Here is a 115,343-nt window from a genome sequence, read left to right on the forward strand (position 1 = left end):
AGCCGAAAAAGTGTACAAAAATAGAGTGCCGGAAATATTGGTGTGAAAGACACACCGAGAAAAACTTGACACATACGTTTTTTAAACATAAATTGTTCCACGTGAAACAATTTGTTATTCTTATAAGAAGGAAAAAATAGTTTAGGTGTTAGTTCTTCATAAATTAATCTTTTTAAAAAATAGGGGATGTTGAGAGAATGGCGTTGTTTGGTACTTTAGTTAATGGGGGATTAATTATTCTGGGGTCTATTATAGGCTTGTTTTTTACTAAAATTCCAGAAAGAATGAAAGAAACAGTTATGCAAGGAATTGGACTAGCAATTATTTTGATAGGATTACAGATGGCCTTTTCCACAGAGCAAATTATTATCGTTCTACTAAGTTTATTAACAGGTGGTATTTTAGGAGAATTAATCAATGTGGAAGAATGGCTTAATAGATTTGGGAATTGGTTAGGAAGTAAATTTACAACAAAAAATGAAAAAATAAGTGTTTTGCAAGGATTTGTAACAGCAACTTTAATCTTCTGTATTGGAGCTATGGGTATCATTGGTGCATTAGATGGCGGAATTAGAAATGATCATGAAGTATTAATTACGAAAGGGATATTAGATGGTTTTACTTCTTTAGTTTTAACTACTACGCTCGGATTTGGAGTTATATTTTCAGTTGTTCCTGTTGTACTATACCAAGGATTTATTGCATTATTCGCTACACAAATTGAAAAATTCCTACCAGAGGCTTTTTTAAATGGTTTAATCACGGAATTGACTGCGGTTGGAGGGTTAATGATTGTGGCAATTGGATTAAATATGTTGAAAATCACTCAAATAAGAATTGGAAATTTACTTCCAGCTATCGTTTCCGTCGTAGTCATTTTTTACATATACCAATTATTCTAACGAGAGAGATAAAAAGTTGGTTGCACTTATGCAGAAAGAAGGTTTTATACATTTCTATCTGCTAAAAAGATACACCATGATGTTAGGTTAAATATCCCATCACGTGTATCTTTTTTTATGAAGGTAATTCTGCTGTCTGTAAACGTCCGATAAGTTCTTCTTTATATTGTTCGTTTCTCCTCTGAATTGCTCTTTAATACAATGGACATTGGGTAGTGGTGTTTTAAATGTTGATCAATAAAATCTAAAACATTCGCCAACTGTTTTGCCATATCCATTACAAATGATAGTCTTGTATTTTGTAAGACTGAATATTCCATAAAGCCCCCAATATTAACAACCGCAGTAATGTGCATGTCGCCGACTAGAGGGAGGGTTTTATTTAATGCTGCACCTGGTTTTAGTGGCCCTTTTGCAGCGATTAAATGTCCAATGGAACTATTTTTCCCTAAGCAGGCATCAATAGCAATAATGTAAGGATTTTTATGCTTTTCCATAATCATTTCCATTGTTTCATGGAGATTGGTTGCATGCACTGGCTGATGTAATGTTCCATATACAGTCATATGTTTAAGCTTTAACTCATTTAAGAAGGTGCCAGTTAGTGGGCCTAGTGAATCACCCGTGGAACGATCTGTCCCGATACATACGATGACATAATCTCGGGGGATTTCCGGCATCCAAGATATGATTTTTTCACTCATTCTTTGATTTAGCGATGGATCGGTATATAACATGCGGAAATTTTCATTAAAATTACTAAATCGTCTTTTTAGACTCATAGCTTATCCTCCAAAATCATATTGGTATAGTATACGGAAATTTTTATTTTTCTATACATGGATTATTAAATATTGGAGGATATTAAATGATAAAAGCGGGCATAAAGTGGATGTTTTTGATCATCGGTACAACAATTGGGGCAGGGTATGCATCCGGGAGGGAAATATGGCAGTTTTTTGGTCATGAAAGTGGACTTGCTATTCTTTTATTTGCTATCTTTTTTATGATTTGCTGTGCAGTCATCATGTATGTAAGTTATCATCATAAGTCTAATCAATATTTACCAGTATTAAAAGAAATTGTTGGAATACGTTTAACGAAGTTTTATGATTTTATGATTTTTTTCTACTTGTTCTCTGTTACCGTTGTTATGATTGCTGGAAGTGGGGCAACGGGACAAGCTTTTAATTTTTCAAAATGGTGGGGAATAATTATCATTGTCATCGTCTTAATTTTACTATTTATGAAAAATATTAATGGACTCCTATCTATTAATTTATTGATTATGCCGATTTTAATAGGTGGGTTACTATTTATTTTAATGAAGTTTATTAATGATCAAGATTTGCAATTATTTTCTCATTGGCATGAACAACGAAATTGGGCGACCGTATTTCCATTTACTGCATTAAATATCTTACCTTTAATAGCAGTACTAGGAGCAGTAGGAGATAAAGTCAAAACAAAAGGGGAAATATATATTGCAAGTATTGGAAGTGGGTTAATACTAGGGGTCATTACTTATATTTATAACAATAGTCTTATTCAAATAGCAGACGAAATTTTGTTATATGAAATTCCTTTGTTTGCCATATTAAAGGATTATCCATTTGAAATTTTAATCTTTATGTCTGTTATGTTATGGTTTGCTATTTTAACTACTGCTGCATCTGGAGTGTTAGGTATTGTTACACGTATACAGGAGAATTTTAATCAACCATTTTCTTTACTTGTAATTGTAACCCTTTTGCTTATGGTCCCTCTTACAACTTTTGGATTTTCTCAATTAATAAGTGTTTTATATCCATTGTATGGTATCTTAAATTTATATGTTTTAACGCGATTACTATTATTTCCGTTATGGCTGAGAAAGGATAGGAATCATAAATTACGATAATAAATCGATAGGCATTTCTATTCATTTTAAGTTATAATAAATATAATAGAGATCCAGTAGTTAAGGAAGGTAAGGCTTCGTTATATGTTGACGTAAGCCTTACTTCTATGTCTGCAGGAGAATGGTATTCATTGAAAAAAGGAGTGGCTAAATTGGTAGAAAAAGAATTCGGATTAAATGATGTAGTACAAATGAAGAAGCCTCATCCATGTGGAGAAAATAAATGGAGAATCATTCGTATGGGCATGGATATTCGGATTAAATGTTTAGGTTGTAGTCATAGCGTGATGCTTCCTAGAAGAGAGTTTACGAAGAAAATGAAAAAAGTACTAGAAAGAGCAGAAACAGAATAAGAAAAAGATCGTTTTTAGATAGACGGATATCTAACTAAAATGATAAAATGTCATAGTATAAGTGTTAAAAATCGTAAATTACTAGGTATATAAAGCAAAAATAGGTATAGGTAGCATGCCTATTTTTGCTTTTTGTTTATTTGTCTTTCTTCGTACTAATCATCTATAATTAGTTTATCGAACGCGTTCTATATGAAAGAATCCTTAAGGAGTGGAATTTTAATGGCATTAACAGCAGGAATTGTGGGACTACCGAATGTAGGAAAATCAACATTATTTAATGCAATAACGCAAGCAGGGGCAGAAGCAGCAAATTATCCATTTGCTACCATTGATCCGAATGTAGGAATTGTAGAAGTTCCTGATGAGCGTTTAAATAAATTAACGGAATTAGTTAAACCAAAGAAAACCGTACCGACAACATTTGAATTTACAGATATTGCCGGTATTGTTAAGGGTGCGAGCAAAGGAGAAGGACTAGGAAACCAATTTCTTTCGCATATCCGTCAAGTTGATGCTATTTGTCAAGTTGTTCGTTGTTTTGAAGATGAAAATATTACCCACGTATCTGGTAAAGTGGATCCAATTGATGATATCGAAGTCATTAATCTAGAATTAATTTTAGCTGACCTTGAAACAGTGAACAAACGTTATCAACGTGTTGAGAAGCTAGCTAAACAAAAGGATAAAGATGCTATAGCTGAATTTGATGTTCTTTCTAAATTAAAAGCAGGTTTAGAAGAAGAAAAACCTGCTCGTGCATTAGAGTTTGGTGAAGAACAATGGAAAATTGTAAAAGGATTACATCTATTAACCAGTAAACCAATTCTTTACGTAGCGAATGTCAGTGAAGATGAAGTAGCCAATGCGGATTCTAATAAAAACGTTCAATTAGTAAGAGATTATGCTGCTAAAGAAAATGCAGAAGTAATTGTTATTTGTGCGAAAATTGAAGAGGAAATATCTGAGTTAGAACAGGAAGAAAAGGAAATGTTTCTAGAAGAACTAGGGATTAGTGAATCTGGCTTGGATAAATTAATTAAAGCTTCCTATAGTCTATTAGGACTTGCAACATATTTTACGGCAGGTGAACAAGAAGTTCGTGCATGGACTTTTAGAAAAGGAATCAAAGCACCACAAGCAGCTGGAATTATTCATTCTGATTTTGAACGTGGTTTTATTCGTGCCGAAACGGTTTCTTATGAGGACCTTCTAGAAGCAGGTACTATGGGGAATGCAAGAGAAAAAGGAAAAGTACGCTTAGAAGGTAAAGATTATATCGTTCAAGATGGAGATGTTATACATTTCCGCTTTAATGTTTAATTATAAAAAGGATAATATGTATCATAAATCAGGATCTCTCGAATGCTTGTCTTTTATAAAAAAATTTGATATAATACATTATTGTGAGTAATTAAATCTAAAATTGCTCCTTGCTCTTTTTTTAAAAAAAGGGCCGCTAAGACCAAAAGGAGGTGTAACGGATGAGAAAATATGAAATCATGTACATCATCCGCCCAGACATGGAAGAGGAAGCTCAAAAAGGTTTAATTGAGCGTTTCAACACAGTTTTAACTGACAATGGGGCGGAGATTGAAAAAGTAAAAGAAGTAGGTAAAAAACGCCTAGCTTATGAAATTGAAGACTATCGTGATGGATATTATGTCTTAATTAACTTTAGCGGTGATGAAAATTCAGTTAATGAATTCGATCGTTTAGCTAAATTTAGTGATGATATTATTCGTCATATGGCAGTTCGAGAAGATGATCAATAATAAGGAGTGGTTCTGATGTTAAATCGTGTCGTATTAGTAGGCAGATTAACGAGGGATCCTGATTTACGTTATACACCAACTGGAGTTGCTGTTGCTAACTTTACTTTAGCAGTGAATCGCCCTTTTACGAATCAACAAGGAAATCGTGAAGCTGACTTTATTAACTGTGTTGCGTGGCGCCGGCAAGCTGAGAATCTAGCTAACTATATGAAAAAAGGAAGTATGGTTGGGGTAGATGGGCGTGTACAAACACGTAGTTATGAAGGTCAGGATGGTAAAACCGTATATGTAACAGAGGTTCTAGCCGAAAGTATACAGTTTTTAGAATCAAGAGGTTCTGCTACGGGTGGACAAAGCGCATCAGGATTTCAACCGAATCAAAATCAGAACCAATTTCAGCCTAATCATAATCAGTTTCAACCGAATCAAAATCAGCCAAACCAAAACCAACCAGAGGACCCATTCAGTAATAATGGGGAACCTATTGATATATCAGATGATGATTTACCATTCTAAAGGATCGCTCTTTAGAAGGAATGAAATTAACGGAAGGAGTGTTCTACATGGCAGCTCGTCGTGGTCGTGCTAAACGCCGTAAAGTTTGTTACTTTACTGCTAACGGAATTACACACATCGATTATAAAGACGTTGATTTATTAAGACGTTTCATTTCTGAACGTGGAAAGATTCTTCCTCGTCGTGTAACTGGAACTTCTGCTAAATACCAACGTAAATTAACAAAAGCAATCAAACGCGCTCGTCAAATGGCTTTATTGCCATATGTTGCGGATTGATTAATAAAACCTCTAATCATATTGATTAGAGGTTTTTGTTTGTAGATAAGGTATATAAACTTTCTTATCTTCCTTTAGCTTCTTAATAATTGGTTATTCTAAATTCTCCTCTTTGGATAATGTAATATCATTTTACATAGAAGAACTGCTGAATAGATAAATGCTATCATTAAATAACTGTCATCCACAGTGAAAAATATGGAAATAATGGTGTATAAAAGAAATGGGATAGTAATGGTAAATGCAGTCATTTTCCATAATAAGGAGTAGTGTAATTTTCTATTTAGTATTTTTGATAATAATTTTCCCAGATAGGATGTAATAAAGATTATCCCAAATACAATAATAGTAAGTGGGAGATAATAAAAAATAAAAAAGTAGATAAGTGTAAAAACGAAATTCATATCTGAGCCAAAACGATCCATGTCTGTTAAACGATGGATGAACGATGGGATGGAAGTAAGAAATAATATCAATAATATATAAAAGATAGCAATGTCTAATCCTACCCGATTAAGTTGAAACATGGCCTTTTTATTTGGAAGCTTTACACTATTTAAAAATACGTTCCAGAAAATCATGAAGTTCATTCCTATTCTATAAATTAATCATAGCTATATTATAGTAGATTTTTTCACTAAAATCGTATATAACCTCTTCTTTTGTATGTAATTGTTTTTATAGCGTAATTATAATTTAATACTGTTAACAAAATGTTACATTTAAAGAAATAGGGTTTTTGCGTTATAATGGAATGTAGGATTTAAAAAGAAGAGAAATAAGAAGGTTTATATTTTCCCTCTATATTAGACAACAAATTCAGTAGTGTATGTTATCATATAGGTTGACTAGGACTATTGAATAGGTAAATTTTTTCCTTTATAGAAGATTATTTGAGGTGCTATAATGAATCAATCCAAAAAAATTATGGATGGAACATTAGTGATAGTTATTTATATGATGCTATTATTTATTACTATTTTTGTTCCATTTTTATCGATGGTTAGTATATTTTTATTGCCAGTACCTTTTGTGCTTTATGCAGCAAAATATAATTGGAAACCATCCTTAGTAGTATGGGTATTAGCTATTTTATTTACTGTCTTGTTAGCATCTATTTATACCATAGCAATACCTATAGTAGTAGGGCTTGGTGGAATTATAATCGGTAGTGCAATTTATAAAGACTTATCAGCATATGAAACATTAGCAAGAGGTGCATTCGGTTTTGTAATTGGATTATTGTTACTTTTTGTATCGACTCAGGTCCTTTTCCAAGTAAACTTTATGACCGAGTTACGTACAATGATTTCTGAATCTGTAGAAATGAGTACGGCCTTTCTTGAAAGTGTAGGAATGCAAGGTCAAACAGAACAGATTCAGGAATTAATGGAAATCCAAATACAGCACTTTATCGATATTCTACCAGTACTATTAATCACAACTGCATTCCTTTTAGCTTTAATTAGCCAATGGGTCAGTTATAAGATGTTAAATAGAATACAGAAGAGGGATTTGTACTTCCCTCCATTTCGTACGTTACGTTTTCCTACAAGCATACTTGGACTATACTTGATTGTAATTATTTTTTCCCTTTTTGAACTAAACTCGTCTGGGATTGTATATTTAATATTTCAAAATGCGGATGTGTTACTTAGTTTCTTGTTAGCAATACAAGGTTTTTCTTTTATCTTTTATTATACACATCATAAGAAATTACCAAAGTTTATCCCAATCTTGAGTATTATACTTACGGTTTTACTTCCTGTCATATTCTTAACCCTTGTACGTATTATAGGTATATTTGATATTGGTTTTAATATGAGGGAACGCCTGATGAGGAAAAAATAAAAGAAGGTGCTTTATAGGAGTTGAAATCTATGCCGAATAACCAAAAGAAACCTACACTTAGTAAGCACTTATGGGTAATCTATACGTTATCCGTGATATTACTCGCATTGATCTGGTATTACGAGTGGATGTTAGGTGTTTTCATGACTATATTACTCTTAGCCTCCATATACTATTCCATTCGAACAGAAAGAACTTTGATAGATAAAACGGAAGCGTATATTTCAACGATTTCCCATCGGGTTAAAAAAGTAGGGGAAGAGGCACTACTTGAAATGCCTTTTGGAATTATACTGTTTAATGACGATTATAAAATTGAGTGGTCTAATCCCTATATGAATAAATTAAGTGAGAAGGATTCTATTGTAGGTGAATCCTTAAATATCATTTCTGAACAACTAATTCCCATGATTAAAGAGGATAAGGAAGAGGTTTTAGTTGAGTTAAATGAATTAAAATTTCTCACTATGATTCGTAAAGAAGAGAAGTTGCTATACTTTTTTGATCGAACGGCGCAAGTGGAACTTAAAGCTAAATATGAAAGTGAACAAACCGTTTTAGCTGTTATCTTTTTAGATAATTATGAGGAAATCACCCAAAACATGGATGATACGGCTAAAAGCCAATTGAACTCCCAGGTAACATCGGTATTAAATAATTGGGCTAGTGAATATGGCCTTTATTTGAAACGTACCTCACAGGAACGTTTTTTAGCAGTAGGAACGAAACAAATATTACAACAACTGGAAAAGGTTAAATTTGATATATTAGATGAAGTTCGAGAGTTGATAGTTGAACAGAATAATCCTGTTACACTAAGTATAGGAGTAGGGACAGGTAATTTGCCTTTACCAGATTTGGGTGAACTAGCACAATCATGTTTAGACCTTGCTTTAGGTCGTGGTGGTGACCAAGTGGCAATTAAGGATGAGTCTGGCAAGGTCCGTTTTTATGGCGGAAAAACAAATCCAATGGAAAAACGGACTCGAGTTAGAGCTAGAGTTATTTCTCATGCGCTGACCGAGCTTGTAAAAACGAGTGATAATGTTATTATTATGGGTCATAAATCCCCAGATATGGATTCATTAGGGTCTGCGATTGGTATTTTAAATATTGCCAAAGCGAATAATGCAAAAGGTTATATCGTATTTGATCCAGATGATGTAGACACAGGTGTTCATCGTTTAGTAGATGCTTTAAAAGCAGACGAAGAGCTATGGCGATATTTTATAGAGCCATTTGAAGCCGAGGAAATCATGACAAGCCAGAGTCTCATTGTTGTGGTAGATACGCATAAGCCTTCTATGGTAGCAGATGCCAGTCTCTTAAACAAAACTGACAATACAGTTGTAATTGACCATCACCGAAGAGGGGAAGACTTTATCGGAAATCCTACATTAGTTTACATGGAACCTTATGCTTCTTCTACTGCCGAGCTAGTTACGGAGTTATTGGAATATCAGCCAAAAAGTTTAAAATTAAAAATGGTTGAAGCAACAGCCCTGTTAGCTGGAATTATTGTCGATACGAAGAGTTTTACATTAAGAACGGGATCACGAACCTTTGATGCGGCATCTTATTTACGTTCAAGAGGTGCGGATACTGTTCTCGTTCAGCAGTTTATGAAAGAAGACATTGATTTGTATATAAAACGTGCTAAATTAATTGAACGTGCAGAGATTTTCAAAGGTAATATAGCTATAGCGAAAGCAGAATCAGGGGAAATATTTGGTCCTGTATTAATAGCACAAGCTGCTGATACATTACTTACGATGACAGGTATTACAGCTTCCTTCGTTATATCAGAACGGGACGATGGTAGAATAGGTATAAGTGCAAGGTCGTTAGGCAAAGTGAATGTACAAGTTATCATGGAAAAAATGAATGGTGGCGGTCATTTAACGAATGCAGCAACTCAGATAGAAGATACAACGATTGATGATGCTACTGAGCTTTTAAAAGATATTATAACGGAATATTTAGAGGGGAGAGAATCGGAATGAGAGTAATATTTCTTAAAGATGTTAAAGGAAAAGGCAAAAAAGGAGATGTAAAAAACGTTTCAGATGGTTATGCACGTAATTTCTTATTAAAGAATAACTTAGCCGAAGAAGCGACTCCTGGTAATTTAAAAGCACTTGAGGCGAAAAAGAAAAAAGATGCTGCAATCGAACAAAAAGAAAAAGATGATGCAGTTAAATTGAAAGAAGAGATTGAGAATTTAACAGTGGAAATTAAGGCTAAATCAGGAGATAGTGGCAGATTATTTGGATCTATTACAAGTAAACAAATTGCAGATGTTTTAAATAAAAACTATGGATATAAAATTGATAAAAGGAAAATTGAGTTAGACCAACCCATTAGGTCTTTAGGATACACGAATGTTCCTGTAAAATTACATCATGAAGTATCTGGAACTATCAAAGTTCATGTAGTGGAACAATAAAGTAAATACTTTATAAAATAAAAGGAAGGAAATCGGCTTAGTGCCGATTTCTTCTGCTTCAAAGACACCAACTTCAATATATAAATCAACGCATCCAAAATCTTCAACTAATACTTTGTTTTCAGAGTGAGGATCAAAAGGACCGAGGTCGGCAAATGCGCTATCACCAACGAAGAAATGTGAAGTGTCATTTTCACCGGACTTTTTGAACATCCTCTAACAGATAAATTTCTAAGTAGAGCTAAAGGGAGAGAACGAAAAAACTATGAGCCAAACATGGAATGAACGTACACCGCCTCATAATATGGAGGCTGAGCAATCCGTTATCGGTGCTGTTTTTCTAGAACCTGAGGCCTTTTCTACAGCATCAGAAAAATTAGTTCCCGAAGATTTTTATCGTGCCGCACATCAAAGAATCTTTGCAGCTATGATGAAACTTGCAGATCGTGGGGAGCCTATAGATGTCATTACAGTTACATCTTACCTAAATGATGCTAAACAACTAGATGAAGTTGGTGGAGTTGTATATCTCACACAACTAGCTGAAAGTGTCCCAACCGCGGCTAATATAGAATATTATTGTAAGATTGTAGAGGAAAAGGCACTTTTAAGACGTCTCATTCGAACAGCTACTGATATTGTGACTTCCAGTTTTGAAAAGGAAGACGATGTAGCAGATGTTCTAAATGACGCGGAAAAAGGGATACTAGAGGTTTCCAGTCGAAAAAACTCAGGAGCATTCAAATCTATTAAAGATGTATTAATAGATGTATATGATAATATTGAGAGATTACATCAACAAAACGGGGATGTAACAGGAATACCAACTGGCTTTAGAGATTTGGATAAAATTACATCAGGGTTTCAACGGAATGATCTTATCATTATCGCAGCACGCCCATCGGTAGGTAAAACGGCGTTTGCTTTGAATGTTGCCCAAAGTGTTGCAGTGAATACAGACGAAAACGTCGCGATATTCAGTCTAGAAATGGGTGCGGATCAATTGGTTCAACGTATGCTTTGTGCGGAAGGAAATATCGATGCTCAGAGATTGCGTAATGGACAATTAGAGGCAGAAGACTGGACAAAACTAACGATGGCAATGGGGTCTTTATCTAATGCTGGAATCTATATTGATGACTCCCCAGGTATACGAGTTAGTGAAATTCGTTCTAAATGTCGTCGTTTAAAACAGGAACATGGTCTTGGTATGATATTGATTGATTACCTACAATTAATTCAGGGAAGTGGAAATTCAGGAGAAAACCGTCAACAAGAGGTTTCCGAGATATCGAGATCGTTAAAAGGATTAGCGCGTGAATTAGATGTGCCACTAATAGCCTTATCACAGTTATCTCGTGGTGTAGAATCCCGTCAAGATAAACGGCCGATGATGTCTGACTTACGTGAATCGGGAAGTATAGAGCAGGATGCGGATATTGTTGGTTTCTTATATCGAGATGATTACTATGATAAAGAATCCGAAAAGCAAAATATCATTGAAATCATACTTGCAAAACAACGTAATGGTCCAGTTGGTACGGTTGAGCTTGCCTTTGTGAAAGAATACAATAAATTCGTAGACTTAGATCATAGATATAGCACAAGTGATATCCCGCCAGTAGCGATGTCATAAGAATAAAAAACAGCCTCACTAGGCTGTTTTTTATGTTAAGCCTTTTGTCATAATTGGGTATAAATTGCCGCTTAAAGCAAATGTGGCTCTACCTGTTTCCTCAGATACAACGAGAACTAATGTATCAGTTAATTCTGTAATTCCGATTGCTGCGCGATGTCTAGTTCCAACTTTTAAATGGATTTCTTTTGTTGACAGTGGAAGAACATTTCCAGCTGAAACAATCCTATCTTTACAGATTAAAACCGCTCCATCATGCAAGGGATTACCCGTATAAAAGATAGACTCTAGTAAAGGGGAGGATAACTTTGCTTGAACGTTAATTCCAGAATGGATAAAGGAATCTAAATGATCATGGCGTTGAATAACAATAAGTGCTCCATGATTTCGTTTAGATAGATGTTGAATAGCGGTAGACAGTACCTCGAATTGATCAGTAAATGGAGCAAGAAAACTCCGTAAATAAAAAGATGCTGCATTTACTTGAACATCATGAAAGAGCTGATGAAGTTCTTCAAAGTCATTCAGGATATCTGTTTTTGTAATGTCAGTATGTTCAAGCATGTTATGGATTTGATTAGATAGAATTTCTAGATTTCCTCTTAATTGTGTTATTAAAGGAATAGGCAAGTTAGTGTTTGGCATTCATTAACACCCCATGTTTAATATAAACATTATTTTTTGCTATATGATTGTTATTATACAGAGTTATTATGTAAATTATTTAGTTAGATGAAATTAGCCCAAATAAAGACATATTGTTTAATTTGCGGTAAAATAGAGTAAGCAATTGCAAAAGGAAGTGAGAGTATGGCTCAGAAGATTTTAGTAGTTGATGATGAACAGCCAATTGCAGATATATTACAATTCAACTTAGAAAAAGAAGGATACCAGGTTATTTGTGCGTACGATGGTGATGATGCCATCAAATTAGCAGAAAATGAAAAACCTGATTTAATTTTATTAGATATAATGCTTCCAAATAAAGATGGAAATGAAGTATTACGTGAAATTAGAAAAACACAAACAATGCCAATTATTATGTTAACGGCAAAGGATTCTGAAATAGATAAAGTATTAGGTTTAGAACTTGGAGCGGATGACTATGTGACAAAGCCTTTCAGTAACCGCGAATTAATTGCTCGAGTAAAGGCAAATTTACGTAGACAACAAGTTCCTGACGTTGAACCTGAAAAGGAATCTAGCGACATAGAAATTGGTAACTTAACGATACATCCAGATGCTTATGTAGTGTCACGAGATGGAATTCAAATAGAACTTACACACCGTGAATTCGAATTACTACATTATTTAGCTCGACATATCGGACAGGTTATGACTCGTGAACATCTACTTGAAACGGTATGGGGCTATGATTATTTCGGTGATGTTCGTACGGTGGATGTAACCGTTAGGAGACTACGTGAGAAAATTGAGGAGAACCCTAGTAATCCAACTTGGATTATCACTCGACGAGGTGTTGGGTATTATTTACGTAATCCTGAACAGGAGTAATGTTTCATGAATAAAGTTGGTTTTTTCCGTTCTATACAATTAAAATTCATTATTATATACATTCTATTACTGTTATTAGCAATGCAGGTAATAGGTACCTTTTTTATGAAAAAGCTTGAAGATGAGCTCTTAATGAACTACACCGAATCGATTAGTGAGCGTATGGACTTGCTTAGTTATAATTTAGAACAAGCTTTTAATAAGGAAAGAACGGAAGACGGGGAAGGACTAACATTACATCAAGAAGTTCAGCAAATAGTAGATGAGATAAGTATTGATACAGCATTAACAAGTATTCAGGTGATTAATAATCAAGGTCGTATTATTGGGACTAATGATTCTAACTATCAGAAAGATATTGGTAAGAAAACAAGTCAGGATATTATTGATAATGCGTTATTCTTTAATTCCTTTAAAGACGATATCATGTTGGATGAGGAAACACAGGAGCGTGTATATGTACAAGCATTACCTTTATATGACAAAGAAGGTACAGTTGTCGGTATTATCTATGCTAAAGCTCCCATTCAAACCGTTTACGACCAATTAAATGAAATTAATGATATTTTTATTCAAGGGTCTATCCTAGCTATAGGTATATCCGCATTTTTAGGCATATTAGTGGCTCGAACCATTACGAAGCCAATAATGGAAATGCGAAGACAGGCACAAATAATGGCTAAAGGGGACTTTACACAGAAAGTAAATGTTTATGGTAAAGATGAGATTGGCCAATTGGCTGAGACTTTTAATGATTTAAATAGTAGATTAAAACACTCCTATGCAACAATTGAAGAGGAACGGCGAAAACTAAGCTCGGTACTATTGAACATGTCAGATGGAGTTATCTCAATTGATAATTCTGGAATCATCACGCTGACAAATGAATCTGCTGGAAGATTAATCGGTCAAAATCCTGATGATATTATCGGGGATTACTTTTTAGATGTTTTACAATTAGAAGATAAAATTGTTGATATAACGGAGCTCCAAGATAGTGGTTCCATTATTATTGATTTTAGTGAAGATGATGAACCTTTATTAATTCGGGCTAACTTCTCTACTGTAGTTGACGATGAGGACGAAATAACTGGGTTTATTGCTGTTTTAAGCGATGTAACAGAACAAGAAAAGGTAGAACAAGAACGACGAGAGTTTGTTTCAAATGTATCTCATGAACTAAGAACACCTTTAACGACGATGAAGAGTTACATTGAGGCATTAACAGAAGGGGCTTGGCAAGATAAAGAAATTGCTCCACGCTTTTTAAATGTTGCACAAAACGAGACAGACCGTATGATTAGAATGGTCAATGATCTATTGCAATTATCTAAGCTGGATCAAGATGAATATCCAATGCATAAGGAACGAACGGAATTTATAGGTTATTTCCATCACGTGATAGATCGATTAGAAATGAATATTCCGGAGCAACTTACTTTTAAACGTGAACTACCTAAAGGCCTGTTTTATGTTTGGATTGATAAAGATAAAATGACCCAAGTATTGGATAATATTATTTCAAATGCAATTAAATATTCCCCTGAGGGTGGAGAAATCCGACTTAAGGTAGAGCAGAAAAGACATCACTTGTTGATAAGTGTAAAAGACGAAGGAATAGGAATAGCGTACGATAAATTAGACAAGATATTTGAACGTTTTTATCGTGCTGACAAGGCAAGATCAAGAAAATTAGGTGGAACGGGATTAGGACTAGCAATTACAAAAGAACTCATTGAAGCCCACCACGGTAAAATTTGGGCTAAAAGTAAAGAAGGTAAAGGGACAACTATTCTCTTTACACTTCCGCTGATGAATCAGAAGCGGAGGGGTAGATGATGAAACTTGAAACGATAAAATCATTTATTTTAATCTTTTTAATAGGAACTAGTTTATTACTTACGTTTGGAATGTGGAATTATAAACCAAGTATAGAACTATTAAGTGATGCGAAGCCTGAGGATTTTAGTCTAAATGGTACGGAGGAGTCCATTCGTACACTCATTGAACCGAGGCAAATAGTTTTTCAAGTTTTAAATCAGCATTATGGGTTCAAAAATCCAGTAGAACAAAGCGACTTTTTTAAGGAAATTCAACAATGGAAATTGTATAACTTTGAATTAGAAAAGATAGAGGACAATAATCGTGCACATGATGTAGAGATTACTTTTCCCACTCCTTTACCAATGGAATTATTAGATAATATTTTTACCTTTCAAGTTAACAATTTAGAATTACCAATATGGTCATTTGATAAGGTTTATCTCACATTGGATAAGGAATTACGTGTTATAAGAGTTGAGTTTCCTTCTATAGATGGAAGGGATAAAGCTGTTGCTGTTATCCAAGACAGAAAGAACTATGAAGAATTAGCATCTTATTTAGAAAAACAAGATCTTAGAAAATTATCTGTATTTAAAAATGGAAACGATAGGTCTATATATATTCCTGAAGGACCTATAAAATTAACAAGACAAACAAAGACATTCAGTAAAATCAATCCGAATAATCTAGTTGATGTATTATTTTCAGATCCCTCTATTGTAAGACAATCGAATTATACTAATCTAGGGACAACGTATTTTACGGATAGTAGCCAAATGAGTGTGACACAAGATGAAGCAAGAATAGAGTATATCAGTCCAGGTTCGATTAATGAAAATCAAGAACCCTTATTTGCAGAGGATTTATTAAACAAAAGTATTTCAGATATAAACTCCTACCAGGGATGGACAGAAACATTTAAATTAATGGATATTAATACAAATGAAAATGTCATTCGTTATCAGATGTATTATAGTGGATATCCAGTATTTAGTCCTTTAAGCATTATGGAACAAAGATGGGGACAACGATTAATAGAGTATAATCGTCCGCTTTTCCGTAGCAATAACTCTCTTAGTGATAATGAGGTTACACTACCTTCTAGTGATGAAATCTTAGATTATCTGAAGCAAAATTATAAACTTGAAGATATAAACGATATACAAATTGGATATCAACTAAATTATGAGAAGGATGAAAACATTATCGTCTATGAACCAAGTTGGTTTATACAACAGCAAATTAATAAAGAGTGGATTCCAATTAATCCTAAAGAAAATGAAAAATAAAAAGGGGGGACTAAGAGATGCAATGGGGTCATATAAAAACACTATTTATCCTTAGTTTCCTAATTCTTAATATCTATTTAGTCTTTCAATTTGTTCATAAGCAGCAAGATGCCGATCTAGGGATTATTTTTAGCCAAGAAACGACAATCGAAGACCAATTAGAAGCAGATAATATAAGTCTTCCTGAATTGGATACGAATGTAAAAGAAGAAACATATATTTTAACTTCGGAAAGAGTTTTTGATGAAAAAGAATTAGAAAAGATTCAAAATAAAGATGGGCAACAAACAGCTGTTATTAATGGTAATTCTATTGTATCTCAACTAGATGATCCAATACCTATCCCGAAGAATGCTACAAAACAAGAAATATCTGATTTAGTAAAAGGTCAAATATTTTTTCCGGACGAATTCGTATATTGGGATTGGTATAAGGATTTAAATGTGTTGATTTTCTTCCAGCAAATTGAAGGTCGTACGGTGTATTATAATGAACATGGACCTGGCCTTTTATTGGTCTATTTAAATGATAAAAATGAAATAACACATTATACAGAAACCTTATTAAGTAAAACAGATGCTCAAGGTTCTGGTTCTAAGCCATTAATTCAGCAAATGCAAGCTATTGAAGCATTATATAATTCAAACGATTTGCATCCTAATGATAAAGTAACAAAAATAGAGTTAGGATATTATTCCAGGTTAATTGAAGAGGGAGAGCAAGTATTTGCTCCTACATGGAATGTAACGGTAAATGGCGGGGAGCGTAATTACTTTATTAATGCTATTGAAGGTTTTACATTCTCCAGCTTCGATAAAACTTTTCTTAATACTATGATTGAAGATAACATCTATAAGATTCATTCTTTAGATGATAAAGATGAGAAGAAATTTGAACCATTTTTAGACTTGTTAAACAAAAAGCAACAGTTCAAAAATCGGAGTGAAATAGAAAAATGACTTTACGTTTTAGTGTATTAGCATCTGGGAGTACAGGAAATGCCTTTTATATCGAATCAGAACGGCAGAAGTTATTAGTGGATGCTGGTTTAAGTGGAAAGAAGCTTACTGAATTATTTCAAAAAATCCAGGTAGATCCGTCTGATCTATCTGGTATTTTAGTTACACATGAGCATAGTGATCATATTAAAGGATTAGGAATCTTTGCACGCAAATACAATCTACCAATCTATGCAAATGAAAAAACGTGGAAAGCTATGGATAAGTCAATTGGAAAATTGTCAGTAGATCAAAGGTTTTTATTTCAGATGGAAGAAGTTAAGACCTTTGAGGATATGGATGTAGAATCATTTGGTGTATCCCATGATGCAGCAGAACCAATGTTTTATACATTTCACAGTAACGGGAAGAAAGTGGCGCTTGTGACAGACTTAGGTTATGTTTCTGAGCGAATTAAGAAGACCGTGGAAGACGCAGATGCCTATATCTTTGAAGCGAATCATGATGTGGAAATGCTACGTATGGGCAGGTATCCTTGGAGTGTAAAACGTCGAATTTTAGGGGACTCCGGCCATGTTTCTAATGAAGATAGTGGATTAGCATTAGCAGATATTATTAGTAATCGTACAAAGCGAATTTATTTAGCACACTTAAGTTTAGATAACAATATGAAAGATCTAGCACGTATGTCTGTTGATCAAGTACTTCAAGAACGCGGAATTAACATTGGTTTATATGACACGGATCCAGAAGAGCCAACATCATTATTTGAAGTAAGTTAATTTTCCCGTGTATTTTCCCTAAAAGTAGGAAAACTACTGTAATAGTAAATACTAATAAAAAGAGGGAAAATATATGGGCTATTATAACGAAGGGTATCCCCCAAATCCACATCGTAGAAAGAAACGCAAATATTATTGGGTTTTATCCATGTTAGTTGGACTAGGTATTGGAGTATTTCTCGCAGTTCAAGTTATACCATCTTTTGCTGGAACACAAAATGAAAAGACAGAGAGCTTCAATAAAGTGAATATGGAGCAGAATGGTCAGGGTGAAATTCCTGGTGAAATCATTAATACTTCTGTTAATGTAGATGTCTCCACTCAAATTACTGAAATAGTGAATAAGGTTACCCCAGCAGTTGTAGGTGTTTCGAATCTCATGGAAAGTGCTGATTATTGGCATCAATCAGAGGTAAGCGAGGTTGCTACAGGGTCTGGGGTTATCTATAAGGTAAAAGATGGAAATGCTTATGTTGTGACAAACCATCATGTTATTGAAGGTGCAGATGAGGTTGAGGTTATATTATATAATGAAACCTCCATTCCAGCAGAGATAATCGGAAGCGATATTTTTACCGATTTAGCTGTATTACGAATGGACGCCTCAAATGTAGAAAAGGTAATAGATATTGGTTCATCCGGTAATGTTAAGGTAGGCGAACCTGCTATTGCGATAGGAAATCCTCTTGGTCATATGTTCTCAAGTACAGTAACACAAGGTGTAATAAGTGGAAAAGAACGTACGATACCACAAGATTTTGATCAAGATGGTAGAGCGGATTGGCAGGCGGAAGTAATTCAAACAGATGCGGCAATCAACCCGGGTAACAGTGGTGGGGCACTTATTAATATTTCCGGCCAATTAATTGGTATTAATTCGATGAAAATTAACCAAGAAGCGGTGGAAGGAATTGCTTTTTCTATTCCCATCGACTTTGCACTGCCAGTTATGAATGAATTAGAGAATACCGGAGAAGTGGTTCGGCCATACTTAGGCGTAGAAATCTATTCACTAGATGAAGTCCCGCAAGCGGAATGGAAGGATACTTTAAAACTACCTAAGGATGTAGAAGGCGGAGTATATGTTTGGACTGTCGAACCGTTATCCCCGGCTGATAGAGCTGGTTTAAAGCAGTTGGACGTAATTACTGCACTAGATGATAAACCAACAATGTCAATGATTGATTTACGCAAGATTTTATATCAAGAAAAGAAAATTGGGGAAAAGGTAAAAGTAACCTATTATCGCAATGGAAAACGAAAAGAAACAACTTTTGAACTCGGAGCACAATAAAGAACAAAAGCGGAAGCGCCCGTTTAGTGACGTACGGACTGGACTGAGCCGCAGGAGATAAAGGAAACATGCCCCTTCATAGGGGTATGTCGACGTTGGCCGCAAAGGCCGGTTTTAGTCGACCTTCCTTAACAGTGAGTCGATGTTGACTTATCGTACGGAGGTGAGGGAAGTCTCGCTAGGCGCTGGAGCTGGACGTGTCCTTCTTTAAGAAAGAATTTAATAAGCTCATTTGTATACTTCTGTTCATAAATTTATACACAAGAAAACAGCTATCTTCTGGATGGAAGATAGCTGTTTGTTATTCACAGGTATTATCCACAGCGTGTGGATATACCTGTAGATAAATACAATATATGGTATAGAAAAAATGTTCGGTAACAAAATAACTACGAACATTTGTGCATATGTTGATAAGTTTGTGGATAAATAGCAATAATGTGGAATAAAAGTGCTGTTATTAACTAATTATCAACAGATTTCCAATAATGGTTAATTGTATTTATAAACTGCTAACAATAAAAGAAGCATTACAAAATCTAGCCTAGCTTCAAATAAGAAGTGTAAGAAGGCTCCACTTGAAAGCAGAGGTAATTTGGTCAGAGGAACGGCAGCTAACATAATAACAATTAGTATGGACGAAGCCTTTCTTATATACATTCGAGCACAAATTAAAGTCCCACACACAATTTCTGCTATTGCAACGAGAAACAATAAGAGTTCTGGATAAGGAATACCCAAATTCGCAAAAATTATTTTAAAATCACCATTAATTAATTTAATAACTCCTGATGTGATAAAAACGTAGCCAATTGCATAACAAACCCACCTTGTCATCTGCATCTCTTTCTCAACCCCCTAAATACATTATTACTATATTCATATGCTAAAAGGTGGACAACATTGACAAGCAGTTGATGTGTGTTTCCTGTTTTTGTGGATATCTTAAATGGTTACATAGAAAAAATACCAGCCTACTTAATGCGAAAGAGACTGGTATTTTTAATGATCAATATTAAATGGTATAGTCCTATTTCTCTTTACCTTATAGTGAAAGGTGCTATCCTTAATTCAAGATTGGCAGTCTACTGCTATAGAAAAATCACCCTATCTTTCCTTTTTCCTTTTACTCCAATCATATGGTTTGTTTATCCACTTCCCAATAGGATAAATTAAAAATAAAAGCACAGAAAAAATAATGTTGTCAACCCAATGTATGTCACTGTTAAAAATGAATTGCTTTACGGTTAAAAAAAGAAATGCAATTATTGGGATTCCAATATTCTTTTTAAACATACTATCCTCCCCATAAGAAGCTATAATTTATTGCTTCCTTTATAAGTAAAAAATAAAAAAAGTAGAAAGATTATCCCCAAGCTTTTGTTATAAGTCTTTTTACAACTTTATGTATGTGTTATGTTCAGCCATTTCATAATGGACTCCGTTATCTCTTCTTTTTACTCTGTTTCCTTGTATTTAATATAACCATGCCTCCAATAATCGCAGAAAAAACAGCCAAGAAAACTATTATGAGTTCATTATCCAACATAATCACCTCGTGTATTTGAAAGTATTTATTTAGGCTAACTCCTTAACAAACTTGACCTTTAGCTCCATAATTCATAATAATAAGTAAAACTAATGAGCAATGATTACACAATTTCCTTTTCAAAAATAAGCTGCAACTTCAATGTCAGTCCGTATAAATCTACTTCCCGAAAACAACAGCATTACCAGCACTAATCAATTAATAATAAATACTGAAATCAATAAACTGATTGCAATGAAAATATATGCGATATGTATGATTATGTACATTGTAAATTCAAGGGTTGAAAGTTTTCTTTGTTTTTTAGTCTTTTCTAAATGCCGTAAATAGAATGCGGAACTCAAAACAAGTAATGCGCTAGCAACTGCACGTAAAATTTCTACAAAGATGATCAAGTATATTAGCCCCTTTCCCGAACATTGGAACTAAAATTTGGATTTTAATAATCTAACCTTGGTTCCCCGATATCCCTTCAGTTTTAAATTATTTTCACTATGGAGCAAAGCCGATTTGACCAGTGAACAATAAGATAATCACAATGATCCAAAATATAAAGAAAGACGATGAGAGGATTAAAGAAATAATAGGGATTACATTTTTCTCCGTTTTCTTAACTATTCCAATGAGGGATAGTACGATGCCAGTTCCCGTAAGTAAAAATGTTATATTATCACCAACTGAATTCCCGATATTTGCTATTCTTGTCGGCGTTATAAATACAATAAAAAAGCAAATAATGCCATTAACCAAAGAAATATAGCTAATGATACTATGCTTCTTTGATGTAATATTGTTCTTCAAATAATCACAGCCCTCCTGGTCACTAGCGCCACCTTGTTTTCAAAATGCTTCAATTGCTTTGTCATTATAATGTGTCTCCTTATTAAACAAATCCCGCCCGCTCACTCACTTAATCTCTCCTTCCCATACTAACATAATATTCGAATAACATTTTTGTATAAAAGAAAAAGACGCCTTCCTATTAAAGAAAAGCGCCCATTAATGGAACATCTAGTTAGTATTTAACAAGAAAATATTTTGATTCGCTTAAATGGATAAATCAAATGATAAAAACTCAGGCAGTTGTTGTTCACGCTTGTCAAGCATAATCTGTTCTGGTTTGATGCCCTGCTCACGTAGAACTTCAATGTTCTGCACGAGGAATTCATCACTACCAACAACATAGAAGAGTCCATCCTTGTCTGCAGCAAGATTTTTCACTTCTTCATAGTAGTCTTTACGGTTATCGACAAACTGTGATGTGAACTTCTTGTCAGGCGCGGATTCAAAAATATTAGGGAATAAGAATTCTTTTGCTGAATCAATGTTTAGGGAATGAATTTGATTGACGTTGTCAGCACGTTCGAAATAATCAAGTACAAGCGGTCTAAAAGTTGCTAGGCCAACACCCGATGACAGCAGGTAAACATTTTTGTTTTCTCTTTTAAGTGGTACATTCGAATGGGTTTTAAATATTGCAACTTCATTGCCGACTTCAAGGTTTCTTAAAATCGATTTAAACTCAGAGCACTGCTCTCTGATGCGTGTTGTGATACCGATTGAATTTTCATGTGGTAAAGTGGAGATGGACATGTGGCGAATTAGGCTGCGATTTGGTTTATCTCCGGCATTAAAACCTTCCAGTCCGAAGTGTGTATGGGAACCTTCTTCCCATGTAAAGTCTTCCGGACAGTCAAGGAGGTACGTTTTAACTTCAGGCGTTTCATCAATAATTTTATTTATTTTAGTCCAATATATTTGCATTATATCTTCTCCTAACTCAATTATTTGTATCGTTACTATCTAATATACAACAATTGATAATAATTCTCAATTAAACGGATTGGTTATTCAGATTCATTATCAGCATATTTTTGTAACCTACTTTCAAAAGTATTTTTCTAGATAATGGCCCGCTGCTGAACAGGGATCAACTAGGTAATTCCACAATCACTCATTCTTTTACAACTAATTCAAAAGATTCCTCGTTATCGTCCCACTTCACTTCAACATGAACGACCATATCCTTCCTCATAATCGCTCCAGATCCACCACCCCTTGAAGTAAACTCTTTAACAGAGACAGGTTCATCAAAGGTTTCCGATAAACTACCTCCTCCAGTTGGACCGTTATATTCATAATCTAATTGTTTCATGGAAGCAATTTCGTTTAAATCTCCTTTATATGTTAACTTAAAGGTATACTCATCTTCACTTGAATACGTGTTTATATCATCGGCATCTTTACCCCATACTTCTTCTGCTTTATATATTAATTCAGCCGACCAGTATTTTCCTTCTCCTACAAATAGATAGTTATGTTGAGTTACCTCTTCATTGTTAGAACAGGCACTTATTAACCCTGTAAATAGAACTAATATAATTATTCTTTTTATTCGAAAAACCCCTCTCCATATATCGATTGCTGTTAAACCGTTGCACTAGTTAGCTTATTGATTTTCCTTTATTTCTTTTAATAAATTTATGATTTCCTCATTTTGTTTAGATGCCTTTCTACTGCTAAAAGTGTGATAACTATGACGACAAAGCCAATGAATATCAATAAAAATCCTCCTACTAATCTGCCATTAAGTTAAGTGTCTTTTTATACAATATTACCATAATGGTTCACCTGTTTAGGGAAAATTAAGACAATTAATTTAGGATTGGCTTCTAAATATTTTAATAAAAAAACTATCCTTAAGAAATGTGAGGATAGTTTTTGGCTAGGGTGTTTAAAGTATTTAGTTTTTATTATAGGAAAAATTTATATAGATATCCTTCTTAATTCATCTTCACTGTTCGGATACATCCATATCTTTCAACATCTGTATCATCATTTCCCTCGGATTAAATAACAGTTCTTCCGTATCAGTTGATGTATCATTTCCCTTCAAAATATTAATTTCATTATTAATATGCTCCATTTTGCGATCAAGCTCAGCTACAGTATCTGCAGCTTCTTTTAATTGCCTAGTTAAATGCGCAGGCACTTGCTTATTGTACTTATAGTAAATCTTATGTTCTAAACTCGCCCAGAAATCCATTGCAATCGTACGTATTTGCATTTCTACATACACATGTATTTTACGGTCTGACATGAAAACGGGAATTTTCATGATAATATGGAGGCTTTGATAACCATTCGATTTTGGATGTTGAATATAGTCCTTCACTTCTACTACTTCAATATCAGATTGTGCTTGTATCATCTTGCTAATCCGATAAATATCAGATGCAAACGAACAAATAATTCGGATTCCTGCGATATCCTTAATATTTTCTTGAATGGCCTCTAATGATAAAGGTAAGCTTTTCCTTTGTACTTTTTTGATAAGACTCTCGGCTGATTTCACACGTGTATTTACGTGCTCAATAGGATTGTAATCATGTACTAAACGAAATTCCTCTTTCAATATATTCACTTTCGTACTAATTTCATCTAATGCAAATTTATAAGCCATGCCAAATCTTGTAATCTTAATGCGTAATTCATCTAATGTTTCTTTATTAATTGGTTCATGTGATGTCATTGTATTTATAGTTCCTTTCTATAAGGGAAAAGTTTTGACTCTGTTAGGTTAATCGTAATTTTTATTACTATCATCATTATAACTTGTAGGGCATAAGAAAAAAATCGTGGGCGTGGATTTCAGAAGGTATTGTAATCAAATATTCTTATTTCATAAAGGCTATTTTTCGACAGAACTTACAAGAAATATGTCGATATTCCCCGGGAAATGAAAAATATTTCCGAAACGCTACATAGTAAATGGTTGAATTGCAAAATATAAAATTGGGAGGAGGATGAAGTAATGAGAAAGGTTATTTCAGCAATTACAGTTATATGTATTTTAATGATTGGATCTATTTCGTTCTTTTCATTATGGGAGCCAATTCAAGCACAGGAAGAGGCGATTCCTTCCTATGCAAAATGGGGCAGAATGGCCATGAAAGAAACGAGTAAGAAATATCCAAATGCACAAATTATTGATTATTTACATGTTGGGAAGAAGACGAAAGGTGACAACGCAGTAGAACAATTTAAACTATGGTTAAAGGAAAGTAACAGGGAATTTGGTGTGTTGATTGATATTGAATTTCATCCCGATACAGATGAAGTCATATCTGTAAATTTTAAAGAGGTTAATCAATAAAGCGGTCGGTTTATTCTTATTGCTTGCCAGAGGACTTATAAAAATCCACAATGTCGGGATTTAGCATTAGTGTACTAGATATCAGTACTTACGCGGCATATATCAGCGCTCACGCTCGAGATATCAGCACACGTACACTATATCAGCACTCACAGCCAGGATATCGGTACTCACGCATCAAATATCAGCGCTCACGCTCGAGATATCAGCACACGTACACTATATCAGCACTCACAGCCAGGATATCAGTACTCACGCATCAAATATCAGCGCTCACACTCGAGATATCAGCACATGTCCGCTATATCAGCATTCACACCCGGGATATCAGCACACGTCCGCTATATCAGCATTCACAGCCAGGATATCAGTACTCACGCATCAAATATCAGCGCTCACACTCGAGATATCAGCACACGTCCGCTATATCAGCATTCACACCCGGGATATCAGTACTCACGCAGCATATATCAGCACTCACACTCGAGATATCAGCACACGTACACTATATCAGCACTCACACCCAGGATATCAGTACTCACGCATCAAATATCAGCGCTCACACTCGAGATATCAGCCCACGTAACGCTATATCAGCATTCACCCTCCGACTATCATCACATAATATTGTAGGTGTTCAAAATGTTTATTAAAAAGTACATAAAAGTTTTTCTCTTCGCTATATTTTTTGCTCCACTTTTTAATATTGAATTGATTCATGCTTCTGAAAGTATCACCTCAGAAATAAATCCATCATGGTCATTGGAAGAAAAGCTAAATAAAATATTAGAGGATGAGCGACTACAAGGTTCTATAACTGGTATAAGCGTGAGGAAAGCAGTTACTGGGGAGGAAATATACTCTCACCATGGAAATACACGTTTGCATCCTGCTTCTAATATGAAAATATTAACAGCGTCCACTGCCTTGGAAGTTCTAGGACCAGACCATAAATTCAAGACAAAGGTTTACACGGACGGTGAGCTAGTTGGTGGGGTTCTAAAAGGAAATCTATATATACAAGGCGGAGGCGACCCAACGTTACTAAAGGAAGATATAGATGAACTTGTTAACCATTTAAAGAAATTAGAGGTTCGGAAAGTTGAAGGGGATTTGGTTGCAGATGACACTTGGTATGATAATATTCGACTATCTCAGGATCTGAATTGGTCGGACGAACCATTTCATACGGGGGCGCAGATTTCGGCCTTAACGCTTTCGCCGGATAAGGACTATGATGCGGGAACAGTAATGTTAGAAATAATTCCTGGGAAACGACAAGGGGATGTTGCCCAAGTAAATGTAATACCTGAAACAGATTATGTGAAAATTTTGAATCAGACAAGAACAGTTCATAAAGATGAGAAAAAACAACTAACAATAGATAGAGTACACGGAGAGAATACAATCATAGTAGAAGGTGATATACCCATCGGGGCATCTAAAGAAAAAACTTGGGCAGCTGTATGGGATCCAACTAGTTATGTATTAAATATCTTTGCATCATCGCTTATAAGTAATGGGATCTCTTTTTCATCGGAATTGGAACAACGATTGGATGCGGTTCCTAAGGATGCAACGTTATTAGCAGAAAATCAGTCAATGCCCTTAAAGGAATTGTTACTTCCCTTTATGAAATTAAGTAATAATACGATTGGTGAAGTGTTAGTTAAGGAGATGGGTAAGGCCGTTCATGGGGAAGGGAGTTGGGAGAAGGGGCTTGCAGTTATGGAAGAGTCTATAATAAATCTTGGTATGGATCCGAATCTTTTTCTACTTCGTGACGGCTCAGGAATGTCCCATAAAAACTTTGTTTCTTCCAGCGAATTAACGAAGCTTCTTTATGAGATTCAACAAAAAGATTGGTTCACAGTGTTTGAAAATTCACTTCCCGTAGCAGGTGAGTCGGAAAAATTAGTAGGTGGAACACTTCGAAGCAGAATGGACAATCTAAAGGGGAATGTAAGAGCTAAAACAGGATCCATTACCGGTGTACAAACCTTATCTGGTTATGTTACGAATATAAATGGTGAAAAACTAATCTTCTCTATATTAAATAATAATTATATAGAAGATTCCATGTCAGCCATTCAAGATACAATGGTCACTATTCTTGCAACACATAATTTAAATTAAAAGGGAATCTAACAGGATTCCCTTTTTCGCTTTGTTTACGGACTAAAATTTTCCCCCTTACCAATTTATGTAATTCCCAGAGTAATAAAATTATTAATTTTAGCTTATATAGTTTAAAATAAAACTATGTTTAAATGAAAAAGGAAGGTACGTATGACGGAAGAGAATATAACTCGTTTACATATGAATCATAAGGAAATTATTCTTATTGGAACGGCACATGTTTCCAAGCAAAGTGCCGAACAAGTAAAAGAAGTCATCGAAGCAGAAAAGCCAGATTCAGTTTGTATTGAATTAGATGAAGCGCGGTACCAATCAATTAAAGAAGGTAACTCTTGGAAGGATATGGACATTTTTAAAGTGATAAAAGAGAAACGTGCAACGCTTTTATTAATGAACCTCGCCATATCTTCCTTCCAGAAAAGAATGGCTAAGCAATTTGGAATCAATGCCGGTCAGGAAATGATACAAGGGATGGAATCGGCTGAGGAAATTGGTGCGGAATTGGTTCTCGCAGATCGTAATATTCAAATTACGTTTGCAAGAATATGGGGAAACCTAGGATTGAAAGGCAAATCTATTCTTTTAACGCAAATAATGGCCAGTATTTTTAGTAAAGAGGAAATTTCCGAAGCAGAATTAGAAAAAATGAAGCAACAAGATACAATTAATGCGATGCTTCAGGAATTTACAGAACACTTCCCAAGACTCAAAAAACCATTAATTGATGAACGAGATCAATTTTTATCCCAAAAGATAAAAACAGCTCCTGGGGACAAGGTAGTAGCTGTATTAGGTGCAGCACATGTTCCCGGCATAACGAAGGAAATAGAAAAAAATCATGATTTAGAAAAACTGTCCATACGACCGCCAAAGTCGAATGTACCAAAAATTATTGGATGGTCCATACCAATTCTAATTATTGCCATGATAGCTTACACATTTATTTCAAACCCAGCAGCAGGTTGGCAGCAGACCATTAGTTGGGTTTTATGGAATGGTTCCTTTTCCGCATTAGGAACTCTTTTTGCATTAGGACATCCTTTGGCCATTGTCACATCCTTTATCGCTGCTCCTATTACTTCATTGAATCCACTACTGGCAGCTGGTTGGTTCTCTGGAATTGTCCAAGCTTATTTTAGTAGACCAACTGTACGGGATTTTGAAAATCTAGCTGAGGATGTATTTACGGTTAAGGGATTTTGGCAAAACAAAGTATCACGAGTATTATTAGTTGTTGTTTTGGCAAACATTGGTAGCTCTGTTGGTACGTTTGTTGGAGGATTTGATGTTGTACGACTATTCTTAGATAATTTGTTTTAAATTGGAATAGGTAAGGAATACTATTCATAGCGCCCAATAAATCATATAAAAATAAATATAAGTTTTTATGGAGCTTAAGGAGGAAATAGGCCCGTGATCATTGCGATCATTTTTTTATTATTTGTTTCATTTTTCTTTTCAGGAAGTGAAACGGCATTAACAGCAACAAATAAAATGAAATTACAGACAAAAGCGAATAACGGTGATAGAAAGTCAGAAAAGCTTTTAGACTTGGTTTCCAAACCTAGTGAATTTATAACTTCGATTCTTATAGGGAATAATATTGCGAATATACTTTTACCAACTTTAGTTACAACGATAGCGATTGAATACGGATTTAATATTGGATTGGCATCCGCTATTCTGACTATTACCATTATCGTTTTTTCAGAAGTACTCCCGAAATCGATAGCGGCTGCATTTCCTGATAAAATTGCAGCAATTGTGTATCCGGTTATTCGCTTCTTTGTCACTATTTTTAAACCAATCACGTTTATTTTAAATAGTTTAACGGGATTCATCACTAGAGCCCTATCAAAAGGGAACCCGGAAGATGTTTCTATTTCAAAAGAAGAATTTCGAACGATGGTTGATATAGCTGATTCGGAAGGGACATTCGGTAAAGCGGAATCGTATCGTATACGTGGCGTCCTTGATTTTCAGAATTTGAATGTAAAAGATGTGTTAAAAACACCTCGAGTAGACCTAGTGGCACTACCAATCAACGCTACATATGAAGAGGTAAGAAAGGTAGTTGTCGAAAACCCATTTACAAGATATCCCATTTATAAAGAAGATATCGATAATATTATCGGGGTATTTCATTCTAAATATTTAATCCAATGGTCATTAGAACCCGAAAAACCACTTAAGCAATTTAGCGATATTGATCCATTACTCGTTTATGAATTTCATTCGGTGGAATGGGTGTTTCTCAAAATGACAAAGGAAAAGAAACATATGGCGGTTGTATTAGATGAATATGGTGGTACAGAGGGAATATTGACACATGAAGATGTGATTGAATCCATGATTGGATTAGAAATCTCCGATGAAATGGATTTAGATACGGATGCTTTAGTTGAAAAGCTAACAGAAACCGAGATTGTTTGTGACGGTAAAATCACGCTTCATCGGTTAAATTCTATCTTTCATACAGACATTCCCGAAGAAGAAGATGTGTTAGCCGGTTACTTATTAAAGGAATTAAATGAATTCCCTGAGGAAGATGAAGTCATTGAGCGGGAGAATTTAACCTTTAAGATTATGGAAATCGATAACCGTACGATAAAAAAAGTACAAATTATAAAATAAGTAGAGAACCCCATTTTATATAAAAGTGGGGTTTTTTTAGGCGAAGGGACGAAGGAAATGAAAATTACTATTGTATCGGTGGGAAAACTGAAAGAAAAATATTTAAAACAGGGAATCCAAGAATATTTAAAAAGGTTATCAGCCTATGCAAAGGTCGATATTGTCGAAGTAGCAGATGAGAAGGCACCAGAAAACTTGAGTGAAGCGGAAATGGAAGAAGTAAAACGGAAAGAGGGAGAGCGTATCCTGTCCCATGTCGGGGACGATACATATGTATTTACGCTTGAAGTTAAAGGGAAGATGCTAACTTCTGAGGAGTTCGCAAAAAAGTTAGACGACCTAGCGACATACGGTAAAAGCAAAATTGCGTTTATCATTGGTGGATCACTTGGCATTAGTAAAGAAGTGCAATCCAGAAGCGACATGGCGATATCTTTCTCTAAAATGACGTTTCCTCATCAGGTAATGAGATTGATTTTGTTGGAGCAAGTGTATCGGGGATATCGGATAAATCGGGGGGAACCGTACCACAAATAGAGGCAAAAATTGTTGTAGGTAAGGTGGTAATTCTTTGTCGGAAGCGGGTATTGAAAATGTGTTTTCATTATCCGTTTCACGATATAACAAATGGATAAGTATAAAGGTTTTGGATATATTCATTTCAGTAAAATCAAATTCAAGTTCTATGTTTTTAATTGTTCTGGATCTATCTTTTTGTTTGATTGTAATATTATCAATTAATAACTGTAGTAATTGCTTTTGGTTTTCTCTAGATGACTTCTTATAAACCGATAGGAACTTTTCTAGTAATTTTTCAATCAAATCTGGTTGAATTACCTTTGAATCTATAGAACTTAATTGGATTGCAATCTCATTTTTCTCTGATTCTAATTCTCTTTTTTCATTGGAAACCTTTTGTAAACTTTCTTGCAGTATATCCACAGGAAGAGTGTTTTTCTCAAAGGCTTCCATATACCTTGCCTGTAATTGTTCAATTTCCTTTAACCGCTTTTCAATCTCTACTAGTTCTTTATTAAGTTGGCTTATCGAATGAGCGGAATTAGAACTAATGTCTGTGAGAATCTTATATAACCTCTTCTTATTAGAACTAAGTTGTTCAATTTTCTTGATAACCGTTTCTTCTGCTTTATATGCCTTAATGGAATTAGCTTTACAAGCAGCAGATCCTTTGTTATGAAAATCGCTACAGACGTAATAACGATGTTTTCGTTTCGTCCCATCTTTTCGTGTATGTGTTGTAATTGACGGAACCATTCCTTGACCACAATCAGGACAGCGTAAAAGGCCACTAAGTAAAAATGGTTCGTTTGATTGACGCTGCTTAAATGATTTACTTTTTCTCCTTGCTCGTACAACGCTCCATAGTTCGTCCGAAATAATAGGTTCATGTTTTCCTTCTACAAGAATAGGATTTGGATTTTTCCCTTTTCTTCGTTTGGAATCCCAATTTTCAAATTTTAGCCAACTGATTTTACCGTTATATATTACATTGTCTAGGATTTGTGCTACTCCATTGATGGAGAAATAACGATTACGCTTGGTTTTATATCCAGCTTTATTTAAGTGGTTAGAAATCGCTCTTAGCCCTTTGCCATTTGCATACATATGATAGATTAACTGTACTACTTCAGCTTCCTTTTCATTGATAACTAGCTCCTTCTTAACAGTGTCATATCCAAATACAACCCCGCCGTTCCATCTCCCTTCCAAAGCTCTCTGTTTCATCCCAAGCTTAACGTTTTCCGCTAATGTATTTCGCTCCATTTCAGCGACTGAGGCCATAATTTGAAGTACTAAACGACCTATAGGACTACTGGTATCAAAGTTTTCTGAGTAGGATATAAATTTCACGTTGTATTTTTCAAACTTATCTAGAATCATGAGTGTTTCTAGCATATTTCTTGAAAGTCGGGAAATTTTCCAAACTATTACAGCATCAAATCTCTCATTCTCTACATCTTTAATTAGTCTTTTCATTTCAGGCCGTCCTTTTACGGATTTACCACTAATTCCTTCATCGACATATTCATCAATCACCTCCCAGTTATAAATTTGAGCATATTGCCGAAGTGTTTGAAGTTGCGCGGCTATACTAAAACCTTCTTTTGCCTGTTCTTCTGTGCTTACACGAGCATAAATTGCAACTCTTGATATATCCATATCTAATCCTCCTTCATACTGATATTACAATGAAATACTAGATAAGAGAAATGGGACCTTATGTGATTGTTTGACTTAAATGGGAAATTGAAGAAGTACTTTTTAGAATTGGAAATACCGATTTCTTTTTTATTTCATTCAAGTATATGCTTGAATGTTGCGCTGGAAAAAGTTATTATATAATCAAGCGAATACTTGAATGAGGTGATGAATTGAATAAGAAAGATACTTGTGAAATTTTTTGTTATGACGAGGAAAAGGTTAATCGAATACAGGGTGATCTACAAACAGTAGATATTTCAGGTGTCTCTCAAATGTTAAAAGCAATTGCCGACGAAAATAGAGCAAAAATCACCTATGCTTTGTGTCAGGAAGATGAACTATGTGTTTGTGATATAGCTAATATCTTAGGCGTTACAGTTGCTAATGCTTCTCATCATTTACGAACACTTTATAAGCAAAGGATTGTCAACTATAGAAAAGAAGGAAAGCTTTCCTTTTACTCATTAAACGACGAACATATCAAACAAATTATGATGATTGCATTAACACATAAGAAAGAGGTGGAGGTAAATGTCTGAACAAGCTGAACGGTCTGAAGTGGAAATGACTTCCTACCGAGTACAAGGCTTTTCATGTGCTAATTGTGCAGGGAAATTTGAAAGAAATGTTAAGAAACTGCCCAATGTGCAAGATGCAAAAGTAAATTTCGGTGCATCTAAAATATCCGTATATGGTGATGCAACGGTTGAAGAATTAGAAAGGGCTGGCGCTTTTGAAAATCTTAAAGTAATGCCTGAAAAACCAAAACGGCAAACACCAATTGTTGTTCATCAGGATAAAAATGTGTATCGGGTTGAAGGCTTTTCGTGTGCCAATTGTGCGGGTAAATTCGAAGAGAATGTAAAAAAATTATCAGGGGTTCATGATGCAAAAGTAAATTTTGGTGCATCTAAAATTGAGGTATATGGGAATACAACTATCGAGGAATTAGAAAAAGCTGGTGCTTTTGAAAACCTTAAAGTCGCTCCAGATAAACCATTAAGGGAAGAGAAACAAGAGGTTAAAGAAGAGAAAGAGCCATTTTATAAAAAACACAGCACATTACTATACGCTTCTTTATTAATCGTTTTTGGTTATATCTCTCAGTTTGTTAATGGGGAAGAAAATATTATTACCTCCCTATTGTTTGCAGCAGCCATCGTTATTGGGGGATATTCACTCTTTAAAGTCGGGTTTCAAAACTTACTACATTTTGAATTTGACATGAAAACTCTTATGACAGTGGCTATTATTGGAGCAGCTATTATTGGAGAATGGGCAGAAGGTGCAATTGTTGTTATTCTCTTTGCAATTAGTGAAGCTTTAGAACGTTTCTCTATGGACCGAGCAAGACAATCAATTCGATCTTTAATGGATATTGCTCCGAAAGAGGCGCTTGTTAGAAGAAATGGGCAAGAAATGATGATTCATGTTGATGATATTGCTGTTGGCGATATTATGATTGTGAAACCCGGTCAAAAGCTTGCTATGGATGGTGTAGTAGTACATGGTTACTCGGCTGTTAATCAAGCAACTATTACAGGCGAGTCAGTCCCAGTTGAGAAAACAGTGGATGATGAAGTTTTTGCAGGTACATTAAACGAAGAGGGAATACTTGAAGTTAAAGTAACAAAGCTTGTTGAAGATACAACAATTTCCAAAATCATTCACCTTGTTGAAGAAGCTCAAGGGGAACGCGCGCCTTCTCAAGCGTTTGTAGATAAATTTGCAAAATATTATACGCCTATTATTATGATTATCGCAGGGCTGGTAGCTGTAGTACCACCATTATTATTTGGTGGCAGCTGGGGAACTTGGGTTTATCAAGGGCTAGCAGTATTGGTCGTTGGTTGTCCCTGTGCATTAGTTATTTCAACTCCTATTTCTATTGTTTCAGCAATTGGAAATGCAGCTAAAAAAGGTGTGCTTATCAAAGGCGGAATTTATCTAGAAGAAATGGGTGCTTTAAAAGCAATAGCTTTTGATAAAACGGGTACACTTACAAAAGGAGTTCCAGTTGTAACAGATTTTAAAATGTTGAACAATCAGGTAAATGCAGAAGATATGTTGTCTATCATTACTGCATTAGAATATCGTTCCGGGCATCCTCTAGCTTCAGCTATTATGAAAAAAGCAGATGAGGAGAACATTTCCTACACTCATGTAATCGTGGATGATTTCTCTTCTATCACAGGAAAAGGAATTAAGGGGACTATCAACGGTACGACTTACTACATTGGAAATCCGAAATTATTTGAGAATCTGTCAGTTGACTTTAATAATAAACAAGAGCAAATTGTTAAGAACCTACAAAATCAAGGTAAAACCGCAATGATGGTTGGAACTGAAAAAGAAATACTTGCTGTCATTGCAGTAGCCGATGAAGTACGTGAATCCAGCAAGGAAATCATTCAAAAGTTACATCAACTTGGAATCAAAAAAACCATCATGCTTACAGGTGACAACAAAGGTACAGCCAATGCAATTGGAGGTCATGTTGGGGTAACGGATATTCAAGCAGAACTATTGCCTCAAGATAAATTAGAATTTATTAAACAATTGAGATCTAAATATGGCAACGTAGCGATGGTTGGGGATGGTGTCAATGATGCCCCTGCGTTAGCTGCCTCTACAGTTGGAATTGCAATGGGTGGAGCAGGGACAGATACTGCCCTTGAAACAGCAGATGTAGCTTTAATGGGAGATGATTTAAGAAAACTTCCATTTTCTGTGAAACTAAGCCGAAAAGCACTTACTATAATTAAGCAAAACATCACCTTCGCATTAGCAATTAAATTCATTGCCTTATTATTGGTTATCCCCGGTTGGCTAACACTTTGGATTGCCATCCTTTCAGATATGGGAGCAACTCTTTTAGTAGCATTGAATGGTTTAAGACTAATGCGAGTGGAAGAAGATAAATATTAACTAAATTTGCAATCTCAGGGCTTTTCTTCTTATTGAAAAGCCCAATCCTGAAATATTGGAGATGAAAAAAATGATTACAACGGCACTTACTGCGGCTGCAGTTTATGTAGCAACAGGGATTGATTATCTTATTATTTTAATCCTTTTGTTTTCACAAATAAAAAAAGGACAAGCGAAACATATATGGATTGGACAATACATAGGTACGGCAATTATTATAGCTGCCAGTCTTTTAGTAGCTCTAGGTATTACATGGTTAATCCCTCAGCAATGGGTTTTAGGTCTTCTAGGGCTTATTCCACTTTATCTGGGGATTAAGATTTGGATCAAGGGAGAGGAGGATGAAGATGAAAGCAATATATTATCTTTATTTTCCTCAAATCGGTTTAATAAATTGTATATAACAGTCATATTTATTGTGCTGTCTTCCAGTGCAGATGACTTTTCTATTTATATACCTTATTTCACGGCATTAAACACGGTTGAAATACTTATTGCTAGTATTGTCTTCTTCATTATGGTTGGGGTTCTATGTTATGTCAGCTATCGCTTAGCTTCTTTGGATTTTGTATCAGAAAAAATTGAGAAATATGAACGTTGGATTGTCCCTATTGTATTTATAGGGCTAGGGATTTATATCATGTTTGAGAATGGTACATTCAACGCTTTATTTTCATTCCTAATTTAACAAATGGGGCAAATTTTAATCCTAGAAATCAAACATCTTAAAAATACCGAGAATGCTGCTGGCATTTTTAGTTAGCATGATAATGTTGTTCTGAATGAATTATTTCTGGATAAACAAAAATGTATTTACTTTGCATAGCGAACCGTCACCCTTATTTTGATTTAGCAGATCAAAGGGTGGCGGCTTCTTTATTATTATCTAAATGGTCAATTAGTTGTCGTCCAACTAAGGGGACATTTACCACTTAAAAGGGATTGTAAGTTACTATTAATTTTTATGATTATTTTTCAATGCTAATTTGGTGGCATAATACACAACAATACCGATGGATGCAAGGTTAAGTATCCATCCCAGTAACCCATGAACCTTCATACTCATCATCCCAACCATACGGGAACACCTCTTTAAACTATAAATCATGCATCGTATCACGGAATTCAGTATTGTTTTGCATCATACCATTTTCGCCATGACAGTTGTTGAACATTTCTTCCTGCTGTTCTGGTGATAAATTAGGATGCATTTCTTCAATATGTGGTTTCATCTCCTCAAAGTTTAAGATTCCACTTCCATTTGATTCGGCCGCAACAAATGAAGCACTTCCTAATAGTACGGCTCCGGTTAAAATACCTATTAATAATTTTTTCATTTATTACATCTCCTTTCTTAAATAAATCATACCTAAAAATTATCGAGATTTTATGGAGAACATTTAGAAGTTGTGATTTTAAATTTAACAGGATAATAGGAAGCTAATCTAACTTAAAGTATAATATTTCATCTGAAATATTTACCCGATCTAAAAATGACCTAAAACTGATCATGGTGTTTGTTCTGCTAATTAGGAACTAGGCTTGGCTAACTAAATCAAACCTTCTATATACTGTTTCATAAGGTTAATCCTTCTACCCTATAGGGGTATATCATATTGCAATCCAACAGTGAATACAATAAAAGTGGACATACATACTATGATTGGAGTTGTAATAATGTCAATTTCTTTACTTTTTATACTTTTGTTGTGTACCACCCAAGTTGTAACAACCATAATATATGTGACGAATCACCGAAAATGGCTAACAAAAATGAACGGGATGTTGATTTCTATGTCATTAGGGATGTCGGTGGGGATTTTAATAGGAACCATTCTAGGAGTGGCTTTTCATGGTGATTTGTTTCAATCAACAGTTTACTCTATATTAATTGGAGTGGTTGTTGGGTTTCTTGCAGGAATACCTATTGGTCTACCTGCTGTCATTGACGGAATACTATCTGGACTAATGGGGGAATGATGGGAGCAATGCTAGGAGACATGGTAGCTATGACAAGGCCAAATGCAATCATCAATATAATGGCTTTGATGATAACAATGATTTTATTACTTGTTTTATATACAGCAGAAGAATCAATTCGTAAACAAGCTAACCAAGAAACCTTTTCCTTTTTTAAACATCCATTCTTATTGATTTTTACCATTGCAATATTATTTCTGATATTAAGTTATATTGATCCACTTGATTTTAATATTCAATATTTAATTAGACATTAAATAGTAAATTAAGAAAACAGAACCGAGTGGCTTATCTTTGATAAGACTCGGTTCTGTTAGAAATATTATTATAAAAGTTTATATCCATTTTCCTATTTGCTTTAAATGATTATATTTTGTGTTAAAAGGATTTGTGAGGAACCAGACTAAATTAACTGCATTGTTGTTATGCAAGTATTGTCCCCTTCAAATGTAGAAATCTCAGATTCAGCTGTTTTTCCATCATATTGAATCTTCACGTTATATGTTTTGTCACGTGGTAACCAAAAATCAATAAATCCATTTTTTAATGAAGTCATGGTTTCATCAACAACAACATTGCCTTCTTCGTCTTCAATATAAACATCAAATTCCTTTTCTACTAATTCTCCTTGGCAACCAGTTAAGCTATGATTAGTACAAGGGTGTGTTGTCTCAACAAATGGTGCGATGGAAACAAAGAACTCGTCTTCGGGAAGATTGTAGGTAGTCTCTTTATTATCACTATCAGTTACAATAAGCTCGTCAGAAGTAATAGAAGCAGACACATCATCAGTATCCCCGATGCTGTATTCTTGGACCACTTTCTTGATATCTTGTGGTTCGTTTTCGTTTGATGTACTTTCACTTTCGCTACAAGCAGCAACTATTAAAATAAGTAATAATCCAATTACTGCCAATAATCCTTTTTTCATATTATTCGACTCCTCTTTCATCTAATTAGTTAAATGCTATTATCAATTACTATGTTAAACGATTTTCTACATTATAACAAAATCTATAAAACGTATTATAATACTCAAATGTGCATTATTTGTGCAAATGTAATAGAGAAATTATGGAAAGTATATTTAAAATCCATAAAAACCAAACCAACCAGCCAAAAATGAAGTTAATTTAGTCATCCAGTCAAAGAACAGTGCTACACCCATAAAGATCATAACGTATCCGCCTATTTTAACTAATTTAAGGCTATGTTTTCTAATCCACTTTAATTTACCAATAAAGAATGCCAATAAAAGAAACGGAATAGAGAAGCCTAAAACATAGCTAATCATCATAATCATACCAACATCGGGGTTGGTTGCAGCTAATGATAACACAATAGCTAATATTGGACCGGTACAAGGAGTCCATCCAAGAGAGAATGCCATTCCTATTATAAAAGAACCAACATAACCTCCGGGGCGATTTTTGAATGTTATTTTTTTGTCCTTCATTAGAAATTTAAAATTAAATACTCCAACAATTACTAGTCCAAAGAAAATAATTAAAATAGCACCAATTTGTCTAATGGCATCTTGGTAGGTTAATAGGAATTCCGATATATAAGAGGTGGTAAAACCAATCATAATAAAAATGCTTGAGAACCCTAGTAAAAATAGAACGGTATGTAAAAGAGCTTTTTTATTCATTTTTTATTTTCTTCATTTATCTCACTTACGCTCATTCCGGTAATATAAGATAAAAATGCCGGATATAGTGGTAATACACACGGTGAAATAAAAGAAAGGAAACCAGCACCAAAAGCTAGAAATATATTTATTTCATTCAAAAATTTTATCCCCCTTTATTAGAAAATCGTAGTCTATTGTTTTGGTAATATTTCTTTAAAGTAACTCTCCAAACTTTCTAATGATAAGGCCCCATTTACAATCCTTTGAATTTCCCCATCCGGATTAATGAATATGGAACTTGGAATTGGTCCTATTTTGTATAAATCCCTGACTTCTCCTGTTTTATCATGGGGAATTGGAAAGGTTAGATCATATTTATCAATAAATCGATCTACAACCAATTCTGTATTATCCAAACTAACTGCAATGATTTCAATTCCTTTTTCTTTATATACGGGATAAAGCTCTTGCATGTAAGGCATTTCTTCTTCACACGGTTTACACCAAGTACCCCAAAAGTTCAGCATAATACCTTGCCCTTTAAAATCACTTAGTCGTATAGTTTCTAATTCATTATTTTTATTAATTTGCTTTAATTCAAAGTCAGGTGCTTCATCTCCGACTTGATAAATGGTTTTATCCGCTTGTATATTGGACACTAATGCAAATATAATAGCTCCAACCATTACAATTAATATAGAAGTTCTAAAAATTAATCTGTTTTTCCTTTTATTTTTCTTCTTCTTTTTTGTTTCCTCCAAACTCATAAGTATGTATCACTCCTTATAGAAATATAGTATAACGGTGGTATTATCTAAAGACACTCTCTGTTAGATTACGTTACAAGTTTGCAGAAATTAAGCAGATTCTTTGTACTATTTATGAACAGAAATTTACCTACAGAAAAATAAAAGGCTAAGCAATACCATACATGCTTAGCCAAACATAAACTATTTGTTTCTATTAATCGATTTTTAATAATTGAGCGTTTATTGCACAAATAATGGTACTGAGTGACATAACTGCGGCTCCGACGGCAGGGGTTATGACAAACCCAACATTGTACAATACACCTGCAGCTAAAGGAATAGCAACAATGTTATACCCAGCAGCCCATCCTAAATTTTGAACCATTTTCCTGCGACTTGCCTTAGACAATTTAATGATATTTAAAATGTCTACTGGATTACTGTTAACTAGTATGACATCAGCTGTTTCAATCGCAACGTCTGTACCTGCACCAATAGCAATTCCCAAATCAGCTTCCGCTAAGGCGGGGGCATCATTAATTCCATCTCCAATCATCGCCACTTTTTTTCCATTTTGTTTTAAATACTTCACATTATTTGATTTCTCATGGGGAAGTACTTCAGCGATGACTTTGGAAATACCTAATTTTTCTCCTACATAATTTGCTACACGTGTGTTGTCACCAGTCATCATAACCGTCTCTATGCCACGGTCATTTAATTCTTTAATAACTTTATAAGAAGATTCACGGATGATATCAGCTAGGGCTATCATTCCTTGTAAGACATTATCTTTAAGAACAAATACGACTGTTTTCCCTTGTAAAGCCAGTTGGTCATAAATTTTTTCATCAAAAGAAATTTTATTTGCTTTCATAGCACCGGGACTAATAACAGCAATTTCTGCATCACCGATTTTAGCTACTAACCCTTTCCCAGTTAAATTCTGATAATCCTTTACATCAAGGGGTTTTAAATTACGATCATTTCCTTCTTTCACAATTCCTTTAGCAATTGGATGGTCTGATTGTGTTTCAACAGAATAAGCTAATTTCAATAATTCTTCTTCACTAATTCCCTCACTTGGATGGATATCTGTAACACCAAAATTACCTTCCGTAAGTGTTCCTGTTTTGTCAAACACCACGCGATCCAATTTAAATGCACTTTCAAATGCTACTCTATTTCGAATTAACAAGCCGTTTTTAGCTGCAATGGAAGTAGATCTAGATGTTACTAGTGGTGTTGCCAAACCAAGTGCATGTGGACAAGCAATAATTAAAACGGTAACCATTCGTTCCAAAGCAAAATCTAAATCCCCGTTAGTCCACCAAACTGCAAAGGTTATAATCCCTACTACAAGAGCAACATAGAATAACCATTTAGCAGCAATATCCGCAAAGCCTTGGGCCTTTGATTTCGATTTTTCTGCATCGCTTACCAATTTAATAACTTGGGATAGGTAGGTGTCATTTCCTGTTTTACTTACCTTAACTTTTAATACACCATCACCATTGACGGAACCACCTATCGCTTCCATTCCGGGTCCTTTTTCAACAGGGACAGATTCTCCTGTAAGCATAGACTCATCGACGGTAGATTCTCCTTCGTAAATTTCACCATCAATTGGAATCTTTTCACCCGATTTAACTAAAATCAGGTCACCCGGTTGTAAATCTTCGACTGTTACCTCAACAATATTTCCGGATTTGTCCAGTTTATGGGCTTCTTTTGGCATTAACTTGATTAGCTCTTCCAGTGCCTTTGAAGCACCCATCAGGGATTTCATTTCTATCCAATGTCCTAACAACATAATTACAATAAGAGTAGCTAGTTCAAAGAAGAAGTCGCTGCCTTCGATAAAGAATGCTGACAGTGTGCTATATACATAAGCGGCGATGATAGCTAAAGAAATTAACATCATCATTGCAGGCGATTTCTCTTTTAACTCATCCCATGCACCAAGTAAAAATGGTTTTCCACCATAGAAAAAGACAATCGTGGAAAGCAAGAAAAGTAAGAGGGTATCACCTGTGAAATTTACTTCATATCCAATCAGCATTTGAATCATTGGAGATAAGTATAAAATAGGAATTGATAATACTAGGGATATCCAAAAACGTTTCTTAAAATCTTCTACCATATGTTCGTGATGTCCACCATGTCCACCATGTCCACCATGTCCACCATGATGCCCACTATTTCCATGACTGTGGTCGTGATTTTTGTGTTCTTCATGTCCATGTTTGTGATGACCATGCATATCTTCATGTTCATGATTATGATGTTGATGACTGTGATGTTTTTGTTCCTCATGTTGATTATGATTATGATGGTCATGTTCTTTATGCTTATTGTGGTTGTGTTGATTCTCTTCATTTCCTTTGTTATTCATTATTACTCCTCCTTTGGTATGGATATTTAGATGAATTTCCTATTATTTTCTGTATTATTCATCCTTCTATCCATACTATATCATACTATACCCCTGTACAGTATTAATTAGGCTATGATTTTATGTAAAAGATTTGTGTCAAAACAAAAGGTCTTCTTTTATAATTGTATTAAAGACCTTTTTATACCTATAATGAAGGCTTGTTTACCCATTTATATCCAATACCCCAAACAGTTATTAAATAATCATCTATGGGAAATCCAGATTGACGAATTTTATCTCGCATGTTCCGTACATGCGAATCAACTGTTCTTCCTTCTGTGTGCGAATCGTATCCCCAAATTAATTCAATTAATTGTTCTCTAGTATACACTTGGTTTGGTTTTCTCATAAAATAACCTAGCATGGTAAATTCCTTTGGCGTTAACTTTAATGTATTATTTTTATATGATAACTCAAACTCATCCTCATTCCATAAGAGACCATTTACTTCAATCTTCCTCGCAGGTTTCATTCTACGTAATACCGCTTCTATTCTTGCTAATAGCTCATCTTCATCAAAGGGTTTCGTCACATAATCATCTGCACCTAATTTTAACCCTTTTATAATATCCTCTTTCTGTTCACGAGCAGATACCATAATGATAGGGATGTCCGAATCTTTTCTAATCTCTTGGCATAATTCCCAGCCGTTCATTTCAGGCATCATAATATCTATAAGTACTATGTCAAAGGTTTCTTCTTTTAATAAAGATAATGCTTCTTTAGCACTAATAGCTTTTTTACATATAAAATTATGCGGTCTCAAATATAATGCTAATAAATCTAACATTCGTTTTTCATCATCTACTAATAGAGCTTTAACCATTATATTCACCTCTTGTTAAATGAATAATAACCCTTGTACCCTTACCAAGTTCACTTTCGATTTCAATCGTACCTCCGTGAGATTCTATAATTTCTTTTGCAATAGCTAATCCTAATCCCGTTCCACCACTTTCTCTGGAACGCGATTTTTCTACACGGTATAACCGTTCAAATAGATATGGTAATTCCTCTTTTGGAATTCCTTCCCCTTCATCTGAAATAGTTATAGTAATTTCCCTATCATTCTGGGTTACTTCTAATGATATAGACTTTCCATCGGGTGTATGTTTTCTGGCATTATCCAGTATATTTAATAAAACCTGTTGGATTCTATCGGGATCAATATTACCTATGATATTTACTGGGCATGAAGTAGAAAGTGTAATATTTTTTTCTTCCATTACTGGAGCAATTCGTTCTTCAATCGTTTGGATTAGTTGTCTTAAACTAACACTTTTTCGATTAATTACAAACTTATTCTCATCCATTTTAGCTAGGTCAAATAAATTCTTAACCAGAACTGTCAAATGCTCCGTTTCTTCCCGTATGATATCCAGATATTCTTTTCTTTCTTCGTCCGTTATGTCTTGCTTACTGATGATATCCGCATACCCTTTTATGTAGGTTAATGGCGTTCTAAGTTCGTGAGAGATACTTGCCAAAAATTCATTTCTGTCATTTTTTAATCGTTCTAGATCACTAGATAACCACATGATAGAACCGGCTAATTCACCTAGTTCATCTTTTCGTTCCATATGTAATTGCACCTTATTTTTCCCCTCGCTTAGTTGTTCGGTGGCTTCTTTCATTTTCATTAATGGTAACGTAATAAAACGAGAAAGAATAAAAACGGTAAAGATGGTTAGAACAATGGTGATTAGTCCAACTATGACAAATTGATCACTCAAATAATTAACCATATTTTTTACAATATTGGTATTAGCAAACATAAAGACATGCCCTTGATGTTCCTCATCAATAGTAATGGGGCTATCAACCGCTATATATTGTTTTTCCGACCAACGTTGTTCTACTACTTTTCCTACACTGGGTATATCCTTATAATCCGTATGAACAATTACTTCAAACATTTCCTTTTCAACAGGATCGGAATTAATGATGATGTTACCATTGGCATCGGTAATAATAACAGCAAATTCCGATTCTGACTCCATGATAGCAACATGCTCTAACGTTGATGAATCAAAATTATTTTCCAAGACAGCACTATGTGTATTGGCACGAGCTAATAAACTATCCATCACTTCATCAATACGTTCATTTGCTATATTTGTATATAGAATAAAATAAACAAAAACCTCGATAATTAACATGAACACAAAGAATAATAGTCCAATTTTTAAGGATAATTTATTAAACATAATTGACCTCTTTTACCAGTAAGTTAAAGTATCCAGAATACCTATAACAAGAATGATAACTCCTGCAAGTTTTTGTACTAGTGATCCTATTCTTCTGCTTCTCTTTAATATAATGCCACTTGCCCCAAAATACCAAATAAGAAAAATAATTAATAAAAGTGGAAGTGAGGTTCCAATTCCAAATACAGAAGGTAATACAAATCCATATGATGTTTCTAATACAACTGGCATTAAGGTTAGTATAAATAATACAAACATAGTAGGGCAAAATGCTAACGTAAAACTCGCACCCATTAAAAAGCTTCCTAGATAGCTGTCTCTAAGCCTAGTAGGGATTTTAAACATTTTTCCGGTTTTCCTCCAACTAAATAATCCGAGCATAAATATACCAACTAGTATAAGTAATGGCCCTATTAATTTCCTTAGAATCGGGAACATTTGTGTAAGAGTACTGTGTACTTCCTTTCCGAGTAACCAAATCACTAAACCAATAATTGAAAAAACGACTATTTTACCTAAAACAAATAGAAATACGTGTAACCAAGGGACTTTTTCAATTAATGATTTATTCCCATAAATAGTCATTGCACTAATATTACCTGTAAGTTGACAGGGAGCAACTGCGCCAATTAAACCAAGAAAAAATGCAAATAACAGCGGTATATGTTCATATCCATATGCAATTTGTTGAAGTGGCTCATTTAACATGATGCCTATTTCGTTAAAAAGTTCGAACATATCAATTCACTCACTTTGCCTTTAATAGTCTTATCCATTAAATAACATATAAAAAAAATGTCCATTTTTTGTGCAGATTTCAGCAAATATTAATCAAAGGTAATAATGAAGAAAGAGAATCTCAAAATATTAATAGAAAGTGCGTTTTAATGTGATTGTTAAATAATAGGGGAAATATAACAAAATATAAAGTTTATCCATTGACAATAATACTATACGGGGGTATCGTAAATATATAAAGATAAGGAAGTGATTCATTTGGAGGAAAAATTCTTACATGATCATCCGAGTAAACCAAGAACAAAAGATGAAATGCAAAAAATAATTAATCGTTTAAAACGAATTGAGGGTCAAGTTCGTGGAATACAGAAAATGGTGGAAGATGATCGTTATTGTGTAGATATTTTAGTACAAATAAGTGCCATTCAATCGGCATTAAAAAATGTAGGATTTTCTATCACGGAACGACATATTAAACATTGTGTTAGTGATGCTATCAAACAAGGTGAAGGTAAGGAAACCATTGAAGAATTATTGAATGTCATGAAGCAGTTTTCTAAGTAAGGAGGGAATTATTATGAGTGAAACAAATCATACAACACTTGGTGTAACAGGGATGACCTGTGCAGCCTGTTCTAATCGTGTTGAAAAGGTTTTGAATAAAATGGATGGGGTCAAGGCTCAAGTTAATTTAACAACAGAAAAGGCATCGATAGATTATGATCCAGAGAAAACCTCTATTGAAGACATATCGAAAAAAATAGAGAATGTTGGTTATGGTGTTCTAACGGAGAAAACAGACCTAGATGTCTTTGGAATGACTTGTGCAGCTTGCTCTACCCGTATTGAAAAAGTATTGAACAAACAAGATGGAGTAAAACATGCAACTGTTAATCTAACGACAGAAAGTGCAACGATTGAATATAATCCGGGGTTAGTTGATGTAAAATCATTAATTGATAAAATCAAAAATGTTGGCTATGATGCTAAACCAAAGGCAGAAGCGAAAGAAAAACAAACTTATAAAGAAAAACAACTAAAAAATATGAAGACGAAATTAATTATTTCAGTCTTACTATCTGCACCATTATTATTAACAATGCTTGTTCATTTATTTGGGATGAGTATACCAGATATCTTCATGAACCCGTGGTTCCAATTTGCTTTGGCGACACCAGTTCAATTCATCATTGGATGGCAATTTTATGAAGGTGCATATAAGAACCTACGTAATGGTGGGGCAAACATGGATGTACTTGTTGCTTTAGGTACAAGTGCGGCTTATTTCTATAGTTTATACGAAGCATTTAAGACTATTGGCAATCCAGAATATATGCCACATTTATACTTTGAAACCAGTGCTGTTTTGATTACGTTAATTTTGTTTGGTAAATATTTGGAAACGAGAGCGAAAAGTCAAACAACAAATGCTTTATCCAAATTGCTTAATTTACAAGCAAAAGAAGCTCGTGTAATTAGAGATGGTAAAGAATTAATGATTCCTGTAGAAGAAGTTGTCGTTGGAGATCGCTTAATTGTCAAACCGGGAGAAAAGATACCGGTAGATGGTATGGTTGTAAAAGGTAGAACTTCGGTAGATGAATCCATGCTTACAGGAGAATCAATTCCAATTGAAAAGGATTCAGAGGCAAAATTAATTGGATCTACTATTAATAAAAATGGCTCCATTGAAATGGAAGCAACAAAAGTAGGAAAAGATACGGCCCTTGCATCTATTGTCAAGGTTGTGGAGGAAGCTCAAGGATCAAAGGCGCCAATTCAACGATTGGCAGATGTTATTTCAGGTTATTTCGTTCCAATAGTGGTCGGTATTGCTATCCTTACTTTTATTATATGGATTACTTTAGTCGAGCCGGGTCAGTTAGAACCTGCTTTAGTTGCAGCAATTGCTGTACTTGTTATTGCCTGTCCATGTGCTTTAGGACTTGCAACACCAACATCCATTATGGTTGGAACAGGAAAAGCTGCAGAAAGTGGAATCTTATTTAAAGGTGGGGAACACCTAGAGGGAACACATGAGTTAGAAGCAATCGTACTTGATAAGACGGGTACAATCACAAAAGGAAAACCAGAAGTAATTGATTTTTCAGGTGATGAAGAGACATTACAATTATTGGCTAGTGCAGAAAAAGGGTCTGAACATCCACTTGCAGAAGCAATTGTGGCATATGCTACAGAGAATAATATCGACTTTTTGGAAGTAGAACATTTTGAGGCAGTACCGGGTCATGGTATTGAAGCAAAAATTTCCGGAAAAAACATTCTTGTTGGTAATAGAAAGTTAATGAATGATCATCAAATTAATACAGCAGGTTATGAAGAAAAATTAGTTAATTATGAAACTGATGGTAAAACAGCGATGTTGATTGCCATTGATGGTGAGTACCGGGGAACAGTTGCTGTTGCAGATACTATAAAAGAAACGGCTCCAGAGGCTATTAAGCAATTGAAAGATTTAGGAATAGAAGTGTTTATGTTAACAGGTGATAATGAAAGAACAGCCAAAGCAATAGCAAAACAAGTTGGAATTGATCAGGTAATCGCTGAAGTATTACCCGAAGAAAAAGCAGCTAAAGTAAAAGCAATCCAAGAACAAGGTAAGAAAGTTGCAATGGTTGGGGATGGTGTTAATGATGCACCTGCACTTGTTACAGCGGATATTGGGATTGCCATTGGAACTGGTACAGAAGTAGCAATTGAGGCTGCTGATGTTACGATTCTTGGTGGTGAGCTATTGCTTATACCGAAGGCAATTAAAATCAGTCATGCAACGATTAGAAATATCCGACAAAATCTATTCTGGGCATTCGGATATAATACAGCCGGAATACCAGTTGCAGCAATTGGATTACTTGCGCCGTGGATTGCTGGCGCAGCAATGGCGTTAAGTTCAGTAAGTGTTGTTACTAACTCACTTCGACTAAAAAGAGTGAAGTTATAAAATATATTAAATTTATTTAAAGGAGGTGAAAATATAATGGAAAAGAAAACATTAGACGTACAAGGCATGTCTTGTGGTCACTGCAAAATGTCAGTTGAAGGTGCATTGAAAAAATTAGATGGCGTATCAGCAGCTGAGGTTAATTTAGAAGCTGGAAAAGTAGATGTTACTTTTGATGAATCAAAGGTAAATGTTGATGCCATGAAAGATGCAATTGAAGAACAAGGCTATGATGTTGCCTAAATATACGAAATAGGCTGGTTTTCATAGAGAAGACCAGCCTTTTAATATACATTTAATAAGGTGTGAGGGTGGTTTCAAATTTGGATAAATAATGTTACTTTCACTAAGGGAACCAATATGTTAACCATTAGAAATTAGATAGTATTAAAGAACAAACTTTACCAACACTGACATCAACGTAAAAAATACTAAAATCCCAACAATAAAAATTGTAATCCAAAGAGCATTCCCTTTCTTTTGAAGAATTTTATACTCTTTATAAGTGATTTCTCCTTTTGCAAATCTTACCCCATTGTCATTCGGTTCAATAGAATAATGCTTTCCTTCTAAGTCCTCCAAAATAACTTTTGTAATTAAAGCGGACTTGTTCCCCATTTCCGTTTCAAGACTTACCCAATCATTTAATCTACTTTGGACTTCAAAACAGTTGCCACCTGCAAAGTCAACCCTAATTAATTTGTATAAGGAGCTTTCCCATATCTTTTTGGACATTTCATGAGTTTGTTGTTCAATAAAACTATAGGAAAAACACAAAATATCTCACCTCGACTTCACTTTTTCTCTGAACCAAAAAAGTGATTTAAGTACCAATTTACTTTTACTATATCATATGAAAATATTATAAACGGTTAATTAAAATTGTTATATAAATATTTTTAGTGGAACTTTTCGAAGGCAACAGTAGATTATTTCAAGGATACCTAAAATCTCTTGGCATTAACCAACGTTTTAGGATGAATTGTCAGCAAAATAAAAAGGGGCTGTACGTAATCCAAAACAATCGGTACAGCCCTTCTTAATGTTTATTCCGTAAAATTAGTATACTTCTACTTGCCCCATCATACCGTTATCCTCATGCTCTAGAATATGGCAATGGTACATATAGATTCCCTCTTCTGGAAAGGTGACGAGCAGTCTTACTCGTTCGCCCGGTTCAATAAGAACACTATCTTTCAGCCCTTGTTCATTCGGAGCTGGTTCCCTTCCATCACGCGATATGATTTTGAACTGAGTACCATGAATATGGAATGGATGTATCATTCCCCCCATTTCGTCTGGCTTGTTATAAACTTCCCAAACTTCCGAAACTCCTTTCTTTTGCCGCAAGTCAATCCGTTCAGGATCGAATTTCTTGCCGTTTATGGTGACCTTATCCATCATTCCAAACAGTTCGATCTTCTTGGAGACCGGTAAGGATTTTTCTTCTTCTTTAAGGAAGGTAGTGTCATCGGTCCAAGATATGGATTCCATTTCTTCCGTTCCGCCGTCGATATCCAAATCAAAAGGCAACAGAGCATTACCTTCTTCATCAGTAATGGCAATTGGCTCATCGGATTCCATCGCTGAAAAATCAATTAGGATTTCAGCGCGCTCCGATGGGGACAGCGTAATCTCATCCATTTCAACCGGTTCATGCAATAACCCGCCATCTGAAGCAATCTGAGTAAATGTGGCCCCATTGCTTAAACGGAACGTGTAATTTCGGGCGTTCGCGCCGTTTAGGATTCGAAAACGCATCAGCGGTTTTGTCACAGTCAGTTTCGGATTAATCGTACCGTTAACGAGCGATACATCTCCGATTGTTCCATCACTGTTCATCAGATTTTTATAATCCAGTTGCTTGTTTTCGTCAAAGAGACGATCCTGAAAAATGAGAGGGATATCATCTACACCATAAGTATGTGGCAAAGCAGGAGCTTCTTCATCCGTCTCCTCCACGTAGAGCATTCCTGCAAGCCCTTTGAAAACTTGTTCAGCAGTCGATTTGTGTGGATGTGGGTGATACCACAATGTCGCTGCCGGCTGATCGGCTTTTAAGGTGACGATTTTACTTTCCCCCGGCTGAATTACATCACTCGGACCACCATCCTCAGTTCCCGGTACTTCAAGACCGTGCCAGTGAAAGGTTGTTGGTTCGTTTAATTCATTCCGGACCTTCACTTTAACGGTTTCCCCCTCTTTCAACTGTAAAGTCGGACCCAACAAATTCCCATTATATCCGTAAGTATTGGTTGGAGAGCCATCAAAGAATTGCGTCGTGCCTTCTTGTGCGACCACCTCATAATCGAAATCTGATTCCTTCTGTTTTTCTAGCAGGGGTGGTATTACTAACTCCTGAGTTCCTTTGGAGGCTTGAAGAGGGGGGATATTATCATGGTCCATGTGTTCTTCCATACCTTCCATGTCCCCGTGGTTCATATCCATATTTTCTTCATGTTGCATTTCTCCAGATTCCATAGTTTGTTCTACAGACTGTTGTTCTGTTGTGATGTTTGTGCAACCCGTCAATATTAGCAACAAGCCTGCACCTGTCAATATACTTTTTTTCATTTGTTCGCTCCTTTATTCGTCAAGTATAAGTTGTTGAAAATATCATTTCGGTTTTTGCATTTTAGATTTCTGATGAGTTATTTAGTTGTAATCACCACGAGTTAGAAAATTACCTTTAATACATTTTCCTCCTTCCCTTGCCATTCAATCTATCGTCGCAATTATCATACCGAACAAATATCGAGAAATAATGCATAATTGGAGTAAAAACTAATCACTATTAAATTTAGATGTTGAGTATAAATGGATTATTCTACTGAAATGTCATTGATATTAAATGACATTGTATTTTTATAACCTTTTGTAATCCACTTGGAAAAGGAATGGAGATTTATTTTGGAAATATTCGTAATTTACGTTTTGCAAGGTCTGCATATAATCTGCAAATTTACTGGTTAGAATATAAGCAAGCTTTATTTTATTAGGAGGGATTGTTTAAATGCAAAGTAGAAAAATCGTAATAGGGATAATTACTATATTCACAGTACTTATCTTATCTGCATGTACAGGTGCAAATGAAGAAGAAAATACAGAAACCGAATCAGGTACTGAAGAAAATATGGACATGAAATCCAATAATAATGAAATGGATATGGAAGAATCTGATACCAACGAAGATATGGAAGGCATGGATCATTCTGGTATGAACCATTCTAGCACTGGCGAAGTCCCAGAAGGCTTACAAAAATCGGATAACCCAACTTATGAGGTTGGCAGCCAAGCTATAATTGAATCTGATCATATGCCGGGAATGAAAGGTGCAGAGGCAACAATCGTTGGAGCATATGATACCACGGTATATACTGTTTCCTACACGCCTACAACCAGTGGGGAACCGGTAGAAAATCACAAATGGGTCATCCACGAGGAGATTGAAGGAGCCGGGGAAGAACCATTTGAACCGGGTACTGAGGTGACCTTAAATACGGATCATATGGAAGGAATGAACGGGGCTGATGCAGTTATTGATTCTGCCGAAGAAACAACGGTATATATGGTTGATTTTGTAACAACTGATACAGGAGATGAAGTAAAAAACCACAAGTGGGTAACGGAAAGTGAATTGTCATCAGTAGAATAATTATTAAATTAGGGACTTATCCAAATCGGGTAGGTTCTTTTTTAGTAGTTGAATTGGGAGAGGTACTTGCTATTATTTACATATATATAGGTAAGTTGTATAACTCTATCTGACACAATAAACATTCGTTGCTACTACTATGGAATAATCACCAAGATTAATGCACTTCTGAAATTTTAATGAAAAGGGAAGGAGAACTACAAAGTTGACCTAGAAGGAGAGAGTAGAGAATAAAAGAAAGAATACAAAAAGAATTTAAGTAACAGAGCTAGTTAGAAATACAACAAACTCCAAAATTATTCACCTTGTAGAAGAAACACAAGATGAACGCACACCATCTCAAGCGTTTGTAGATAAATTTGCAAAATATTATACACCTATTATTATTTGGTGGGAGCTGGGGAACTTGGGCTTATCAAGGGCAAGCTGTTCTTGTCGTTGGTTGTCCTTGTGCATTAGTTATTTCAATTGTTTCAGCAATTGGAAATGCAGCTAAAAAAGGTGTGCTTATCAAAGGCGGAATTTATCTAGGAGAAATGGGTGCCTTAAAAGCGATTGCTTTTGACAAAACTGGTGCATTAACAAAAGGGATTCCTGTTGTAACAGATTTTAATGTGTTGAACAGTTAATGGTACATTCAACGACTTATTTTCACTTCTTTAAAATATATCCGATAATTAAAGGGAGAATCTTTAAAGAAGATGTAAACCAATTTATTTAATATGGAGACACAGGATAGAATAGAAAGAACGCATCATAAGCTAAAATTTGATGTGTTCTTTTTTTCTCTTATGTGGTCTTACCTTTAGAGATAAACAATAAAATCTGAGTGATAATAGCAAGTATAGGTAATTCCAATAATGGACCTATAACTAATGTTAAAGCAATTAAAGGTTGATCCGGAAATGCTGTCATAGCAATTGCTAAAGCTATAGGTGAATTTCTAGCTAAAGTGGTCATATTCAAACTGACTTTATCAGATTGCGAGAATTTCAGAAGCTGCCCAATTTTCCGGCCAACGATAAAGTTTATTACAAAATATAGAAGAATAGGGATTGTTAACTTCCACAATAAATTTAGGTTATCAAGTAGTAATTGTCCTTGAGAAGCAAACATTGCAACGATTGCAAGGCTTAGAGAAATAATTGGTAGCGCACTTAATTTCGATAATAGATTTTTAGCGAACTGTTGTTTACTTTTCAATAATGCTTTTGTTAAGACTGATAAAGCTAATGGGATGAATAATACAATCAGTATACTTTCAACCAAAAAGGAAAGTTCAATAAATCCTGTAGTTCCACCGAAAATTAGAAGATAAACGGGTAGTAAGAAAACCTGTAATAGTAAATTTAAAGGCAAAATAGCAGTTGATAAAGCAACATTTCCCTTTGCTAAACCTGTAAAGATTATGTACCAATCAGTACAAGGAGTAACCATTAACATGATAAAACCAATATATAATGCAGGGTTATCACCTAAAAATAGTAAAGCTAATAGCCACGCTAAAAGAGGTGTCCAGAGAAAATTCATGATGACTGTAGTAGATGTGAACTTTAAGTTTTTAAAAGACTTTCTTATTTCTTCAAAAGGAATTTGTAAGAAGGTAATATAAAGCATTGATATTAATAACGGTACAATAAAACTCTCTGCACTCGTTCTTATTGGTTCTAATTGTCCTAGACTTATGCCTATGATTACTGCTAAGAAAATAATAAATGTATACATCTTTTCGAATAAACCCATTTCATAATCACCCCAACGACAAGATAACTGTTATTCACGCCATTTTACCACAGAGTAACGACTTTAAGTTTTTTAGTAACTGAGAAATATTATTGGTTTGTAACTTTAATACATAAAGTAAAATAGACATCAATAATTATACATGCATTATTGCTAAACGTGCTTTATGTATTATTGATACAGGTTGTTGAATAAAACATTATTTTAAATGTCACATTTTAATGAAATATTTTATTGTATATATAAGCAAATAGTTATATGCTAATGTTGTAATGAAATTATAAGGAGGAGATGATGTGCTGCAAACAACCATTGAAATGGAAAAGGCTGCAGTTATTTTAAAATTATTGGGTGATAAAACAAGATTAACGATTATGAAATTAATTGATAATCAAGCTTGTTGTGTCTGTGAATTTGTTGAAATATTTCAAGTCAGTCAGCCATCGATTAGTCAGCATTTACGTAAGTTGAAAGACTTAGGATTGGTTAAGGAAGAAAGAAAAGGGCAATGGATATTTTACTCCGTAGATAAGGAAAATGAATATTATTCATTTATTAAACCTATTCTTGATCAATTACCTAATCAAGATTACAAATTAAAAGAACTTGAAGAAAATGGTACACGAATTTCTTGTTGTTAAATTGGAGGTATTATTTTGTCTACAACGCTTATACTCGCAATATTAATTTTTATTGCAACCCTAGTACTAGTAATATGGCAGCCAAAGGGCTTAAACATTGGCTGGTCCGCAATGGGTGGAGCTGTAATTGCCTTATTAGTAGGGGTAGTAGGATTCAGTGATGTTCTTGAAGTAATTGACATCACATGGAATGCAACGCTATCCTTTGTCGCAATTATCCTTATTTCTTTAATACTAGATGAGATTGGATTATTCGAATGGGCAGCACTGCACATGGCACGGGTAGCAAAAGGTCATGGAATAAAAATGTTTGTTTACATTAGTATTTTAGGTGCAGTTGTTGCAGCATTATTTGCGAATGACGGAGCGGCACTTATCCTAACACCGATTGTTCTTGCAATGGTGCGAAATTTGAATTTTAAAGAAAAAATGATATTCCCTTTCATTATGGCAAGTGGATTTATTGCGGATACAACTTCATTACCATTTATTGTAAGTAACTTAGTAAATATCGTTTCTGCAGACTTCTTTGGCATTGGATTTGTTGAATATGCTTCGCGGATGATTATTCCGAACTTATTTTCACTAATTGCAACCATTTCGGTATTACTAATCTACTTTAGAAAAAGTATCCCTAAGAATTATGATTTATCGAAACTTAGGGAACCGAAAGAAGCAATAAACGATATAAAGATGTTTCGCCTTTCTTGGTATGTTCTCGGATTATTAGTAATTGGCTATTTTAGTAGCGAATTCATAAATTTACCAGTATCTATTATTGCTGGGGCCATAGCTATATTCTTTATCATAATGGCCAGACGTAGTGCCGCTGTTAATACGAAAAAAGTTATTAAAGGCGCTCCGTGGAATATCGTTATTTTTTCAATTGGAATGTATGTCGTCGTATATGGATTGGGAAATGCCGGGCTGACCTCTGCGCTCGCAAGTGTTCTTCAAACTGTGGCTGAACAAGGATTATTCGTTGCTACAGTTGGAATGGGTTTTATAGCTGCTTTCCTGTCATCGATTATGAATAATATGCCAACCGTAATGATTGATGCATTAGCCATTGCTGAAACGAATACTTCTGGTGTATTAAGAGAAGCGCTTGTTTATGCTAACGTAGTTGGTTCGGATTTAGGACCAAAAATTACGCCAATTGGTTCACTAGCAACCTTAGTGTGGCTCCATGTACTTTCCCAAAAAGGAATTAAAATTTCATGGGGAACCTATTTTAAAACGGGGATTGTTTTAACTATCCCAATTCTATTTATTACTTTAGTAGGTCTTTATCTAACACTTATATTATTTTAAAAAGGAGAATGAAATATGGCTAAAAAATCAATATATTTCTTATGTACAGGGAACTCATGCAGAAGCCAAATGGCTGAAGGCTGGGCAAAAAAGTACCTTGGAGATGATTGGGAAGTTAGAAGTGCAGGGATTGAAGCGCATGGGTTAAATCCCAATGCGATAAAAGCCATGAATGAAGTTGGACTTGACATTTCTAACCAAAGATCAGAAACAATTGATGTAGAGTTTCTGAATAAGGCAACATTGGCGGTAACGTTATGTGGAGATGCCAAAGACCGCTGTCCAGTAACACCGCCTCATGTTAAAAGGGAACATTGGGGATTTGATGACCCAGCCAAGGCTGAAGGTACGGAAGAAGAAGTTTGGAAAGTGTTTCAGCGAGTTCGTGATGAAATAGGAGAACGGATTAAACGATTTGCAGAAACAGGAGAATAAGAAATAGTAGGAGGGAATAAAACCTTCCTACTTTTCTTATTCTATCTTAATGAAATTAAGGAACCTATAACTGTTTCTAACAATCAATGCATACTATTGCATATTAATATAAAAATAAGGGCTATCACCAAAAACAGTAATTGAACCTAATCTCAATGAGATGTATAATAATATTAGAAAATAAGCATAATAAAAACCGAGAATGTTGTGAGCATTTTCGGTCAGCATGATAAAGAGTTCAGGTGGGATTTCCTCTGGACAAAGAAAATGTAATATGCTTTGTACAGTTGCGAACCCTTACCCTTATTTTGATTCTAGCAGATCAAAGGTTAAAATTAGCAGTCTATTCGTTTGAAAATAGACTGCTATATTTTTTGTTCCAGACAAAGAATTATGCACTGTAATATAACACAAGTGATTAAATAAGTTCATGACTAATCTCCTCAAATAACTCTTGATCAAACTCGTAAACTATATTCTTGATCGTTCGATCTTTAGGCTTTTCTCCAGTATTTACTTGAATTTCTTTGATAAGAAACCGGAGTAATTCTTTTCTATCATAGTCATCTAATAGGTTATAAAATGAATTAAAATCATTAGCAATACGCTTAATTACCGGTAATAAGTCATTGTTATTCTTTAACTCTACCTGCCTTGTTAGTAGTGTTATGAACTCCTTTTGTTCACTTTCTTGATTCTGAACCCTTTTCATTTCTTCACTAAGTGTATCTATGTCGATTATTCTTTTCGTATAAAGTTGCAAGAGATCCTGCTTCTCTCTTTTTAATTCAGTTAAATTTTTTTCTAGTAATTTAAGTTCCTCTTCAATTGGTTCAAGTTCACTTTTTAGATTATCAATAACAACTCTTTGTAATGGTACAGAGAGGTTTAAATCATTTAGGTAATTCATAACCTGTGATAAGACCTCTTGTTCTGCATACTCCTTTTTTACAAGGTTCGACTTACATGCTTTAGAACCACTGTTTTTAAAACGGCCACACACGTAATATTTGTACTTTTTGTTTGCATTCCCTTGTACCATTGCGCCTCCACAAGTAGGACACTTTAATATACCCGATAATGGAAAGGAGCCGTTGTGTATTTTTTCTTGGGTATAACTACGTAGTGATAAGAGTTTTTGGGTTCTTTCCCAAAGCTCTTCACTGATAATAGGATAATGGTTACCTTTTTTATATTTACCTTTCCATTTAACATAACCATTGTAGATTTTATTATTGAGAATAGTTCTGACTGCGGTAATTGACCAATGATTATCTTTTTTGGTTTTAATACCTTGCATATTTAAATTAGTAGCTATTTTTCGATAACCCCACATTTTATTGGAGTAACAATCAAAAATGTATTTAACTACTCTTGCTTCATCTTTGTCAATTACTAATTTCTTATTTATTAAATTGTAGCCAAATACTCTTCCACCGTTAAAGTCACCATTTTCAAATGTCTTCTCCATACCTAATGATGTACGAAAGGCGATTAGATCTTTTTCGACTTCTGCTATAATACCTAATATCTGATAGATTAGTTTTGAATTAGGGTCGTTTGTGTCGATATTATCAGCGATAGAAATTAAGTTCTTGTTAGCTTTCTTTAGACGATTAAAGATATATTGGGAATCTAAAGAATTACGTGATATGCGATCTTGTTTAAATACGATGATGGAATCAATATTATTCTCCTCTTGGAAAACATCATAAAACATTTTTTTAAACTCAGATCTATTTGAAAAGCTTTCCCCGGAAGCAGGTTCCTCTACAAATATTTTTACAAGAATAATATTATTTTCCCTACAATACTTTTCTATTGCCTCAATTTGTTGTTCAATAGAAGTGTTATCTAATTGTTTATTTGTGCTAACACGAACGTATGCATAAGCTCTAACATATTTTACTGGCATATTAACTTGTATACCTGACATTTCAATATTTGCTGTCATCTTCCCCCCTCCATTTCAATAGAAAATCCCTTTCCTATAGAATCAGAGTATTTAACCATTAGATCTGTTAGGTAATTTAGAAAGTCATAGCCTTTTATTTTTGTTAACTCTTTACTTGTTGCAAGTCTAAGTCTGTAATCTTTATCGTAATCTAATATTTCATTTTTCGTCATAGTTTAATGATCTCCCCTTATCTATTTGTGATTTTAAGACACAAATAACAGCCGGCTCGTCATTTGCTGAAACATGATAACAGCGAAAAAATGATATTTTAAGAGAGAATCAAAAATATTTTTATTTTATTTGTATATTGGAATAAAATACCCCAAATTCAATTTGAAGGTCTGGACTAGTGCTTTTTATGGCAACCACCAAATCTATAAATGACAGTATCTTTTATGAATGCAAAAAGAGTCTATAAAACGCATATAGTTCATAAAAACTTGCGTATTATAGACTCGTTATTTATTCTTATTGTGTGAAAGCACTCATTAGCTTAATAAAAAACATTTTCGTTATCTTTAAACCAAATCTTCGTATTTCATGGAAAAGTCCCCTATTAGATTGACTGCTAGATTTGAGGAGGCTAGTAGATAAAGGAAACTATTCAATAAACAGTACAAAAAGTATTAATGTTAGTTTGGTTTACCTTTGGTTAGTAACTTTAATGCAGACTTTCTTATTTCGGGGTTTTTCCCTGCTAAAGCTAAAGCAGTTCCACCTACTCCTACCCAGACCGAAGCAACCATCCATCTTTTGAATTCAGAGTCTTTTTGATAAGATTTTTCAACCATACGCTCAATACGGTCATTAAGTTTGTCTCTAGCTTCTTCACTAAGATTTGGGTCTTTTAGTTGCTCAGAAAATATCTCTATTGCTTTATCAATTGTACTATAAACTTTTTCTTGAGATTTCGAACCTACTTCTCCCATATTGTTTATTGCTTTTATGATTTCAGGAGAATATTTTAGTAAGGTTTCAAGTTCTGTCGAGGTTAATTCGGATAGGTCATAATTGTTTTCCTTGAGTTTTATTAAGGTTTCGTCAATAATTACTTTTTCACTCATAGCAACACCTCTAAATTAGTTGTTTATGCTATTATACAACAATGGAAATTTTAAATATTGCTTTTTCAAAAGGTTCGTATACTTAACAAATTTGACTCGTTGGTTGAAAGTTATGTATCATCCTTTGTCTTTAATAGTAAAATTTAATCGAACGCCTTAAAATACACATCACCACCATAAATATCATAGCCTTCTAAAAGGCTATCATCTTGCTTTTTCCACCAGCCATTTTTTATAGAATCTGCATCTGGATTTTCTCTTACAAAACCATCGTACACTTCTTTTGTCATTAATATTGGTGATGTTTCAATAGATGAACTTTCACTTTTAGTTTTGGTATTGAGAAAAAAGGTTTGAAAATTATCGTCACTATGACGGTAAACCGGTCTATAATCATATTGTTCTGTTCTTGTTTCTAATTCCTTTTTTAGATTCTTATTAAGAAACTGTTCAATTTCAACGTCATACCAACCCCATTCTTTTAAACGCCTGTAATAGTAACCTTCAACAATATATGGATATTGATAAGAAATTTCATTTATAATTGTTTTATTTGCCAGATCAGTTAATTTAGAAGCAATATTTGCAGGTCGTCCTAGCCAAACTAATGATTTATATGGTGTATTATCCGCACCGTTTTTTCTAATTCCAGCTTTAGAAACCAACATTTTTCCATAATCTATTCCAATTCCACATTTAACTTCATTGTTTTTAAAATGCTTGTTAAGTATTCGGGTTGCTAATGAGTTTAGCAGAATTGCAGTATTTACAGCGTTTTTATAACAATTTTCTCTATCAAAAACAACCATTAAACGGTCACCAATAATATTTCTTACCTTGCCACCATAGAACTCGGCAGCTTTAGCCATAGAACGAACAAAAGAACTATATAATCTTGTCAATGTTATAGGTTTATGAGATAAATTTAGTTCGGTTGATTTACGAATGTCTATATATAGGATACAAGTTTCAATACGTTTAGCTTTTTGAGATTTGGTATCTAGGTTTGGAAAAGTTATGTCAGAATCGGTTATTGATGGAACAGTACTTGTATCTGTGATAGTAATGCTAAAGTCAGAAGATAATATATTTTTCATTTCTTCTTCTAATAATTTTTTTAAATCAAAAATATCCATATTAACATTACTCCTTTAAACGGTATAATGATATTATACAAACTAATATTATAAGGTGAGAGTTATGGACAAAGAGGATTTATATAAACAACTTGATAAAGTTGATGACTGGATAAATAATGCTGATACAAAGCTAGGAGTTGTGTTAGCTTTTATAGGTGTCTTCTCAGGTTTTATAATATCAAATGATAGATTAAACCGAAATGTTGGGAATTTACTTGATAGTGGTACAAAGGTGGAACAATTTGTAGTAATCTTATTAATTTATTTAACTAGTATATCTCTATTGTTGTCAATATTTATGTGTATAAGAGGATTAATGGCTAAAACTAATAATAGCAAAAAGACATTATTGTTTTGGGGTCATGTAAAGGAGTTTAAGGACTACGAGACCTTTAAAAGGTTTAAGGAACAACAAAGTGAGGAAGAATTAAAAAGCGATATTTATAATCAAATTCATACGAATTCAGTAATAGTTTACAATAAATTTTATCGTTTTAGATGGAGTGTTATTTTTACTCTGATTTCTTTATCAGCTTATATTTCGATATACTTCTTTTCAATCTTATAAAAAATAGACCAGAGTGATACTCCTGTCTATTTCTTTAGCCTATTCTCACTGGATAAACTTTGGCGGCATATCAGGTAAAATGAAAATTTCTTCTTCAGCAAAAATAAGGTAATGTTCTTTATATCCAAGATAATGGACATAAAGTGATTTTCCTTCATATAAACTATCTGTTTCGGATAGCAAATTACAATATGAAATAAAACCCAAGCTACCATCTTTGGAATATGTATACACTGCTATTCCTTTACTAGTAAAATTACGTATTCGAACCTTAGTTGTTTGATAGATTTCAAAACCTGTACTGTCTAATAAATTCATTAAGTAAACCCCTTTTCCCAAATAACAGTAAGCTACTAACGATTAATCTACTGTTATTATTTTATTGAAACGTAATCCATCTCAAATATATCCGCATAACCCAATTGGCGATTCTCTCTTCCGATGAGTTTTCCAATCATCTCGGTATTTAAATAATGAAGATACTCATTTGCTGCACTTAGATCTTCAAATACCTTTCCGATTACAATATGATCTCTAGCGTCAAAACCAATAACAACGTGACTTTTCATATAATTTCCTCCATTTGCTTTTACAATCTGGGGGGGATTAACACGCGGGAAATAATTTATATTATCGTTCATTTATTATTTCTAAACCATTTATCCCAAAGTTCATGGAATAAAAAGTTATATTTAATCATTACCCCATATCCTATGACTAGACTAACAATCAGACCGGGATAAATAGGCTGGTTAAAGAGAAGATTTATTATGACTGTATATGTTGCAGCAACATTGAGGCTGATTGCCATTGCATTAACGAGATAAGCAATTTTAAAGAAATCCATATAGTTCACCCTACTTTGAATAGTCTTTTAGTTATTTACCCTTATTAACTAAGCACATCACTCATAACACAACCTGTAAGCGGATTTGAAATATCAATATGACGGAATAACCAATTAATTATCTTCGGTTCAAAGTTAAATTCTTCAACAAATACTTTTCCTTCAATGAATAGTACGGAAATTTCAGCCGATATGGTTATCTGTGTATCTGGATACTGAAAAGTCATCACTGTACGCCTACTTTGATAATTGTCTATGTCTGTTTTAGAATCATCGAAGTAAGTGGCTATGTTATCGTCGTTAGTGATCTCGACAAGCTTTTTATAAAAGCTCTCGATATTTTCTCTAAAGACTACTTCCTTTAATTCGCCCTTTACAGTAAAGTCAGTCAGAGTTGTAGTATACTGCTCTAGATCGATTCTCTCATTTATGTATTGTTCCCAATGGACTTGATCAAGTGAGTTAGTAAATTTTGCTTCGAATTTATTTATAATACCAAGAATATAGAATGCTCCCATTTGTGTCCCTCCTCAATAAAATTTCTCCGTTGCACTTTATTGACCCTTGCTTTACCTGTTACCGCTATTATAACGATTACTTCGGAAAATTTATATACCTTTTCTGCAACAGGTCGATTCGTAGTCATAGCAGGTCAGATAGTGGTCATACATGGTTATTTCACGGGCATTAAAAATTACTCAACTTGATATAGCCGTTTGAATGTATTGTTCAAACGTGGTAAAAAGTTATTAACAAAAGGAGTTTGTCGATGGTAGATTCCAAAGAATGGATTCAGAAGAAAACAGAGGCGGAAAATGCGGGAGAAGGAACGGATAAATAGAATTATGTTCTGTTACAAAGAATTTGGGAACAGCAATCTGATATGCGATTTAACAAATTGATTTCTAATCTGCAGCATATGTATTCATCGCAAAACGAAGGATATGGTCAAAGAATGTTGACAGAGAAAGGGTCATTTGGGGAAGAAGTAAAATATTCTTATTTTGACTTTTTCTATTTGGAGGATGACAAGTGGGAGAAATTTCTGCAAAGGATGGTTGATGGTCAGGAAAAAGACTATAAACAAAATTTAACCTATTGTCTTGACACGGCAGATTTAGGAACTTCAATAGGTAGAAGAAAGAATAATGGATAAATTGAAGACGAAATGAATTGGAGTAATCCAGTATAGATAAATAAAGAAAACGGAAATGCCTTTTATGACACTTCCGTTTTCCAGACCTACAAATTGCACTAACACCAGAAATATTCATCGTAGCGCTAATCAATCTTGTAGTACTAATAGACATATTTATTATAGTCATTAGACTTTCATATAGCAAGAACGATCATATTTGAAATACGAAATAAAAGTACAAATTATCCTACGACAATATAAAGATTCGTTCTATTTAGTCCTTAATATATGGAAGCAGAAGTGTATATAATCCTTTCTTCTGTTCAAAGGATAACGAAGAAATCATTTTATTTAATATAGCATCTAGTTCTTCTTCGGCATTCACATTATCTTCTTCACTTAAATTAATTTTTTGTAGTTTGCTTTCTCCTTCAAGTGCATATAGGAAATCACCCATTGATATACTAAGTGCCTTACATATTCTTTCTAATAAGGAGAAGGTGATCTCTTGATTGCCGCTTTCAATTCGTGACAAAGAAGGTTGAGAAAGACCAATTTGCTTTGCAAAATCAACCATTGTTAATTTACTTTCTCTTCTTAACCTACGTATCAACTTACCAGCCTGTAAATCGTCCATTTTAATTTCCCTTCTCATTCTATTTCCTTTATCGTATTATTTTCTAGTTTTACAATCAATAGATATCATGTTATATTCATAATATAAATATATTCATAATATGAATAAAAGGGTGATTTTAGATGATTGATGGTTTCCCAAGATTGGTTAATCAACTGATTGAAAGTCGTTTGGAGGATATCATTACTAGTGAAGAATATGAGATGTTTATGGAAGGGATTTATAAGGATTTGGAACAGAAGCTATCGTCAAGCATTAAAGATCTTGATGAAGAGGCAAAGAATAATCTTATTGAAGATCTTAAATCAAATATTTTTCAACAGGTATTCCAGAAAAGTAAGTTGACCTACCGTGTGGCGTTTAAAGATGCACTTTCATTTTTTGTTGATACATTATTAATACCTAAAAGATAAAGGAGTTGTTGCGAATTATGTCTTCAATGAATCTCTTCAAAGGAAAATTGGTTATAGATATTGTAGCAGCTGTAAAAACTAGCGATGAAAAAACTATGACAGATGAAGCCCATGAAGGATCTACGCCTGAACTAACGAATGAAATCATGGCTCTCTTGGGTGCAAAAGGTTATATCTGTCAAACGTTTGGAGTTACATTAGAAAATAAAGGTGTAGCATATGATGTTGAGTTGGAACTAATTGAAAAGGAAAAGCAGGAATCTTCTAGAAGAGCTGAATCAGTTTATAATAAGGCAAATCGTATAACTATTAAATTAGACTAAGGGGATATCAAGACAGTAATGGTTAAAAGCACAAGTTTATCAGAAATACCAAAAGCTTTATTTGAAGATAGGGAAGTAAGCATTAATCGTGGTGAATACATTATTCGTTACATGATTGATGATGGTAAAGAAGTTCCGGCTATGTTGATTAAACAATATGGATATTATGCAGTACCCCAAAGTATCATGGTGGAAATAAGAAGAGTAACAATGCCCTTAGCAGATTTGACATTCCTATTTGCTTGTTACTATGTTGCTTCTACAAGTAATCGCAAAAGTATTCGAATGGATGAAGTTTTCGAATGTATAACGGGGAATTGGGATGAGATCCGAACTCGTAACACTGCCCAGCGATTTAGTTTAACTTTATCTAATATGGACAGATACAAAAGATGGATAAAAAAGCATGATCATTATATAAAATACTTTGTAAAGTATTAATTAAAAAGAAGTATCCAAAAGGGGAACTTCTTTTTTTGATAATTATTGTTAATTACAAGACCAGTTGAACGCACGCACATAGTAGTTAGAAAGGAATTTTATCTAATGAGAAGGGTATTAGTGAACAAGGTTCGTTGTAAAAAGTGTGACGATATTATTGAATCAATACATAGTCATGATTTTAAACGATGTAAATGTGGATCTATATTTTTAGATGGAGGCAAGGATTATCAGCGGTATGGTTGGGGGACGAATCAGCCTAACAGTGTAAAACTGGAGGATTTCATCGATTTTAGTTATTCAGTTTATGAAGAAGATTGAAGATAGACTTCTTGACGTAAATGAACAAGGGGATTTACTATTGCTAGAAAAGTGTGCTTATAGTAATAACAACGGGCTTCTAACTTGTTTATAATAACTAATTCGATATATGAGTATAAATAAAAAATAAGCAGTTCAATTCATTCGCGTGTAAATTGAACTGTTTATTTTTATTGAAAATCAATGTTGTTTTATGATCAAAGTAACTTATATAACATATCACTAATTGAATTTGCAATTTGAGATATTAGCATATATTCATTGCCATAGTTTATTCAAGAAAATTTATATTAAAATAATTTGTTAAGTTCTATCAGAGGTAGATGGAAATTTTTAGTCACATCAAAACTAACTTGTGGTTCATTAAACAGAAGAGATGGGTATCCTACTTACGATGGTAGGGGGCAGACACAATTTAGTTTCGTGCAAGGCCTCTTTCAAATGCCGCTAGATGATTTATAGAAGCATTGCGCAGTTGGGTAAAGACTAATCGAACATCATTTGGAATATTAAGGACTAAAAATTTTTCATACATCGAAATATTGTCTATCTCACCTTGTACACAAGCAGCGTATGCTGCTTTAATGTTTTCCGGAGTAGTAATGAATGTGTACGATATATCTTCAGGTAGAGGAATCTGATAGCGATAAAAAAGGGGTAATAGTGCATTGATATGTCTTAATTCAGCATCCCTTATTTGCGCAAATGGACGAATATATCCAAAGATTTCCAAAATATTATTGTATCTTGCTTGAGCTAAATACTCGTCTTGGAGGGCATAAGTCAACATTTGAGGCAAGGTTAATGTGGAGGCATTTAATGCCCCAGTTGCACCGAAATTATCAATTTGTCGTAATCGATTAGAATAATACAAATAGTTCTCCTCCCAGTATCTAAATTTTATTTATCTTATGCTATATGTTGGGTTGTTGTTCGATTTACAACACTGGGAAACAGGAAGCCATTATTTTTGTTTGCCCCTTTAATGAATAATATTAAAAAACTGCAGATAAACTTCTATAAACGTCAATATACAAAAGTACATTTATTAAGAATGATACATAGGATACATATGACAATAATGGAGGAGTGAGAAGATGTATTATTCACCATATATGTATCCAAATTACTATGTAAGTGTTCCAATGCACCATGTTCGCCAACAGCCTATATATTGGGGTTACCCACAAGAAACAAATATGGGGAGCATGTATCAACCAACGCAAATAGAAGATAGAGCAAAAAATATGGCATTTAAAGATCAAGGGAAACAGCCATTCGTAATAAATATAGAGGAAGCTGCGGAAAGGAATCGAAACTTTCGCACGGCAATATGGACCGGAAATCATTTACAGGTTACATTGATGAGTATTGGTGTTGGAGAAGACATTGGTTTGGAAGTCCATCCAGATGTAGATCAATTTCTACGTATTGAAGAAGGTCAGGGGCTTGTTCAAATGGGTGACACCGAAAATAATTTGAACTATGAAAGAAGGGTTTCTGAAGATTATGCTATCATGGTTCCTACTGGTAAATGGCATAATTTAACAAACACTGGAAATAAGCCATTAAAGTTATATACCATTTATGCACCTCCAGAACATCCATTTGGAACGATTCACCAAACGAAAGCAGATGCAATGGCTGCGGAAGAAGGCGGTAATTCGGCCAATCCAACTTATTTCGGTAGAACTCCAGATGAATGGGTACAGTATACAGAGTTTTTAGTGAAAGAAGGATTAGAAGACGTTAAGAGAGGAATAAATGCTACACATATCCTTCAAGAGTTTATTCTCATGGGAGTTCTCGTCGGAAAAGGCTATTCTCCTGAAAGAGCATATGAGACTGTAGAAGAATGGGAACGTACAGGTGAATCAAAACTTCTTCAGCAAAGTAAAAATATGTAATGCACGTCTTATTGAAAAAGGAGTTTATCATTTTTGATGAAACTCCTTTTTGATTTTGTTTTAAAGAAAAATCAAAATGGATAATAATTTAAATTAAGTACTTTTCAATAGGCATCTATAAAAAATTAGATAACAAGGTTGACATTTTACCCTAGGGGGTATATTATTGGTCTTGTAATTGATTTTCAACAAGCTAAATCAATGGAGATCTATAAAAGGTATACTGCAAACGTCGTTATCAATAACGACTAATTTATTGCTAAATATTATACCCATAGAGGTATAATAAATACCAAATCGTAAATTTTTTTGTTAAAAACAATACCGTGGGGGGTAAATGTATGATTCAAGCAAATCACCAATTAGATGCAAAAGGCTTAGCTTGTCCAATGCCAATTGTGAAAACTAAAAAAGCAATTACGGATCTTGAAGATGGTCAAGTATTGGAAGTTCAAGCTACAGACAAAGGATCTAAAGCCGATTTAGCAGCATGGGCAAGCACTGTTGGACACCAATATCTAGGAACATTGGAAGAAGGCGATGTTCTTTATCATTACATTCGCAAAGGCTCTAATGAACCAGAAGTGGAAAAAACATTTGAACACACTGTTTCACTTGATGAAATTGAATCAGGTGACGGTTTAATTTTAGATGTGCGTGAAGCAGCAGAATATGCATTTGGTCATATTCAAGGTGCAAAGTCCATTCCAATGGGTGAATTAGAATCACGCCTTGAAGAATTGGATAAAGAAAAAGAAATCTATGTAATCTGCCGTACAGGGAAACGTTCTGATTTGGCAGCACAACTATTAGCAAACAATGGTTATAAAAAAGTTTATAACGTTCTACCGGGTATGAATGAGTGGAACGGAAAAATAACAAAAGAAATCTAGGAGGAATTTATTATGTCAGAAAAAGTAGCTATTATCGCAGCAAACGGTGGAATGTTTGATGCATACAAAGTATTCAATATCGCAACAGCAGCAGCAGCTTCAGAAAAAGAGGTACAAATCTTCTTCACTTTTGAAGGACTAAACTTAATTCATAAACAAGCAATGCACGCTTTAGAAATGCCAGCAGGAAAGGAACATTTTGCTGAAGGGTTTGAAAAGGCAAATGTTCCTACTATCCCACAACTAGTTGGGATGGCACAGGAACTAGGTGTTAAATTTATAGCATGTCAAATGACAATGGATGTTATGGGACTTACGAAAGAAGATTTCGTTGATGGTATAGAAGTTGGTGGAGCAGTAACATTCCTAGAATATGCAAAAGATGCATCACCAACATTAACTTTCTAATTAGATGATCAATCTTTATGCAGTGGAGAAATTCTCCACTGCTAAAAAATAATTTAAAATATACCTAGGGGGGTAATTCAATAATGACAGTAAATAAATGGACTGCAGCAGAAGTTGCTCGAAAAGTAATTGATAACGAAGAATTATTTATTTTAGATGTTCGTAATCATGATGCATTTGAGGATTGGAAAATTGAAGGACATAAATTCGAGTATTTAAATATCCCTTACTTCGAATTATTAGATGGTGTAGAAGAGATTTTGCCTAAACTTCCAACAGATAAGGAAGTATTAGTAGTATGTGCTAAGGAAGGATCTTCCGTTATGGTAGCAGAAATGCTTTCTGAAGCTGGTCGTGAAGTTGCATATCTTGAAGGTGGAATGAAATCTTGGAGTAGTTATCTAGAACCAATTAAAGTTTCCGATTTAGAAAATGGTGGGGAGCTATACCAATTTGTTCGTTTAGGAAAAGGTTGTTTATCTTATATGGTAATTTCTGAAGGCGAAGCAGCTATTATTGATGCAGTGCGTTTCACGGATGTATTCACAAACTTTGCGAAAGAAAAAGGAGTAGAAATCAAGCACGTATTTGATACACACCTACACGCAGATCATATTTCAGGTGGACGTCATATTGCAGCAAATACAGGAGCAACTTACTATCTACCACCAAAAGATGCGACAGAGGTAGTGTTTGATTACACGCCACTTACAGAAGGATTAAATGTAAAAATTGGTGCATCTCAAATTGATGTAAATGCACTTTATTCACCGGGTCATACCATTGGTTCTACTTCATTTGTTATCGACAATCAGTTCTTGTTAACAGGTGATATTTTATTTATCGACTCCATTGGTCGTCCCGATTTAGCAGGACTTGCGGAAGATTGGGTAGGTGACTTACGAGAAACATTATATTCCCGTTATCGTGAACTAGCTGAAGACCTAGTGGTGTTACCTGCACATTTCATGATTATTGATGAGTTAAATGAAGATGGTACAGTGGCTAGAAGATTAGGTGATTTGTTTAAAGAGAATCATGGATTAAACATCGAGGATGAAGCGGAATTCCGTCGTACTGTTACAGATAACCTACCACCACAGCCAAATGCGTATGAACAAATTCGTCAGGTAAATATGGGGAAAATCACACCTAATAATGACGAACAAACAGAAATGGAAATCGGTCCAAACCGTTGTGCAGTTCGCTAATTAATCAATAGAAAAAAATGGGGGTAAATTAAATGAACATTACAAAAACATTAGATGCAAAAGGCTTAGCATGTCCTATGCCAATTGTAAAAACTAAAAAAGCAATGGATACGATTAACTCTGGTGAAGTACTTGAAGTACTTTTAACAGATAAGGGTGCTTTAAATGATATCCCAGCATGGGCTAAATCAGGTGGCCATACCGTATTAGAACAAAAAACAGAAGAGGATGTTCTGTACTTCTATATTCAAAAAGGATAAAGAAAACCAAATAGCGAGTAGCGTGAACTACTCGCTTTTCTAAATAAGAAAGAAGGTTTAGTAATGGATTTAACTTTTATCATCGTTGTGTTTGCAATTGGGTTTATTGGTTCCTTTTTATCCGGTATGTTAGGTGTTGGGGGTTCCATTATTAAATACCCAATGCTACTTTATATTCCCCCTTTATTTGGTCTAGTAGCATTTACAGCCCATGAGGTTTCTGGAATAAGTGCAGTACAAGTACTGTTTGCTTCCATTGCAGGTGTATGGGCATATCGAAAAGGTGGATACCTAAACAAGCAGCTCATCATTTATATGGGTGGAGCTATCCTAATAGGAAGTTTAATTGGTAGTTATGGATCGAGTTTCTTATCCGAGCAAGCAGTAAATGTTGTGTATGGTATTCTAGCTGTGATTGCAGCTGTAATGATGTTTGTACCAAAGAAAAAAATGGACGATGTACCATTAAATGAAGTTACCTTCAACAAGCCGCTAGCGGCAATATTAGCATTAATTGTGGGAATAGCATCTGGTATAGTCGGTGCGGCAGGAGGCTTTTTACTTGTACCAATCATGCTTACGGTTTTGCACATTCCAACACGAATGACAATTGCAACAAGTTTAGCAGTAACGTTCATTTCTTCTATCGGGGGAAGTGTTGGTAAAATTGCTACTGGACAAGTAGATTATTGGCCAGCTGCTATTATGATTGTAGCAAGTTTATTAGCGGCACCACTTGGAGCAAAAGTAGGAAAGAGAATGAATACCCGAATTTTACAAGTGATATTAGCACTTTTGATTGCGGGTACTGCTATTAAAATTTGGATAGATATTTTGACTTAAATAATATTTTAAACCTTCTAGATACGAAAATAGACAATAATAAAGGAGATGCAGACTGATGAAAAGTATATCAGCAGTAGAGTTACATGAGAAAATAAAAAATGGAGAAAACGTCCATATTATTGATGTCCGGGAAGACGTTGAAGTTGCAGAGGGGAAAATTCCTGAAGCTAAACATATTCCTTTGGGGGACATCCCAAATTCTTTAGACAAAATAGATAAAAATAAACATTATTACATGGTTTGTCGTTCTGGTGGAAGAAGTTCAAGAGCATGTGAATTTTTAATCAATCAAGGATATAATGTTACGAATATGACTGGCGGAATGTTAGCGTGGGTTGGTGAAATAGAATAGGAGGCTTAAATATGGGAAAGAAAGTACTGATTGTTGGTGGAGTTGCTGGTGGAGCTTCTGTCGCTGCACGAGTCAGAAGATTAGATGAAAGTGCAGAGATTATTATGTTTGAAAAAGGTCCTCACGTATCCTTTTCGAACTGTTCGTTACCTTATCATTTAAGCGGTATTGTAGAAGATAGCGAAAAGCTTGTTTTAATGTCTCCCGATATCTTTAAGAGTCGCTACAATATTGAAGCTAGGGTACAACAGGAAGTTATTCAAATTAATCGGGATAAGAAAACAATCACTGTAAAAGATTTGATCTCAGATAAAACATACGAAGAGGGCTATGATAAATTGGTGCTTTCTCCCGGTGCTTCACCTATTCGACCAAATTTAGAAGGCATAGACAATTCTAATGTTTTTACAGTACGAAACGTAGTCGATATTGAGAATATCAATTCATATATCAAGCAAAAAGGTATGAAGGATATCGCGGTCATCGGTGGTGGCTTTATTGGAGTAGAGGTTGCAGAAAATCTTAAACTTGCGAACTATAATGTAACATTAGTTGAGTTTGCAAATCAAGTAATGGCACCATTTGATTACGATATGGCTCAAATCCTTCATAAAGAAATGGTGGATCACGGAGTTGAACTTATTCTAGATGATGGGTTATCTAAAATTTCTGATGGATATATTACAACAAACTCCGGTAGGAAAATTGATGCGCAGGCAGTGGTATTAGCGATTGGTGTAAGACCTGAAACCAACTTGGCTAAGGAGGCAGGTCTTGAGATTGGAGAAACAGGAGCTATTAAGGTCGACTCCAATTACTTAACAAGTGATAGAGATATTTATGCAGTTGGGGATGCCATTGAAGTGTATCATCGTTTGTTACAAAAACAAACAAGACTAGCACTAGCTGGGCCAGCCCAAAAACAAGCCAGAGCGGCTGCAGATCATATGTATGGAATTCCAAATAGAAATATCGGTGTAATAGGATCATCATCCATCCATCTCTTTGATCTAAATGCAGCATCTACTGGACTTAATGCAAGAACAGCTGAGCAAGCAGGAATGATGTACGATTATGTTTACTTAATGCCGGGAGATAAAGTGGGACTCATGCCAGACAGCAATCCGATGCATTTTAAATTGGTTTATGAATATCCAACAGGTCGAATTTTAGGTGCGCAGGCAATTGGTAAAGGAAATGTAGATAAACGAATTGATATTATTGCAACCATGATTACAATGAATGGAACGTTGGAAGATTTGAAAGACCTAGAATTGACCTACTCCCCAATGCTAGGAACAGCTAAAGATGTCGTTAATCATGCCGCTTTAGTAGGGCTAAACCTACTACAAGGCAGATACAAAGAAGTAAAAGTTTCCCAAGTTCGAGAACTAGTAGAAAGTAATGCTTTTATTATTGATGCACGAGAAAAAGGTGAATATAATGCAGGTTATTTTAAAAACGCAGTTAATATTCCTTTAAGTGAGTTTAGACAGAGACTTGATGAAATTCCAAAAGGTCAGCCCGTATACATTCACTGTCGTTCAGGTCAAAGAAGTTATAATATGGTAATGGCATTACAAAATTTAGGATATGAGAATGTATACAACATTTCTGGTTCCTATTTGGGTGTAAACCTTTATGAATATTTTAATGATTTAGTTACTGGTAGAGAAAGAATAGTAACTGAATATAATTTTAAGTAGACTTAAAATCTGAAGAATATTATTTAACAGTATGAAACGGAGGTACATTATTTGGTGTATCCTCCATTTATTTTCTAATCTCAAGATGTGTATAAGTTTTGTTAAAGAAATCAAAAGCGACTAATAGAAAATAATATTGAAATCTTGACAATATACCTTATGGGGTATATTATTATTTATGTATTCCTTATTAAAAGGTGATCAATTATGATTATATATTTGCTATGTGTAGTTTTTGTTTTATTATGTTACGAATTATATAGAAGGTATTTCCCAATTATGGGAATAACTTGTAAGAATAGAATTGGCGAAAAGGATATCGTTATATTAGATTTAAGAGATTACAACGAAAAAGGAACTTTAAAAAATGTGGCAATGCAGATACCTTACGCTTATTTGAGAAGACACTACAGTGAGATTCCGGATCAGTCACTTCATGTTGTAGCGAATGATCGAATGGATATTAATCTAGGGGTGAGATTTTTATTAAGAAAAGGATATAGTGTTAGTAGTTTCGAGATTATAGGTTGTGCATGTAAAGGAGGAATAATAGATGGAGTATGATAAATCTGTTATAAATCGTTTAAAACGTATTGAAGGTCAAATTAGAGGCGTATTAAATATGATTGAGCAAAATAAAGATTGTAGGGAAGTAATTACTCAATTATCAGCATCTCGTACTGGTATTGATCGTACAATTGGATTAATTGTAAGTATGAATTTAGAACAATGTGTTCGAGAGAATATTGAAAATGATGAAGATACGAAAGAACTTGTAAAAGAAGCAGTAAATTTATTAGTGAAAAGTAGATAAGGGTTCTAAAAATTTTCTTACTAAAAGGAAATTTAACAACCTTTTTCTTTTTAAATAAAACATACCCCGATGGGTATATGGTTAAGTCTAGTCTAATGGAAGTAACCGAATGAAACAATTAGAACAGAAGGTAAAATGACATCAGATAAAAATTAAGAAAAGAGAAGGTGAAGGTAGAGTGGATATTATACAATGGATTTTTATTATTTTGATCGCACTCTTTGTGATCAATCGTTTTATTCCCAAAAAGGGCATTACGAATATAACTGTTCAAGAAGCAAAAGATAAATTTAAGGATAAAAGTGTTCAATTTATAGATGTCCGTACACCGGGTGAATATAAAGCAAATCATCGCAAACCGTTTAAAAATATCCCACTTTCCAACTTGCCTAGCCAAGTAGACAAATTGGAAAAACATAAAGAAGTTGTTGTTATATGTCAAAGCGGAATGAGAAGTGCAAAAGCAGCAAATATCCTGAAAAAACAAGGATTCGAAAATATTTACAATGTAAAAGGTGGAATGAGTGCTTGGTATTAGAAAGGATGACAAGTGATGGCAAAACAAATAGCACCAGAAGAAGTAGCTAAACGTCTTCAAAATAGTGAAGAAGTATTCATAATTGATGTTCGTGAAAATGGAGAAGTAGCTAGTGGTAAAATCCCAAGTGCCAACAACATTCCTTTAGGTCAGCTTGCATTACGAAAAGGTGAACTGGACAAGGAAAAGAGCTATGTGGTTGTTTGTCAATCAGGTAATCGAAGTAAAGCTGCCTGTGGAATACTAGAGGCATTAGGTTTCAAAGTTGAAGATATGGTCGGTGGAATGAATAATTGGAATGGAAACAGTGAATAAAAACTAAGTAGATAGGAGTGAAATCAAAAGATGTTTCATTACACAATAGAGACACACAAATCTATAGAAGATGCCATTAAGTCATTGGAAGTAAATTTAAAGGAAGAAAAGTTTGGTGTTCAGTGGCAGTTTGACATTAAGGAAACATTGCAAAAGAAAGGATATGAACTAGACCATCCATTTACTGTTTTAGAAGTATGTAATCCTATAGAAGCGCAGCGTGTGTTGTCAACGAATCAGCTAATTGGATATTTCCTTCCATGTAAAATCGTTGTTTACGAGGATAATGAAGGGAAAACTAACATAGGGCTACCAAAACCAACTGCTCTAATTCAAATGGTAGAAGATGAAGAATTAAAGGAAATTGCAACCGACATTGAAGAAAGACTGATTGCCTGTATTGATAAAAGTAAGTAATCAAGTGAAGTTCAACAGGATTTTCATTTAGTAAAAGAGGTTATGTTCAAATGAATCAAACTGTCACGGTATATACATCAAGCTTCTGCCCTGTCTGTGGAATGGTAAAAAGCTTTCTAGACTCCTTTGATATCACTTATAAAGAAGTAATTGTAGACTTAAATCCTATAGCAAGGATGAAAGTAATAGGAAAAACGAAAAGATTGACGGTTCCGCAAACCAATATAAATGGAGAGTGGATAAGCGGGTTTGATCCGGAGAGAATGTTAAAGATATTGATTAAATGATCTCGTACTACTACGAATACGTAAAGACAGTAAGGATATAAACATTCTTTACTGTTTTTTTTATTCTAGCTTTAATATTCTTCTAATATGGGTAACTTTTATGTACAACATTAGAATTTAATACAGTGGTTTATTAAAGATAATATAATATATGGTAACTATTATTAGTTACCAATAAAAGATACTATGCAGAGTAATAGAGCAATAAAATTAGTGAAATACAGTGCCAGTCAATGTTTGATTTGGTTTCTATTAATGGTTACCATTCATATGTTAATGGCTATTTTGATGTTAACGATTATCAAATGAGTGTATTACTCTGGATAATGGTTACTATTAATCGTAACTAATAGTAAAAGTGAATAGCAAGGTGAGAGATGTAACTGAAGGGAAAGTGTTGATATGATAGTCTTTATTTATAGTATCCAATAATGGTTACCAATGATGTTTTATGTATCAGTCATTCCAAATGAATGACTGTGCGTGAAAAGTGATAATCAGTATTTACGTAGTGTTTTATATAATTGATTTACATTTAGTCCTAAAGGGTGAACGATAAGTTTTAATCCAGATTCTTTTAATCTCTTTATAACTGCTGAGTCTGACTTAAATCGTTGTAGTATATTTTTCGTTCTGCCAATTCCATCACTAAAACTAGAACGATTTGATAAGCTGTTATCGACAATAACAATATCCATGATATGAAGAACTTCTGGATTCTTTTCGGCAAGGATTGCGTATTTAAATAACTTTTGAGCTAGGGTTTCGATAGGCTCCGTTCCCATATCCATCTCAATATTTATTATAGCGTCCCTTACTTCTGGTGTTCCTTTTAGTTTAATAATCCAGTCTGGTTTTACTATTGTCATCGTAGCTCCATTTAATTTATTACCAGCTTTACTTCCTGTAGTCATATATTTTGCTATTTCCGCATGAAATGCTCCGTTATTTTGTCGATGTAGATTTTTATGTTTTCTTACCCATTCGGTATATGGATACATTGCTGGTGAATAGGAAAATGAAGTTTGATTATAAATGATTGGATACTTTGTTTTATTTGTATTTGGATCTTTAATAGCTTTCTTATTAAAGGTTGTTAATATATTTAGTGCTGCTTGTTGTGTTGCAATAAAGTGCAACAAGTTTTTCTTTTGATTAAATTTATATATTTTTGGTTTGTTGTATGATTCGTCTAGAAGTCCACTTTCTATTAATACATCAACAGCCTTACTTCCGATTGCCAAGAATTTAAAACGTTCCCCTTCAAAACCCTTAGAATAATGTTCTGAACGAATTAGATGATAGTCCTCAAACTTTCTGATTCGATTTTTAAAACTATATTCTTTAATCCCCAATTCGAATAAGTGTTTAGCAGCTTGATAGAATTGCTGCAAAGTTAATAACCGTTGTTGTTCTAAAAATGCTAATAACTTTAAATCTGTATTAGTAAGTTCTAATCGTTGTCTCGCATTTTTCTTTAAGATGATTTTATCTTGCATTTGTTTTTTTCTCCTTTCCCTTTGGGTGAATGACATTTGCTAGCCAGAACACTTTTAGAATTTCAATTTTCACTATTATTGTCAGCTATATAAAAGGTTGATTACATGCAGGCTATTTCAGTAAGTAATATACTTCTCCTGAATAATTAACTTAAATGCTGCTAATTTTTATCAGTAACCTTATTATTTGGGTGGTTACTGTTTAATGGAAAGTGTTCTTTAAATAGTGTACTGTCAAATTTTGATATTCCTAGTCCTATAAAATAAAAGAAATAAATTCAATAGTGAGTGGGTGTTTATAAAATAAAAGTAAAAAGACTTGCAATAAAAAATCATCGTTGTATAATGATAGTCAAATAAATAAATTGATCGACTTTCTCAACAAAAAGGGAAAAACCCAAGAGGAAGTAGTGAAATATACACATACTTACGTGTATATATTTTGCTACGTCTGTCTTGGGTTTTTCTCTTTTTCTCTTTTTTTATTTGAAAAAACCTAATGGCAGACGGAGACGAGGAGATGATAATCAGGAAAAAAGTTCAAATTGAGATAGAAAATATATTAAGTAAAAGGAGAGATTCAATTGCAAAAAATAAAAAAAGCTGTCATCAGAGAGGATTTGTTCGTACTAACGGGCAGCATGGAAGAAGCCATAATATTAGGCCAATTAATTTACTGGATAGATCGTATGAAAGATGCTGGGAAATACAAAGTTGAGGAAAGAGGACGCTTAGACAATGATTTAGCAGATTCTTTTAAACACGGTTGGATTTATAAAAAAGCTGAGGAGTTAGCTGATGAAGTGATGCTTGGCGTATCAGCTAATACGATTAGAAAGTATCTAGGTATGATAGTAGAAAAAGATTATGTTAAAAGACGAAATAACCCTCGATATAAGTGGGATAAGACTTTACAATATCGTGTTAACTTAGTGAAAATCATGTTAGATTTAAGCAGTTTGGGATATCCGATAGATGAATACAAGCAGTTTTTACGAAGTGAAAAAAACGATGCTTCGAGTAAACAAATTGTTTTACCGAATGTAGAAAAAGTTAATTCGAAGCTCAATGGTTGCGCTGCAATACCAGAGATTACTACAGAGATTACTCCAAAAATTAATTCAGAGACATCTTCGTCAAATGAAGATGAAATTGACATTTATGATTCAAATCAATTTGAATTAATTAGTAAAACCTACTTGAGCCTTAGCAAAAACAAGCAGTTATCGTCTAATGACGAAAAGGCGATTAAGGATGTTGTTGGAGAGAATTGGGAGACTCATCGAGTTATTGGTTGGATAAAGGAGTGTTTCAATAACTTTAAACCAAAACACAAATTAGATAATATCCGGTCCTTTCGGTATGTTGCTAATTATATATTTGATCAAGCTTATAAATTTGAACAGGAGGTACTAGAGGATGAACAAGCTACAGGATATATTGCCCAAGACGAATACTTCCAACGATACGGTTGAGCCATTATACAAGATGCCGGGGAGATTAACAAAGGCAACAGATGGTTGTATGTACAGAGAATGTGACGGGTCTGGACTGATTCATGTAATCAGAGAAGACGGTTCTGAGGTCATGGTGATATGTAAATGCAGAGAACATAAAGAACTGTTGCGAAAAATTAAGACTGCTAGAATTCCAGATGACTATTTAAGTAAAAGAATTCATGATTTTTATACGAAAATCTATCAGGTAAAGGAAAGTGTGGAAGTAGCGCAATATGCTAGGAAAATTGCAACACGCTATGTTGAACAATATCTAGAGATGGAGGATATGGGGAAAGGATTATACTTTTACAGTAATACAAAAGGATCTGGAAAAACGCTTCTATCAATTGCCATTATAAATGAACTTATCATCAAGTATAAGATCAAGCCACTGTATATTTCGGTAGTAAATATGCTAAATGAGATGAAGCATTCATTTTCTAGTAAAGAATCTAATAGAAACTTTTATAGTCTAATGGAATCGTTTAAGCATGCTCCATTACTGGTAATGGATGACTTGGGTGTAGAGAAAACAACGGATTGGTCGGAAGAAGTTTTGACGCAAATCTTAGATGAGAGAATGAGTTACAAATGCCCAACTATTATCACATCTAATATGCCAATACAGTCACTCCAAAATAAGTATCCTGCTGGGAGGATAAAAAGTCGCATTGAAAAAATGACATTCCCAGTTGTTATGCCTGAAGAAAGTGTTAGAGAAATAATATCTAAACAGGAAAATGATGAAATAGCAAAGATGTTTTTTAAATGAAGTGGATTAATGTGGTTGATCTCTTAAAATATAGAAAAAGATTGTTAGAATATGATTATAACAGTCAAAAACTAAAATCGAATATGAACAAAAAAGGGGAAAACCCCATTTTTATAGAGTGACAGCGATGTGTGTATGCTGCAGTCTTTTAAAGGTGGTTTTCTCTTTTTATTTATCTTGAAACACACACATTTTACAAAAGGAGGGAAAAATTAAAACATGAAAATTATTGTTAAAGATTCCGATAAACTACGAGCAATGTTGATTGAAAAGGGATTTTCGCAACGAGAGTTTTCGAGACATACCGGATTAAGTGAGAATTACTTTAACCAAATTATTAATCATAAGAAAAACCCCAGCCCAGCGGTTGCAAAGAAAATATCAAATCAATTAGGTTTAGAATTTCATGATGTTTTTCAAATTAAAAAATAGACAGAGCGAGAAGAGATTGTAAGTTCAATCTTATAGAGTGCATCTATAGATACACAAGATAAAAGTAACTGTTCTAAAATTAATTAAAGGGAGAGATTTATATTATGAAATGTGCAGCATATGTAAGAACAGCAAGTAGTGAACATAGTGAGTCTAGTTTATCGATGCAGGTGAAAGCGATAGAGGAATATATCAAAAATAAAAATTGGCAGTTGTGTAAGATTTATAAAGAGGAAAATAGTTTGGGGCCTGAATTAAATGTAGGACTTCAGAGAGCGATAAATGATGCTAAAGAAGAAAAAGTTGATGTAATAATTTCCGTGACAGCTTCTCGTTTATTTAGATACTATAAACAAGCAACTCACTTGCAAGGACTTTGCGAACAACAAAAAGTTGATATTATAACATTAGATAATTGTATTAATACTTTTGAAGGGAAATACGGGTTAATTCATAGTCCTCTATCCTCGATTAATTCCATTGGATTCCTATACGATAAGAAATGAATATTAAATTGTAAAGTACTGAGTAAGAGTGTCATAATAAAATAATCCTTTAAACAACTAAAGATAAAAAATCCGTAGTAATTATTTAGTAAAAGCTAGATAATCGCTACGGATAATAATATATCCCCCTCCAGTTATATTGAAATTTTCCCTTATTTAGATACTAACGGCCTATATAACTAATTGACTACAATCGACTTTCCTATTAGAATGTAAATGTATTGACCAAGACAATATATGTGTAGGTGATAAATTGATAGGTTTAAAATTTATCTTAGATTTATATGGAATGCAGCATATTGAATTGGCTGAAAAGCTTGGTATCAAAAAGCAAAATATTAATCTTTGGATTAAGGGAAAGCAGAATATCTCCAAAAAACATCTACCGACTTTGGAGAATATCTTTGGTATAGATGCTAAATATTTTTCTAAGGAATTAACCGATATAGATAAACTAGAGATTCAAAAGGAAAAATTAAAACAAGATCTCCACCCTGTTATCATGAAACATGAGGGGCAATTTCTAATTGGAAAAGGAGACGATCTCGTTGAAGTTCCTGTTTACGATAAAGATGAAATAAATCGAATTGAGCATGATATTGAAAAGGCTAAGCTAATTGCTAAGTTTCGAGATATTGTTAATCGTACAGAATATCTCCCTTATTTAGACACATTTAAGCTAGTTTTGGAACTTTTAGATAAAGCACAACATGAACCAACCTTTCATAAAACTATTGAAGGGCTGGCCCATTATCTAGAGTTATTACCGGATTGGGTGTCTACAGGTCGTGAACAGAATGGATTTGAAAGAGGGTTATTTGGAGTACTAGATGACAATAACAAATAAAAGAAGTTTGAAAAATGGGAAGAGCAAAGATTGGGACGTAATAAGATGAAATATCAACTTGATATTGATAATTACCCAAAGGAGTTGGAATATATCAAATGGAATCAACTGTTTATGTAGCAAAGCAGAGATTTTTTAGTGCATTATCGAACACATTTCTAGGTGAAGTGGGAACCGCAATAGAAGGTAGTTCAGGTTACACGAATCTTATGAGCATTAGGAATGAATATTTTAAGAAAATAAAGCCGTTAATAGAAGAAACTATAGATAATGAGTTTGAAGGTAGAGAGCAAAGTACAAGTGACTTATATAATAAGCTTTATACCTTTTTTGATAGTTATCTGAATGAGACAGGAACTCCATTCTACAATAAAACACAGTTACATAAGAATTTATATGAAAAAGTATATAGTGATAGAGAAGATCTAGCCTTATTTTGGAAAACACAGAGATTACATTATGTGAAAACCGAAGCAACGTATACCTCTTTAAAATTTGATATTAATAATTACAAATTTGAGTTTGATGCAAGTGAGTTGGATCACCAAAAGAATAATGAAAAGAAGGAAATAGAATTCCACCTCTATGAAGTAGAAGGTAATATACTTAAATTTAAGGTGATTTATAAAGACGGGTCTGCTAAAAAATATGAAAGATTAAAAAGGTATTTGGTCCTCAATAAGCCAGATGATATTAAGGATTATATTTTTAATAATATCGAGAATTTTGAACACCCGAATATCAAGATAGAAAAGAATAGTATCAACTTAAAGCATTTCTCTTCAAAAACTGCGTTTAGAAAAATTATTAATGTAAAAAATATCGATGACTTTTTGGAAACAGTAATTATAAGTCTCACGGTGTCTGGCATAGAGGATATCTTGGATTACCTAAGAAAAGAGTCTCTGGAAGTAGAGGAGGAATTACTTAAAGAGGCTTTTAGAATATATAAAAAGCAAAAAGAAGTCGATTACTTTATTCACAAGGATGCATCATCATTTTTAAAGGAACAGTTCAATCAGTACATCTATGATTACCTTTTTAATGACCGAGAATTAAATACATTATGGGATCAAGATAGAATATCTGATATACAAAAGTTAAAGAAAGTGGCTAACGAAATTATTGATTATGTTGCAATGTTTGAGGATGAATTGAGGGAAATTTGGTTAAAGCCTAAGTTTGTACTGAATTCTGATTATGTATTGACACTCGGAAAATTAAATAACATCGAGTTAATCGAAAAAATAGTAAATTCCGCAGGCTTTGATAAACAGATAAATGAATGGAAGGAATTACATGCTCCAATAGTTGATGTTGACAGTAATAGAACAATTAAGAGGGAGTGGAAGGAATTTGAATTTGCACTTTCCTTTGATAAAAAAGAGATAATATTTATTGATGAAAATGGAACGAAATCCTTAAATGAAAACTTTAAGAATTTACCCATAGATACAAGATATTTTAAAGAGTTGAAGTATGAAATCATAAGTAACTTTGATAATATTGACAGTCAACTTGATGGTGTACTTATCAAGAGTGAGAATTATCAGGCACTAAACTCTATTCTTAGAAAATATGGTGGCGAAATCGAGTTAATTTATATTGATCCCCCGTTTAATACTGGAGAAGACTTTGATTATAAGGATAATTATCAAGATAGTACATGGTTAACTATAATGAATGAAAGGTTAGAATTAAGTCATGAGTTACTTGCTGAAAATGGAAGTCTATTTCTTCATCTCGGTGAAGATGCATCCTATTATGGGAGGGTGTTGTTAAATAAGATTTTTGGTAAAGATTCCTATCTAAATAATATCATTTGGTCATATACTTTGATTGGCGGAAATGCCAAAAAATGGGAAAGGAATCACGAGTATATTACATGGTTTGCGAAAGACCCTCAAAATTACATTTTTAATAAAGACCTAGTTAGACAGCCTTATAGTGAAAAATTCTTAGCATCGTTAAGAAAAAATGAAGATGGTGAATTAGTATATAGTAGGGGTGCTGGACGAGATGGTGAACGTCTTAATAGGAAAAAAGAAAGTAAAATACATCCGCTCGGAAAAGCACCCTCTGATGTTTGGACTGATATTCCATATATGCCTCCACAAACTGAAAGCATGGGATTCGGTACTCAGAAACCAGAAGAACTGTTATATCGTATGATTGCTGGTGCATCCAATAAGGGTTATGTTATGGACTTCTTTACCGGAAGTGGTACCACGGTAAGTGTAGCTCATAAGTTAGGGCGTAAGTGGATTGGGGTTGAAATGGGAGAACATTTTTATCGCGTAGTTTTACCTCGCCTCAAGAAAGTGTTAATTGGTGACGAAAGGACTAAAATAACTGAGAAAGCCAAATATAAAGGTGGCGGATTTTTTAAATACTACGAATTAGAACAGTATGAAGATGTTTTAAGAAAGGCAAAGTATCAACCTGTAGATACTAATAATGCAAACATCTTATATAATAGTGAGAAATTACTTGATGCAATTAAGGTTGAGCAAGATAGGGTTATGGTTGAATTAGAGCAATTGTACCCAAATATAGATATTGCTGAAACAGTTTCAAATTTAACTGGGAAAAAAATACGTAATTTAAATGGGAAACAGGTGACTTTTGCTGATGGTAGTCAAATAGAATTTAATAATATGTCTTGGGAAGATCATATGTATTTAAGAGCTTTAATTTGGTGGGGAAAAGAAAATGGTTAATAAGAAGCAAATTGTTCTCGAAAAGTTCATAAAAGGTTATGTAGATAGGGAAATAGATATTAATGATTTTCATTTGGATTTAAAAAAGTTCGATAATAACAAAGTGTTATTTGATTATCAGGAAGCATCACTAGGGAGTATAGCGAAGTTGTTAATATATTACTTTAGTGTTGAACATGGCAAAAGGAATTTATTAGAGTTTTATGATAATGAGTTAGATCAAGAGCTTAAAGAGGCATTATCAGTATTTCCAACAAGCAAGCATTATCAATTATTAAAGCATGTGTTTGGAACAATAAATAATGAACAGGATGAGAATGGGGAGTTAATATCATATCACAACTTTCTTAATAGGGCTTCATTCTGGATGGCTACGGGATCGGGTAAAACTCTAATTATTGTTAAGTTAATGGAGCTTCTATATGAACTAATGGAAAAGGGAATAATACCGATAAAGAAAGTACTTATTATTACTCCAAATGATAATATATTAGGTCAAATTCAGAATCATGTTAGTGCCTTTAATGACGCGAACTTTAGATATAAAAAGATATTATTAAGGAACATAAGGGAATATGAGAGAAGAGAATTTGCAGGAATTAATCCTCTCCAACCAGATTCATTAACTGTATATCATACAAAAACAACAGTGTTGTCTGAAGAGAACAAAGAAAATATGATTGACTATAAATCATATATCGAAAATGAAGGATGGTACATTATTTTAGATGAGGCCCACAAGGGGGAGGCTGAAGAAAGTATAAGAAAGCAATATATAAATATTCTTGCTAAGAATGGATTCTTATTTAACTTTTCAGCAACATTTACAGACAACGTAGATATAGTTTCCACAATTGCCAATTTCAACCTCTCTGAATTCGTAAAAGCAGGCTATGGTAAGAATATTAAGGTTCTTGATGAGGAATTTAAAAACTTTAGAGCAAAAAACAAAAAAGAGCAAGAAAACAATTTAAGTGATGCATCTAAGATTGAGATTATCTTGAAATCTTTTATAGTATTAACTGCTATTAAAAAAAATTATGAAGTTCTTAAAGGGATTAATAAAGATCTATATCATAATCCGTTAATGCTAACTATCTCGAATGAAATAAACACAAAAAATGCAGATATGAAGCTTTTCTTTAAATATATGAGGGAAATTGCTACTAATCGAATATCCGATGAGTATTTAGATGAAGTAAAAGATGTTATCGCAAAGAATTTAACTGATAATATGAAATATACACTTGGCGAAACGGACTTAAATAATAATCTAATCAGTATAATTAGATCTGTAACATATAGTGATATTTTAAAATATGTTTTTAATTCAAATTCAAATGGTGCTATTGAAGTGTTAGAAATTGGCTCAAATAATAATGAGCTATCTTTCCGCTTAAAGACATCTAGTTCTGAACCATTTGCTATCATAAAAGCATCCAATGTTAATAATTGGAAGAAAAATGTATTGCAAAACTATAGTTTTAATGATGATATAGTTACTGGTGAGTCAAGGTTTAAAGAGGTTCATAAAAGGGACAGTCCAATTAATATTTTGATGGGTTCTAGACAATTTATTGAAGGCTGGGACAGTAACAGACCTAATGTCATTAATTTCATCAATATGGGAACAAATGATGACAATACTAAGTTGATTCTACAGGCTATTGGACGTGGAGTCAGAGTAGAGCCGCTTCCAAATGTAAGAACTAGATTTAAATTTACAGAAAGAAGTATAAGTCAATTTAACAAAAATGCCCGCAATCAAATTGAACAATACGGTGAGCTATTAGAAACTCTATTTGTATTTGCAACTAATAAACAAGTTGTGTCTAACATCTTACAAGAAATTAATATTGAAGATGTTGAGTGGAATCTTCTTTCAGGTATTCAAAAAACTAATATTAAAGAGGTATTAATGGTACCTGTTTATAAAACTGTTAACTATAATTCTAAAGATTTCCGTATTAGCAAAAAGGATTATGAGGTTGTTGAAGAGTTTGTTAATAATAACGTGGATAAATTATTAGTTGTTCGTGATGGAATAAGTATTCAAACAATAAATTCCTTTAAGAGAAAAGAAAGATTAATAATTAAGGATGAAAAGCCTACAAGTAAAAGGGCTATTGAATTGCTTCGTGACTTTGAGTCTCATTTAAATATGAAAAGTAAGGTATTGATTGGCTTTAGAGAAGAAGCGAAGCATATTGATATAAGACACTACAAACAAATTCAGACATCTCATTCTGGAGAGGAACTAATTAAGTTAGAGAATTTAATAAAGAACACTCTTATTAATAATTCTAAGGAAAAGTATAGAATTCAGTACAACGAAGAACAAAAAGAATTAGTTAATGATCTATTATATATGTACAAGAATGGTCAAAAACCAAGTAATACTATACTTAAAATTGCAGAATCAAGTGGAATCGATATAGATAATTTATATCAAAGGGTAAATGAGAACGAAGCTCAGGATTTATTTGAGGTACAGTTAAAGAAAATTGAACAACATTATTATAGACCGCTCATACTATCCAATAGTAACAAATTTAAACATACGATCTCGGTTGAAAGTGAGATTAACTTTATAAATCGGCTAGAAGAGTATATACAATCAGGTAGCAATCTGCTGGATGGTTATGAATGGTGGTATTTCTCAAAATTAGAGGAAGGGACTGACAAAATAAGTATTCCTTACTATGACTCGGTAAAACAGGTTTATCGTGAATTTTACCCTGATTTTATTTTCTGGATGAAAGTTGACGATAAGTATTTCATAAAGTTTGTTGATCCTAAAGGTCTCATAGTTAACCCTAGTAATGCTCTTGATAAAATATATGGATTTGAAGAGATATTCAAAGAAGGTTTTATTGATGAAGAACAGAATGTTAATGTTGAATTATTATTTTATAATGAAGGCTATACAGGAAACTCAAAATTAGAAGATTATAGGTTCCATGACTTTAATGTTTTGTTTAATTAATCCAACATCAATGTATAAGAGAAAATAAAAATAAATCCTTTGTTTTGTAATTTCTTGGTTCCCGCTAAGTTTGCGAACCATAAAGCAACGTGTGATAAAGCCAGCATTAAAGATGTTGGCTTTATTTTCCATAGCCAAAGTTAAAGTTCCTTTAAGTATTTGGAATTCGGATTAAGGAATTTAAAAACAAATGTATTCTAAGGCTGTTTAGAGTGTTAATTCACTGATTTATTAAAATACGTTGAAATATATAGTATAATGGGATTAGTGTGGATATTAAGGCTAAAAATCTATTAAATGATAAATTGGACTCGTATTACTCTTTCTTTGCAGTACTTATCAATTCTATTAATCTATTAATTTAAGCATAGTACCAATCTTATAATTTATATAGTTCAAATGAGGAGTATAGCTATGGTTGTTGAAACAATAAATAGGGATGCTGGAGATAAATCGAAGGGTTTTAGGCTTCAGAGGCTTAGGGCAATTGAATTACTTATTGATAAGATAGAGGAAACTGATAGGAAGGCTGCAGTTTTTGCATCAACGGAATACTTAGATGATGTTTATATAAAAACAGTAACTCCTGAAGGAAGTGATACGTATACCGAGGGTGATAAAAATTATGATGAGTCAAAAAAATTTTCATTCATGTCGAAAGAAGTAACAAATAGTTTAATCATCTTTCTAGACAATTGGCTAAATTGTGACTTGAGTGAGAATCTTTACTATTGTTTTTATACCAATGTTAATTATACTTATGAAAAGAATACTGAACTTATAAAAGAATTAAAGATTACGCTTCCCAAATTACCTATATTAGATTATTTAACAAAAAATCAATTAGATGATCAGGTTATTGATTGTATCAAGAAAAGATTAATCTACGAGTATAAGCAACAATATAAAAATAAAAAAGGTAATGGTTATCTTAAAGTTATAGAGAGTTTTAATAATGATAATTGGCTAAACTTTTTATCGAGAATAAGTTGGAAGTTTGGCCAATATGATGATAAAGAACTTGAAAAATATCTTATAAATAAAATTAAAAACAGAAACTTTTACACAAATATAGATATATCAGGTAAAGAGGATTTATTAATTGATTTATTACAGGCAAGGTTTGAAGCACATGAGGAATTTTCAGATCCAATCGCTAATAATGTAAGCGCTATTCATTTTGAAAACCTATTATTAAAATTGGCAAGGGATATTGTAAAGAGAGAAGACCCGGTTTATGATATTTGGAATTCATTAGAACCTCCAACGGATAATAGAGGACTTAAACAGAAAATTACAGATGTTAACCCAAGTTATAAAAAGTATAAAATAGGAATTAAAGCTAGACAAGTTGCAGTAATTAAAGAAGAGTATGAACAATTGACTGATCAAGAAAAGGGATCTTATAGATACAGAGTTTTTGAAGCATGTCAGCAAAAACTAGTATCGTTATTAGAAAACGAGGAAAAAGTTAATATTGATGATTGGTTAAATGAATTATTTATTTGGACGAAACAACATATTGAAGATAAATCTAAGGACTATACATATGCAATAAAAAGTGACGATGCTATAAAAGGTGCTATTTTAGAGTTAATTGACAGTTGTTTTATATCTTTTGATGAGAAGGGTTTCTATGATGCAGATATTTGATAATAAAAATATTAAGAAAAGAATAATGTTTAATAAAGATAGTGATTATTACTTTATTGCGTATAATTCTATTTTAATACTTGATAGCCTTAATTGTTATGAAGGTAAAGTGAATTTCTATGACTATAGAAAGTTAATTTACATCCTGCCTTTTATATCGAGCGAAAGTATATTGGTGAGATCTATTGGCAATTCAAGTACAAGCCAAGAAGATCTTAAATTACTAGAGGATATATATATTAAGTCAAAACTAAGAGAGCCTATTCTTAAATCAATTTTGTTTACTCTTGAAAGGAAAGGTTATTTAATTCTAGAAAAAAATAAGTCCCGTAATTGTATAGATGTAAGACTATTACCTGAGACATTACCAAAGGGTTTTTTGAATTCTGATTTATTTAAAACGGAGTTTGAAAATATTACTCAATTTAAAAAAAGCTATCAAAGATTAAGTTTTATTAATCTAGAAACTTTAATTGAAAAGCTTTTTAAAGAAAAAGGGGTAATTATATGGGACGTTTAAAAATAATTAAATTGATCTATGAAGGAGATAATTATTATTACGAATCTCCTGATTTTGACGACGGAATAAATATTATAGAGGGAGAAAACGGAACAGGTAAAAGTACATTTTCAAATCTATTAAACTTTTCTTTGGGGAATTATGTAAAGGAATTTGATTCTAGAGAAAAAAAGGTTCATAAGGAAATAGTGAACGATACAAATAACTACGTCATGGTTTTAATATGTATAGATAAAGAAATTTATAAATTAAAAAGGTTTTTTAATGATAATAGAGTCTTTGTTGAAGAAAATGGAGAAATCCATGATTATTTAATATACAGACCCCATAGTGATGTTGAAATCTTTTCGGATTGGTTGCTAAATAAATTAGGAATACCAATTGTAGAATTTTTCCAAGGAACAGCGAGGTCTAAACTTAATTTTGGGGATTTATTTAGACTAATATATTATGATCAAACGACAACTCCTGAAAAAATTTATAAAGACTCTAGAAGCGATAGAAACTTTATTTCAGACTCAGAATTCATGAGGAAAGTTATTTTTCAGATGCTAATGGGACATCAGTTTTCAGAATATTATATGCTAATTGGGGAAATAAACAAATTAACTAAAGCAAAAAATTCTTATCAAAATAAAGAAGACGGATTCTTAGAAATTGCCCAAGAGTTTGGATTTAAAGATTTAAAGGACGTAAGTATAAATGAAATTCAAAAGGAAATTAAAGTATGTGAATTACAGTTAGAAAGATTAGATAAATATGAAGAACAATTAGTTTCCAAAAAGGTGGATTCTCCACAAAACATAAATAAGGTTAGACAATATAAAAAGAATTTAGTTGACTTAGAACTTGAAATTGATGATATATACAATAAAATTAATAGGATTTATAGAGAGATTCATAGTATTAAAACAATTAGGGAAAATACTATTTTAGAAGTAACCCAAATAAAAAAGATTATTCTCACTCACGAGGAATTAAACCTGTTCACTCCTGACAGCTGCCCTTACTGTTTAAATAAAGTTGAAAGAAAAGAAGGCCATTGCATGTGTGGTCGGGAAGTTGAAGAGGATGAATATGAAAAGTTCTTTTATTCAACTGATGAGTACCTAACTATATTGAAATCTAAGCAAAAGTCTATAGAGACATTAGATTTGGCAATTCAATCATGTAATGAAGAATTGGCAAAACATGAAGGAGAATTGAAGAAACTAGAGGAAAATAAGATAAGAATGCAACAGTTACTTAGTAATGGTAAAGATGATATTGTCCGAAATACCAATGTTGCTGAAATTAAAGAACTTCAACAAAAGAAGTATTCTTTAAAAGAACAAATTAATTCTTTAGAGCAAAAATATAAAGTAAAAAATAACTTTGATAAAATTGAAAAAAAGTTAAGGTCTCTAGAGAATTCAATAAAAGGTAAAAGAGCGAGCCTTAGAACAAAAGAAGAATTAGCGAATAAACAAATAAAACTACAAATTGTTGAGTTTAATAAAATATATAAGGACTTATTAACAGATATTAAGGCTGATATTAATGATGCAAGAATAGACGAAGAAAATTATATGCCAATAATCAATGATGGGGAGTATAAAGAGGCAAGTGTGGGTGTCCCAATAAGGTTAATGTACTTTTTGACATTACTTAAATTGTCTTTAAAAGATGAGGACATTCCATTTCCGAGGTTTTTATTAATTGATACTCCAGAAAATTTAGGAATTGATAAAAGTAATCTAGAAAAGTCAATATCAAAATTATTGACTGGGAAGGATCTAAAAAATAGGAGTAAATACCAAATAATTTTAACAACCGGTATAAATAAATACCCGGAGGAATTCTCTGGATTCCGGAAGGGTAGATCTCTAGATGAGAACAATAAATTATTGATAAAAAAGAAAAAATAGGTTTATTATTTAATCAGCGGTTAATTAACTTGTTATATATTACAAACAGCATTGGGTGAATTATCCAACCCAATGCCATTTTTTTGCCTCTTAAATAACCACGGTGAGCCTTATCATAAATAGAGGTAAAGCAAAAAATAAAAGTTGTTTTTGACAAAGATACGTTATCTTTACTATCTGAAATATGATCTATCCAGTCCATCTATGATTTAAAGCGGGGGTATGATAACAAGAGTACAAAGAAACTTACTCGCACGTTGTGTACGACCATTCATAGAGTTATTTAAACTTCCCTTCAAGCAATAGGCATAAGGATATTCCAGACTTCCGCCCGTTCATGGCAAAACTTCATTCATTTTAAAAATGCAACAGCAGATACTTATCAAAGAAAGCAATATAAGAATTCATCGAAAAAATCCTCCGTTTCACGTACCAGCATGTCTTAAAAATTCCCAGCATCATTTCTTTATTGAGGGCATATAGTGTTACAAATAAAGGATTTCACGAGGAATGCAAAGTTATGAAAATAGAATCGAACAAGCTTACCTTAATAAGTTTTATTTGTCTGTGTTTATTTTCTTGTTTAGTCTGGATTTTAAAGAAAGAGCAAAATATCCTATTGCTATTCGACCATTTTTTAGGACATTTCATTACCGGATTTTATAACCAATCGTTAGAAACGATAGCATTGGGGTTCACCTATCTGGCAAGTTATAAATTTTGTTTGCTCATTGCAACTCTTTTAGCCCTAATCCTTCTATTAAAGCGCAATTACTTACAAGCTCTAATCCTGTTAGGTGGTGTAATAGGATCAAGAGTGATCCGGAATTTTTGGAAAATGCTCATTCGTCGACCCCGTCCAAATGATGGACATCCTTTGATTGAAGGATCATCATCATCTTTTCCAAGCGGACATATGTTATATTCGATAACGCTGTACGGGCTTATTGTATTTATTATTTACCTCTACTCGGTGAAAAGTGGGAAAACCTTGATTGCTCGCTGGGTTGTTGTATTGTATGTTGCCTTTCTTTTTTGCATTGGATGGAGTCGAGTGTATTTGGGTATTCATTATGTCAGTGATGTCGTTGGTGGTTCTCTTCTTGGGGTTTCCTGGCTTTTATTACTCATCGTGTTTTTAATGAAATTTTTGCGTTAAATTTGTTTAGCATACTAAATTTCCGAAAGCGCTGAAGAACTAAAGAAGTTTTTACACGAAGAGCCCCCTAATCTATCGACAAAGATGATTACAAGTCTTAAAAATATAGTTGAAGATCTCGATTACTCAGAGAATGAAAATAAAAAGACAATAAACAGGTACAACGTCTTATTAAGGAACTAAAGTCTTATGGCGTTGCATTTACTGGTCACGGTGCGGGTACAAAATATACCTTTAATAAATAGATGTAGAATAAGGACATTACAAGTAAAAAACGAAATAAAGATAAAAGGGCTATATTTTATGTTAGGGCTCCTCTTATAATATTTTTTGAGGAGCTCTAATCACTTTATCTCACCCTACAGACCGGTAGGGTGAACCGTATCCTAGTAAATGAGTTTTTTCGTTACTGTCAATGGTTTTATAAATATGTGATTGATTTTCAAAACTCAACCCTGATTTTAAATATCCTTGAACAGGAAAAAGGTATGTAAATCAAGTTCAGTACTAATTTATGTCTTTGTTCATATTTATTAAAAAGAAAGGGCGGTTACTAAAAATAGATAACTGCCCATTGTAAAACGTACTATTCAAAGGTATGACTCAATAACTTTCTTGAAATCCTGATTGATAATGGAATTAAATGCTTTATTAATTAACACTTTGTTTTATCGTTTAATATAAGTACTGGATAATAATTCACGACAGGACTTCTTCTAACTTTTACCTTCTGATATTCGATATGGCTAATCTGTTCTTTTGGAATGGAAAGTTCTTGCCCTTCTAAAGTCAAAACAATCGCATTTTCATAGATTGATAATTTTTTACTTTGTTTAAATAAAAGTAGGTATAATCCGACAATTGCAAACACGACTCCAATTACCATTAGCATCATCTTTGCATAGATAAAATTTGCACCGATAAAGGATATAATTCCTAAAAGAATGAATACAAAACCATTTTTGTTGTTATCGGTCTTACCAGCATACAAAAGTTCACCAAAATCATTCAAGCTTATTCTCCCCCAGTTGTTTAGTATAGATATACATTTTATTCCAACCCAGTATGTTATACCAGTACCAATAGTACTATTCTAAAGAACTTGCATGTCCATAAAGTTGATGGCAAGGTATATGAATACTATGTTGTAGCGAATATATAAGATAACCTTTGCCAATGGTGTAAGTATTGTTTGCCTTAGGAGTGAATGCTGATATCAGCATCCGCCGTAGTTATATCAACGTCTGTCCATTAAATATCAGGATATCAGTACACCCTAGTTATATCAGCATTCGAAGAGATATTTAAAGTGAGTTCAGCGTGCGGGGAAACCCTGTAGTGACGGAAATAAAAACAATTCGAGACACACAGTAGTAAAATCACATATTGTTTTACTTTTACTAGTGCAACTTAGGTTATTCTCTTTTTATCTAGAACTAATTTACCTCTTTATTTTTCTATAAAAGTATGTCATATTAGTAATAACAACGTTGTTATTCTAGGAGGAGAAAAATGGCTAAATTTATTGTAAACGCTATCGAAAACAATGAAATTACATTACATAACTCGAGTCAAGATATTTATGCGCATATTCGTGTGTTGGAACCTTCCATTATAAATGTAAAAGTTAGTGCTGAGGGTGAAATCAACTTCCCGACCTGGACCATTACACCAGGGGATACAGAACTTCCGTTTGAAGGTATTTCGCGTTATACAATGAAACCGTTCTCTCAGACGAATTATCGATTCTCGGAATCGGATGAAAAGATTATAGTTACAACAGAAGCTTTGAAACTGGAGATCCACAAAGAAGGTTTCTATTTAACCTGGTTTCAAAAAAATGCGGAAGGATCTTTTGAACAGGTCATGACAGATCGCAGAACGCAAGCCTATCGGCACCATATTAGTGCGAATCAGCCTACCTGTCATTATCTTGAACGTGATGTAGAGGAAATGTATTTTGGTTTGGGTGAGAAGGCAGGAGCCGTTGATCGGCATGGTAGACGATTTCGTATGAATAACATTGATGCAATGGGATATAATGCGGAAACCACGGATCCGCTGTATAAGCACATACCATTCTACATCACTTATAAACCGGAAATCCGTCAATCTATCGGAATTTTCTATGATGATTATCAGAACTCTGTCTTTGATTTTGGTCAGGAATTAGATAATTATCATGGTTATTACCGCTATTATGAGACGAACAGTGATTTCTTAGATTACTATGTTATTGCCGGCCCACAAATTAAAGACGTTACAAAGCGATTTAGCTGGCTGACAGGCAGACCTGCCAAGATGCCGGCATGGGCGATTTCTTATTCGGGATCCACAATGCAGTATACGGATTTGCCAAATTCGCAGGAATTATTAAACGACTTTTTAGAGCAGTGTGGCCAGCATGATATCAAAGTGCGCTCATTCCATCTTTCTTCCGGCTATACATCCATTGAAGGGAAACGCTATGTGTTCAACTGGAATTATGATAAGTTTCCGGATCCAAAGGCATTTGGGAAACACTTTGTTGATGCTGGAGTAGAAATAGTTGCAAATATTAAACCATCCCTCATGCTGAATCATCCATTACTTGACGAAGTGCTGGCTTTTGATGGTTTTATTAAAGACGAACATGGAAAGCCTTTGTTGGTTCAATTTTGGGATGATGAAGGATATTATTTAGACTTTACCAATCCGAAGACAATCAACTGGTGGAAACATCAAATAAAAACGAAGCTGCTGGATAACCATATTAACTGTACTTGGAATGACAATAATGAATTTGAAATTTGGGATAGCAAGGCGCAGGTACATGGCTTTGGAAAAGGTGGCAACTTCCAGGATTATCGTGCTATTATGCCGCTATTGATGATGAAAGCTTCCCGCGAAGTACAGGTTGCTTACAATAAAGAAGAACATCCTTATATCATTAGTCGCTCAGGTTGTGCCGGGATGGGTAAGTATGTACAGACTTGGACAGGAGATAACCGGACAAGCTGGCATACATTGAAATTTAATAATAAGATAGCCCTTGGACTAAGCTTATCCGGAGTTTATAATTTCGGGCATGACATCGGGGGATTTTCCGGACCAAAGCCTGGACCTGAGCTATTTTTGAGATGGGTTCAATGTGGTGTATTCTATCCTCGCTTCTCTATCCATTCATGGAATGATGACGGCTCTGTTAATGAAGCATGGATGCATGAAGAGGTGCTGGAAGAAGTGAAGGAAGCAATGCATCTTCATGAACGCCTAAATCCATATATTCAAAGTCTTGTAGAAAATGCCCATGATAATTATGAGCCGATTATCCGTCCGACATTTTATGAATTTGAAGAAGACTTAAAGACTTATAAAGACATCGATGACTTTATGCTTGGGGACAAACTGCTTGTCTGTCCAATTGTGGAAGAAGGCCAGACAATCCGGCAGATCTATTTGCCAAACAATCCAGAAGGCTGGGTAGATTACTATACAGGTAAGGTTTACGAAGGAGGAAGCACAATTACAGTTGATGTTTCACTTGCAAATATTCCTTTCTTTGTTAAGAAGGGAACTTCCCTACCACTGTATAATGATGAATTAACAGAAGTGGAAATAAGGAAATTTTAATAATAAGGAAAAACCCATCTGCACATCAACTAGGCAGGTGGGTTTTTCCTTCCCAAAATAAAAAGGGAGGTCGCTAATCCAGCGAACTCCCAATATCATTCTTTACACTCCCGAATAGGAAGAAAATCCTCCGTCAACGGGTACGACAATGCCTGTGACGAAGCGGCTGGCATTTGGATCAAGCAGCCATAACAGGGTACCAACTAAATCTTCCGGATCTCCAAATCGGTTCATTGGCGTCTGCCCCAGTATTTTATGTGCACGTTCAGAATAGGAACCGTCTTCGTTTCGAAGCAGTCCTTTGTTTTGCGATGTTTCAAAGAATCCTGGTGCAATGGCGTTGACCCTTACTTTTCCTTCAAAATAAGTGCTTAGCCACTGCGTAAAGTTGCTAATAGCAGCTTTGGCGCCACTATATGCGGGTATCTTTGTTAAAGGCTGAAAGGCATTCATGGACGAGATATTAATAATGGAATTTCCCTCGGCTTCTGTTAGATCCGTTCCGAATACTTGAATTGGCAGGAAGGTTCCCGTGTAATTTAAACGGAATACACTTTCTACACCTTCTTCACTTAGGCCAAACAGGTTTTTCTCAATGTCCTTCTCAAAATGTTCATCATCGGTTGTGGCGTCAGGATGATTCCCGCCAGCACAGTTAATCAATGCATTGACTTTCCCAAATTTCTCATGAAAAGCTTCCTTTGCCTTTTCAAGAGAAGCTTTATCCAAGACATCGGCTTCCAATGCAAGCGTGTGTTTCTCACTGGGGTCTACTTCTGAAATAAGTTTTTCCAGTTTATTTCGGCTACGGCCAATTAGGCCTACATGCGCACCTTCCCGAACAAGCGCTTTAACAAAAGTGCTGCCGATTACGCCACTCGCCCCGGTAATGACAATGTTAACTCCTTCAAATGATAATTTCATAACTTACTCGACTCCTTCCATTAATAAATCTCCTTGATATTTTCAATTTGAAATAAGCGTGCAGCATTGTTAAAGCAAATATCCTTTAAGATACCTTCCAATAATGCTGGATCATCTTCAATTTCTCCGTTTTCTACGAGAGAGCCGATCAGCTGACAAAGGATCCTTCTAAAGTATTCATGTCGTGAGTAGGATAACAGACTTCTTGAATCTGTAAGCATCCCAGCAAACTCTGAAAGCAGGCCGATATTGGCATAGTCTATCAGATGCTGAATCATTCCATCTTTAGTGTCGTTATACCACCACGCAGCACCAAGCTGCACCTTCACATCCTTGGAGGTAAAATTTCCGGCAGTTGACTGGACCATTTGATGGTCATTGGCATTATGCGGGTAAATAATCGTATTGGTTAAGCAATCATTTTGATTGAGATGATCGAATAATTGATTTAATTCTTGCGCATTCAGCAGATTTCCCAAGCTGTCAAACCCGGCATCCGCTCCAATTCTTTCATATTGGAGCGTGTTATTGTTGCGAAGGGGACCAAGATGCAGTTGCATCACCCAGCCGTATTTTTTATACGATTTTGCCAAACGGGTTAATAAATAGCCTGCCAGCTTCCGAGTTTTACTGTTATCGAGTGTTTTTCCATTTTTTAAATCAGAGAAGTATGCCGCAGCTTCTTCTTCGGAAAGTCCTGTCAGCACCACTTCAGTAAAGCTTTGATCAGCACTTTTTGCCCCGTGTTCTTGGAAATAATCTACTCTGCTTTCCAGTGCTTTGATATAGTCCGCTAAACTGTCAATACTTGCTCCAGTAGCATCCTCCAGTTTCTGAATCGCCTTGTGAACCGTTTCTTGATTCAGGCTGATATAAAAGTCTGGGCGAAATGTCGGTCGCACTTCGATATCAAAGGAATCATCTGCCGCCAGCTGCTGATGGTAGTGTAAGTCGTCACAAGGATCATCCGTGGTACAAACTACACGTACATTGCTTTTTCTTAAGAGATTTCTTGGCGACATATCCGGCTGCTGAAGCTTTTCATTCAACTTCTGATAAAGCTCCCCAGCATCACTGTGCTGTACGCCTTCAAAGTGATTGAAATACCGGGCCAGCTCCAAATAACACCAGTGGTACATCGGATTCATTATTGTTTTCGGAAGCATATTAATGAATGCTTTAAATTTCTCAAAGCTGTCACCGTCCCCCGTGATAAGGGATTCGTCAATACCGTAAGCGCGCATAAGGCGCCACTTGTAATGGTCATGGCCAAGCCATAAATCCGTAATTGTTTCATAGTTTTTATCTTCATAGATTTCCTTTGGACTTAAATGGCAATGGAAATCGTAAATCGGAATATCCTTTACAGATTGATAGAGTTCTTTTGCCTTTTCTGTAGTTAGTAAAAAGTCTTCGTTGATTAGTGTCATAAACTACTCTCCTTGATTTATAGTGTTGAAAGTACTTATAGTCCAAATAAATTTGGTAAGAACATGGATAATTGCGGAATAAATGTAATTGCCAACAACATGATAATTAATGCGATAAAATAAGGGACAAGCGTCCGAATAACGCTTTCAATCTTCACATTGGCAACACTTGCTCCAACAAATAATGCACTACCTACCGGTGGCGTGATATTACCGATACACAGGTTGAACGCAATAACAATACCAAAGTGAACCGGATCTAAACCAATCGATGTAGCAATAGGCAGAAAAATCGGTGTGAAAATAAGTACTGCTGGTGTAATGTCCATAAATGTACCGATAAATAATAAAATAAGATTCATTAAAAGTAATAAAAGAATTGGATTCTCTGTCAAAGATAGAATTCCATTAGAGATTGCTTCCGGCAGACCTGTAAAACTCATGACTAATGAGAATAAAGCTGAAGCAGTGATCAATAACAGAATCATCCCGGTAATTTCAACCGTTTCTTTAAAAATAGCTGGAATATCCGCGATTTTAAAACTCTTATAGATAAGAGATAGAACAAAAGCGTATAAAACAGCGATTGCGGCTCCTTCTGTTGCGGTGAATATTCCCCCAACGATACCCCCAATAACAATAATAATTAGCAATAAACTAGGAATAGCATCGAGAATAAGAAAGAGCCGGTCTTTCCAGCCGATTTTAGGTGAAACAGGGTAGTTATTCTTTTTGGCTAAAATATAAGCAACTACCATTGCCGTAATTCCCCATAATATCCCTGGAAGGTAACCAGCCATAAATAAGGCTGCGATAGATGTTCCGCCACTGACTAATGAATAGACGATTAACAGTGAACTTGGCGGAATTAGTAATCCAGCTGGAGCTGAGGCAATATTTGCGGCCGCAGAATAATCTTTACGATAGCCTTGCTTTGTCTGTAACGGCCCCATAATACGGCCCATGGCAGCTGCTGCAGCTACGCTTGATCCGGAAATAGAACCAAACAGCATATTCCCGACAATGTTAGTATGTGCTAAAGAACCAGGCATTTTTCCAACTAATACTTTGGCGAAATTGACTAAACGAAAAGCAATCCCGCCATTATTCATCAAGATACCGGCCAGTACAAAAAGCGGAATGGAAAGCATTGTAAAGTTATCAATTCCCGTAACCATTCGCTGTGCCGCCGTGATGATCGTTACATCAAATGGCAGAATCAAAAACATGGTCAAAAGCGAGCTTAAAATAATGGATATCGCAATCGGAATACTTAACGCAAGCATGAGAAGAAACGAAATAAATAAAACAAGTCCCGCAATCAATGTCATAGCTGTTCACTTCCTTCCTCGGCTGGTGTAATGTCACCGGTTACTAAGTTGTAAATGGCATAAAATACAATAAACAGTCCTGAAATTGGCAGGGCTCCGTACATCCATGCCATCGAAATACCTGTAGAAGGAGCTGATTGCGTTAAGGTAAGGCTGACAACCTGCATGCCGCCCCAAATCATAAGAACGATGGCAACAATTAATAGAATGAAATTGGATAATCGCAAAAGCGCTAGTTGTGCTTTTGGAGACAGTTTTTCCCTTATAAACACGAGGGCGATATGCTTCTGCTGACCAAATACATATGCCGCGCTTGTAAGAGCAAACCAGATCAAAAGCATGCGGATGATTTCTTCACTGGCGGTGCTGGGTGTATTGAGAATATACCTTGCTATAACCTGCCAAATCGATAGAACAGACATAATAGTAATTAAAATCCCTGTTAAAGTGAGTAGGCCTTTATCGATATACGTTTTAATCTTGCTCATCATTTTCCTCCTTTGCTCCCATAATTAAGTCATATTGTTCTATCGTTGCTTCATTTTCTTTGAAAGACTCCTGTAAGGGCCTAACCGCTTCCATAAAGTTGCTTTTATCAATCTTATGGAAGGTAACTCCCATTTCCTCTTCGGCAATCTGGCGGGATTCTAACATGCGTTCATCCCAGCGAGGTTCATGCAGTGCAGTTGATTCCGCAGCTGCTTCCCGGACCCATTGCTGTTCCTCGTCCGATAATTGATTATAAGCTTCCACATTCATAATTAAAATATCGGGTACTATCGCATGCTCTGTATAGAAGTAATGCTTGGCAACCTCACCATGTTTATTATCTGTTAATGCAGACTCGTTATTTTCCGCAGCATCCAATAATCCGGATTGCAAAGCGGTGTAAACTTCACCAAACCCCATCGGAGTCGGTGTGCCACCAAGTGCCTCAATCATCTGAACGCTTGTCTTACTAGGCTGAACACGTGTCTTTAAGCCATGCATATCTTCATTTGTTTCTAATATCCGATCCTTGGTGTACATGTTCCGGACACCGGCATCATAGTATGTAATGCCAATAAATCCGTTATCTTCGGTTTTATTATAAAAAGCATCTTGTATTTCTGGCATTTTCATCACATCGCGAAACTGTTCCTTAGAATCAAATAGATAAGGCATACTAAATAAGGAATAGGCTTCGGAAAAACTCTCCAATGCACTTGCAGACACTTTCGTAAACTGAACGGCATTGGTCTGTGTCATTTCAATTACTTCTCGTTCACTGCCCAGCTGTCCGTTTGCATAAATCCGCAGCTTCAACTTTCCATCGGATTTTTCATCTAAGAGCCTCTGAAAATCAACCAGCGATTCATGAATTGGATGGTTTGTAGGCTGGTTATGTGCAAGAATAAATTCCTTTGTATCTTCTGAGCTGCTCGTCTGCGCACAGCCGGTCAATAGACTTAAAACGCTTACAATACATAATAAAAAAATACGCATATGTATCCTCCTTCGCAAAATAACAACGTTGTTATTTTTGTTTAAAAAAAATCATCTGACTATTCTTTATGATATAATTATATCATAAAGAAATCAATAGATATTTTTAAGGAGTTAAAAAATGGCTGTTACTTTAAAGGATATTGCGGCAGAATGTGGCGTCAGTTATTCGACGGTGAGCAAGGCATTGAAGGACTCTCCGCTCGTAACAGAAGCTACAAAAAGGAAAATTAAAGATAAAGCTGAAGAGATGAATTATATCCCGAATAACTCTGCTAGATCACTAGTTTCCAACAGGAGCAACACCATCGGTTTAATCTGGCCATCTGTAGACAGGGTGGCTGTTACAACTTTGGCAACGCATGTAAATGAAGCCTTAAAAAATGCAGGGTATTTTATGGCAGTCTCCATTGATAACCCAATCACGGCTGCAAGTAAATTTCTGGAACTGCGTTTCGATGGTGTAATTGTTTTTGATGAAGGGGAAGAAACCACACTTCCAGAAAAAATTACGAATCATATCCCTGTCATTGCCTATGGAGTGGCCCGAAACCTGGCCTATCCAATGATTAATGTAAATCATGCTGTTGCCATGAAGCAGGCGGTGGATCTGCTTATAGAAAAAGGACATCAAAAGATTGATTATATTGGTGACCTTCATACAAAGGATATACGTCAGATTGTAAAGAAAGAAACTATCGAAAATTACTGCAAGGAAAGAGAAGTAAGCTTACGGCTGATTGACTCCGGTGGATTAACCGAGCTTGCCACCAAACAAGCATTAATGGAATTTTTAAAAAGGAATACTCTAGAAGACGGCATTATTTGCGGAAGCTATGATATCACCATGGGATTTTTGCATTTTATTGATAAACGGAAGCAGGATAAAACGATTGTGGCTTATGATAATATCAAACAGTTCAAGTCCATTGAAACCCCAGTTTATACGGTTGGGGTTCCTACTGAAAAGATTGCCGAAAGTTTAGTTGATACCCTTGTCCAAAATATCGAAGGCGGTCATAAAAATACATCTAGGGTGATCGATTTGAATCCGGAAATCCGATATCATGAAAAGAATAAGGGATAGAGAGATGCTTTCTCCAGAGTGCGGGAGAGGCATCTTTTTTTGATAGAACGTTTAAAAGAAAGAACCCGCATGGAATATCTAGATTATTAAGCGGGAACTGTATCATAAGTGAATAAAAGGTTAGTTGGCTAGTTACAAAAATACGGTTAATTCCACTGGTTGAGTTGTGTATAATTAAAATTGAAAGGCTCAAAAGTAACTTCATTATTTGTAAGCCTGTTTCCATATAGGTATTTTGCTAAATAGAGGAATAGCATGAAGCAACTTTATATAGAGCAGAAGGAATTCAGTTTAAGTGGCAAGATTACGGTTAAGGATCATCAGGAGTGGGAGTGGTAACATGAATGAAAGGAAAGACATTTTAAATGCTTGGATTACGATAGAGCAACTATCCGAGGGTTCTATTAATAAAAGGGACAAATCCTTAAAGCGTTTATATACAGCGGAGGAGGACTGGAATAAGTTTTTTTCAGACTTCTTAACGAAACAAAAAGAACAACAAAATGTATCCGATAAGTTTTTTAAGAAGTCGGGCTTAGTATTATATTTTGATATTTTCAATTTCCAAGAGGTTGTTGATATATTGAGGGAGAAATACAAGATTGCTAAAACCTACGAAGAAGTTAGTAACTCTGAGAAATTCACCTTCTCTTTATATTTTGATAACCAGTTAAATTTTATAGCAGACAAATTATTCCTTACGATGAGCGGTTATATCCGCCAACATGGTGATTTACCGAAGGATTTTCTAAAAGTAGAAAACTCATTTAGAGAAGATTTGAATAGGAAATTTGATGAAGATTTTAATACCACAATTTCTGTACTTTTACAAAAATATAATGTTACCACAGAAAATTTCCGCTATGCATTTGTGAAAAACTTAGATAATGGAGATGTAAATCTACATTCTTTCTTTATTGAAGATCTGAACAAAGCAAAGACAATCACTAATAAAAATTTGGATCGATATTTTAATGGCTTTTCTGGATGTAGAAAAAATCTAGATAGTAAAAAGGAATCAATTCATTTTAATTCACATATTTTCAAGTCAATATTACAACCTAAATTTTATCCGTTGGGGCGGTTCCCAAGTAATCCTGATCATCCGCTTTCGTTCATGCAACAGGTTGCGATAAATCTAGCTTTAAATAATGAAAATGATATTCGTAGTGTCAATGGGCCGCCGGGAACTGGGAAAACAACACTGTTAAAAGATATTTTTGCTGATTTAGTAGTACAACAGGCAGCGGAAATCTCAAAGCTTTCTAATAAAAGGATTCAAGGAAGTCTAGTTTATTGGCAAAATGCTAAACTTGGCGTTTTACCGCATTCCATTTCAGATAAGAATATTATTGTAGCAAGCTCAAACAATGGAGCGGTTCAAAACATTGTGAAGGAGTTACCAAAGAAAAAAGAGGTTGCTAACGATTTTCAAAAGCAACTAGATGAAGCAAGTTATTTTAAAGATATTTCTAATTCTAAATTAACCGGTGAAGGTTTCGGAAAGGATCGCGTGATTAAAAGTGAGCTTTTAAATGATGAAAATTGGGGTACCTTCTCGTTGGAAGGTGGAGCGTCAACAAACATTAACAAGTTACTTTTAAATATCGAAGCAATTGAAAAAGATTTAGAAGAAAATTATCAAGCGAATACAGGTGTATATCAAGAATTTACACGTCTTTATGATGAATTAAAAACTGAAAGGGAAAGAGTTCAAAAATATAGCAAGAAAATGTATACTCTTCAAAAATTAAAAACCAAGCATGAGGAGCAAGCCATTGCTTTTGAACAAGAAGAAAAGAAGAAACGAGCAAATTTGATTTTACAGGAAGAGGAAACAAAGCGCGAACTTGAAAGACTGAGACAAGAAAAGGTAAATCTCCAAAGGGATTTATCAAATACTTCCATTGAAATTGAAAATTTAACTAATTTACAAGTTCAAGCTGAAAGAAATTATGAAGTAGTTACTTCACAAAAGCCAAGTTTTTTATGGTTTCAGAAAGTATTTAATAAACCAAAGGTTGAACAGTACTTTGAAGATCTTAATAATGCGAATGATCATCTAAACCACCTGTCTCAACAAATGACCAAATTGTTGAATGACCGCATACAACTCGAAAATGGATTAAAGAAAAATGCTACAAAAGGTGAGTATGCCCAAAAACAAATTCAGGACACAAGAGCTGACTTCAATCGATGGATGACTACTCAACAAAATGATTTAAAAAAATTGGAACAAGAAATTGCTTTATTGGAAAGACTCAAACGTCAAAGCGGCATAAAGGAACTAGATTTTTCACTATCGTATGATGAACTTCAAAAGTCTAATCCATGGTTTACTAAGCAGTTCCGTATTTTACAATCAGAGTTATTTATTTCAGCCTTAAAAGTTAGAAAGCAATTCCTGTATGAAAACAGAAGGAATTTGAAAGTGGCAAGAATTATCTGGAATAAACAGTCTGAATACATTGGAAAGGAGAATGGAGATCAGTTAATTTCAGAATCATGGCAATGGTTGAATTTCGCTATCCCTGTTGTCAGCACTACGTTTGCTAGTTTTGGTAGAATGTTTAAAAACCTTAATGAAAATTCAATTGGTAATCTATTCATAGATGAGGCTGGTCAAGCATTACCACAGGCTAGTGTTGGGGCAATTTTTAGGAGCAAAAAGGTTATGGTCGTTGGGGATCCATCGCAAATAAAACCAGTAATGACGTTAGACTCAAATGTTCTGACCTTAATTGGAAGATATCACAAAGTTGATGAAAAATTTGTCTCAGCTGATGCGTCTACACAAACAATTGTGGATGCCACAAGTCAATATGGTTTCCAAAAAAATGAGGATGAATGGATTGGTATACCACTTTGGGTACACAGACGTTCGAACTATCCGATGTTTACAATTTCAAATGAAATCTCGTATGATGGGCTGATGGTACAAGGTATATCAGAAGATAAATCACAAGGAAAATCACAATGGTATGATTCAACTGGAAAGGCAAATGACAAATTTGTTAAGGAGCAAGCTGACTTACTGAAAGGTCTGATTGCTAGACGCTTGCAGGAAGATCCAGGTTCAGCAGAACAAATCTATGTTATATCCCCATTTAGAAATGTAGCTTATAAACTTGCACAAGTTTTAGATGAAATTAACTTCACAAAACGAGAACGTGGGAAAATAAAAAATATTGGAACTGTCCATACCTTTCAAGGGAAAGAAGCAGAAATTGTCTATTTTGTTCTTGGAGCGGATTCAAACAGCAGTGGGGCGGCTAGATGGGCTGTTTCTGATCCAAATATGATGAATGTTGCAGCTACACGTGCTAAAAAGGAATTTTACGTTATTGGCGATAAGAAATTATATGCCTCACTCGGTAGTGAAGTGGCAAATAAAACGATATCGATTATTGACGACTATAATAGGTAATTAAATGTAAAGTACCGTTTGTCATAGTAATTTGAAATAGTTTATTACTCTTTTGTTAAATAAATACCTAGAATTTATTGGGGATATACATAGCGGCATTATCCATGCTTACGGTGTGTTGGAGGAGAAGCAAACGATCATTTATACCCCAACTCCTCCTTCAACTGCTTAATCTTCATCCGAACGGCATCCGCATCTTTCGGGTTTACTACCATACTTTGATTCTTTTTCTCCAACCGCTTCTTCTGTTCCTTTTGTTCTATAAACCAATCAGGAATTACTTCACGCCTCCCATTAGGAATATAATGATAATGTCGCTTTTTCCTATTTCGAAATTCCATATCATCGGCCCTTACCGCATTCATATTTCGAATCCCTTTCTTTTCCCATGCTAGCAATATACTTTTTACATTGCCCCAACTCGTCTTATTTCTCTCCAATGCACGTTTCATCGCCTCCATCACTAACGTTTCTCCCACATCTCCTACCCAATCATTCAATGAATCCATCACGAATGGACTTAGGGCACCAAAGTTATCTTGATAGAACTTGAATACGCCTTTTTCCTCAGACTTTGGCTTCGTACTCGCTACCACTGCTGTTCCCCTCTGTTTCTTAACGCCTTCCACTTGTTCAGTTGCGTTTCTCTTGGTTGATTCCGTCCTAGTTGAAGTCTTATCCGTTTCCTCTGCATCTTCACCCGAATCTACCCGCTGTACGCCATCATAGTTTTCTATCAAACTAATCATTCGGTAAACGGGTGCTTGATTACCCCCTTTAGGTTCGTGGGTAATGTATCCTTTTTCTTTTAGCTCTGTTCTCGCTCGTTTAAAAGCAGATTCGTTCAAACCTGCTTTAATCCGTAATACCGCTCCCGCTACACGAAATTCGCGCTTCCACCTTGTCTTGTTATTGATATGCATCAACGCATGCCATAAGGCAATAGCCGGGTTGGTTAGTGGATTGTATTCGATTGATTCATAAAAGGCATTTATTTCTTTTATGTAGTTCATTTTTATCTCCCTTTCTTTTATTCCGTCCATCCTATTGTCACTATGTCGGCTTTGTATCGCCATGTCCCCAGGTTTTCACATCTTAAAATACGCCCTTCAATTTCCTTTTTCACGTAGTTTTCTTCATTTTGTTCGTCATTGGTTTTCTTTCGGATTAAATCGATGAGGAGATTGCGAATGGTGTAGATGAAGTAAGTGGCGAGGGGGCCTTTATTTGGTTCAATTTTTGATAGGCAATCTACATGGCATACAATCATTCTGAATAAAAGGCGTCAAACGGATCCTGGATGCCAAGCTTGTGCATATGATAATAAATACATTTCTCATTTTTCTTGAAAATATCTTTAAACAGATCATCATTTTTCTTCAAGTTCAAAACTTCCATTTTTTCAGTGTGGCAAAACGTAATGTCGAATCTATCATAATCAAACCGATTAAAACTGTAAAGGTTGCTAACTTCGCATTTTCGACAAACATCGACATAATTCTACTAGATTCTCTCCTGTTTTTCTGCAGAAATGACGTTTCTGCAGGAGGTTTTGTAAGTTAGACAGTTTTTACACTTTTTTCTCACTTTCTTTGTCATATTTTGTCGAATAAAAAAGCGCCCTTTCAGAAATCCATCTGCAAAAGGTCGCGCATTCGTAGTAGATAGTATAATGTTTTATTTCGTTTTGTTTTGTTTATATAATGTGTCCGTATTGTGGTTCGCCCTGTGATTCATTGTTCGGTCCATACTTCGGTCAACGAGCCGTCTATTGTGGTGTCCGAATGGAAAAAGTATGGTTTGAAATGACCAAAATACAGAAAATGGCTGAATTTCCCCACTTGCACATTCACTTACTGTAGTACTCCTTTTTATTTTCTCACAATAGGAATCCACATTTCACCAAATACTAAGCCGTTTCGCTGCCCCATTTCAACCGTTGTATTCGGCCCACCAACATAGGCAAAATTCTTTGCTTCTGGTAAGACTTGACCGAAGGCAATGCCAGTAAGCTTATTACTCAACTCTTCAGAAGTCTTTTCTTCTCCTTTAACAACTAGGTATTCTCCCTTAGGAAACTGGATAACCCTGGTTGCTTCTGGTATTGATGCTTCTGTCATAACGCCAGCATAATGCATCATCTTGTTATTCACCGCTTCGTTCACAGCAAATATATAGTCATTTGTGGCAATGGATTTTAAAGTGTCAAGGGTTCCATCTTGGCCGATGGTCTGCCAAAAGTCTGCCTTTTCCTTATTTATGCCAGCAAAGTCTGTGTAATTGCTTTTAAGTTCAATTCCAATACCCAAAACGGTAAAGCTGTCTTTATCTTCTATAATATAATCTGCCATATTCAAAACCTTCCTTTTAAAATATTAATCAAATGATTTATCTTTTCACTTGATGAGTTTATAATAGTACTAAATCATGTCAAAGAATGATACTGTTTAGGAGACCCCAATGAAAAAAGTTGAACGAATTAATACAATCATGCGGTATATCAACAACCGCGCTCACTTTACAATCTCTGAAATCATGCGAGAATTTAACATCTCTCGCTCGACAGCTATCAGAGATATCAGAGAAATTGAAGCCATGGGGATGCCACTTGTCGCTGAAGTAGGAAGGGCTGGGGGTTATTTTGTCATGAATAACTCTGTTCTGCCCGCTGTTCGCTTTACTGATAATGAGATTAAAGCTCTTTTTATTGCCTTTATGGCCACAAGAAATCAACAACTTCCTTATCTCAAAAGTCGTCAGTCTTTAGCCGAAAAATTACTAGGCCTTATCTCGGAAAACCAGCAAGATGACCTTGTTCTTCTAAATAAAATTTTGCTTTTTGAAGGGACCAACCCCAATAATCCCGACCTACTTGATCTATCAGACCTACCCCATCCTATGTTAGAAAAACTCATCCAAACCCTTATTTTGGATAGATATTTATTGATTACCATCAAAGAAGAGAAGGTAAAAAAGTCTTATCCAATTTATCTCTTACACCTTTATCATGAAAAAGGTATTTGGTTGATTGAAGGATTTGACTTAAAGGATGAAAAAAGGCGGATTTTCCCTGTCGATAATCTCACTAATGTCAAACCATATACTACGAAAAAAAGATTAAGTAGGAAAAAGTTTTTAGAAAAGCTAAGAAGGCAGGAAGAAGTATTTAACCTTGTCCTTGAACTTGGTCCAAAGGCAATTGCTCAGTTCAAAAAATACCATCCTTTAAAGATTTCAATTTCCTATACGAATCCCTACCAAACCACAGCCATTCTAAAGACTTTTATCAATGTCCATAATCCCGAAGAATTGACCGAAATAACCAATTGGCTACTTTTCCTAGGTGGGGATATCAAGGTCAGGGAAGTGCCAAAAGAAGTCTTAGAAGGTTTACAAGGGAGATTATGCTTATTCTGCCCATAATCATTTCAAGTTAAAACCCAAATAACTTTGAGCTTCGAAAATAATGGACAAGGAAAATGAATGATGGGAAGATTACAATTTTTAGTCGAACCTTCACGGAATAATTTTAAAAAAGAGGCGGCACAAGTCTATGACTAGTGGCCAGCCTCTTTCTTTCCTATTAAACTTCTATATATGTCTGACTGAAAATCTCGGTCAATTCCGTTTCAGAGATTTTCTAAGAGAGAATCGCACAGCAACCGTTTGAAATAGCACTTATTAGCAATTACACTTGTGCTGTTTAAAATCGATAACCATACGACCTTGAATCTTACCTTGTCCCATTTCTTCAAATATATCCTGGACTTCATGTAAGCAACGTGTTTGCACAATAATTGGTACGACCTTACCTTCCGCACCGAATTGGAAGGCTTCTTCTAAATCTTTGCGGGTACCGACTAATGAACCTACTACTTCAATCCCGTCAAGTACTAGTCGCGGAATATTCAAATCCATCGTTTCTGATGGTAAACCTACTGCGATTACCTTACCACAAGCACGTACTGCATTGACTGCTGAGTTAAATGCTACTTTAGAAACTGCTGTTACAACTGCGGCATATGCTCCACCGACTTGTTCTTGAATAATCTTATCTGCATCGCCTTGAGTGATAGAGTTGATTGTCATATCTGCACCAATTTCTTGGGCTAGTGCTAACTTATCATCATTAATATCTACTGCGATAACTTTGGCATTAAATACATGTTTAGCATATTGGATAGCAAGATTTCCTAGTCCACCACAACCATAAATGACAATCCATTGACCAGGTTTAACACCAGAAACCTTAATGGCTTTATAAGTAGTAACCCCGGCGCATGTAATACTAGTAGCTTGTGCTGAATCTAGTCCATCTGGAACTTTTACTGCGTAATCAGCAGTAACAATACATTGCTCAGCCATTCCTCCATCAATACTATATCCAGCATTCTTTACATTACGACAAAATGTCTCTCTGCCTGTTGTACAATACTCACATCTGCCACAGGCTTGGAACATCCATGCAACACTTACTCTATCACCAACCTTTAAGCTAGTAACGTCGTCAGCCACTTTAGAAACTATACCTACACCTTCATGGCCTAAAGTACGGCCTTCCACATTACCAAAATCACCAGCTGCTACATGTAGATCCGTATGACATACACCGCAATATTCTATATCTACTAATGCTTCACCTGAATTCAATGGCCGTAGTTCCCTTTCAACAACTTCAATGTTTGCTTTACTTTTTGGATTAACAACTACCGCTTTCATAGGTGATCTCTCCTTCAGTGTTAGAAATATCTTAAAAATTCGTACACAACTATTGTCCTTCAGGTATGTTTGATTTTCACACCTTCATTACAGGTTCATCATAACATGGAGTTTTGGTAATTATATTGTGAAACATTGAACAAAGTGTGAATTTTATTTAAGAGCAATTACTACCGTTCTAGTTATTTAGAAGCGAATAAGAAAGGTTAATCAGTACAATGTGGCTATAGGGTAAAACAAACTAATTACATAACGAATAGAAAATTTCTGTAACACGAGAAGTAAATCATATGCTAACATACAGGTTGTTCGATCAAATAGTTTTAATCTATAATCTAGAAAGTAGTTGAAATTGGAATCGGAGTATCCTTATCCTGGGAAATGTATACCAGGGGAATGGGGAAAAGGGTAAAAACATCCTTAAGTAAAAAGCTGCGTAAATGAGATACAACTACTTTGTTTAATCAATTTTCTGGGGTGAATAATTATGTCTGGATCAGTAATAGAAGAATCTTATCATATTAGTTTGCAAAATATTCGCCACCGCTCACAGCATATTAATTTAGAAATTGAAATACTTCTTGTTATTAGAGGGGAAATTGAGGTTATTGTCAATCAAAATTCCTATCATTTGGCCGAAAATGATCTTCTGCTCATTAATGCTAATCATGTCCATACTATTAAGGGGATTAAAGACAATGTAGTCTTATTGTTGCAAATACCTCTAAGTTCTATCGAGCAGTATTATCAAGGGATTCATGAATGTTATTTCGACTGCTGTTCGACCAAGGAGGATAATGGGTTATATTTTCTATATGATCAAATCCGTCAACTCTTAGCGGAAATTCTGATTGCGTATTATCAAAAACAGGATGGAAGTGAACTTGAAATTAATAGCAAGATTTATAAGTTAGTTACGCTTTTAATTCGGAATTTTAAAACGACTTATCTTGGCAAGAATCAGTTTTTGGGAATGAAGGATGGCAGAATTAGGGATATTCTTACTTTTATTGAAAAAAATTATCGTAAGCCGATATCATTGGAGGAAGTCGCTAAACAGCAATATTTATCTCTTCACTATTTATCGCGCTATTTTAAGCAGGAGGTTGGCGTTAGCTTTTCACAATATGTTAAACAAGTTCGTTTGAAATCAGCTGTTCAGGAGCTTTTATACACTGACTATAATATTATGCAAGTTGCGTTTAATAATGGTTTTCCCAATGCGAAGGCGTTTAACAAGGCTTTTAAAGAAGTGTACCAACAAACACCTGCTGAATATCGCGGTCTTCACAAGAAGGAACCTGCCGATGTCGATGAATTACATCATTTAAGTGATGAATATACATTGTTGAAGTCTCCTAGTTTTTTAATAGAAATAAGTAAGTACATCCCACCAAATGAAAAAGAATTGACTTTAATGGAATCGGCTGTTTCAGAGGTACATATCGACATGCCACAAGAACCTATTTTTGTTCGGGAAAAAGCTCACCAATTACTAGTGATTGGCCAGCTTGAATATGCTTTACATGAAGAAGTCCAAGAAGAATTACAGCTTATTCAAGAGCTGCTTCAATTTGAATATGTTTATTTCACGAACCTATTTTCCCCCACTTTCAAGACTACAACTCCGCTATTGCAAACAGGGGGAAAGTTTTATCAGATTAGTGCATTATTCAGCCGGTTTCACAAGCTTGGCTTAGTGCCTTTCATCCGTGTTGAGTTTGAAAAGGAAGTCAAAAGTAGCTCTAATTATATCAAGTTGTTAGAGGAATTCTTACAACACAGTGTTCGTTATTTTGGCAGCGACTTTGTAGGAAAGTGGCAGTTTGAATTGGCTTTCACGGAGTGGGGTGGAAAATCAAGTACATTTTATCAGGATTTTTATCAAACTGTAAAAAAATGGGCTTCAGCCGCAAAAGTTGGCCTTCATGTGCCGTTTTCTTTACAAACAGGAATAACAGCCTCTGTTACCACCTTTTTGAAGCAATTCTCTAATGAGTGTGAACTAATCTGTTTCATCTGTAACCCGAATGAACAAGTAGACTTTACGGATATGAATAATAGTACCTTTGAAAGTGTAAAAGATTTGTTAACGAAATCATGTATCAATTTGAAGGAAAAATTGCAAGCTGTGGGATTGGCAGACAGACCCATTTACTTGACAAACTGGAATACACTTTATGGAAATACGGTGAATTTAAGTGGAAGCTTCTTTCGTTCATCCCTTATTTTTAAAGATATGTTTGATGTAACCAAGGAAATTTTCGGATTGGGATTTTGGGTTGATACCCATTCATTAGAAAAAAGTAATCAAGAGTATGAACATATTGCCATGAATGGGATTGCTCTACTTTATTATTATCAATTAAAACGTCCAGCTTTTTTCAACATTCAATTGATGGCAAAAATGAACAGCCAGATTTTAGCGGAAGGAGAGGGCTTTGTCCTGACCAAGGGAGAACAAGGGTACCAATTGGCTATTTATAACACTTCCTACGTCAATCCTTCCTACTCGGTGGAGAATCTCTTTTTACGCTCTTTAACAAAAGAGAATAGATTTGTGATTTCAGGGATGCCTCCTGGTCATTATCAAATTCGAAGGTATATTCTGGATCGGAATAATGGTGCATTTTATATGAATTGGCTCAATTTCCAACGGGGAGATATCAATGATCGTGAAATCATTACGTTCCTGAAGCATCGCACCTATCCTGAATTACAAATCTATGAGGAGACTATTGATTCGGATCTATATTTACAATCAACCCTGACATTAAATGCTTTTCATCTTTTTGAAATTAAGCCATTAGTTAAAAAATAGCAGTCCTTTTTTGTCCTCCATTAAAGTGAATATAAAAATGATGACAAATAAAGGGGACATTTTGGATAATAGTTGGAAAGCCTTTTACAGCCGTATTGTTTAAGATAATGGTAGAAAACGTTTTCATAAAACCATGTTACAGGAAGGGGACTTTATATGTCTGTTCCTCAAGAAGTATTAAATGAAAGAAAAGCCAAACTTAATTACATTGTTTTCATTTGCATTTAGTTTTGGTGCGAGTTTACTGGTGTTTGTGCTGATTCGCTTCTTAGCAGGTATAGGACATGCAGGGTACCCGCCAAGCTGTTCGAAAGGGATTGCGGTCAATTTCACGAAAGAAAAACGGACTTTTATTCAATCACTCATTTTGTCAACGAACGGGATTGGCGGCATCTTAGCGTTTGTTGTTGGAGCACGGTTAATTGATATAAATTGGCAGTATGGTTATTATGCATTGGGTGCGTTTTTTGCTATCTCCTTGCTTTTGGTCATCTTTTTTGTTCCAAAGGACATTCCGGTAGAGAAAGTGAATGTTGCATCCAAAAAAATTAGCTTTAAATCGGTAATTTCCAATCGAAATGTGATTATTTTATTTATCGCCATGATGATTGCCAATATTGCCTTCTATGGAAACATGTCTTGGATGCCATCTTTCTTAAAGGTGAAATTTTCACTATCTATTAGTACAGTTGGAACCATCCTAGCGGTGAATGCTATTGGGGGAGCACTAGCATCCTTATTTGCCGGTGTATTATTAACAAAGTTTAATGGGAAGGAAAAATTACTCTTAATCGTTTGTTCTATTCTATCATCTGTATTATTTTTAGGATTGGTAATTTCAGATTCCTTAGCACTATCCATCGTATTTTTATATGTATTGACTTTTTTACTAACAACGATATTTGTAGGTATTTTTTCTTGGCCACATAAGATTTTGCCAGAAAAAGTAATTGGTTCATCAATTGGGATCGTCAACACTGGAGGAACGCTTGGAGGTTTTATTGCTCCAATCTCATTTGGGGCTTTAATTTCTTTAGCAGGTGGATCATTTTCCATCGTATTTATCAGCTTGGCAATAGCCATTGTTGTGTGTGGTCTCATTACCCTTACCGTTAAAACAGAAAATAATTAGGAGGAGAAAAATGTTAAATCAACTTTTGCAAAAAATAGATGAGAAAAAAGAGAGAATGATAGAAATTCGGAGATACCTTCATCAACATCCTGAATTATCTTTTAAGGAGGAAAAGACAGCTCAATATATTGCTGATTTTTATAAAGATAAAGATGTAAAAATACGAACCAACGTTGGAGGACATGGTGTAGTTGTAACAATCGAAGGCGGTCTCCCGGGAAAAACCGTTGCCTTAAGAGCCGACTTTGACGGATTGCCAATAACGGAAGAGGCGGATGTCCCTTTTAAGTCACAAAACCCTGGTGTGATGCATGCATGCGGGCATGATGGTCATACTGCTTATCTATTAATTTTAGCCGAAGCACTAATAGAATTGAAAGATCAATTAAAAGGAAATGTTGTTATTCTTCACCAACCTGCGGAAGAAACCCCTCCTGGTGGTGCAATTGCTATGATTGAAGACGGGTGTTTGGAAGGTGTAGATAATGTTTTCGGCATTCATCTCATGTCCCTATCGAATACAGGAGAGGTCCACTATCGTGCCGGAGAAATGCAGGCTGGACGTTCGTATTTCAAAGTGAAAATCCAAGGAAAAGGCGGACATGGTTCGATGCCACATACAAGTAACGACAGTATTGTCGCTGCAAGTCATTTCGTTGTCGCGGCCCAGACGATTATCAGCCGCCGAATTAATCCTTTTGATATGGCAACAGTAACCATAGGCTCATTTGATGGGAAAGGATCGTTCAATATTATTAAAGATAGTGTCGAACTTGAAGGAGATGTTCGGACGATGTCCAGTGAAGTTCGTGCTACAGTGGAAACAGAATTTAAGCGAATTTTAGCTGGGCTTGCCCAAGAATTTGATATTACTTATGATTTGACCTATTCACATGATTATCCAGTTTTGGTGAATGATGCGGAAATGACGGAATTGGTTTCCGATGCGATTAATAAAGCTGAAATTCCTGAAATTAAAGCAGTTATCGAAACGCCACCTGCATCTGGATCAGAGGATTTTTCATACTATTTACAAAAGGTTCCAGGGAGTTTCTTTTATGTTGGGGCAAAACCAGCGGATGGCCCGGTTTATCCCCATCATCATCCTAAATTTACCATTAATGAGGATAGCCTGGTTATTGCGGCAAAGGCAATGGCAGCCGTTGTAGTAGAATATTTCGGACAAGAGTAAACAAGGGGACGGTTCCTATGCTTGTGGCATGGGAACCGTCCTTTAAAGGAGAGATCACATGTCTTTTTCAAGTTTAAAGGAGATAATTGAACTTGCAGAGCAAGGAAAAACAACCATTTCGGAATTGATGATTAAATCAGAGGTGGAACAGAAAGGTTATTCAAGGGAGATTATCATCGAGAAAATGTCGGAACAATTCACGGTAATGGAAGAAGCTGTCCGCAAAGGGACAACGAGCCCTGTTACATCCCGAACCGGTTTAACGGGCGGGGATGGACACCGTCTTTATCAATATGCTGAAAAAGGGAATTCCTTTGTTAATTCCAAGACGTTACATGCTGCAGCGAATGCCCTTAGTGTATCTGAAGTAAATGCTGCAATGGGGCGAATTGTTGCAACGCCAACAGCGGGGTCAGCGGGGATTTTACCTGCTGTACTAGTACACGCCCATGATAGCGGAAAATTTACTCGTGAAGAGATTGTACAGTCCATGTTCACTGCCTCTGCCCTCGGATTAGTAATTGCGAATAGGGCATCCATATCAGGTGCTGCAGGTGGATGCCAGGCTGAAGTCGGTTCAGCAACCGCAATGGCAGCAGGTACATTGGTTGAGCTTGCCGGTGGAACACCACAGCAGGTAGGAAATGCTGTCGGAATTGCTTTAAAAAATTCCCTGGGATTAGTTTGTGATCCGGTTGCCGGGCTGGTGGAAATACCTTGCATCATTCGAAATGGTTTACATGCAATTACCGCGCAAGCTGCAGCTGATATGGCCTTAGCTGGGGTAGCAAGCATTATTCCTCCAGATGAAGTGATCCATGTGATGCATGAAGTAGGACAGCAAATGCCCGAATGGTTGAGAGAAACTGGGGAAGGTGGTCTTGCCGCAACTCCGACAGGGAAAAAATTAAAAGAAAGCATTTTGGGGGAAAAAACTAGTAGTAGTGAGCCTGCAAAATACCAAAGTGCGTATGAGATCATCGGCCCAGTAATGGTTGGACCTTCAAGTTCACATACAGCTGGTGCCGTCCGAATCGGGAACATTGCCCGTCAGCTATTAAATGAAAACCCGATATATGTAAAGTTTTCACTGATGGGGTCCTTTGCTAAGACCTATCAAGGACATGGAACAGACTTAGCTCTACTAGCAGGTGTTCTGGGGTTAACTACAATGGATGACGGTATTCCAAATGCCAAAATGATTGCTGAGGAAGATGGTTTACAATACGAATTTACGAAACGGGTCCTTGGAAGCTATCACCCTAATACCGTCCTCGTAGAATTAACTGGTTCTTCACGTACTGTAAAGGTATTAGCTAGTTCATTAGGTGGCGGTAAAGTGGAAGTTCAGGAATTAGAGGGTTATCCTTTAAAATTTTCTGGAGAACGACCAACACTTGTGATCCGTCATACCGACCGAAAAGGGGTTATTTCAGAG

112 protein-coding genes and 4 pseudogenes (1 of these 116 running past the window's edge) are annotated in these 115,343 nt (G+C 34.7%); 74 read left to right on the plus strand and 42 right to left on the minus strand.

Annotated features, from left to right (window positions below):
* Positions 1-197: 197 nt before the first annotated feature.
* On the plus strand, positions 198-902 hold the full coding sequence (locus tag ACFQ18_RS06935; protein WP_204798090.1) for a DUF554 domain-containing protein: 705 nt from the start codon (positions 198-200) through the stop codon (positions 900-902).
* Between the two features lie 161 nt (positions 903-1,063).
* Here the strand turns inward: ACFQ18_RS06935 and yyaC are convergent, their stop codons facing one another.
* Complete coding sequence (gene yyaC, locus ACFQ18_RS06940) at positions 1,064-1,684, minus strand: spore protease YyaC (protein ID WP_047186190.1); 621 nt, start codon at positions 1,682-1,684, stop codon at positions 1,064-1,066.
* 86 nt (positions 1,685-1,770) lie between these two features.
* Here yyaC and ACFQ18_RS06945 point away from each other — a divergent pair, with 86 nt between their 5' ends.
* From ACFQ18_RS06945 to rpsR, 6 genes are all read left to right on the plus strand, one after another.
* Positions 1,771-2,802 carry a YkvI family membrane protein gene (locus ACFQ18_RS06945; protein ID WP_204798089.1) on the plus strand — a complete coding sequence of 344 codons (1,032 nt, stop codon included), beginning with the start codon at positions 1,771-1,773 and terminating at the stop codon, positions 2,800-2,802.
* Positions 2,803-2,954: 152 nt separating this feature from the next.
* Positions 2,955-3,155, plus strand: a complete 201-nt coding sequence (locus ACFQ18_RS06950) for a DUF951 domain-containing protein (RefSeq protein WP_047186200.1) — start codon at positions 2,955-2,957, stop codon at positions 3,153-3,155.
* 222 nt (positions 3,156-3,377) lie between these two features.
* Entirely contained in the window at positions 3,378-4,478 is a 1,101-nt protein-coding gene (gene ychF, locus ACFQ18_RS06955; protein WP_047186188.1) for a redox-regulated ATPase YchF, read from the plus strand.
* Between the two features lie 161 nt (positions 4,479-4,639).
* A complete protein-coding gene (rpsF, locus tag ACFQ18_RS06960; RefSeq protein WP_047186187.1) occupies positions 4,640-4,930 on the plus strand; it encodes a 30S ribosomal protein S6 in 291 nt (96 codons plus the stop codon).
* Between the two features lie 15 nt (positions 4,931-4,945).
* Positions 4,946-5,446, plus strand: a complete 501-nt coding sequence (ssb, locus tag ACFQ18_RS06965; protein WP_047186186.1) for a single-stranded DNA-binding protein — start codon at positions 4,946-4,948, stop codon at positions 5,444-5,446.
* A 47-nt stretch (positions 5,447-5,493) separates the two neighbouring features.
* On the plus strand, positions 5,494-5,724 hold the full coding sequence (rpsR, locus tag ACFQ18_RS06970; protein WP_047186185.1) for a 30S ribosomal protein S18: 231 nt from the start codon (positions 5,494-5,496) through the stop codon (positions 5,722-5,724).
* 98 nt (positions 5,725-5,822) lie between these two features.
* On the opposite strand, the gene ACFQ18_RS06975 is transcribed toward rpsR, so the two are convergent.
* Positions 5,823-6,305, minus strand: coding sequence for a DUF1189 family protein (locus ACFQ18_RS06975; RefSeq protein WP_047186184.1), 483 nt, complete (start codon positions 6,303-6,305; stop codon positions 5,823-5,825).
* 325 nt (positions 6,306-6,630) lie between these two features.
* Here ACFQ18_RS06975 and ACFQ18_RS06980 point away from each other — a divergent pair, with 325 nt between their 5' ends.
* From ACFQ18_RS06980 to dnaB, 4 genes are all read left to right on the plus strand, one after another.
* Positions 6,631-7,575 carry a YybS family protein gene (locus ACFQ18_RS06980; protein ID WP_060668967.1) on the plus strand — a complete coding sequence of 315 codons (945 nt, stop codon included), beginning with the start codon at positions 6,631-6,633 and terminating at the stop codon, positions 7,573-7,575.
* A gap of 29 nt (positions 7,576-7,604) precedes the next feature.
* Positions 7,605-9,578: a DHH family phosphoesterase gene (locus ACFQ18_RS06985; protein ID WP_060668968.1), complete on the plus strand. Its 1,974-nt coding sequence runs from the start codon at positions 7,605-7,607 to the stop codon at positions 9,576-9,578.
* Complete coding sequence (gene rplI, locus ACFQ18_RS06990) at positions 9,575-10,021, plus strand: 50S ribosomal protein L9 (protein ID WP_060668969.1); 447 nt, start codon at positions 9,575-9,577, stop codon at positions 10,019-10,021. The genes ACFQ18_RS06985 and rplI overlap by 4 nt, the downstream gene beginning before the upstream one ends.
* Before the next feature lie 265 nt (positions 10,022-10,286).
* The gene (dnaB, locus tag ACFQ18_RS06995) at positions 10,287-11,657 is read left to right on the plus strand and encodes a replicative DNA helicase (RefSeq protein WP_047186180.1); all 1,371 of its coding nucleotides are present in this window, start codon (positions 10,287-10,289) and stop codon (positions 11,655-11,657) included.
* Between the two features lie 30 nt (positions 11,658-11,687).
* On the opposite strand, the gene cdaS is transcribed toward dnaB, so the two are convergent.
* A complete protein-coding gene (cdaS, locus tag ACFQ18_RS07000; protein WP_145524157.1) occupies positions 11,688-12,302 on the minus strand; it encodes a sporulation-specific diadenylate cyclase CdaS in 615 nt (204 codons plus the stop codon).
* A 165-nt stretch (positions 12,303-12,467) separates the two neighbouring features.
* Between cdaS and yycF the strand changes: the two genes are divergently transcribed.
* The 6 genes from yycF to ACFQ18_RS07030 all read left to right on the plus strand — a co-directional run bounded on the left by yycF (position 12,468) and on the right by ACFQ18_RS07030 (position 19,320).
* On the plus strand, positions 12,468-13,172 hold the full coding sequence (gene yycF, locus ACFQ18_RS07005) for a response regulator YycF (protein ID WP_145524158.1): 705 nt from the start codon (positions 12,468-12,470) through the stop codon (positions 13,170-13,172).
* A gap of 6 nt (positions 13,173-13,178) precedes the next feature.
* Positions 13,179-15,011, plus strand: a complete 1,833-nt coding sequence (walK, locus tag ACFQ18_RS07010; protein WP_047186177.1) for a cell wall metabolism sensor histidine kinase WalK — start codon at positions 13,179-13,181, stop codon at positions 15,009-15,011.
* Entirely contained in the window at positions 15,011-16,285 is a 1,275-nt protein-coding gene (locus ACFQ18_RS07015) for a YycH family regulatory protein (protein ID WP_060668973.1), read from the plus strand. Before walK ends, ACFQ18_RS07015 begins: the two co-directional genes overlap by 1 nt.
* A 17-nt stretch (positions 16,286-16,302) precedes the next feature.
* A complete protein-coding gene (locus ACFQ18_RS07020; protein WP_060668974.1) occupies positions 16,303-17,244 on the plus strand; it encodes a two-component system regulatory protein YycI in 942 nt (313 codons plus the stop codon).
* Positions 17,241-18,026, plus strand: a complete 786-nt coding sequence (locus ACFQ18_RS07025) for an MBL fold metallo-hydrolase (RefSeq protein ID WP_060668975.1) — start codon at positions 17,241-17,243, stop codon at positions 18,024-18,026. Before ACFQ18_RS07020 ends, ACFQ18_RS07025 begins: the two co-directional genes overlap by 4 nt.
* Positions 18,027-18,099: 73 nt before the next feature.
* Positions 18,100-19,320: a S1C family serine protease gene (locus ACFQ18_RS07030; protein ID WP_060668976.1), complete on the plus strand. Its 1,221-nt coding sequence runs from the start codon at positions 18,100-18,102 to the stop codon at positions 19,318-19,320.
* 492 nt (positions 19,321-19,812) lie between these two features.
* Here the strand turns inward: ACFQ18_RS07030 and ACFQ18_RS07035 are convergent, their stop codons facing one another.
* The 6 genes from ACFQ18_RS07035 to ACFQ18_RS07060 all read right to left on the minus strand — a co-directional run bounded on the left by ACFQ18_RS07035 (position 19,813) and on the right by ACFQ18_RS07060 (position 24,401).
* Positions 19,813-20,163 carry a DoxX family protein gene (locus tag ACFQ18_RS07035; protein ID WP_204798088.1) on the minus strand — a complete coding sequence of 117 codons (351 nt, stop codon included), beginning with the start codon at positions 20,161-20,163 and terminating at the stop codon, positions 19,813-19,815.
* A gap of 264 nt (positions 20,164-20,427) precedes the next feature.
* Entirely contained in the window at positions 20,428-20,616 is a 189-nt protein-coding gene (locus ACFQ18_RS07040) for a hypothetical protein (protein WP_047186199.1), read from the minus strand.
* A 745-nt stretch (positions 20,617-21,361) separates the two neighbouring features.
* Positions 21,362-21,670 carry a hypothetical protein gene (locus ACFQ18_RS07045; RefSeq protein WP_047186170.1) on the minus strand — a complete coding sequence of 103 codons (309 nt, stop codon included), beginning with the start codon at positions 21,668-21,670 and terminating at the stop codon, positions 21,362-21,364.
* A 246-nt stretch (positions 21,671-21,916) separates the two neighbouring features.
* Complete coding sequence (locus tag ACFQ18_RS07050; protein ID WP_060668979.1) at positions 21,917-22,633, minus strand: dihydropteridine reductase; 717 nt, start codon at positions 22,631-22,633, stop codon at positions 21,917-21,919.
* Between the two features lie 190 nt (positions 22,634-22,823).
* Positions 22,824-23,024, minus strand: coding sequence for a hypothetical protein (locus ACFQ18_RS07055; RefSeq protein WP_204798087.1), 201 nt, complete (start codon positions 23,022-23,024; stop codon positions 22,824-22,826).
* Between the two features lie 639 nt (positions 23,025-23,663).
* The gene (locus ACFQ18_RS07060) at positions 23,664-24,401 is read right to left on the minus strand and encodes a GTP pyrophosphokinase (protein WP_060668981.1); all 738 of its coding nucleotides are present in this window, start codon (positions 24,399-24,401) and stop codon (positions 23,664-23,666) included.
* A gap of 282 nt (positions 24,402-24,683) precedes the next feature.
* On the opposite strand from ACFQ18_RS07060, the gene ACFQ18_RS07065 reads away from it, so the two are divergent.
* From ACFQ18_RS07065 to rlmH, 5 genes are all read left to right on the plus strand, one after another.
* On the plus strand, positions 24,684-25,025 hold the full coding sequence (locus ACFQ18_RS07065) for a YqzG/YhdC family protein (RefSeq protein ID WP_083452613.1): 342 nt from the start codon (positions 24,684-24,686) through the stop codon (positions 25,023-25,025).
* Positions 25,026-25,667: 642 nt separating this feature from the next.
* Positions 25,668-27,161 carry a D-alanyl-D-alanine carboxypeptidase/D-alanyl-D-alanine endopeptidase gene (gene dacB / locus ACFQ18_RS07070; RefSeq protein ID WP_204798086.1) on the plus strand — a complete coding sequence of 498 codons (1,494 nt, stop codon included), beginning with the start codon at positions 25,668-25,670 and terminating at the stop codon, positions 27,159-27,161.
* Between the two features lie 153 nt (positions 27,162-27,314).
* The gene (locus tag ACFQ18_RS07075) at positions 27,315-28,484 is read left to right on the plus strand and encodes a TraB/GumN family protein (RefSeq protein ID WP_068676021.1); all 1,170 of its coding nucleotides are present in this window, start codon (positions 27,315-27,317) and stop codon (positions 28,482-28,484) included.
* 93 nt (positions 28,485-28,577) lie between these two features.
* The gene (locus ACFQ18_RS07080) at positions 28,578-29,798 is read left to right on the plus strand and encodes a hemolysin family protein (RefSeq protein ID WP_047186164.1); all 1,221 of its coding nucleotides are present in this window, start codon (positions 28,578-28,580) and stop codon (positions 29,796-29,798) included.
* A 57-nt stretch (positions 29,799-29,855) separates the two neighbouring features.
* On the plus strand, positions 29,856-30,335 hold the full coding sequence (gene rlmH, locus ACFQ18_RS07085; protein WP_060668632.1) for a 23S rRNA (pseudouridine(1915)-N(3))-methyltransferase RlmH: 480 nt from the start codon (positions 29,856-29,858) through the stop codon (positions 30,333-30,335).
* Positions 30,336-30,977: 642 nt separating this feature from the next.
* On the opposite strand, the pseudogene ACFQ18_RS07090 reads toward rlmH, so the two are convergent.
* Positions 30,978-31,979 (minus strand): annotated as a pseudogene (locus ACFQ18_RS07090) (recombinase family protein); the annotation flags it as partial.
* A 212-nt stretch (positions 31,980-32,191) separates the two neighbouring features.
* Between ACFQ18_RS07090 and ACFQ18_RS07095 the strand changes: the two are divergent.
* From ACFQ18_RS07095 to ACFQ18_RS07105, 3 genes are all read left to right on the plus strand, one after another.
* The gene (locus tag ACFQ18_RS07095) at positions 32,192-32,560 is read left to right on the plus strand and encodes an ArsR/SmtB family transcription factor (RefSeq protein ID WP_040047916.1); all 369 of its coding nucleotides are present in this window, start codon (positions 32,192-32,194) and stop codon (positions 32,558-32,560) included.
* On the plus strand, positions 32,553-34,949 hold the full coding sequence (locus tag ACFQ18_RS07100) for a heavy metal translocating P-type ATPase (RefSeq protein ID WP_062351075.1): 2,397 nt from the start codon (positions 32,553-32,555) through the stop codon (positions 34,947-34,949). The genes ACFQ18_RS07095 and ACFQ18_RS07100 overlap by 8 nt, the downstream gene beginning before the upstream one ends.
* A gap of 70 nt (positions 34,950-35,019) precedes the next feature.
* A complete protein-coding gene (locus ACFQ18_RS07105) occupies positions 35,020-35,637 on the plus strand; it encodes a CadD family cadmium resistance transporter (RefSeq protein WP_040036845.1) in 618 nt (205 codons plus the stop codon).
* Positions 35,638-35,904: 267 nt separating this feature from the next.
* Here the strand turns inward: ACFQ18_RS07105 and ACFQ18_RS07110 are convergent, their stop codons facing one another.
* Together ACFQ18_RS07110 and ACFQ18_RS07115 are read right to left on the minus strand one after the other, a co-directional pair.
* Complete coding sequence (locus tag ACFQ18_RS07110; RefSeq protein ID WP_276516078.1) at positions 35,905-36,027, minus strand: hypothetical protein; 123 nt, start codon at positions 36,025-36,027, stop codon at positions 35,905-35,907.
* A gap of 19 nt (positions 36,028-36,046) precedes the next feature.
* Positions 36,047-36,286: a hypothetical protein gene (locus tag ACFQ18_RS07115; protein ID WP_040036846.1), complete on the minus strand. Its 240-nt coding sequence runs from the start codon at positions 36,284-36,286 to the stop codon at positions 36,047-36,049.
* Positions 36,287-36,626: 340 nt separating this feature from the next.
* Between ACFQ18_RS07115 and ACFQ18_RS07120 the strand changes: the two genes are divergently transcribed.
* Positions 36,627-36,929, plus strand: a complete 303-nt coding sequence (locus ACFQ18_RS07120) for a hypothetical protein (protein ID WP_125444175.1) — start codon at positions 36,627-36,629, stop codon at positions 36,927-36,929.
* A complete protein-coding gene (locus tag ACFQ18_RS07125) occupies positions 36,926-37,186 on the plus strand; it encodes a hypothetical protein (RefSeq protein WP_125444174.1) in 261 nt (86 codons plus the stop codon). The genes ACFQ18_RS07120 and ACFQ18_RS07125 overlap by 4 nt, the downstream gene beginning before the upstream one ends.
* Positions 37,187-37,332: 146 nt before the next feature.
* Here the strand turns inward: ACFQ18_RS07125 and ACFQ18_RS07130 are convergent, their stop codons facing one another.
* The 7 genes and pseudogenes from ACFQ18_RS07130 to ACFQ18_RS07160 form a co-directional block, all read right to left on the minus strand.
* Positions 37,333-37,860: a CueP family metal-binding protein gene (locus tag ACFQ18_RS07130; RefSeq protein ID WP_040037828.1), complete on the minus strand. Its 528-nt coding sequence runs from the start codon at positions 37,858-37,860 to the stop codon at positions 37,333-37,335.
* Between the two features lie 156 nt (positions 37,861-38,016).
* Positions 38,017-38,720, minus strand: a pseudogene (locus ACFQ18_RS07135) (cytochrome c biogenesis CcdA family protein).
* A gap of 33 nt (positions 38,721-38,753) precedes the next feature.
* Entirely contained in the window at positions 38,754-39,329 is a 576-nt protein-coding gene (resA, locus tag ACFQ18_RS07140) for a thiol-disulfide oxidoreductase ResA (RefSeq protein WP_040047918.1), read from the minus strand.
* A 196-nt stretch (positions 39,330-39,525) separates the two neighbouring features.
* The gene (locus tag ACFQ18_RS07145; RefSeq protein WP_204798085.1) at positions 39,526-41,706 is read right to left on the minus strand and encodes a copper-translocating P-type ATPase; all 2,181 of its coding nucleotides are present in this window, start codon (positions 41,704-41,706) and stop codon (positions 39,526-39,528) included.
* Between the two features lie 187 nt (positions 41,707-41,893).
* Positions 41,894-42,574, minus strand: a complete 681-nt coding sequence (locus tag ACFQ18_RS07150) for a response regulator transcription factor (RefSeq protein ID WP_204798084.1) — start codon at positions 42,572-42,574, stop codon at positions 41,894-41,896.
* Positions 42,567-43,955 (minus strand): HAMP domain-containing sensor histidine kinase, encoded by a 1,389-nt coding sequence (locus ACFQ18_RS07155; protein WP_204798083.1) that lies wholly within the window; start codon positions 43,953-43,955, stop codon positions 42,567-42,569. Before ACFQ18_RS07155 ends, ACFQ18_RS07150 begins: the two co-directional genes overlap by 8 nt.
* A 12-nt stretch (positions 43,956-43,967) precedes the next feature.
* Positions 43,968-44,693, minus strand: a complete 726-nt coding sequence (locus ACFQ18_RS07160; protein WP_204798082.1) for a cytochrome c biogenesis CcdA family protein — start codon at positions 44,691-44,693, stop codon at positions 43,968-43,970.
* Positions 44,694-45,005: 312 nt separating this feature from the next.
* Between ACFQ18_RS07160 and ACFQ18_RS07165 the strand changes: the two genes are divergently transcribed.
* Genes ACFQ18_RS07165 through copZ form a run of 3 tightly spaced genes read left to right on the plus strand, consistent with a single transcriptional unit; the run spans position 45,006 to position 47,898 of the window.
* Positions 45,006-45,257 carry a metal-sensing transcriptional repressor gene (locus ACFQ18_RS07165; RefSeq protein WP_046128617.1) on the plus strand — a complete coding sequence of 84 codons (252 nt, stop codon included), beginning with the start codon at positions 45,006-45,008 and terminating at the stop codon, positions 45,255-45,257.
* Between the two features lie 13 nt (positions 45,258-45,270).
* The gene (locus tag ACFQ18_RS07170) at positions 45,271-47,655 is read left to right on the plus strand and encodes a heavy metal translocating P-type ATPase (protein ID WP_204798081.1); all 2,385 of its coding nucleotides are present in this window, start codon (positions 45,271-45,273) and stop codon (positions 47,653-47,655) included.
* 36 nt (positions 47,656-47,691) lie between these two features.
* Positions 47,692-47,898 carry a copper chaperone CopZ gene (gene copZ / locus ACFQ18_RS07175; RefSeq protein ID WP_040037994.1) on the plus strand — a complete coding sequence of 69 codons (207 nt, stop codon included), beginning with the start codon at positions 47,692-47,694 and terminating at the stop codon, positions 47,896-47,898.
* Between the two features lie 144 nt (positions 47,899-48,042).
* On the opposite strand, the gene ACFQ18_RS07180 is transcribed toward copZ, so the two are convergent.
* A complete protein-coding gene (locus ACFQ18_RS07180; RefSeq protein ID WP_040037995.1) occupies positions 48,043-48,432 on the minus strand; it encodes a hypothetical protein in 390 nt (129 codons plus the stop codon).
* A gap of 282 nt (positions 48,433-48,714) precedes the next feature.
* A complete protein-coding gene (locus ACFQ18_RS07185) occupies positions 48,715-50,229 on the minus strand; it encodes a multicopper oxidase domain-containing protein (protein WP_204798080.1) in 1,515 nt (504 codons plus the stop codon).
* Between the two features lie 439 nt (positions 50,230-50,668).
* Here ACFQ18_RS07185 and ACFQ18_RS07190 point away from each other — a divergent pair, with 439 nt between their 5' ends.
* On the plus strand, positions 50,669-51,310 hold the full coding sequence (locus ACFQ18_RS07190) for a YdhK family protein (RefSeq protein ID WP_204798079.1): 642 nt from the start codon (positions 50,669-50,671) through the stop codon (positions 51,308-51,310).
* Between the two features lie 271 nt (positions 51,311-51,581).
* Positions 51,582-51,933: pseudogene (locus tag ACFQ18_RS07195) on the plus strand (P-type ATPase); the annotation flags it as partial.
* 166 nt (positions 51,934-52,099) lie between these two features.
* Here the strand turns inward: ACFQ18_RS07195 and ACFQ18_RS07200 are convergent.
* The gene (locus ACFQ18_RS07200) at positions 52,100-53,053 is read right to left on the minus strand and encodes an arsenic resistance protein (RefSeq protein WP_040037801.1); all 954 of its coding nucleotides are present in this window, start codon (positions 53,051-53,053) and stop codon (positions 52,100-52,102) included.
* Positions 53,054-53,349: 296 nt separating this feature from the next.
* Here ACFQ18_RS07200 and ACFQ18_RS07205 point away from each other — a divergent pair, with 296 nt between their 5' ends.
* The 3 genes from ACFQ18_RS07205 to arsC are packed head-to-tail and all read left to right on the plus strand — an operon-like array spanning position 53,350 to position 55,443.
* Positions 53,350-53,694, plus strand: coding sequence for an ArsR/SmtB family transcription factor (locus ACFQ18_RS07205; RefSeq protein ID WP_087941717.1), 345 nt, complete (start codon positions 53,350-53,352; stop codon positions 53,692-53,694).
* A 15-nt stretch (positions 53,695-53,709) separates the two neighbouring features.
* Positions 53,710-55,008: an arsenic transporter gene (locus tag ACFQ18_RS07210; protein WP_204798078.1), complete on the plus strand. Its 1,299-nt coding sequence runs from the start codon at positions 53,710-53,712 to the stop codon at positions 55,006-55,008.
* 15 nt (positions 55,009-55,023) lie between these two features.
* Positions 55,024-55,443 (plus strand): arsenate reductase (thioredoxin), encoded by a 420-nt coding sequence (gene arsC / locus ACFQ18_RS07215; protein WP_204798077.1) that lies wholly within the window; start codon positions 55,024-55,026, stop codon positions 55,441-55,443.
* Between the two features lie 418 nt (positions 55,444-55,861).
* On the opposite strand, the gene ACFQ18_RS07220 is transcribed toward arsC, so the two are convergent.
* The 4 genes from ACFQ18_RS07220 to ACFQ18_RS07235 form a co-directional block, all read right to left on the minus strand.
* On the minus strand, positions 55,862-57,397 hold the full coding sequence (locus tag ACFQ18_RS07220; protein ID WP_204798076.1) for a recombinase family protein: 1,536 nt from the start codon (positions 57,395-57,397) through the stop codon (positions 55,862-55,864).
* Positions 57,394-57,570 carry a hypothetical protein gene (locus ACFQ18_RS07225; RefSeq protein ID WP_204798075.1) on the minus strand — a complete coding sequence of 59 codons (177 nt, stop codon included), beginning with the start codon at positions 57,568-57,570 and terminating at the stop codon, positions 57,394-57,396. Before ACFQ18_RS07225 ends, ACFQ18_RS07220 begins: the two co-directional genes overlap by 4 nt.
* A gap of 462 nt (positions 57,571-58,032) precedes the next feature.
* Positions 58,033-58,464 (minus strand): hypothetical protein, encoded by a 432-nt coding sequence (locus ACFQ18_RS07230; protein WP_204798074.1) that lies wholly within the window; start codon positions 58,462-58,464, stop codon positions 58,033-58,035.
* A 143-nt stretch (positions 58,465-58,607) separates the two neighbouring features.
* The gene (locus ACFQ18_RS07235; protein ID WP_204798073.1) at positions 58,608-59,600 is read right to left on the minus strand and encodes an adenylate/guanylate cyclase domain-containing protein; all 993 of its coding nucleotides are present in this window, start codon (positions 59,598-59,600) and stop codon (positions 58,608-58,610) included.
* 64 nt (positions 59,601-59,664) lie between these two features.
* Here ACFQ18_RS07235 and ACFQ18_RS07240 point away from each other — a divergent pair, with 64 nt between their 5' ends.
* Positions 59,665-60,171, plus strand: coding sequence for a Pycsar system effector family protein (locus ACFQ18_RS07240; RefSeq protein WP_204798072.1), 507 nt, complete (start codon positions 59,665-59,667; stop codon positions 60,169-60,171).
* A gap of 45 nt (positions 60,172-60,216) precedes the next feature.
* Here ACFQ18_RS07240 and ACFQ18_RS07245 read toward each other — a convergent pair whose 3' ends face one another.
* The 4 genes from ACFQ18_RS07245 to ACFQ18_RS07260 all read right to left on the minus strand — a co-directional run bounded on the left by ACFQ18_RS07245 (position 60,217) and on the right by ACFQ18_RS07260 (position 61,536).
* A complete protein-coding gene (locus ACFQ18_RS07245; RefSeq protein WP_204798071.1) occupies positions 60,217-60,489 on the minus strand; it encodes a hypothetical protein in 273 nt (90 codons plus the stop codon).
* Positions 60,490-60,545: 56 nt separating this feature from the next.
* Positions 60,546-60,740, minus strand: a complete 195-nt coding sequence (locus ACFQ18_RS07250) for a hypothetical protein (protein ID WP_204798070.1) — start codon at positions 60,738-60,740, stop codon at positions 60,546-60,548.
* 68 nt (positions 60,741-60,808) lie between these two features.
* Positions 60,809-61,018: a hypothetical protein gene (locus ACFQ18_RS07255; protein ID WP_204798069.1), complete on the minus strand. Its 210-nt coding sequence runs from the start codon at positions 61,016-61,018 to the stop codon at positions 60,809-60,811.
* Positions 61,019-61,062: 44 nt separating this feature from the next.
* Positions 61,063-61,536, minus strand: a complete 474-nt coding sequence (locus tag ACFQ18_RS07260; protein ID WP_204798068.1) for a hypothetical protein — start codon at positions 61,534-61,536, stop codon at positions 61,063-61,065.
* A 365-nt stretch (positions 61,537-61,901) separates the two neighbouring features.
* Between ACFQ18_RS07260 and ACFQ18_RS07265 the strand changes: the two genes are divergently transcribed.
* Entirely contained in the window at positions 61,902-62,174 is a 273-nt protein-coding gene (locus ACFQ18_RS07265) for a hypothetical protein (protein WP_144029225.1), read from the plus strand.
* Between the two features lie 256 nt (positions 62,175-62,430).
* Here the strand turns inward: ACFQ18_RS07265 and ACFQ18_RS07270 are convergent, their stop codons facing one another.
* Positions 62,431-62,793: a helix-turn-helix domain-containing protein gene (locus ACFQ18_RS07270; protein ID WP_204798067.1), complete on the minus strand. Its 363-nt coding sequence runs from the start codon at positions 62,791-62,793 to the stop codon at positions 62,431-62,433.
* Positions 62,794-62,915: 122 nt separating this feature from the next.
* Between ACFQ18_RS07270 and ACFQ18_RS07275 the strand changes: the two genes are divergently transcribed.
* The 4 genes from ACFQ18_RS07275 to ACFQ18_RS07290 all read left to right on the plus strand — a co-directional run bounded on the left by ACFQ18_RS07275 (position 62,916) and on the right by ACFQ18_RS07290 (position 64,291).
* A complete protein-coding gene (locus ACFQ18_RS07275; RefSeq protein ID WP_010648812.1) occupies positions 62,916-63,206 on the plus strand; it encodes a hypothetical protein in 291 nt (96 codons plus the stop codon).
* 17 nt (positions 63,207-63,223) lie between these two features.
* A complete protein-coding gene (locus ACFQ18_RS07280) occupies positions 63,224-63,529 on the plus strand; it encodes a hypothetical protein (protein WP_204798066.1) in 306 nt (101 codons plus the stop codon).
* A gap of 18 nt (positions 63,530-63,547) precedes the next feature.
* Positions 63,548-63,970 (plus strand): hypothetical protein, encoded by a 423-nt coding sequence (locus tag ACFQ18_RS07285; protein WP_204798065.1) that lies wholly within the window; start codon positions 63,548-63,550, stop codon positions 63,968-63,970.
* A 120-nt stretch (positions 63,971-64,090) separates the two neighbouring features.
* A complete protein-coding gene (locus tag ACFQ18_RS07290; RefSeq protein WP_225310793.1) occupies positions 64,091-64,291 on the plus strand; it encodes a DUF7695 domain-containing protein in 201 nt (66 codons plus the stop codon).
* 415 nt (positions 64,292-64,706) lie between these two features.
* Here the strand turns inward: ACFQ18_RS07290 and ACFQ18_RS07295 are convergent.
* Positions 64,707-65,144 (minus strand): annotated as a pseudogene (locus tag ACFQ18_RS07295) (ferritin-like domain-containing protein); the annotation flags it as partial.
* A 244-nt stretch (positions 65,145-65,388) separates the two neighbouring features.
* On the opposite strand from ACFQ18_RS07295, the gene ACFQ18_RS07300 reads away from it, so the two are divergent.
* From ACFQ18_RS07300 to ACFQ18_RS07365, 14 genes are all read left to right on the plus strand, one after another.
* Complete coding sequence (locus ACFQ18_RS07300) at positions 65,389-66,198, plus strand: cupin domain-containing protein (RefSeq protein WP_204798063.1); 810 nt, start codon at positions 65,389-65,391, stop codon at positions 66,196-66,198.
* A gap of 341 nt (positions 66,199-66,539) precedes the next feature.
* On the plus strand, positions 66,540-67,091 hold the full coding sequence (locus ACFQ18_RS07305; RefSeq protein WP_010648799.1) for a sulfurtransferase TusA family protein: 552 nt from the start codon (positions 66,540-66,542) through the stop codon (positions 67,089-67,091).
* Positions 67,092-67,103: 12 nt separating this feature from the next.
* The gene (locus ACFQ18_RS07310; RefSeq protein ID WP_060669093.1) at positions 67,104-67,499 is read left to right on the plus strand and encodes a DsrE/DsrF/DrsH-like family protein; all 396 of its coding nucleotides are present in this window, start codon (positions 67,104-67,106) and stop codon (positions 67,497-67,499) included.
* An 83-nt stretch (positions 67,500-67,582) separates the two neighbouring features.
* The gene (locus ACFQ18_RS07315) at positions 67,583-68,710 is read left to right on the plus strand and encodes an MBL fold metallo-hydrolase (protein WP_010648797.1); all 1,128 of its coding nucleotides are present in this window, start codon (positions 67,583-67,585) and stop codon (positions 68,708-68,710) included.
* A gap of 32 nt (positions 68,711-68,742) precedes the next feature.
* Positions 68,743-68,970 (plus strand): sulfurtransferase TusA family protein, encoded by a 228-nt coding sequence (locus ACFQ18_RS07320; RefSeq protein WP_151025989.1) that lies wholly within the window; start codon positions 68,743-68,745, stop codon positions 68,968-68,970.
* 63 nt (positions 68,971-69,033) lie between these two features.
* On the plus strand, positions 69,034-69,813 hold the full coding sequence (locus tag ACFQ18_RS07325; protein WP_010648795.1) for a sulfite exporter TauE/SafE family protein: 780 nt from the start codon (positions 69,034-69,036) through the stop codon (positions 69,811-69,813).
* Between the two features lie 58 nt (positions 69,814-69,871).
* Positions 69,872-70,168, plus strand: coding sequence for a rhodanese-like domain-containing protein (locus tag ACFQ18_RS07330; protein WP_010648794.1), 297 nt, complete (start codon positions 69,872-69,874; stop codon positions 70,166-70,168).
* An 11-nt stretch (positions 70,169-70,179) separates the two neighbouring features.
* Positions 70,180-71,874, plus strand: a complete 1,695-nt coding sequence (locus ACFQ18_RS07335) for an FAD-dependent oxidoreductase (protein WP_204798062.1) — start codon at positions 70,180-70,182, stop codon at positions 71,872-71,874.
* Positions 71,875-72,153: 279 nt separating this feature from the next.
* Positions 72,154-72,438, plus strand: coding sequence for a sulfurtransferase (locus ACFQ18_RS07340; RefSeq protein WP_225344181.1), 285 nt, complete (start codon positions 72,154-72,156; stop codon positions 72,436-72,438).
* On the plus strand, positions 72,428-72,688 hold the full coding sequence (locus tag ACFQ18_RS07345; protein ID WP_010648789.1) for a metal-sensitive transcriptional regulator: 261 nt from the start codon (positions 72,428-72,430) through the stop codon (positions 72,686-72,688). Before ACFQ18_RS07340 ends, ACFQ18_RS07345 begins: the two co-directional genes overlap by 11 nt.
* Before the next feature lie 178 nt (positions 72,689-72,866).
* Complete coding sequence (locus ACFQ18_RS07350) at positions 72,867-73,226, plus strand: rhodanese-like domain-containing protein (protein WP_010648787.1); 360 nt, start codon at positions 72,867-72,869, stop codon at positions 73,224-73,226.
* 15 nt (positions 73,227-73,241) lie between these two features.
* Positions 73,242-73,541, plus strand: coding sequence for a rhodanese-like domain-containing protein (locus tag ACFQ18_RS07355; RefSeq protein WP_010648785.1), 300 nt, complete (start codon positions 73,242-73,244; stop codon positions 73,539-73,541).
* 30 nt (positions 73,542-73,571) lie between these two features.
* A complete protein-coding gene (locus tag ACFQ18_RS07360) occupies positions 73,572-73,958 on the plus strand; it encodes a DUF302 domain-containing protein (protein ID WP_060669097.1) in 387 nt (128 codons plus the stop codon).
* Positions 73,959-74,008: 50 nt separating this feature from the next.
* Complete coding sequence (locus tag ACFQ18_RS07365; RefSeq protein WP_010648781.1) at positions 74,009-74,245, plus strand: glutaredoxin family protein; 237 nt, start codon at positions 74,009-74,011, stop codon at positions 74,243-74,245.
* A 497-nt stretch (positions 74,246-74,742) separates the two neighbouring features.
* On the opposite strand, the gene ACFQ18_RS07370 is transcribed toward ACFQ18_RS07365, so the two are convergent.
* A complete protein-coding gene (locus tag ACFQ18_RS07370) occupies positions 74,743-75,744 on the minus strand; it encodes a replication-relaxation family protein (RefSeq protein WP_204798061.1) in 1,002 nt (333 codons plus the stop codon).
* Positions 75,745-76,328: 584 nt separating this feature from the next.
* Here ACFQ18_RS07370 and ACFQ18_RS07375 point away from each other — a divergent pair.
* The 11 genes from ACFQ18_RS07375 (at position 76,329) to ACFQ18_RS07425 (ending at position 90,745) form a co-directional block, all read left to right on the plus strand.
* A complete protein-coding gene (locus tag ACFQ18_RS07375) occupies positions 76,329-77,219 on the plus strand; it encodes a hypothetical protein (RefSeq protein WP_204798060.1) in 891 nt (296 codons plus the stop codon).
* Entirely contained in the window at positions 77,164-78,015 is an 852-nt protein-coding gene (locus tag ACFQ18_RS07380; protein WP_204798059.1) for an ATP-binding protein, read from the plus strand. The genes ACFQ18_RS07375 and ACFQ18_RS07380 overlap by 56 nt, the downstream gene beginning before the upstream one ends.
* Before the next feature lie 219 nt (positions 78,016-78,234).
* Positions 78,235-78,447, plus strand: a complete 213-nt coding sequence (locus ACFQ18_RS07385; protein ID WP_204798058.1) for a helix-turn-helix domain-containing protein — start codon at positions 78,235-78,237, stop codon at positions 78,445-78,447.
* A 104-nt stretch (positions 78,448-78,551) separates the two neighbouring features.
* Positions 78,552-78,953 carry a recombinase family protein gene (locus ACFQ18_RS07390; RefSeq protein ID WP_204798057.1) on the plus strand — a complete coding sequence of 134 codons (402 nt, stop codon included), beginning with the start codon at positions 78,552-78,554 and terminating at the stop codon, positions 78,951-78,953.
* A 253-nt stretch (positions 78,954-79,206) separates the two neighbouring features.
* Positions 79,207-79,800: a helix-turn-helix domain-containing protein gene (locus tag ACFQ18_RS07395; protein ID WP_204798056.1), complete on the plus strand. Its 594-nt coding sequence runs from the start codon at positions 79,207-79,209 to the stop codon at positions 79,798-79,800.
* A 98-nt stretch (positions 79,801-79,898) separates the two neighbouring features.
* On the plus strand, positions 79,899-82,520 hold the full coding sequence (locus ACFQ18_RS07400) for a DNA methyltransferase (RefSeq protein WP_204798055.1): 2,622 nt from the start codon (positions 79,899-79,901) through the stop codon (positions 82,518-82,520).
* Positions 82,513-85,506 (plus strand): DEAD/DEAH box helicase family protein, encoded by a 2,994-nt coding sequence (locus ACFQ18_RS07405; RefSeq protein ID WP_204798054.1) that lies wholly within the window; start codon positions 82,513-82,515, stop codon positions 85,504-85,506. Before ACFQ18_RS07400 ends, ACFQ18_RS07405 begins: the two co-directional genes overlap by 8 nt.
* Positions 85,507-85,920: 414 nt before the next feature.
* Positions 85,921-87,159 carry a hypothetical protein gene (locus ACFQ18_RS07410; RefSeq protein ID WP_204798053.1) on the plus strand — a complete coding sequence of 413 codons (1,239 nt, stop codon included), beginning with the start codon at positions 85,921-85,923 and terminating at the stop codon, positions 87,157-87,159.
* Positions 87,143-87,679 carry a hypothetical protein gene (locus tag ACFQ18_RS07415; protein ID WP_204798052.1) on the plus strand — a complete coding sequence of 179 codons (537 nt, stop codon included), beginning with the start codon at positions 87,143-87,145 and terminating at the stop codon, positions 87,677-87,679. The genes ACFQ18_RS07410 and ACFQ18_RS07415 overlap by 17 nt, the downstream gene beginning before the upstream one ends.
* Positions 87,667-89,586 carry a hypothetical protein gene (locus ACFQ18_RS07420; RefSeq protein WP_204798051.1) on the plus strand — a complete coding sequence of 640 codons (1,920 nt, stop codon included), beginning with the start codon at positions 87,667-87,669 and terminating at the stop codon, positions 89,584-89,586. Before ACFQ18_RS07415 ends, ACFQ18_RS07420 begins: the two co-directional genes overlap by 13 nt.
* A gap of 520 nt (positions 89,587-90,106) precedes the next feature.
* On the plus strand, positions 90,107-90,745 hold the full coding sequence (locus ACFQ18_RS07425; RefSeq protein WP_204798050.1) for a phosphatase PAP2 family protein: 639 nt from the start codon (positions 90,107-90,109) through the stop codon (positions 90,743-90,745).
* 655 nt (positions 90,746-91,400) lie between these two features.
* On the opposite strand, the gene ACFQ18_RS07430 is transcribed toward ACFQ18_RS07425, so the two are convergent.
* On the minus strand, positions 91,401-91,757 hold the full coding sequence (locus ACFQ18_RS07430) for a hypothetical protein (protein WP_204798049.1): 357 nt from the start codon (positions 91,755-91,757) through the stop codon (positions 91,401-91,403).
* Between the two features lie 500 nt (positions 91,758-92,257).
* Here ACFQ18_RS07430 and ACFQ18_RS07435 point away from each other — a divergent pair, with 500 nt between their 5' ends.
* Positions 92,258-94,357, plus strand: coding sequence for a glycoside hydrolase family 31 protein (locus ACFQ18_RS07435; RefSeq protein ID WP_204798048.1), 2,100 nt, complete (start codon positions 92,258-92,260; stop codon positions 94,355-94,357).
* 102 nt (positions 94,358-94,459) lie between these two features.
* Here ACFQ18_RS07435 and ACFQ18_RS07440 read toward each other — a convergent pair whose 3' ends face one another.
* From ACFQ18_RS07440 to ACFQ18_RS07460, 5 genes are read right to left on the minus strand one after another with little or no spacing between them, the layout of a single operon-like run.
* Positions 94,460-95,281, minus strand: a complete 822-nt coding sequence (locus tag ACFQ18_RS07440) for an SDR family oxidoreductase (protein WP_204798047.1) — start codon at positions 95,279-95,281, stop codon at positions 94,460-94,462.
* A gap of 20 nt (positions 95,282-95,301) precedes the next feature.
* A complete protein-coding gene (uxaC, locus tag ACFQ18_RS07445; RefSeq protein WP_204798046.1) occupies positions 95,302-96,711 on the minus strand; it encodes a glucuronate isomerase in 1,410 nt (469 codons plus the stop codon).
* A gap of 35 nt (positions 96,712-96,746) precedes the next feature.
* Positions 96,747-98,042, minus strand: coding sequence for a TRAP transporter large permease (locus ACFQ18_RS07450; RefSeq protein WP_204798045.1), 1,296 nt, complete (start codon positions 98,040-98,042; stop codon positions 96,747-96,749).
* The gene (locus ACFQ18_RS07455) at positions 98,039-98,530 is read right to left on the minus strand and encodes a TRAP transporter small permease (RefSeq protein ID WP_204798044.1); all 492 of its coding nucleotides are present in this window, start codon (positions 98,528-98,530) and stop codon (positions 98,039-98,041) included. The genes ACFQ18_RS07450 and ACFQ18_RS07455 overlap by 4 nt, the downstream gene beginning before the upstream one ends.
* Positions 98,517-99,527: a TRAP transporter substrate-binding protein gene (locus ACFQ18_RS07460; RefSeq protein WP_204798043.1), complete on the minus strand. Its 1,011-nt coding sequence runs from the start codon at positions 99,525-99,527 to the stop codon at positions 98,517-98,519. Before ACFQ18_RS07460 ends, ACFQ18_RS07455 begins: the two co-directional genes overlap by 14 nt.
* Positions 99,528-99,648: 121 nt before the next feature.
* Here ACFQ18_RS07460 and ACFQ18_RS07465 point away from each other — a divergent pair, with 121 nt between their 5' ends.
* Both ACFQ18_RS07465 and ACFQ18_RS07470 read left to right on the plus strand, forming a co-directional pair.
* On the plus strand, positions 99,649-100,614 hold the full coding sequence (locus ACFQ18_RS07465) for a LacI family DNA-binding transcriptional regulator (RefSeq protein WP_204798042.1): 966 nt from the start codon (positions 99,649-99,651) through the stop codon (positions 100,612-100,614).
* 340 nt (positions 100,615-100,954) lie between these two features.
* Complete coding sequence (locus ACFQ18_RS07470) at positions 100,955-104,041, plus strand: DEAD/DEAH box helicase (RefSeq protein WP_204798041.1); 3,087 nt, start codon at positions 100,955-100,957, stop codon at positions 104,039-104,041.
* A 137-nt stretch (positions 104,042-104,178) separates the two neighbouring features.
* Here the strand turns inward: ACFQ18_RS07470 and ACFQ18_RS07475 are convergent, their stop codons facing one another.
* Positions 104,179-105,054: a DnaD domain-containing protein gene (locus ACFQ18_RS07475; RefSeq protein WP_204798040.1), complete on the minus strand. Its 876-nt coding sequence runs from the start codon at positions 105,052-105,054 to the stop codon at positions 104,179-104,181.
* 858 nt (positions 105,055-105,912) lie between these two features.
* Entirely contained in the window at positions 105,913-106,392 is a 480-nt protein-coding gene (locus ACFQ18_RS07480) for a GyrI-like domain-containing protein (protein ID WP_204798039.1), read from the minus strand.
* A gap of 109 nt (positions 106,393-106,501) precedes the next feature.
* Here ACFQ18_RS07480 and ACFQ18_RS07485 point away from each other — a divergent pair, with 109 nt between their 5' ends.
* Positions 106,502-107,464, plus strand: a complete 963-nt coding sequence (locus ACFQ18_RS07485; protein WP_204798038.1) for a helix-turn-helix transcriptional regulator — start codon at positions 106,502-106,504, stop codon at positions 107,462-107,464.
* Positions 107,465-107,722: 258 nt separating this feature from the next.
* On the opposite strand, the gene adhP is transcribed toward ACFQ18_RS07485, so the two are convergent.
* Positions 107,723-108,760, minus strand: coding sequence for an alcohol dehydrogenase AdhP (gene adhP / locus ACFQ18_RS07490; protein WP_204798037.1), 1,038 nt, complete (start codon positions 108,758-108,760; stop codon positions 107,723-107,725).
* A gap of 487 nt (positions 108,761-109,247) precedes the next feature.
* Between adhP and ACFQ18_RS07495 the strand changes: the two genes are divergently transcribed.
* The 4 genes from ACFQ18_RS07495 to sdaAA form a co-directional block, all read left to right on the plus strand.
* A complete protein-coding gene (locus tag ACFQ18_RS07495; RefSeq protein ID WP_204798036.1) occupies positions 109,248-111,581 on the plus strand; it encodes a helix-turn-helix domain-containing protein in 2,334 nt (777 codons plus the stop codon).
* Positions 111,582-111,762: 181 nt separating this feature from the next.
* Positions 111,763-112,713 carry an MFS transporter gene (locus ACFQ18_RS07500; RefSeq protein WP_204798035.1) on the plus strand — a complete coding sequence of 317 codons (951 nt, stop codon included), beginning with the start codon at positions 111,763-111,765 and terminating at the stop codon, positions 112,711-112,713.
* Between the two features lie 10 nt (positions 112,714-112,723).
* Positions 112,724-113,905, plus strand: coding sequence for a M20 family metallopeptidase (locus tag ACFQ18_RS07505; RefSeq protein WP_204798034.1), 1,182 nt, complete (start codon positions 112,724-112,726; stop codon positions 113,903-113,905).
* Positions 113,906-113,963: 58 nt separating this feature from the next.
* On the plus strand, positions 113,964-115,343 hold the 5' portion of the coding sequence (sdaAA, locus tag ACFQ18_RS07510; protein ID WP_204798033.1) for an L-serine ammonia-lyase, iron-sulfur-dependent, subunit alpha. Its footprint extends 183 nt past the window's final position; the window shows 1,380 of its 1,563 coding nt (coding positions 1-1,380); the start codon lies at positions 113,964-113,966; its stop codon lies off the right edge, out of view.

Origin of the sequence: Oceanobacillus caeni, from assembly GCF_042678465.1 — a bacterium.
Taxonomy (GTDB): domain Bacteria; phylum Bacillota; class Bacilli; order Bacillales; family Amphibacillaceae; genus Oceanobacillus; species Oceanobacillus caeni.

Excerpts from the sequence above, each read along its gene's own strand:
- yyaC (WP_047186190.1), bottom strand. The coding sequence starts at position 1,684 with ATGAGTCTAAAAAGACGATTTAGTAATTTTAATGAAAATTTCCGCATG.
- ACFQ18_RS06985 (WP_060668968.1), top strand. The coding sequence starts at position 7,605 with ATGCCGAATAACCAAAAGAAACCTACACTTAGTAAGCACTTATGGGTA.
- ACFQ18_RS07065 (WP_083452613.1), top strand. The coding sequence starts at position 24,684 with ATGAGAAAGGTTATTTCAGCAATTACAGTTATATGTATTTTAATGATT.
- resA (WP_040047918.1), bottom strand. The coding sequence starts at position 39,329 with ATGAGTTTGGAGGAAACAAAAAAGAAGAAGAAAAATAAAAGGAAAAAC.
- dnaB (WP_047186180.1), top strand. The coding sequence starts at position 10,287 with ATGAGCCAAACATGGAATGAACGTACACCGCCTCATAATATGGAGGCT.
- ACFQ18_RS06975 (WP_047186184.1), bottom strand. The coding sequence starts at position 6,305 with ATGATTTTCTGGAACGTATTTTTAAATAGTGTAAAGCTTCCAAATAAA.
- ACFQ18_RS07125 (WP_125444174.1), top strand. The coding sequence starts at position 36,926 with ATGATGGGAGCAATGCTAGGAGACATGGTAGCTATGACAAGGCCAAAT.
- ACFQ18_RS07310 (WP_060669093.1), top strand. The coding sequence starts at position 67,104 with ATGTCAGAAAAAGTAGCTATTATCGCAGCAAACGGTGGAATGTTTGAT.
- ACFQ18_RS07285 (WP_204798065.1), top strand. The coding sequence starts at position 63,548 with ATGGTTAAAAGCACAAGTTTATCAGAAATACCAAAAGCTTTATTTGAA.
- uxaC (WP_204798046.1), bottom strand. The coding sequence starts at position 96,711 with ATGACACTAATCAACGAAGACTTTTTACTAACTACAGAAAAGGCAAAA.
- ACFQ18_RS07495 (WP_204798036.1), top strand. The coding sequence starts at position 109,248 with ATGTCTGGATCAGTAATAGAAGAATCTTATCATATTAGTTTGCAAAAT.
- ACFQ18_RS07200 (WP_040037801.1), bottom strand. The coding sequence starts at position 53,053 with ATGGGTTTATTCGAAAAGATGTATACATTTATTATTTTCTTAGCAGTA.
- ACFQ18_RS07505 (WP_204798034.1), top strand. The coding sequence starts at position 112,724 with ATGTTAAATCAACTTTTGCAAAAAATAGATGAGAAAAAAGAGAGAATG.
- ACFQ18_RS06935 (WP_204798090.1), top strand. The coding sequence starts at position 198 with ATGGCGTTGTTTGGTACTTTAGTTAATGGGGGATTAATTATTCTGGGG.
- ACFQ18_RS07130 (WP_040037828.1), bottom strand. The coding sequence starts at position 37,860 with ATGAAAAAAGGATTATTGGCAGTAATTGGATTATTACTTATTTTAATA.
- ACFQ18_RS07270 (WP_204798067.1), bottom strand. The coding sequence starts at position 62,793 with ATGGACGATTTACAGGCTGGTAAGTTGATACGTAGGTTAAGAAGAGAA.
- arsC (WP_204798077.1), top strand. The coding sequence starts at position 55,024 with ATGGCTAAAAAATCAATATATTTCTTATGTACAGGGAACTCATGCAGA.
- ACFQ18_RS07280 (WP_204798066.1), top strand. The coding sequence starts at position 63,224 with ATGTCTTCAATGAATCTCTTCAAAGGAAAATTGGTTATAGATATTGTA.
- ACFQ18_RS07330 (WP_010648794.1), top strand. The coding sequence starts at position 69,872 with ATGAAAAGTATATCAGCAGTAGAGTTACATGAGAAAATAAAAAATGGA.
- ACFQ18_RS06980 (WP_060668967.1), top strand. The coding sequence starts at position 6,631 with ATGAATCAATCCAAAAAAATTATGGATGGAACATTAGTGATAGTTATT.
- ACFQ18_RS07335 (WP_204798062.1), top strand. The coding sequence starts at position 70,180 with ATGGGAAAGAAAGTACTGATTGTTGGTGGAGTTGCTGGTGGAGCTTCT.
- ACFQ18_RS07470 (WP_204798041.1), top strand. The coding sequence starts at position 100,955 with ATGAATGAAAGGAAAGACATTTTAAATGCTTGGATTACGATAGAGCAA.
- ACFQ18_RS07390 (WP_204798057.1), top strand. The coding sequence starts at position 78,552 with ATGAAATGTGCAGCATATGTAAGAACAGCAAGTAGTGAACATAGTGAG.
- ACFQ18_RS07035 (WP_204798088.1), bottom strand. The coding sequence starts at position 20,163 with ATGCAGATGACAAGGTGGGTTTGTTATGCAATTGGCTACGTTTTTATC.
- ACFQ18_RS07340 (WP_225344181.1), top strand. The coding sequence starts at position 72,154 with ATGGGAATAACTTGTAAGAATAGAATTGGCGAAAAGGATATCGTTATA.
- ACFQ18_RS07025 (WP_060668975.1), top strand. The coding sequence starts at position 17,241 with ATGACTTTACGTTTTAGTGTATTAGCATCTGGGAGTACAGGAAATGCC.
- ACFQ18_RS07115 (WP_040036846.1), bottom strand. The coding sequence starts at position 36,286 with ATGAAAAAATTATTAATAGGTATTTTAACCGGAGCCGTACTATTAGGA.
- yycF (WP_145524158.1), top strand. The coding sequence starts at position 12,468 with ATGGCTCAGAAGATTTTAGTAGTTGATGATGAACAGCCAATTGCAGAT.
- ACFQ18_RS07305 (WP_010648799.1), top strand. The coding sequence starts at position 66,540 with ATGATTCAAGCAAATCACCAATTAGATGCAAAAGGCTTAGCTTGTCCA.
- ACFQ18_RS07385 (WP_204798058.1), top strand. The coding sequence starts at position 78,235 with ATGAAAATTATTGTTAAAGATTCCGATAAACTACGAGCAATGTTGATT.
- ACFQ18_RS07155 (WP_204798083.1), bottom strand. The coding sequence starts at position 43,955 with ATGTTTAATAAATTATCCTTAAAAATTGGACTATTATTCTTTGTGTTC.
- rplI (WP_060668969.1), top strand. The coding sequence starts at position 9,575 with ATGAGAGTAATATTTCTTAAAGATGTTAAAGGAAAAGGCAAAAAAGGA.
- ACFQ18_RS07380 (WP_204798059.1), top strand. The coding sequence starts at position 77,164 with ATGAACAAGCTACAGGATATATTGCCCAAGACGAATACTTCCAACGAT.
- ACFQ18_RS07055 (WP_204798087.1), bottom strand. The coding sequence starts at position 23,024 with ATGAAACAATTAGATTATGAATATAACGGTCCAACTGGAGGAGGTAGT.
- ACFQ18_RS07185 (WP_204798080.1), bottom strand. The coding sequence starts at position 50,229 with ATGAAAAAAAGTATATTGACAGGTGCAGGCTTGTTGCTAATATTGACG.
- ACFQ18_RS07355 (WP_010648785.1), top strand. The coding sequence starts at position 73,242 with ATGGCAAAACAAATAGCACCAGAAGAAGTAGCTAAACGTCTTCAAAAT.
- ACFQ18_RS07245 (WP_204798071.1), bottom strand. The coding sequence starts at position 60,489 with ATGAATTTATTAGACAGTACAGGTTTTGAAATCTATCAAACAACTAAG.
- ACFQ18_RS07105 (WP_040036845.1), top strand. The coding sequence starts at position 35,020 with ATGATTACAACGGCACTTACTGCGGCTGCAGTTTATGTAGCAACAGGG.
- walK (WP_047186177.1), top strand. The coding sequence starts at position 13,179 with ATGAATAAAGTTGGTTTTTTCCGTTCTATACAATTAAAATTCATTATT.
- ACFQ18_RS07480 (WP_204798039.1), bottom strand. The coding sequence starts at position 106,392 with ATGGCAGATTATATTATAGAAGATAAAGACAGCTTTACCGTTTTGGGT.
- ACFQ18_RS07020 (WP_060668974.1), top strand. The coding sequence starts at position 16,303 with ATGCAATGGGGTCATATAAAAACACTATTTATCCTTAGTTTCCTAATT.
- ACFQ18_RS07150 (WP_204798084.1), bottom strand. The coding sequence starts at position 42,574 with ATGGTTAAAGCTCTATTAGTAGATGATGAAAAACGAATGTTAGATTTA.
- ACFQ18_RS07160 (WP_204798082.1), bottom strand. The coding sequence starts at position 44,693 with ATGTTCGAACTTTTTAACGAAATAGGCATCATGTTAAATGAGCCACTT.
- ACFQ18_RS07075 (WP_068676021.1), top strand. The coding sequence starts at position 27,315 with ATGACGGAAGAGAATATAACTCGTTTACATATGAATCATAAGGAAATT.
- ACFQ18_RS07440 (WP_204798047.1), bottom strand. The coding sequence starts at position 95,281 with ATGAAATTATCATTTGAAGGAGTTAACATTGTCATTACCGGGGCGAGT.
- ACFQ18_RS06945 (WP_204798089.1), top strand. The coding sequence starts at position 1,771 with ATGATAAAAGCGGGCATAAAGTGGATGTTTTTGATCATCGGTACAACA.
- cdaS (WP_145524157.1), bottom strand. The coding sequence starts at position 12,302 with ATGCCAAACACTAACTTGCCTATTCCTTTAATAACACAATTAAGAGGA.
- rlmH (WP_060668632.1), top strand. The coding sequence starts at position 29,856 with ATGAAAATTACTATTGTATCGGTGGGAAAACTGAAAGAAAAATATTTA.
- ACFQ18_RS07110 (WP_276516078.1), bottom strand. The coding sequence starts at position 36,027 with ATGGTTGGGATGATGAGTATGAAGGTTCATGGGTTACTGGGATGGATA.
- ychF (WP_047186188.1), top strand. The coding sequence starts at position 3,378 with ATGGCATTAACAGCAGGAATTGTGGGACTACCGAATGTAGGAAAATCA.
- ACFQ18_RS07415 (WP_204798052.1), top strand. The coding sequence starts at position 87,143 with ATGATGCAGATATTTGATAATAAAAATATTAAGAAAAGAATAATGTTT.
- ACFQ18_RS07460 (WP_204798043.1), bottom strand. The coding sequence starts at position 99,527 with ATGCGTATTTTTTTATTATGTATTGTAAGCGTTTTAAGTCTATTGACC.
- ACFQ18_RS07325 (WP_010648795.1), top strand. The coding sequence starts at position 69,034 with ATGGATTTAACTTTTATCATCGTTGTGTTTGCAATTGGGTTTATTGGT.
- ACFQ18_RS07165 (WP_046128617.1), top strand. The coding sequence starts at position 45,006 with ATGCAAAAAATAATTAATCGTTTAAAACGAATTGAGGGTCAAGTTCGT.
- ACFQ18_RS07030 (WP_060668976.1), top strand. The coding sequence starts at position 18,100 with ATGGGCTATTATAACGAAGGGTATCCCCCAAATCCACATCGTAGAAAG.
- rpsF (WP_047186187.1), top strand. The coding sequence starts at position 4,640 with ATGAGAAAATATGAAATCATGTACATCATCCGCCCAGACATGGAAGAG.
- ACFQ18_RS07015 (WP_060668973.1), top strand. The coding sequence starts at position 15,011 with ATGAAACTTGAAACGATAAAATCATTTATTTTAATCTTTTTAATAGGA.
- ACFQ18_RS07320 (WP_151025989.1), top strand. The coding sequence starts at position 68,743 with ATGAACATTACAAAAACATTAGATGCAAAAGGCTTAGCATGTCCTATG.
- ACFQ18_RS07425 (WP_204798050.1), top strand. The coding sequence starts at position 90,107 with ATGAAAATAGAATCGAACAAGCTTACCTTAATAAGTTTTATTTGTCTG.
- ACFQ18_RS07455 (WP_204798044.1), bottom strand. The coding sequence starts at position 98,530 with ATGAGCAAGATTAAAACGTATATCGATAAAGGCCTACTCACTTTAACA.
- copZ (WP_040037994.1), top strand. The coding sequence starts at position 47,692 with ATGGAAAAGAAAACATTAGACGTACAAGGCATGTCTTGTGGTCACTGC.
- ACFQ18_RS07145 (WP_204798085.1), bottom strand. The coding sequence starts at position 41,706 with ATGAATAACAAAGGAAATGAAGAGAATCAACACAACCACAATAAGCAT.
- ACFQ18_RS07240 (WP_204798072.1), top strand. The coding sequence starts at position 59,665 with ATGGACAAAGAGGATTTATATAAACAACTTGATAAAGTTGATGACTGG.
- rpsR (WP_047186185.1), top strand. The coding sequence starts at position 5,494 with ATGGCAGCTCGTCGTGGTCGTGCTAAACGCCGTAAAGTTTGTTACTTT.
- ACFQ18_RS07405 (WP_204798054.1), top strand. The coding sequence starts at position 82,513 with ATGGTTAATAAGAAGCAAATTGTTCTCGAAAAGTTCATAAAAGGTTAT.
- ACFQ18_RS07220 (WP_204798076.1), bottom strand. The coding sequence starts at position 57,397 with ATGACAGCAAATATTGAAATGTCAGGTATACAAGTTAATATGCCAGTA.
- ACFQ18_RS07255 (WP_204798069.1), bottom strand. The coding sequence starts at position 61,018 with ATGGATTTCTTTAAAATTGCTTATCTCGTTAATGCAATGGCAATCAGC.
- ACFQ18_RS07315 (WP_010648797.1), top strand. The coding sequence starts at position 67,583 with ATGACAGTAAATAAATGGACTGCAGCAGAAGTTGCTCGAAAAGTAATT.
- ACFQ18_RS07190 (WP_204798079.1), top strand. The coding sequence starts at position 50,669 with ATGCAAAGTAGAAAAATCGTAATAGGGATAATTACTATATTCACAGTA.
- ACFQ18_RS07275 (WP_010648812.1), top strand. The coding sequence starts at position 62,916 with ATGATTGATGGTTTCCCAAGATTGGTTAATCAACTGATTGAAAGTCGT.
- ACFQ18_RS07225 (WP_204798075.1), bottom strand. The coding sequence starts at position 57,570 with ATGACGAAAAATGAAATATTAGATTACGATAAAGATTACAGACTTAGA.
- ACFQ18_RS07500 (WP_204798035.1), top strand. The coding sequence starts at position 111,763 with ATGAAAGAAAAGCCAAACTTAATTACATTGTTTTCATTTGCATTTAGT.
- ssb (WP_047186186.1), top strand. The coding sequence starts at position 4,946 with ATGTTAAATCGTGTCGTATTAGTAGGCAGATTAACGAGGGATCCTGAT.
- ACFQ18_RS07365 (WP_010648781.1), top strand. The coding sequence starts at position 74,009 with ATGAATCAAACTGTCACGGTATATACATCAAGCTTCTGCCCTGTCTGT.
- ACFQ18_RS07040 (WP_047186199.1), bottom strand. The coding sequence starts at position 20,616 with ATGTTTAAAAAGAATATTGGAATCCCAATAATTGCATTTCTTTTTTTA.
- ACFQ18_RS07345 (WP_010648789.1), top strand. The coding sequence starts at position 72,428 with ATGGAGTATGATAAATCTGTTATAAATCGTTTAAAACGTATTGAAGGT.
- ACFQ18_RS07485 (WP_204798038.1), top strand. The coding sequence starts at position 106,502 with ATGAAAAAAGTTGAACGAATTAATACAATCATGCGGTATATCAACAAC.
- ACFQ18_RS07250 (WP_204798070.1), bottom strand. The coding sequence starts at position 60,740 with ATGAAAAGTCACGTTGTTATTGGTTTTGACGCTAGAGATCATATTGTA.
- ACFQ18_RS07235 (WP_204798073.1), bottom strand. The coding sequence starts at position 59,600 with ATGGATATTTTTGATTTAAAAAAATTATTAGAAGAAGAAATGAAAAAT.
- ACFQ18_RS07060 (WP_060668981.1), bottom strand. The coding sequence starts at position 24,401 with ATGACATCACATGAACCAATTAATAAAGAAACATTAGATGAATTACGC.
- ACFQ18_RS07410 (WP_204798053.1), top strand. The coding sequence starts at position 85,921 with ATGGTTGTTGAAACAATAAATAGGGATGCTGGAGATAAATCGAAGGGT.
- ACFQ18_RS07435 (WP_204798048.1), top strand. The coding sequence starts at position 92,258 with ATGGCTAAATTTATTGTAAACGCTATCGAAAACAATGAAATTACATTA.
- ACFQ18_RS07050 (WP_060668979.1), bottom strand. The coding sequence starts at position 22,633 with ATGCAAATATATTGGACTAAAATAAATAAAATTATTGATGAAACGCCT.
- ACFQ18_RS07300 (WP_204798063.1), top strand. The coding sequence starts at position 65,389 with ATGTATTATTCACCATATATGTATCCAAATTACTATGTAAGTGTTCCA.
- ACFQ18_RS07230 (WP_204798074.1), bottom strand. The coding sequence starts at position 58,464 with ATGAGTGAAAAAGTAATTATTGACGAAACCTTAATAAAACTCAAGGAA.
- ACFQ18_RS07170 (WP_204798081.1), top strand. The coding sequence starts at position 45,271 with ATGAGTGAAACAAATCATACAACACTTGGTGTAACAGGGATGACCTGT.
- adhP (WP_204798037.1), bottom strand. The coding sequence starts at position 108,760 with ATGAAAGCGGTAGTTGTTAATCCAAAAAGTAAAGCAAACATTGAAGTT.
- ACFQ18_RS07450 (WP_204798045.1), bottom strand. The coding sequence starts at position 98,042 with ATGACATTGATTGCGGGACTTGTTTTATTTATTTCGTTTCTTCTCATG.
- ACFQ18_RS07120 (WP_125444175.1), top strand. The coding sequence starts at position 36,627 with ATGTCAATTTCTTTACTTTTTATACTTTTGTTGTGTACCACCCAAGTT.
- ACFQ18_RS07360 (WP_060669097.1), top strand. The coding sequence starts at position 73,572 with ATGTTTCATTACACAATAGAGACACACAAATCTATAGAAGATGCCATT.
- ACFQ18_RS07420 (WP_204798051.1), top strand. The coding sequence starts at position 87,667 with ATGGGACGTTTAAAAATAATTAAATTGATCTATGAAGGAGATAATTAT.
- ACFQ18_RS07475 (WP_204798040.1), bottom strand. The coding sequence starts at position 105,054 with ATGAACTACATAAAAGAAATAAATGCCTTTTATGAATCAATCGAATAC.
- ACFQ18_RS07465 (WP_204798042.1), top strand. The coding sequence starts at position 99,649 with ATGGCTGTTACTTTAAAGGATATTGCGGCAGAATGTGGCGTCAGTTAT.
- ACFQ18_RS07370 (WP_204798061.1), bottom strand. The coding sequence starts at position 75,744 with ATGCAAGATAAAATCATCTTAAAGAAAAATGCGAGACAACGATTAGAA.
- ACFQ18_RS07100 (WP_062351075.1), top strand. The coding sequence starts at position 32,553 with ATGTCTGAACAAGCTGAACGGTCTGAAGTGGAAATGACTTCCTACCGA.
- ACFQ18_RS07400 (WP_204798055.1), top strand. The coding sequence starts at position 79,899 with ATGGAATCAACTGTTTATGTAGCAAAGCAGAGATTTTTTAGTGCATTA.
- ACFQ18_RS07265 (WP_144029225.1), top strand. The coding sequence starts at position 61,902 with ATGCGATTTAACAAATTGATTTCTAATCTGCAGCATATGTATTCATCG.
- dacB (WP_204798086.1), top strand. The coding sequence starts at position 25,668 with ATGTTTATTAAAAAGTACATAAAAGTTTTTCTCTTCGCTATATTTTTT.
- ACFQ18_RS07260 (WP_204798068.1), bottom strand. The coding sequence starts at position 61,536 with ATGGGAGCATTCTATATTCTTGGTATTATAAATAAATTCGAAGCAAAA.